Genomic DNA, 109136 nt, shown 5'->3' on the forward strand with positions numbered 1-109136 from the left:
TCTGGAAGGCAAGCAGCTCTACAAGCGCTATGTCTACAATCCCGACGGATGGGACCAGGACAAGGCCAAGAAATACTATCGCGACGACCTGACCGCCAATGTCTGGTGGCCAAGCGAACTGCCGGAAGACAAGCTCAAGGAATACTACGGCAAGAAGTGACGGCGCCGTGGCTGGCGGGGAGTGGACAAACATTCCCCGCAGGCCGTTCCATGTGTTGAATCCGGTTCGTTCGAGGGTTTCGTGACCAATCTTGTCGAGATGTCCCACATTTCGAAGGCATTCGGAGGAAGCAAGGCGCTCCACTCCGTTTCCCTGGACCTCAAGGCGGGCAGCGTCCACGCCCTGATGGGCGAGAACGGTGCCGGCAAATCGACGTTGATGAAGATTCTGGCGGGCGTGCATCAGCCCGATTCCGGCGAGATCTTCATGAGCGGCGAGAAGCTCGATCTGAAGTCGCCGCGCGCTGCGCTCGATGCCGGCATTTCGACCGTTTTCCAGGAGCATTCGCTGCTGCCCAATCTGTCGATCGCCGAGAACATGTTCCTCGGCCGGGAGCCGACGACCCGGTTCGGCTCGATCGACTATCCCGCGATGAAAAGCCAGACCGCCAGGGCGCTTGGCGAACTCGGCCTCACGCTCGACCCGTCGCAACTCGTTTCCAGCCTGACGATCGCCGAGCGGCAATTCGTCGAGATCGCGCATTGCATCCAGGCCGACGCCAGCGTGCTCATCCTCGATGAGCCGACGGCGGCGCTCAACGCGGCCGATGTCGATGTGCTCAACCGCAACATCCGCCGGCTGCGCGACAAGGGAAAAGCCATCGTCTACATCTCGCATCGCATGGAGGAGATCTTCGAGTTGTGCGACACGGTGACGGTGCTGAAGGATGGCGCACTGGTCGGCACAAGGACGGTGTCCGAGATCACCACCGACGAACTCATCGCCATGATGGTCGGACGCGAACTCCAGGACCTTTTTCCCGATCGTACGGGCGATGTAGGCGATGAGATACTGCGCGTCGAAAACCTCAAGATCACCGAGACATCGCAGCCGCTGTCGCTGACTTTGCACAAGGGCGAGATCGTCGCCCTGGCCGGGCTGGAAGGGCAGGGCCAGCAGCGCTTCCTGCGATCGCTGATTGGCCGCTACCATCCCTTCGCCGGGACGATTTCCATCAACGGCAAGGCGCTGAAGATGCCGCTCCCGGCGTCGGCGGGCGTTCGGTATTTGCAGCAGCTGAAGGTCGGCTTCGTTCCCGAGGACCGCAAGGAAGAGGGGCTCTTCCTCGCTTTGCCGATCGCCCACAACATCGCCATCGGATTGCATTCGAGGCGCCCTGAACTTGCGCCGGCGCGGCCATATCGAAACGTCATCGCCCGCATGATGGAGGTCATGAACATAAAGGCGGCGGGCCTGTCGGCTGCGGTCGGTTCGCTGTCGGGCGGCAACCAGCAAAAGGTTCTGCTCGGCCGCTACCTTGCCGCCGATCTCGATCTTCTGCTGGTCGAAGAGCCGACGCGCGGCGTCGACATCGGCGCCAAGTCCGAGATCTACCATCTTCTGCGGGACTTCACCGCGAAGGGCGGCGCGGTGCTGGTGCTGTCGCGCGAGACGATCGAGCTAATCGGGCTCTGCGACCGCATCTACGTCGTCCATCACGACACGATCGTGGCCGAAATGCCGGCAGCGCAAGCGAGCGAACACAAGATTCTCGACGCGGCCCTCATGGGCGGCTCCACGCGCCAGCATTAGGGGCCTGCCATGGTTCGTTCGGTTTTCAATATCCTGAATGGCCGGAACACGCGGCAGGGCCTGTGGGGCCTGCCGCTGCTGGTCGCCTTGCTCATTTCGCTGTGGCTGACCGTCGAGACGACGCAGTTCGCCACTGCCGAAAACCTCTTCAACCTGGTTGCCCAGGCGATGCCGCTGATCATCGCGGCGATCGGACAGCTCGTCGTCGTGCTCATCGGCGGGCTCGACCTGTCGGTCGGCTCGGTCATCAGCTTCACCACCGCGGTGCTGGCGCTCGACCAGCCAGCGATTGTGTTGATCCCGGCGGTCTTCGCGCTGGCGGCAGTCATCGGGCTGATCAACGGTCTGGCGATCACCCGTTTCAACGTCCATCCGATCATCGCGACGCTGTCGACGCAGTACATCGTGCTCGGCATCACGCGCATCCTGCGGCCCGTCTCCGGCGGCACGGTGCCGGAGATCGTCATCGATGCCGTCTCGGGCAGTTTCCTCGGCATTCCCTATCCGGTTTTCTGGGGCATCGTCGTGATCCTGGCAGCGTGGAAACTGCTCTACGGATCCCGGTATGGGCTGCATCTGTTTGCGATCGGCGGCGGCATCGCGTCCGGCGCCGAGAGTGCTGCCCGCAATTTCGGCGTCTCCGACCGCCGCAACATCATCCTCGCCTATGTGATCTGTTCCTGTTTCGCAGCCGTTGCCGGTGTCTTCCTGGCCGGGCGCATCGTGTCGGGCGATCCGAATGTCGGGCTGCTTTTCGAACTCGATACCGTCACCGCCGTGGCGCTTGGAGGCACCCAGCTTTCCGGTGGCATAGGCAGCCTACACGGCACCGTGATCGGCGCGCTGGTCATGGCGCTGCTGGCCAATGGCATGAACCTCGCCAACGTCTCGCCGTTCGTCCAGACCGCGATCAAGGGCGGCATCCTGCTGGCGGTGGTCGGGCTGCAATCCCGCAAGAAGATGGGGCTCTGAAAGATGGCTGCCGTTCTCGCAAATCCGATCGCCCGGCGCCTGCTGCGCATACCGCCGTCCTATTTTGTCTTCCTCGTGCTGCTGGCCACGCTGTGGATCGCACGACCGAACATGCTCAACCTCAACATCATGGGTATCTTCGTCAGGCAGATCGTCCCGCTCGGCATCCTGGTTCTGGGGCAGCTCGTCGTCATGCGGGTGAAGTCGATCGACCTTTCCGGCGGCGGCATCATCCTGCTCATCAACTATTTCATTTCGTCAGGCACTTTCCCCGGCGCGTCGATGCCTTTCTTCGTCGTGCTGGCGCTCGGTACCGGCCTCGTCATCGGCCTGTTCAACGGCTTCATGATAGGGAGCCGGCGGGTGTCGGCGGTCATCGTCACGCTGGCGGTCAGCATCATCCTGGTCGGGCTGGTGCAGTTCCTGTCGAGCGGCAATCCGCCCGGCGATGTGCCGAAGCTGTTCAACGACCTCTACAACACGAAATTCCTGTCGGTTCCGACGCCGGTGCTGTTCTGGGTCCTGCTGACCGCTTTGGTGTGGCTGCTGCTGTCGCGGATCGTCTTTGGCCGCTACGTCGCCTCGGTCGGGGAGAATGCCGAAGCCGCGCATTTTTCCGGCGTGCCGGTCCAGCGCACGGTGATCCTTGCGCACACGCTCGCCGGCCTGATCGCGGCGATCGCGGCCCTGGTGCAGACCGGTTCGATCGCCGTCGGCAGCGTCCGTGTCGGCCTCGACCTGCCGATCCTGGCGGTCGCAGCGACGATCCTCGGCGGCGTCGTCTTCGGTCGCGGCGACGGTGGCGTCTGGGGACCTTTCTTCGGGGCGTTGTGCTTTGCGCTGCTGTTCGTGGTGATGACCGTGCTCGGCATCGACGAGCCCGGCAAGCTTATCGCGCAGGGCGTCATCATTCTCGGCGCGGCGATCTTCTACGGAGTGCGCGTGCGAAACCCCTGACCTGAGACGGCGAAAGCAAGCCGACCGGTGTTCGCCGGGACCGACAAATCCACGCGTTCAGACAATTGCAAACAGATGGAGAAACATGGATGTCACCGCCAAAAAACATCATGTGCTACGGCGACTCGCTGACCTGGGGCTGGGTTCCGGTCAAGGAGGGGTCGCCGACCTACCGCTACCCCTATGACCAGCGCTGGACCGGTGTGATGGCGGCGGCGCTGGGAGGGGGCTACCACATCATCGAGGAAGGCCTGAGCGCGCGCACGACCTGTCTCGACGACCCCAACGATCCGCGCCTGAACGGCGCCAATTACCTGCCCTCGGCCATCGCCAGCCATCTGCCGCTGGACCTGGTCATCGTCATGCTCGGCACCAACGACACCAAGTCCTATTTCCGCCGGACGCCTTATGAGATCGCCAATGGAATGGCGAAACTGGTCGGGCAGATCCTGACCAGTGCCGGCGGCATCGGCACCCCTTATCCGGCCCCCAAGGCGCTGGTCATTGCGCCGCCGCCGCTGACCCCGATGCCCGATCCATGGTTCGAGGGCATGTTCGGCGGCGGGCACGAAAAATCCAGGGACCTGGCCAGGCAGTACAAGGCGATGGCGGATTTCATGAAGATCGATTTCCTCAATGCCGGCGATTACCTCACCACGGACGGTGTCGACGGAATTCATTTCACCGCCGCAAACAACGCCGATCTGGGACGCGCCGTCGCCGACAAGGTCAAGTCGATCCTCGAGCCGGGCCAGGTCAGCACCGCCGCTTGAAGCCGCCACGCCCGTCGGCTTGCGGCACACAGGCCCACGGCGCAGGTGTGTCGCAGGTTCCTCCGGCGATGCACATCGATGCGGGGTCGAACGATGCGTTTGGCCCCGCGTTGATATGGCGCCCGGCGCCGGCAGATGTGCGTCGATCTAGGGGCTTGGCCTCGGAACATCATCGGCCGATGCTTTGGTTTGACGATCGAAGACGACCGCCAGGCCGTTCTTGACGGCAAGTGAGGCGACCATGTCGTCGAGCTCGCGATCGGGAATGGCGGGTTTGAGGACCTGCCGGATGGCCCGATAGGCCTGCTCGGTCGACACATAGTCATAGCGCTTTTTACGCGCTTCCACATATTGCTCGATGAGAATGCCCAATCGGCGGGCGGCTATGTCATCTGGCTGCTGCAAGGGAGCCTCCTCAAGCGTCGATCGTTTGCAGACCCCTCGGATGTAAAAACCCACGCTGCGAAAGTTAAGGCCTGCGGCTGGTCCGAAGCCAAATAAATACGCTGTGGTCATCGACGATCCGCACGGCAGCCAAGCCAAGCGTCGGTCAAAGCCTTGGGCGAAATAGGGCGGCAGCGATCGGCTCCCAAGCGCGGAGCGATCCGCCCAGACGTGCATTCACAACAGCGCCGACAGAGCGGCCATGAAGTGGTCGTTTTCCGAAGTCGAGCCGATGCTGACACGCACATAGGTGTCAAAGCCCTGCTGCTTCCAAGGTTTGACGATGACCCCTTGCCGCAGCAGGCCTTCGACGAAGACGGAGGCATCTTGCCGGCAGTTGAAGAACAGGAAATTGCCTCTGGAGGCGGCGACGTCGAGGCCCTTGCTTGCCAGGAAAGTCTCGACGCGTTTTCTCTCCGCCCTGGCCAGAGCTACGACCCTGGCGAGGTGTTCGTCATCGGCCAGCGCCGCGAATGCTGCGGCCTGGGCCATGCCGTTGGCGTTGAAAGGCGTGCGGACGCGGTCGAGCAGCGTGCGCAGCTCCGGGTCGCCGACGATGCCGAAGCCGATCCGCAATCCGGCCAGGCCGAACGCCTTGGAAAAGGTCCGAAGCACGATCCACGGCCGGTCGAGCTTTCCCAGATAGGGCAGGGATGACGCATAGTCGTCGCCCTTGGCATATTCGGCATAGGCTTCGTCGATGACGATCAGCGTCTCGTCGCTCGTCGCATCCAGAACCCTCGACAGATTGCCGCCGGAGAGCCAGCTGCCGACCGGGTTCATCGGGTTCGAGAACAGCAGCATGCGCGGCCGTTCGCGCACCGCCTCGACCAGCGCATCGACATTGATGGTCAGATCGTCGTTGACGACAACGCGATTGACGGTAGCGCCCATCAACGTGGTGTAGTCCTCATGCAGCGGAAACGACGGATAGAGCGTGACGACGGCGTCGCCCGGCCGCAACACGGCGCGGCTGATGACGGAGAGAAGATCTTCGGAACCGTTGCCGAGGATAATCTGGTCCTCGGCGACGGCATATTTGTCGCCGATCGCCTGGCGCAGCTTGCGCCCGGCAGGGTCCGGATAGAGGCGGAACATCTCGGAGCCGGCATGCATCGTCGCGGCGAGGGTCGGGCTGGGCCCGAGCGGGTTTTCGTTCGAGCCCAGTTTGGCGATTCTGGCCGGTGCGTATCGTTTCCGCACCTCGTCAATGGTCAGTCCGGAATTGTAGGGCGACAGGCGGTTGACTTCGGTGCGGACCATATCCGAGGCTTTCGACACGGGCTGGCTCCTCTGCGGTGGATTTCGTCATCCGTACCGCAGCTGAAATGCTTTGTATATGCTTGTATATGTAACTTGACCTGATAGTCTCTACGCCGAAGCGGAAACCGACACCGACCAGGAGGATCACATGCGCAACGCTTCTCTCTTCGATCTCTCCGGCAGGAAGGCGCTTGTCACCGGCGCCAGCCGTGGCATCGGGCGCAGCATCGCCGAAGCGCTGAGTGCTGCCGGCGCCGACGTCGCGGTCACGGCGCGCAGCCTGGCCGCGCTGGAGCACACGACGGTCGCCATCCGCGCGGCCGGTGGGGTGGCGCATGCCGTCGCTCTCGACGTCACCGATGTCGGCCGCTGCCGCGCAGCCACCAACGAGGCTGCCAGCCTGCTTGGTGGTCTCGACATTCTCGTCAACAATGCCGGGATGGAGGAGGTGCGGCCCTCGCTCGATGTCGACGAGGCGCTGTGGGACAGCATCGTCGACACGAATCTGAAGGGAGCGTTCTTCTGCGCCCAGGCCGCCGCGCGGCAGATGCGCGACGCCGGCCGTCCCGGCACCATCATCAACCTGTGCTCGCTGACGTCGGAAGTCGGAATCCCAACCGCGGTGCCGTATGGCTCGTCGAAGTCCGGCCTGCTCGGCATGACGCGGGCGCTTGCGGCCGAGTGGGCGGAGCTTGGCATAAGGGTCAACGCCATCGCGCCGGGCTATTTCAGGACGGCGATGACGGACGTTTTTTACAACAACGAGGCATGGCAGCACTCCATGCTGGCCAAGATCCCGCAGCGGCGTTTCGGTGATCTCTCCGACCTGCATGGCATCGCCGTGTTCCTCGCTTCGGATGCGGCGGCCTACATAACCGGCCAGTCCATTCCGGTCGATGGCGGCTTTCTCGCCTCGATCTGATGAGGCAGGTTTGTCTCGGTAGTTTCGACGGGAAGGATGACGGAAAAATCGCTGGCGACCGTCACATAGACATGTATATACTTTTGCCCGAGTGAAGCCTCTCGACGGCTTTGATCCTTGTCCGGGGTCGACCTGTCGGCCCGCAGCATATGGCCGGCCTGCGCCAGCCGTGATTGCGTTCCAAGAGTTCCAGGAGAACGAGCAGCCATGTCCGACATCAGCTTCCACGATTTGTCATCCATCGATGCCGACCAGCGCGCCAGTCTGCTGAAGCGCGCCGAGGCCGATCTGACGGTCTTCGTCGAGAAGGTCCGGCCGATCATCCAGGCCGTCAAGGACGAAGGCGACGCCGCCTTGATCCGCTTCGCCAGGGAACTCGACAAGGCCAATGTCGCCGAGGGCGAGCTGCAGGTGTCGGAAGCCGAGTTCGACGCGGCGTTCGACAAGGTGGAAAAGGACGTCGTCGAGAGCATCCAGTTCGGCATCGACAACATCAGGCATTTCCATGAGGAGCAGAAGCCGGAAACGATGTGGCTCAAGGAAGTCCGGCCGGGCGCCTATGCCGGCGACCGGTACACGCCGATCGCTTCCGTTGCGCTCTACGTGCCGCGCGGCAAGGGTGCTTTCCCATCGGTGACGATGATGACGTCGGTGCCGGCGGTGATTGCCGGCGTGCCGCAAATCGCCATCGTGACGCCGCCGACATCGGATGGTTCGGTGGATGCGGCAACGTTGGTCGCCGCACGCCTCGCCGGCGTCGGAACCGTCTACAAATGCGGCGGCGCTCAGGCAGTTGCCGCCGTCGCCTACGGCACGGAGACGGTGAAGCCCGCGCTCAAGATCGTCGGCCCCGGCAGCCCCTGGGTGGTGGCGGCCAAGAGCGTGCTGTCGTCGGTCATCAACACAGGCCTTCCGGCCGGGCCGTCCGAAGCGATCATCTTTGCCGATGACAGCGTCGACGGCGGGCTTGCCGCGCTCGACCTGTTGATCGAAGCCGAGCACGGGCCGGATTCCTCGGCCTATCTGGTGACGCACAGCCGCAAGGTCGCCGAAGCCGCATTGGCTGCAATCCCGGAGCACTGGTCGCGGATGACCGAGCAGCGTGTCGAGTTTTCACGCGCGGTGCTGACCGGCAAGCGCGGTGGCATCGTGCTGACCGCGTCGCTGGAAGACAGCTACCGCTTCATCAACGACTATGCGCCCGAACATCTCGAGATCCTGTCGAAGGAGCCGTTCGCGCATCTCGGGCGCATCACGGAGGCGGCTGAAATCCTGATGGGGCCGCACACGCCGGTGACGCTGGCCAATTTCGTGCTTGGACCCAATGCGGTGCTGCCGACCAGCCGTTGGGCGCGGACCTACGGGCCGCTTTCGGTGACGGATTTCGTCAAGCGCTCGTCGGTCGGCTATGTCACCTCGGTGGCCTATCCGGAACTCGCTCTGCACGCCCGCAGGCTCGCCCGCTACGAGGGCTTCAGCTCGCATGAGAACGCGGTCTCGGAGATCCGCGACCGCTATCTTGCCGGCTAAGCGGAACCGATCGCGATGAAGGCGGCACGACTTTACGGGCCCGGCGATCTGCGCGTCGAAGACATCGCGACGCCGGGCGCGCCGGATGCAGGCTGGGTGAAGCTCAGGGTCGATGCCGCCGGCATCTGCGGTTCGGACCTGCATAATTTCCGCACGGGACAGTGGATAAGCCGGTCGCCTTCGACGGCCGGCCATGAACTCACCGGCACGGTGACCGCCATCGGCGCGGGCGTCGACGCCTTCGCTATCGGTGACAGGGTTGTCGCCGATTCCCGCTTCTGGTGCGGAGACTGCGCGCAATGCCAAGCCGGCAGGCGTCATCTCTGCGCGTCACTGGGCTTCGTCGGAGAGGTCTGCGACGGCGGTTTTGCCGAACAGGCGGTGCTGCCTGCACGGCTTTTGCATATCATCGGTGCCGGGCTCGACGAGCGGGTCGCGGCAATGGCCGAGCCGCTGGCGGTGGCGCTGCACGCGGTGCGGCGCCTGCCGAAAACGACAGGCTCCGTGCTGGTCGTCGGTTGCGGGCCGATCGGCGGTCTTGCCGCCCTGCTGTTGTCGCGGACCTTCGCCGGCACCGTGCTGATCGCCGACCGCAACCAGAGCCGCTGTGCCCGGGTGGCGCGGGTGACGGGTGCCCGGATCGTCGATCTGAGCCGGGACGCCGTTGCCGCCGCAAATGCCAATGCCCCGCTGCTCGCGGCCATCGAGGCGACCGGCAGCGTCGCGGCGCTCAATCAGCTGCTCGGCGTTCTCGATCCCGGCGGTACGATCGCCATGGTCGGCATCTTCCATGGCCGCCTCGACATTGATCCCAATACGCTGGTCGAACGCGAAATCGGGTTGCTGGGATGCCATGCCTTTGCCGACGAACTGCCCGAGGCGGTGCGGATGCTGGGTGAATTGAGCGAACCGCTGCTGGCGCTGATCGACCAGGAGATCGGCCTGGATGACATTCCGGCTGCCTATGAGCGGCTGTTGGCGGGGCGCAGCGACGGCTTGAAAACAATCATCCGCATGCGGCAACCTGTCGAGCAGTCGTGATTTCCGATGAATCGCCGGAAAGGACTTTTGAAATGATCACTTTGCCCGACACCGCCAGCCCTCTTTACGAGAAGGTGAAGGACTACATCCTGGCAAACATCGGAACGGGCCGGTGGGGCAAAGATCGCAAGCTGCCGTCCGAGAATGAGTTGGTCGCTTCACTCGGCGTCTCGCGGATGACGGTTCACCGGGCACTCAGAGAATTGACCTCGGCCGGGTTTCTGATCCGCCTGCAAGGTGTGGGGACCTTCATCGCGCCGCCTAGGCCACAGTCGACGCTGATCGAGATCAACAACATCGCAGCCGAGATCGTCGAGCGCGGCAACAGACATCGTTCCGAAGTCCTCGTCCTCGAAACCATCATGCCGACAAAAGAGCTGGCGCTGTCGTTCGAATTTCCAAAGCGCGTCTCGATCTATCATTCCGTCGTCGTCAATTTCGAGAACGATCTGCCGGTGCAACTCGAAGAGCGCTTCGTCAATCCGAGCCTTATCCCCGACTATGACAAGCAGGATTTTTCGAAGACGGCGACCTATGACTACCTCATGCAGAAAACCCCGGTGACCGAGGTCGAGCATATCATTTCCGCCGTCCCGGCGGATGCCGAGACGGCGCGGCATCTGGGCATCGATGTCGGCGCCTGCTGCCTTTTCCTGCACCGCCGGACATGGACGGGCGCGGTGGTGGCGACGATCAGCAAGCTGACTTATGCCGGCAGCCGCTACTCGCTCGGCAGCCGCTATTCCCCTTCAAAAAGCAGCTGACGGAAGCAGGTCGAATGCAAGAGCGACAGATGACGCCGGCGCCGAGCCGCACGGCGCGGATCCGGGCACTCGCGCAGCATGATGTTGCCGAAGCACAAAGCGCGCTGGCGGCATTGCTGGGCGACCTGTTCGCGATGCGCCCCCGCAATGTCCGCATCAACTTCGATAAATACAGCCTCAATTCGTTGAACGGCTTCTTCGAGGACGACGGCAAGGCCTACTTCTTCAAGTTCCATCAGGAGGAGCGGGAAGAGGCGATGACGGGCGAGTATTACCGCGCCGAGATTCTGTCGCGCGCCGGCCTGCCGGTTGATCAACCCGTGCATATGTCGGCCCAACCGGGCGAGCAGATCCTTGTCTATCGGCGGCGCACGGATCCGAGGTTTTCGGATGTGCTGTTCGCGCTGGATGCGCAGGACGATGCCGGCAAACGGAGAGAAGCCGTTCTTGCCGAGCGCGACCTGTCGGTCAGGCTGCTCAAGGTCTATCTCGAAACGCTGCATCCGGTAACCGTCGAGGACGTGGCGGCGGAACCGATCCACAGGCTGTTTCATGAGCGGCTGATCGATGCCGAGACGCGCTTGCCGCCAGGCGGTCGGCTGGCCGATTTCTATGTCGGCAAGCCGTTCGTCTTTCCCGGTGCCGAGCTGGATTGGGATAAGTTTTCCCGGCTGAAATTCGTCATCAATGGCGAGCAGTACACCGACAGCGTCGGTGAGCTTTTCGATGCCGCCGCAGTGCGCTTGCGGCCGGACCGGCTTGCCGATGCAGGCGGCGTGGTCGCGCATGGTGACGCCCACAACGCCAATGTCTGGTACACGGCGAAGGCGGGGAGGGCGGAGCTGTCCTTCTTCGATCCCGCCTTTGCCGGCTCGCATATCCCCACGCTGCTGGCGGAGATGAAGGCGACGTTCCACAACATCTTCGCCCACCCGTTCTGGCTCTATGATCCGGCGACCGCGACAGAGGCTTTTCGCGCCCATGCGCGGCTGGACGGAAACCTGCTCCATGTCGACACGGACTGGGACCTGAGCCCGGTCCGCCGCGACCTGCTGGAGGTCAAGGCCACAGCGCTGTGGCGGCCATTGCTGCTTGAGCTCAAACGGCGCGGCATGCTGCCGGCCGATTGGCGCGCGGTGCTCCGGGCCGGTCTCTTCCTGTCGCCGACGCTGGTCATGAACCTGCGCGCCGGCGCACGCAGCCACACGCCGGTTTCTTCCCTTATTGCCTTTTCGGTGGCGGTCATGGTCGGCAGCGAACCTGTTGCCGGAACCGATCGGGTGACCGATTTTCTAGACCGGATCGATCCCGGAGAGCGTAAAAATTGAGTCTTTCCAACTTGTATATGCATGTATGTATTTTAGCCTTGACATCCGCTCCCGCTGACGCTGAAATATCCGCGCACTTCACCATGAAGTGGCAGGTAAGACGCCGAGGCACAGTGCCGCAAGAGCAGAAACCCGCAGTCTCACCGGACCGGCTACCTCAGTCAGAAAAAGCGGTCCGATCATCAAGGGGAACAAGGATGATGCGTAACCCAACAGGACAATTTCGCGCGCTCGTGATGGCCGCCGCCATCGGGCTCGCCGCCGCCCCGGCGGCCTACGCGGCCGATGCGGCCATTCCCACCACGCCCGAGGCAGGAGCGTTCAAGATCGGCATCGAGCCCTGGCTCGGCTATGGCCAGTGGCATGTCGCCGAGGCCAAGGGCCTGTTCAAGACGAACGGGCTGAGGGACGTCCAGATCGTCAACTTCGCCGAGGACAAGGACATCAATGCAGCACTTGCAAGCGGCCAGCTCGACGCCGCCAACATCGCCACCCACACGGCGATGGGCATGGTTGCGGCCGGCCTGCCGGTGAAGATCGTGCTGCTGCTCGACGTCTCCATGACCGCCGACGCGATCATCGCCGGCAAGGACGTCACCTCCATCGCGGACCTCAAGGGCAAGCAGGTGGCCTTCGAGGAAGGCACGACGAGCGACATCCTGCTCAAATACGCGCTCACCAGGAACGGCATGTCGATCGACGATGTGAAGCCGGTTCCGATGCCTGCGTCCGACGCCGGCAGCGCCTTGATCGCCGGCCAGGTGCCGGTCGCGGTGACCTATGAACCGTACCTCACCGTCGCCATGGCGCAGAACAAGGACCTCAAGCTGCTGTTCACCGCCGGCGAGGATCCCGGCCTGATCAGCGACGTGCTGGTGGTGCGTGACGAGGTGATCAAATCGCGGCCCGGCCAAGTGCTGGCCATGATCAAGAGCTGGGACGCAGCGCTCAAGGACTACAATGCCGATACGCCCGGTGGGCGCGCCATCATCGCCAAGGCTGTCGGTTCGGACGTCAAGGACCTCAACACCGCCTTTGACGGCGTGCGTTACTACTCACTCGCCGAAAACAAGGCGGCGCTGACCGGTGATTTCACCACCAAGACCTTCGCCGATGTCGAAGCCGCCGCCAAGAACGCCAAGCTGCTGCAGGCCGATGTGACGCCGGAGCAGATGATCGACCCGTCATTCGTCAAGGCGGCGGAATGACCAAGGCCGGATCGCGGTGGTGACGCAGATGCCCGGGGAGCGTCCCGCTCAAACGGATCCGGCTCGTCCCACGAAACAGGCGAGGCGTCGCCGATCCTCCGGCATCGGCGTGCCCATCGCCAGGTCGCGCTTCCTGGTGATCGCGGTGGCCGTGTTCGTCGGGCTCGGCCTTGCCTGGTGGGCGGCGACCGGACTGGGGTTGGTAAAGCCGATCTTCCTGCCATCGCCGGGCAGCGTCGCTATGCAGATCGCCAAGCTCGCGGCCGACGGCACGTTGTGGCTGGACCTCAAAGCCTCGATGTACCGTATCTCCATCGGCTTCCTCATCGCCTCGGCCCTGTCGATACCGATCGGCGTGCTGATCGGCAGTTTCCGTTCCTGGGAAGCGGCCATCGAGCCGCTGGTGGATTTCATCCGCTACATGCCGGTCGTCGCTTTCGTGCCGCTCTCCATCCTGTGGGCCGGCACCGGCGATTCGCAGAAATTCCTGATCATCTTTATCGGCACGTTCTTCCAGCAGGTGCTGATGATCATGGACAATGTAAAACGGGTTCCAGCCGATTTCATCGGCCTTGGGCGCACGCTAGGCCTGCCGGATCGCAAGATCCTGACGCGCATCGTCGTGCCCAGCGCCTTGCCGGGCATCTGGGATACGCTGCGCATCAGCCTGGGCTGGGCATGGACCTGGCTGGTGCTGGCCGAACTCGTCGCCGCCACTTCGGGGCTCGGTTATCGCATCACCGTGTCCCAGCGCTATTTCCAGACCAACACCATCATCGGCTACATCCTGCTGCTCGGCCTGCTCGGCCTCATCACCGACCAGGTGATGAAGGCGCTGGAAAAGGTGCTGTTCAAGCAAGAGGGCCGCTCGCAATGAGGTCCAGCCGATGAGCCCCAAATTGCGGATCGCCGGTCTCCACAAGAGCTTCGGCACGGGCGAGCGGCGCACGGAAGTACTGCGCGATATCAACCTCGATCTTGCCGACAACGAGTTCGTCTCCCTGGTCGGCACGTCGGGCTGCGGCAAGAGCACGCTGCTGTCGATCGTGGCCGGACTGCAGGACTTCGACGCGGGCGATCTCAGCATCGATGGCGCGCCGATCCTGCAGCCTGGTCTCGACCGTGGCGTCGTCTTTCAGTCCTACACGCTGCTTCCCTGGCTGACGGCGCGGCAGAACATCGAGTTTGCCCTCAAGGCCGCTGGTTACGATCGCCCTACCTGCCGCAGGATCGCGCTGGAGCATCTCGAACTCGTCAAGCTGTCTGGTAGTGCGGACCGCTATCCGGCCGAACTCTCGGGCGGCATGAAACAACGCGTCGCCATTGCGCGCGCGCTTTCCTACCGGCCCAAGATGCTGTTGATGGACGAGCCCTTCGGCGCGCTCGATGCCTTGACCCGGCATCAGATGCAGGAACTGCTGACCCAGATCTGGGAGGAACACAGGTTGACCGTCCTGTTTGTCACCCATGATGTGGAGGAGGCCGTCTATCTGTCGGACCGCATCGTCGTCATGGGCATCGGCCCGGGACGTATCACGCAGACATTCAACGTGGATATCGAGCGCCCGCGCCGCGAAGAGGTGATGGAAAGCCCTGCATTCATGGATCTGCAACGCGGCGTGCACAAGGCCATCCGCGAGGGGTCAAGACGCCCGGAAATGGCCTAGGCGCCTGCGGTCGTTTGCAGGCCCAATCACGTCGCCTTGCCGACTGCCGCGTCCAGTTCCAGCTCGCCTTCGGAAATGTCGTCGAACGAGGCGTAGTTCATGTTGTAGAGGCGGGCGTAGAGGCCTTTTCTTGCCATCAGCTGTTCGTGGTTGCCGCTTTCGACGATCTCGCCGTTCTGCAGCACGATGATGCGGTCGGCGCCGCGGATAGTGGCCAGACGGTGGGCGATGACCAGCCCGGTGCGGCCTTCCAGCAGCGTGATCAGCGCCTTCTGGATCAGCATCTCGGTGTAGGAATCGATGCTGGCCGTGGCTTCGTCGAGCACCAGGATCTTTGCATCCGCCACCAGCGCGCGCGCAAAGCTGATCAGCTGGCGCTGGCCCAGCGAGAGATTGCCGCCGCGCTGCTCGAGTTCGGTATCGTAGCCATCTGGCAGGTTCTCGATGAAATCGTGCGCGCCGACGGCTTGTGCGGCGCGGACCACCTCTTCGCGGCTGGCTGATGTCTTGTGGTAGCGGATGTTTTCCAGCACCGAGCCGGAAAACAGGAACGGCTCCTGCAGCACCATCGCGACCTGATCGCCGAGCGAATCCTGGGTGAGGTCACGCACATCATGGCCGCCGACCAGAACCTCACCCGACCAGACATCGTAGAAGCGGTGCACCAGCGCCATCGAGCTCGACTTGCCCGATCCGGTCGGGCCGACCAGGGCCACGGTCTCGCCCGGGTTGACGCGGAAGGAGATGTTCTTCAGCACCGGCTGGTTCGGCCTATAGCCGAAGGTGACGTTCCTGAACTCGACCGAGCCGTCCATGTCGCGCGACAGCGCCACGGCACCGTGCCTGTCTCTGACGTCGACCGGCACGTCGAGCACTTCGGAGATGCGCTGGCCCGAAGCCATGGCTCGCTGCATGACGCTGTATTGCATGGTCAGCGAGCGGATCGGGTCGAAGAAGCGCTGGATGTAGAACAGGAACGCCACCATGACGCCGATGTCGAGGCTGTGCGAGAGCACCATCGACCCGCCGACGACGATGACAGTTGCCATGGCGATGCCGGTCAGCGTGTCGACGATCGGCACCATTACCTGCGCGTATTTCGCCGACCTCAAATGGGCATTGAGGTTGGCCAGCACCTTTTCGTCGTAGAGGTCGAAATTGACGTGCTGGCGCTCGAGGCTCTGCACCGTGCGCACGCCATGGATGCCTTCGGCCAGTGCGCCGTTGGCGATCGAGTTGGTTTCGTGCGCGGCCATGAAGGCGATCTTGGCGCGCGGCAGCCAGAAAAGGCGCACGATGAACAGCACCGGCATGGTCGACAGCGTCAGCAGGCCCAGTCGGAAATCGAGCCACAAAAGCACGCTGACAATGCCGAACAACAGCACGATGTCGCCTACCGACATCACCGATGTTTCGAGGAATTCCTGCATCGAATTGACGTCGCCCTGCAGGCGCGACATCAGCCGCCCGACCTCGGTCTTGTCCATGAAGCTCAGCGAGACCCGTTGCAGATGGCTGAACATGGCGCGGCGCAGGTCCGACAGCACGTTTTCGGCCACCTTGCCGACGACGCTTTCCTGCACATAGCTGGCGGCATAGTTGATCAGGATGATCACGGCGAAAGCGCTGATCGCGGCGATCATTACCGATTGGTCCAGCTTGCCAGCCGTCATGCCGTGGTCGATGGCGTAGCGGATGACCAGCGGGATCGCCAGTTGCGTCAGCGTGAACACCAGCACCGCGGCGAGTGAGATGAAAATCCGGTTCTGATACGGCCTCACGAAGCTCCAGATACGCCGCACGATGCGCGGGTCATAAGCTTTGCCGAAGACCTCTTCGTCGTCGCGGTGCGAGCCCACGACCGCCTTTGTCGGTGGCCCGCTGGTGTCTTCCTTCTCGTCGTCGGCCGGTGTCTGCATCACGCGGCTCCCGCCACGGGCCGCTCATCGTCCGGCCGCAACTGCAGGTCATGGAGCGCGCGGTAGCGTCCACCGAGCGCCAGCAACTCCTCATGCGTGCCGCGCTCGACGATCCGGCCGCCCTCGACGAACAGGATCTGGTCGGCATGCATCAGCGAACTCAGCCGGTGCGAGATGATGAGTGTCACGCGATCCCTGGCGAAGCGTTTCATCGCTGCCCGGATCCGCTGTTCGGTGCCGGCGTCGATGGCCGCGGTGGAATCATCGAAGACCAGCACGGACGGCCGCAGCATCAGGCTGCGGGCGATGGTCAGGCGCTGCCGCTGGCCACCGGAAAGCGACGCGCCGCGCTCGCCGACGACTGTGGTGTAACCGGCTGGGAGGCCCATGATGTAATTGTGCAATTGGGCGTACTCGGCTGCCTGCCCGATGCGGGTCTCGCGCGCCCAGGGATTGCCGTAGGCGATGTTGTTCTCGATCGAGGTGGTGAACAGGAACGCGTCCTGCTGCACGACGCCGACCGCCTTGCGCAACGATTGCAGCGTCGCGTCACGGATGTCCTGGCCATCGATGGTAATCGCACCTGACGTAACGTCGTAGAAGCGCGGGATCAGGTGCGCGATGGTCGACTTGCCGCTACCCGGCGGACCGACGATGCCGATGGTCTCGCCGGACCTCGCCTCGAAGGAGATGCCCGACAGAGTCGGCCGGTCGCCCGCGCCCTCGTAGCGGAAGCCGACATTGTGGAAGCGCAGCACGCCATCGGTGACGACGAGATCCTCGGCGCCGGGCGCGTCCTCGATGTCGAGCTCGGCGTCGAGCAGTTCGAATAGCCGGCTGCCGCAGGTCGAGGCGCGCGCGAAGGAGTTGACCATAAGGCCGAGCTGGCGCACCGGCATCTGCAGGATGGTCATGAAGGTGAGGAACTGGGCCAGCGTGCCGACGCTGATCTGGCCTGCAATCACTTTCTGGCCGCCGAACCAGAGCACCAGCCCCATGGCGACCAGGAAGGAAAAATTCATGGCGCTGGTGTTGGAGACGCGGATGTCGACGCGCCGATTGGCAAGCTCCAGCGCCGACAGCTTGGCGCGGTCGAATTTGTCGAGCTCATGTCGTTGTGCCGCAAAGGCCCGCACGACGCGGATGCCGCCGAGGTTCTCATCCATCACCCGGCTCAGCACAGACAGCCGCTCCTGCAACGTCAGCCAGGTGCTGCGCAGTTTGAGCTGGGTGACCGAGGACCGCCAGGCAACGAACGGCACGAAGCTCAGGCTGAGCAGCCCGAGCATGAGATCGGTGCTGATCAGGAGATAGGCGCCGACGCCGATCAGCACGCCGAGCAGCACCACACGCAAAATGCCGGTGGAGAAGAACATGCGCACGCCGTCGAGATCGAGCAGGCCGAGCGTGATCAAATCGCCGGTGTGGACCCTGTCGTGGTAGGCGAAGCTCAGGCGCTGGATCTTCTCGTAGAAGGCCAGCCGCAGTTCATAGCCGGTGCGATGACCGACGGCCTCGCCATAGTAGTTCTGCGCCATGGTGAAGAGGCCGCGCAGGATCGAGACGACGAGCAGCGTCAGCGCCGTGTTCCACAGCGCCTGTTCCGCCGCAGCGCCGGCACCCGCGGCCATCACACCTTGCGCCTGGTCGATGGCGCGTCCCAGCAGGCGTGGAATGAAAAGCTGCAGCGTCGCGGCAATGAAGGTCGAGACGATGGTGATGGCGACCTGCCAGGGATGGCGCAGTGTCATGCGCACGATGCGAAGCAAGGTGCTGAGGCCCTTGCCCCAGGACGCTTCCGCGACGTGAGCAAACGATTTGCCGCGCTCCGGCGCGCTGCTGGTTGCTTGCGTGTTCAAGGAAAATATCCAAACCAATCCGGACGTTAGCCCGGACTAATAAAGCAGACTCAATGTGAGCGGTTGACTTGGCGCTATGTTACGCGGGTCTGGCTTGGCCCTTCAAGAGCCAATGCCGGCATCGCACTGTGCCTGAAGGAAAGCGAACATGCGGCTGTGACCCGGCTGGCACCAGCGGCGGAATCCTGCCGATCTTGCCGAAGGGCGTTGGCCGGACGAGGCCAGCACCCAGTGTACGCAAGCGCCGGCCGGACGGCATGCGACCTTCCATCCGGCCGGAATCCGGTTTGCTAGGCAGGTATCAGGACGGCGATCCGATGCACGCCGACCTCCTTGCTTGTATTTGTCGCCTCGTCGGTCTTGCCTTTGGCGCAGGTGTACATGTCACCCGTCTTGAGCTTGAATTCCTTGTCGGCCTTCTTGATCGTGAACGCACCTGAAGCAATGGTGCAGACCATATCGTTGTCCATCACCATCTGAGGCGCGTGTGCGCCGGGCTGAAATACCACGTCGACAATTGCGATGCTCTTGTAGGCGGGAATGTCGGAGTTGCCGGTGCTGACCTCAACCACCCTGACACCGGGCGCAATCTCCTTGCCTTCCTTCGGGCCGTATTTCTTCGCTGATGCCGCCAGGGTGAACAGAGGCATTATCGCGACAGCCATCACACCGAGAGCAATTGCAGACCTGCGATTCATGGTTTTCATTGCATCCTCCCACGTCTTCGTCACGAACGAATGTGCATGACAGTTATATATTAGCACAAATGAATGTACTTGTATGCGAGGAAGCGGCCCAACCACGGCGGCAGGAACTCCGCAGGAGCCGTCGGAGAGGTTCCAGACATCGACGATCTGCTTGCCGCTAAAACCCTGCCACTGCTGCGGACCTTCGGGCGCTCAGACACCCTTGCCGTGCCGCCAGCAGGCGATCAGATGCCCTGCCGCGGTCTCTCGGGCCGGCGGCTCCGTCTTTCGGCAGTCGGACAGGACCAGCGGGCAGCGGTCGGCGAAGGAGCACCCCGTATTCGGGACGCCGGCTGCCTCGATCTCGATTGGAGCGGATAGTCTCGGCGCAGCTTCGTCGGAGGACGCAGCCAAAAGCAGGGCCGTATAGGGGTGGTTGGGGCCGCGAAAAATCTGGTCGGATGTGCCGGTTTCGACCAGGCGTCCGCGATAGAGCACGCCGATCCTGTCGGCCATGTAGCGCACCACCCTGAGGTCGTGGCTGATGAACAGATAGGTCGTGTCCTTGTCGCGCTGCAGGTCGTTGAGCAGGTTGAGAACGGTCGCCTGGACGGAGACGTCGAGCGCGGAGGTCGGTTCATCGAGCACGACGACCTTCGGCACGCCGGCGAAGGCGCGCGCGATTGCCGCCCGCTGCCGCTGGCCACCGGACAGCGAACGCGATTTCTGCTCGGCCGTGGCGCCGGCGAGGCGAACCGATTGCAGCAGGTCGCCGACGCGGGCTCTCACCTCGCTGCGGCGCAGGCCGGCGAGCCTGCGCAGCGGGCGGCCGAGGATCGTGCCGATCCGCTGGCGCGGATTGAGCGTGCGATCCGGCGACTGGAAGACCATCTGCACGTCGCGGCGTTCGGCAAGGTTTCTCTTCTCGACGCGCGGCGCGACCGTCCTGCCGAACAGTTCGACCGATCCGGCGCTTGGCGTCTGCAGACCGGTGACGATCCGTGCCAAGGTCGACTTGCCAGAACCGGACTCGCCGATCAGCCCGAAGGTCTCGCCCTGGCCGATGTCGAGATCGACGTGGTGCAGCACTGGCTGGCTGCCGAAGGCATGACTGATGCCTTTGCAGGCGATCGCGATGCGGCGTTCTTTTGGCAGGCCGGCGTCTTCGCCTTGGACTATTGGGTGCGCTGGCACGCCGTCCGTCTCCGCCAGTCTTCCGTCCCGCTTGGTGTAGTTGAGCGCCGGGATCGAGGCGATGAGCGCCTTGGTGTAGGCGTGAGAGGGGTTGTCGAAGACATCGCTCGCAACGCCGCTTTCGACCACGGTTCCCGCCTGCATCACCGCCACCCGGTCGCAGGAGCGGCGGATCATATTGATGTCGTGGCTGATCAGCAGGATGCTGGTTTTGTGATCCTTGCGTAAGTCGGAGAGGATGGCGATGATCTCGGACTGGACGCTGGCGTCGAGCGCCGTCGTCGGCTCATCCAGCACCAGCAGCGATGGGTCGAGCGCAATGGCAATGGCGATGTTGGCGCGCTGCTGCATGCCGCCGGAGAGTTCGTGCGGATAGAGATCCAGCACCCGCTCCGGATGGCTGACCCGGACGCGGCCGAGCAGTTCGGCGGCGCGCCCGCGCGCCTCTTCGAGGCAAACCGGGCGATGCCGCATGACCGTCTCGGTGATCTGGCGGCCGATCGTCATGCTTGGATTGAGGGCAGCACCGGGATGCTGGTAGACGGCGGCGATATGATTTCCCCTGAGCCGGCGCAGCTGCTCGGCGGAAAGGTCGCGGATTTCGCGGCCCTGGAATTCCAGCGCCGACGCAGCGATGCGGGCGTTTTTCGGCAGATAGCGCAATATGGCGAGCGCCACCGAGCTTTTGCCCGATCCCGACTCGCCAACCAGGCCGAGCGCTTCGCCTTCGCCGATGTGCAGTGACACGCCGCTGACGGCGGGATGCGATCCCTTGCGCCCGTCATAGGCCACGGACAGCTGGTCTACGTTCAGAACCGAGGAGGACATGGGGACTTGAAACCACTTTCTTCCAGCGCCGCCATCGAGGGCAATCGCTTCCGCTTTCGCAATGCATTATCTCTATAAAATTACTCGAATTAAGCCGGAGCGCAATCTACCTTTCTCGCATCAGCAGAGATTGTCGCCGTCTGCCGAGGCAGCGCGACGGTCTCCGGAGCAGATCTGGAAGGAGGCCCGGCATGGCTCGAGACCACATGATCCTCAGCGCATTCTTCTTCAACCCGCAGGGCGATCATCGGATGTCGTGGCGCCACCCGAGGGCGCCGGGGCGGGAGGTGCTGGATTTCGAATTCTACCGCGATCTCGTGCAGGCGGCCGAACGCGCCAGGATCGACACCATCTTCGTCGCCGACCACGTGTCGATCTGGGATTCAGTCAAGAGCGGCGTCGCCCATTACGCCAATGCCCGCCTCGAACCGCTGACGCTGCTATCGGCGCTGGCTAGCGTGACCAAGCATATCGGCCTGATCACCACGGCGTCGAGTTCCTACAGCGAGCCGTACAATGTGGCGCGCATGTTCGCCTCGCTCGACCATATCAGCAAGGGCAGGGCGTCGTGGAACGTCGTCACCTCGGCCATGGATGAGGAGGCGCGCAATTTCGGCCGCGACGGCAATATCGAGCATGCTTTCCGCTATGAGCGCGCGGCCGAATTCCTCGATATCGTCAAGGCGCTGTGGGACAGCTGGGAAGACGAGGCGCTGCTGATCGACAAGGCGTCAGGCCATTTCGCCGACCCCGACAAGGTCCATCCCATCGATCACAAGGGCAAGCACTTCAAGGTGCGTGGGCCGCTCAACGTCTCGCGGCCGCCGCAAGGCCATCCGCTAATCGTCCAGGCCGGCTCGTCCGAAGATGGCAAGAACTTCGCCACCGCCCAGGCCGATGCGCACTTCGCCATCTACAGCACCAAGCAGGATGGCATCAAATACCGTCAGGACATCAACGAGCGGCTGGCCCGCCACGGCAGGCGGCCGGAGAGCTTCAAGATCCTGCCCGGCATCCTGCCGATCGTCGCCGCCTCCGAAGCGGAAGGCCGGGAAAAGCAGGAATACCTGCAGACCTTGCTGCCGGATCAGGTCGGCATCGACCTTCTGTCGAGCTGGAGCGGGTTGGACCTGTCGCTGTTCCCGCCGGACGGGCCGCTGCCGCCACTGCCGGACGAAAGCACGTTCAATGGCGGGCGCACATCGCTCAACCGGGTCAAGCAGTGGGCGAAGCAGAATCTCAGCCTGCGCGAGATCGCGCGCAAGCTCGCCAACAGCGGTTCGGTGCCGACGGTTGCCGGCACGCCGGTACAGATCGCGGACCAGTTGCAGGACTGGTTCGTTTCGGGTGCCGCTGACGGCTTCAACCTGATGTTCCCGCTGCTGCCAGAAGACTGGGTGAATTTTGCCGAACAGGTGGTGCCGGAGCTGCAGCGGCGCGGCGTCTTCCCGACCGAATACGGGCCGGGAACGCTGCGCGAGCGTTTCGGCCTGGCGCGGCCCGCCAACCGCTTCGCCGACCAGCGCGACAATGCGCGTGCCGTGTCCTGACCGGAAGAACGATCATGACCGTCGCACCAAGATTGCAGCCGCGCGAAGCGACCGCGCCGCAGCTCGTCAATGTCCTGCACAGCCCCAAGCGTGTGCGCGTCAAATTCGGCGGCCGCACCATCGCCGACAGCCGCAACGTGCTGGTGCTGCGCTCCAACCATTTCCTGCCGATCTATTTCTTCCCGCCGTCAGCGGTCGACCCATCGGTGCTGAAACCTTCGCTGCATCGCGAGCCGCATCCGGTCGGTGGCGAGACCGCCTATTGGGATATCGACAGCGGCGACAGGCGCAGCGCCAACGCGGCGTGGTCGTTCGTGTCGCCGCCGGATGAAAACCTGGCGCCGCTGGCCGGCCGCATCGCCTTCACCTGGAAAGCCGTCGACCAATGGTTCGAGGAGGAAGAGGAAGTCTTCGTTCATGCACGCGATCCCTATGCGCGCATCGATGTTCTGCAAAGCTCGAGCCATTTGCAGATCTGGTTCGACGGCGAGCCGATCGCCGACAGCCACCGCCCGGTGCTGCTGTTCGAGACGCATCTGCCGACGCGTTTTTATCTGCCCGCGGAAGACATCCGGCTGGAGCGGCTGACGGCGTCCGTCACCACGACGCGATGTCCCTACAAGGGCATCGCCTCTTACTGGTCCGGCCTGCTGAGCGACGGTTCGGTGCGCCCTGATATCGCCTGGAGCTACCGGGATCCCATTGAGGAAATGCCGAAGATCAAGGGCCTCATCGCCTTCTATCCGCAGGCCGTCGACCGCATCCATCTCGACGGCGAGCCCGTCGTATAGATTTTCAATCTTCATTTCAAAGCAGGGTTTCAAAATGACCAGACGCAGAGATATCGACGCAGTTCGCAATCTGTCGGGGGACATCTGGAATGTCGCCGTCGACGAACATCAGGGCGGCTTTCTCAAGCGCCGCGATCTCCTCAGATATGCCGCACTGCTCGGCCTGACCGGCTTTGCCGCCTCGCAGGGATTGGGAGGCGCGCGCGCCGCGGCTGCCGGCGGCGGCACGGTTCGCGTCGGGCTCGGCCAGCCGACCAAGGCGATCGATCCGGTTTCGGTCACCGATCCGGCCAGCATCGGGGTGATCAGCCAGGTCGGCGAGTATCTGATCCTCGACGATCCGAAGGATGGTCTGCAGCCGAAGCTGGCTCTGTCCTGGGAGGCCAACGAGACGGCCAGCCGCTGGACCTTCAAATTGCGGCAAGGGGTAAAATTCCACGATGGCCGCGCGGTCACCGCCAAAGACGTTGTGGCGAGCTTCGAGCGGCTGGTCGATCCGGCCAGCGGCTCGTCGGCGTTGTCCGCCTACAAGGGCATCCTGTCCAAGGGCGGCGCCAAGCTGGTCGACGACGAAACCGTCGCCTTCGATCTCGACGGTCCGAACAGCAACTTCCCGTTCTATGTCTCCTCCGACGTCTACAATGCCGTCATCCTGCCTGCCGACTATGCCGGTGATTTCGAGAAGACTTTCAACGGCACCGGCCCGTTCAAGCTCGAATCCTTCCGTCCCAAGCAAGGCGCCAGCTTCGTGCGCAATGAGAATTACTGGGGCGACAAGGCGCTGCCCGACCGGATCGAGATCAAGTTCTTCGACGACGAGCAGGCACAGGTGCTGGCTTTGCAGGCCGGCCAGCTCGACGTGATCCCAAGCACGACGCGGCTGGAGCTGGCGATCGAGGGCAATCCCAACTTCAAGCTGCTGAGCGTGCAGGCGAGCTCGCACGACCAGGTGCATCTCAGGACCGACCAGGCGCCGTTTACCGACAAGCGCATCCGCCGCGCGCTGGCGCTCACGATCGACCGAGAGGCTGTGGTCAAGGGCCTGCTCAAGGGCCGCGCCATCGTCGGCAACGACACGCCGTTCGCGCCGATCTTCCCCTCGGCCGATCCATCGGTGCCGCAGCGCAAGCAGGACATTGCCGAGGCCAAGCGGCTGCTTGGCGAGGCGGGCGTGCCCAACGGCTTCGAGGTGACGCTGACCACCGAACGCGCCTATGACATTCCCGACTATGCGGTCATCATCCAGAACTTCGCCAAGAAGGCCGGCATCGACGTCAAGCTCAATGTCCTGCCGCAGGACGCCTATTACGGCTCGGCGACGTTCGGCAGTTCGCCATGGCTGGATTCGGTGCTCGGCATCACCGACTATGGCCACCGCGGCACGCCCGACATCTTCCTCAACGCCACGCTAAAGAGTTCGGGAGCTTGGAACGCGGCACATTTCAACAACCCGGCCTATGACGCGCTGCTGCTTGACTACTCGAAGGCGCGCGACCTGCAGGCACAGCGCCTTGTTGCCCGCAAGATCCAGACCTTGCTGCTCGACGAGACGCCGGCGATCATCAGCTACTTCTCGCAATACAGCCGCATCGTCAGCTCCAAGGTCGAGGGCGTACGCTTCACCGCGATTTCGCATCTCCTGCTCGACCGCGTTTCCTTCGTCCAGGCATGATCGCGACATGCTGACCGGTCGCATTCTGTCAGCGCGTGTGGGCACACTTGTCCTCACCCTGTGGCTGGTCAGCATTCTGGTGTTCTTCGCCGGGCAGGTCCTGCCCGGCGATGTGGGCCGTGTCATGCTCGGGCCTTTTGCCGACGCGCAAGCGGTGGCGGAACTGAACAAGCGGCTAGGCGCCGACCAGCCGGTTCTCGTCCAGTATTGGCTCTGGTTCAGCAAAGCGGTCACCGGTGACTTCGGCACCTCGCTGTCGATGCGCGGGCCGGTGGCGCCCTTCGTGCTGGAAAGCCTCAAGCGCTCCGCGGCGCTTGCCGGGATTATTTTGCTCTTCCTCGTTCCGCTCGGCGTTGGTGCCGGCGTCATCGCCGGTCTCAATGCGGGCCGCCTCATCGACCGGCTGATCGTGATGGCGGGCGTCTCCTTCGGCATTGTGCCTGATTTCGTTTCCGGCCTGATGCTGCTCATCGTTTTCGGCCTGTGGCTGAACTGGTTCCCGATCTCCGGAGTTGCGCCCGATGGCGCGGGCTTCTGGACGCATGGCTATTATCTGATCCTGCCGGCGCTGCCGCTGGTGCTGAACCTTTCCGGCTATATCGCCCGGATGACGCGAGCAGGCGTGATCGAGGCGATCGCCGCCGATTACACGCGCACCGCCGTCCTGAAAGGGCTCGAGCGGCGCGAGATCATCTTTCGGCACGTGCTGCGCAATGCGCTGACGCCGACCGTCGCGGTGCTGGCGACGCAGACCGGATACATGCTGGGTGGGCTGGTGGTGATCGAGGCGTTGTTCGGCATCCAGGGACTTGGCAATCTGGTCCTGAACGCGGCCAAGGCCCGTGATTTCCCGATGCTGGAGGCAGGCGTATTGGTGATGGCGGCCATCTTCGTGCTGTCGGCGGCGGCCGGCGACCTCTTGCTGGCGCTGCTCGATCCGCGGCAACGCCGCCGGACCTCGCCATGACGGATCTGGCCGAGTTTCCCGCACTGCAGCGCGCCGTGGCGGGCTTTTCGGCAGTGCGCCGGATTCGCAGTGCTTTCGCCGGATTGCCGCCGTCGGTCGTGGTCGGATTGCTGCTGCTTTTGTTCTGGGTCGCTTGCGCCATAGCAGGCAACCTCTTCGTTCCCTACGATCCCTATGCCGAGGATTTCCTGGCGACGCTGACGCCGCCCGATGCGCTGCACTGGTTCGGGACCGATCAGCTCGGCCGCGATGTGCTGTCCCGCATCATCGTCGGTTCGCGCGACATCCTGCTGGTTGCGCCGCTGGCGACGCTGGCCGGGGTTGCCGCCGGCAGCATCATCGGCCTGGTGCTCGGCTATTTCGAGGGCCTCACTGATGCCATCGGCGCGCGGCTGCTCGATACGCTGATGGCGTTTCCGTTCATCGTTCTCGTCACCATGACGCTGGTGGCGATCGGCCCGTCGAACCTGACCGTCATCCTGGTGATCGGCATCGCCTACGCGCCGCTGGTGGCGCGCACCGTTCGCGCCGCCGTGCGTGAGCAGAAGCAGCGCGACTATGTCAGCGCCGCGCGGCTTGGCGGTGAAGGCCCGCTCGCCATCATGTTCCTGGAGATCCTGCCCAACATCAGGGAAACGATCCTCATCGAACTCGTCACAAGGCTGGGCTACGCGTTCTTCTCGATCGCGACGCTGAGCTTTCTCGGCCTCGGCATTCAGCCGCCATCGGCCGACTGGGGACTGGCCGTCGCCGACGGCTATGGCTTCCTGACCGGCGGAAAATGGTGGGTCGTCGTCTTCAATTCCGGGGCAATCGTCTCGCTGGTGATGGCGACCAACCTGATCGCACAAGGCATTGGCGCCTTCGAGAATAGCGATGCATGAGCCTTGATCCGGGCGCCAAAAAATCTCTTTTGCATTGAAGCCTGACGCGCATCCTTATATCGCATGATTATGAAGAAAATCGGGTTCCTGTCGTTCGGGCACTGGACGCCCTCGTCGCAATCGCAAGTGCGCTCGGCTTCGGACGCGCTTTTGCAATCCATAGAGCTGGCTGTCGCCGCCGAGCAGCTGGGCGCGGACGGCGCGTATTTTCGCGTGCATCACTTCGCCCGCCAGCTCGCGTCGCCGTTCCCGCTGCTGGCGGCGGTCGGCGCCAGGACCAGCCGCATCGAGATCGGCACCGCGGTCATCGACATGCGCTACGAGAACCCGCTCTACATGGCCGAGGATGCCGGTGCCGCCGACATCATCGCCGGCGGGCGCCTGCAACTCGGCATCAGCCGTGGCTCGCCCGAGCAGGTGATCGATGGCTGGCGCCATTTTGGCTACGCGCCGCCGGAAGGGCAGAGCGACGCCGACATGGCAAGGCACCACGCCGAGGTCTTCCTCGAGACGCTGCGCGGCGAGGGGTTCGCCCAGCCCAATCCACGGCCAATGTTCCCCAACCCGCCCGGCCTCTTGCGCCTCGAGCCGCATTCGGAGGGTTTGCGCGAGCGGATCTGGTGGGGTGCGGCTACCAACGCCACGTCGGAATGGGCAGCCAAGCTCGGCATGAACCTGCAGAGCTCGACGCTCAAATTCGACGAGAGTGGCAAGCCGTTCCACATCCAGCAGGCCGAGCAGATCCGCATCTATCGCGAGGCCTGGAAGGCAGCCGGCCACAAGCGCGAGCCGCGCGTCTCGGTCAGCCGCAGCATCTTCGCGCTGGTCGACGATCGCGACCGCGCCTATTTCGGCCGCGGCAACGAGAGCCGCGACCAGATCGGCTTCATCGAGGAGAACACCAAAGCGATTTTCGGGCGCAGCTACGCGGCCGAGCCGGATGTGCTGATCAAGGAATTGGCGCAGGACGAGGCGATCGCCGAAGCCGATACGCTGCTGCTCACCGTTCCGAACCAGCTCGGCGTCGACTACAATGCGCATGTCATCGAGGCGATCCTGACCCATGTCGCTCCAGCGCTGGGCTGGCGCTGACGCCGGATCGATCAGGGCCGAGTTTTCCAGGGAGGTACACAATGCCAAAGAAGGCCTTGATCGCCTGGGGCGGCTGGGAGGGCCATACGCCGGAGCAGAGCGCGAAGCTCGTTCGCACCTTGCTTGAGCGAAACGGCTTCGACGTCACGCTGGGTGAGGGCACGGCGATGTTCGCTGGTCCGGAGCTTGCTTCCTTCGATCTCATCGTGCCCGTCATCACGATGTCGACGATCGAAAAGGCCGAGTTGCAGAACCTGACGCTTGCGGTTCGCGGGGGGAGCGGACTCGGCGGTTTCCACGGCACGATGGGCGACAGTTTCCGCAATGAGCCCGACTATCAGTTCATGACCGGCGGCCAATGGGTGGCGCATCCCGGCAACATCATCGACTATCACGTCGCCATCACGCGGCCGGAGGACCCGATCACAAAAGGCATCAGCGATTTCGCCTACCGGTCGGAGCAATATTACATGCATGTCGACCCAAGCAATGAGGTGCTGGCGACCACCACCTTCACCGACGCGCATTTTCCGGGGATAGGCGGCGTTGTCATGCCGGTCGTCTGGAAACGGCGCTATGGGGCGGGGAAGGTTTTCTACAGTTCCCTTGGTCACACGGCGGATGAGTTCGCGGTGCCGGAAATGGCGCTGATGGTGGAGCGGGGTTTGCTTTGGGCGGCGCGGGGGTAGAAGCAGGCGAAGTTCGTGAAAATCTGATGGAATTCACAGGAAATCTACGGAGATATCCAATGAACGATTTCAGTTGGTCCGCTTCCGAAAAGAAGCTCGCCCGCCACGCCTTCGATAAGGCTCTTGAGGCGGCCCTCGCAAAGACGATGGCCGAATTCAAGAGCAAGGCCAGTGCGGTGACGGTTCCCTCCCAGATGTGGGAGCTGGAAGACTATTTGCGTGAACAGCGGCGGGATATCGATCGGACGTTCGACTATCGCTATTCGCAGCTCCTTTATGTCTTCACTCATCTCATCCGAGCAGGCTGCCTCGATGAAAAGCTGCTTGCCGGTCTGTCGCAAGACAAGCGGGATGTCATTCGGCGGGACCTTGCCTTTGCGGCGGAACGCCCGGCCAGCGGATGACGACGGCAGGGAGTGCGGCCGCGTCCCAATCCCTGCCATGCTGGAAAAGCGGCCGTTGTCGTACTACCATCCCGTCACATGGCGAGGGGGATGAGATGGACCATCAGCGTACTGTTTTTCTGATCGGAGCAGGTTCCGTTGGTGACGACGAGCAAGCCGTGTTCACGCTGCACGTGAACCGCGCTGCATGCAATCTGAAATGCAGTTATCGGGACAAGGTGATCGAGGCAGAAGAGGAAGACTTTTTCGAGGCTCTGTTCCAAATCCGTCAGGCACTCGAAGTCGATGGCCTGCTACCCTTCTGTTACGGAGCAAGCGCCAATGTTTATCCGGAAAATACCGTGATGGAGAAAAGTCGCGGATTGATAGCCTGCAAGGTGAAGACGGGGCAATTTCCGCAAGAGAGCGATCTGGTCGACATATTTGATGATGGCGTCGACGTGGTTCCGGTTTTCGTCCATATGCAGCAGGAATTTTGGGAAGAATGGCTGACTTCGCTGCCTTCCTAGCTGCTGGCGTTCATCCAATCCCGCCCGTAACCAGATAGGCGCCGGCGCTGCGCCCATCCTCCAGCCGCACAATAGCCGTCACGATCGAGCCATACGAGCCACGCCAGACGCTGTGGAACCGCTGGTGCTCTGCGGCCGGAACCAATGCCTGTCCACAGCAGCGCGCTCCGCTTCGCTGGATGGCGACAGGCTCGCCGTTGACATGCACCTTGACGCTGGCGTGTTCCGCCTCGGCGTCGATCGGCAGGTCGAGGGTGATGGTGATCTCGTCCTGATCGCCGGTCGTGCGCGTCTCGGCGGCAAGCGCAATGACGAGCGGAGGTGCCTTGCCGTTACCGGTTTGCGTGGGCCGGCGGGAAAATACATCTTCAGTCAGTTCCGGCGTGCGTGGGGGCAGGGTGCGGCGCCGGGTCGACTGTTCGTAGTCGCCGGCCATGCGCAGCAGCCTTTCGTCGTCATAGGCCTTACCGGCGAAGGTCAGGCCGACCGGCATGCCGATATCGGCCATGGTTCCCATCGGCACGGTGACGGTCGGGATGCCGAAATGGCGCCAGACCAGATTGCCGTTGGCGACCCAGGTGCCATTGCGCCAGGCAAGGGCGGCGGATGCCTCGTCGATGTCTGCATCGGCCGGTCCGACATCGGCGGCGGCGGGCAGCACCACGGCGTCGATGTCTTGGCCGTCCAGCCAGACCTCGAAATCGATCCGCCTTGTTGCTTCGAGGCCCTTCAGTCCGTCTTCCAGCGTTGGAATGTCTGCGAACGGCGTGACGCCGGACCGGGCCCGTTCCACATATTCTCTCAGATCGAAGCCGCCCTCATAGCGGTCGGGCAGCGTGCCGGGCGGCTGCGGGAAGATCTTTGGGCCGTCGACGGAGACGAGATCGGGCACGGCCGGGTCGGCATTGGCGCGCAAAAAGTCGTCCCAGCCCCAGATGCTGAGATCCCAGAGTTCGCGCTCGGCGAAGTCCTGCGGCACCAGCCCGCGCTCGACCATGGTGCGCGCACCGGGGCGGTCGCGTTCGTAGTTGGAGACGACGGGAAAATCGACCTCGACCACCTCGGCGCCAAGCCGCGCGAGATCGGCCGCTGCCTGCTCCCACAGGGCAAGCACCGAGGCGCGGGTTTCGATCGGCGCATCGGCCTCGCTGTCGCGGCCGATATACATTCTGGGCACGCCCAGGCGCTTGCCTTTCAACGACCCCGCCAGTGCGAGATCGGTATAACGGGGCGGCCGCACATCGGAGCTTTTCGGCAGCTTGACCCAGGGCTGCGCGCGCCAGAAATCGCCTCGTGTCTCGGGATCGTCGGCGACGATCACGTCGAGCAGTTCGAGCATGTCGGGCACGCTGCGCGCATGCGGCACGACGACATCCATGGTCGGCACCAGTGGCCAGTTGCCGCGCACCGAAATGACGCCGCGCGACGGCGTGTAGGCGACCAGCGCATTGTTGGTGGCCGGCGCGCGGCCGGACGACCAGGTTTCCTCGCCAAGCCCGAAGGCGCAGAAGCTGGCCGCTGTCGCCGTGCCGGAGCCATTGGACGAACCCGATGCGAAGGCGGCGGTGAGATAATCGCCATTGTACGGACTTTCGGCGCGGCCATAGACGCCGCGCTGCATGCCGCCATTGGCCATTGGCGGCATGTTGGTCAGCCCGATCAGCACCGCACCGCCGGCGCGCAGCCGGGCTATGGTGAAGGCATCCTCATTGGCAATGAGATGCTCGAAGGCCGGCGAGCCGGCGGCCACCGTCAGGCCTGCAACCTTGTAGCTGTCCTTGGCGGTGTAGGGGATGCCGTCGAGCGGTCCGAGCACGGCGCCGTTGCGGCGCCGCTGGTCGGAGGCCGCCGCCTGCTCAAACATGTCAGGGTTGAGCACCGGGACGGCATTGAGGCTGATGCCGTGCCGGTCGAAATGCGCGATGCGCCTGAGATACGCCCCGACCAGTTCGACGCTGGTGACGGTGCCGTGATCGAGCGCGCGGCGCAGTTGGTCGATCGTCGCTTCGACGAGGTGAAGGCTGGCGTCGGTCATCACGGATCCCACATTTCCACGCACCATGGATGAGCGAGGCCGCAGGCTTCGGCAAGAGCCTATCGCGGTCTTCTCGGAACTTTTGTCCGGCTGGCGGTTTTGGATGTATGGTGCGATTCCGGAATGGCCAGAAGGGTGTGCCGATGACCACGAAATGCGTTGCGATCCTAGCTCTCGCGGTTGCTACGGGCGCGAGTCTTTGCGCCCCGGCCTTGGCTGGCGACCGGCATTACGACCGCCGGGTCCACTCCGAACGCTACGTTCCCGCCGAAGGCGATCTCATCGATATCCTGTTCGGCGGCCCGCACTACTACGATCAGCAGTTGGTGACGACGGCGGCTGGCGCGTGCTCCTACCATCGCGTTGGACCCGACGCGAATGCATTGAACAAGATCAACGATCATCACTGCGGGAAATAAGGCAGTAGGGCAGTAGGGCAGTAGGGCAGTAGGGCAGTAGGGCAGTAGGGCAGTAGGGAGCGCCTCAACGCTGGCCGCTCTCCTTCATACGCTCGATGATTTCGGCCATCAGCGCCAGGTCGCGGCGGGAATCGGCGAGGTCGGTCAGCGGCTTTGTTCCTTCGGCGATGTGGCGGTGGAAAATCTCGAGTTCATTCGAGAAAGCATCGCCGTAGAGAGGGCCGAAGGCTTTCGTCACCGGGCCGAGCGGGCCGGCATCGGTGACCTCCAGCCGCGTCGGCAGGCTGCGGATGTAGGGCGTGTCATAGATGATGCGCACGCGCCTGGTGTTGGAGCGCACCTCGATCATTGCGTCGAACAGGCCGAGATCGTCGACCACCGCGTCGTAGAGAGAAGCGAAATGGCCGTAGTCGAAGGTGACCGATGTGTTGGCGCCGCCATTGGTGCGGTGCGCGGCCAGCACGCGCGCCGGCTCGCCGATCAGCCCGCGCATCGCTGAAATGTGGTGCGAGGAAAGCGCCGTCAGCCCGCGATAGGCGCGCACCAGGTCGGCCGGCGCGTCGGCACCGACGACTTCGCGGATCAGCGCGTCGCGCTCCTTGGCGCCACGCGCCAGCAGGGCCGGGTCTATGTCGTTGGGATAGAGGACGTTCTGGCTCTTCTTGAGGAAATGCCGGCCCTCCGAGATCAGGTCGAAGATGCGGACATGGGTGATGTCGGCGAAGGCCGGCAGCTCGTCCCTGGCGGCCAGATATGCCGGCGCGTAGCGGCGCATATAGCCGACGAACAGGGTCTTGTCGTAGTCCGGCATCAGCGCCAGCAGATCGTCGATCTCGCGCACCGTCAGACAGGCGGGCTTTTCCAGCAGGATGTGCTTGTTGGCGGCAATCGCCGCGTGCACGAAGCGGCTGTGGGTGTCGTCGGATGACAGCACGAACACCGCGTCGATGTCGGGTGACGCTATTAGCGCCTCGGCCGTCTCGAAGGTTCTTGCCGTCGGGTGTTGCGAGGTGCACAGCGCCACCAGGCTGGGCGACACGTCGTACACGCCCATGCCGGAATTTGCGCATGTTTATAAAAAATTGACACGTGTCAAGATTTAAAATGGGCGTAGCGATTTTTGACTGCGCGCCCTGCGGGCATGACTGTCCTGCCGGCATGCGCTACAACCAAGGCGCGAAAAAAACTGCCAGCCTAGGGAACCACTAGGGGGATGTCCGCGTTGGTCGCTACTTTTGTGCAGAGGGAGGTTTGGGGTGGGGCGTTTCGAAATCGTGGAAGAGCCAACGGGTACGTTTTCGATTTTCGACACCGTCACGGAATTGCCGGCAACGGCCAAAGGGGGCGTGTGCATTGGGCTTTATCGGCACGAAGTGCCTCTGGCACTGCTTGCAGCGGTTGAAACGGTCCAGCCCGGCCATTTTTCGCTCCTGCCCTCATTGTCGGTGTTGAACGACTGGCGGGCTCATCGAGACGATCTGCTGGCATGAGCAAAGCTGCCCGATGTCGCATCAAAAATCATACGGTATGGGAAATCACGCCCTGTTGTCGAAAGCGGCGGTGAGGCATGGAAAGCAAGGGGAGGTTGCAGTGCGTTGGGAGGTGAAGCAATGTCTGATCAGGACGACCTGATCCGAGCTGCCATCGGACGGCTGCTCGCCGAGAAGACAGGCGCCGCCGTCATATCGATGAGAGAGAGCGTCACCGAGCTTCTGGCGCTGACCGGTGCCGCACTGGACGAAAGACTCCAAGACCTGCTGTTGGAAATGGCCGAAGTCCGCGGCATGATGGTCGCTCTCGACTTCTGAACATATCCGGCTGGGATGCCGCAGCATGGACCGGCAGCGCTTTCATCGCCGGCAGCCTCTAATCTTACTGCGTCCAATATCGGGCATCGCATTTTAGGTCGAAAGCGGACAGGCAGCTTTCCGCCCGATCGCCAGTATTGCCGGCATGTCGCGGATCGTCGCCGCGACAGCGCGCCTCGCCAAACCTTGGCTCTTTTTCCGACCCTCAAACGTCTTAGCTACAGTGAAGCTAAGGAGCAGGGTCGATGAGCCTCAGGAATAAAGAAATCGTGGTCACCGGTGGCAGCCGTGGGCTTGGCCTCGGATTGGTCGAGGCGCTGGTCGAACAGGGCGCCAGCGTGACCGTCGTTGCCCGTGGCGTCGAGGCGCTGGATGCGGTCGGTGCGCGGCTTGGGGTCGCCACTATCCGCGCCGACGTTGCGGAGGAGGGCGCGGCCTATCGCATTCTTAGCGAGGTTCGTCCTGACGTCGTGGTCCTGAATGCTGGTGCCACGCCCCGGATGGGCCGGTTGGACCAACTGAGCTGGGAAGATTTTTCAATCGCCTGGGAAACCGACGTCAAGGCCGGGCTATACTGGCTGCAGGCGGCGCTCAACCTGCCGCTCAAGCCGGGCAGCCGTGTTCTGGTGGGATCGAGCGGTGCCGCCGTCACCGGGTCGCAGATGTCGGGGGGCTATGGCGGCGCCAAGCGCATGCTGTGGTTCATGGCGAAGTACGCCAACGGCGTTTCGCAGGAGAAGAAGCTCGGCATCCGCTTTCAGGCGATCGTGCCGCGGCAGATGATCCTCGGCACCGGAACAGGCGATGCGGCGGCCGGCGCCTATTCCGGATCCATGGGCATCACGCCCGAACAATTCGTCACCCGCTTCGGTGCGCCGATGCCGCCCCGAACCTTCGGCGACAGGGTGGTTTCCGTGCTGGAAGACCCGCAATATGCCGAGGGCATCGTCTTCGGCCTCAATGGCGACGCGGGCGTAACCGTGATGGAGGGGGCTGCGGCTTGAGCGAACGAGATCCTGCCGTGGACCGCGACCGACGGGAAGGGCTGCTTGCCCTTGCCGCCGCCATGCGGCCAGAGCTGCACCGCTATTGCGCGCGCCTGATGGGCTCGGTCATCGACGGCGAGGATGTCGTGCAGGACACGTTTGCGCGGGCCTTCGTTGCGCTGAATGAGCTGGGCGAGGTGCCGCAGCTCAGGCCCTGGCTGTTCCGCGTCGCCCACAACCGTGCGCTTGACCTGCTGCGCAGCCGCGCGATCCGCGCGGCGGAGCCTATCGAGGCGGCGCTTGAAATTGCCGACGACACCAAAGCCGACCCGGTGGAGACGCTGATGCGCAGGCAAGCTATACAGACCGCAGTGTCGCGCTTCGCGGAGCTTCCGCTGCTCCAGCGCAGCGTCGTCATCCTCAGAGATGTGCTCGACGAGCCGCTGGCCGAGATCGCTGCTTTGCTCGGCATCACGGTCGATGCGGTGAAAGGGCACTTGGCGCGCGGCCGCGCCCGGCTTAGGGAAGTCAGTGCGCAGGCCAGCTCGGCTCCCGATGCGCGTATCGCGTCGGCCGCCGTGGTCCGTTATGCGACCCTGTTCAACCAGCGCGATTGGGACGGCTTGCGCGCCCTGCTTGCCGACGACGTCAGGCTTCATCAGTCCCTGCATGCGCCGCGCTCGGGTGCGGCGGATGTCGGCGTGTTCTTCACGATCTACGCCAAAAGCGACCGCGTGTGGCTGACGCCGGCCTGGCTCGACGGCCGCGAGGTGATCGCTGTGTTCGAAAGCCATGCCGACCAGAAACCGCGTCATTTCATGTGGCTGGAGTGGCGAGAAGGTCAGATCAGCTTCATCCGCGACTATCGCTATGTCAGCTATGTTACCGACGATGCCGAGCTGGTGCTGGCCAAGGACGCCAGGTCCTTCGGTCGCGGCACCGGGCACTGAAGAGCGGGCGCGCATCTGACCATCATACGGGCGGTGCTGTTCCTGCCAAGGGGCCGATGCGGGGCTGGGCGTCATACCGCATGAGAATGACTTTGACGTGCCCACGCGTGGTACGCCCTTAACTCTGCTCGATCAGCGCGCGCGCCGCAGCTTTCCCTGCCGCAAGGATACGATCCGACAATTCCGTTCCCTCCACGGCACGGGCCAGCTGAAGCGTGCCAATGAGGGTCGCAAAGATAGCGAACGCAACGCCCTCCGGATCAGGAGTTTGCGGCGGCAGCTCTACCGACACCTGGTGCACCTGGGTCAGCAAACGCTCGGTATAAAGCTGACGCGTTTCGGGTGGCTCACGGGCGATTTCCGCCAGCAAGGCGGCAGAGGCGCAGCCCTTCCCGGGGTTATCCCGATGCGCCGCCGACAGATATGTGTCTATGGCCATTGCCAAGCCGCCGGAGGCCAATGCTTGCCGTATCTCGTCGGACTGATCCTCGAGAGCTGCAGCGACCGTTTCACGGACAAGCGCCGCCTTTGATTGAAAGTGGGGATAGAAAGCCCCGTTCGTCAGCCCGGCGTCGCCCATGATGGTTGCCAGTCCGGACGCCGCTATGCCGTTTTTCCGAAAGCGTTCCGCGGCGACCTCCAGGATCCGGCCGCGCGAGGCGTCCTTCCTGCCCTTTTCGTAGCGCATGGCTGCTATTCCTTTCTGCTATTGCATTATGGTCATAATCTGATATTACGACTGTAATTTAACGGATGAAAAAAAGCTAGCCCCCCATGAGTTTGGAGCACGAAATGAAAACGAATGCCGGAAAAACCGCCGTTGTGACCGGGGCCTCTTCGGGCATCGGCCGCGCCAGTGCCGAAGCCCTTGCGCGGGCCGGGTTCACCGTCTTCGGAACCAGCCGGCGCAAGGCCGGCAACGATCCGGACGGGGTGACCATGCTGATCTGCGACGTGACCGACAGTGAGGCCGTTGTCGCACTCGTTTCGACGGTGCTCTCGCAGACCGGCCGGATCGACCTCTTGGTCAATAATGCCGGGGTCGGCCAGCTTGGAGGCGCCGAGGAATTCTCGATTGCCCAGGTGCAGGCTCTGTTCGACGTCAATCTGTTCGGCGTCATCCGCATGACCAATGCGGTGCTGCCGTCGATGCGGCAGCGTGGCGAGGGGCACATCATCAATATCGGCTCTGTGCTGGGACTGGTGCCGGCGCCGTATTCAGCGCATTATTCGGCGGTCAAGCACGCGCTCGAGGGCTATTCGGAATCGCTCGACCACGAGGTTCGCGCCTTCAATATCCGCGTTTCGGTCATCGAGCCGGCATTCGTTCGTACTGTCTTCGACCAGAACGGGATCCAGCCGGATTCGCCGTTGCAGGAATACGATCAAGCCCGAGCTACGCTGGAAGCGCTGCTTCGCGACGTGATGCCTGTCGCCGACCGGCCGGAAGTGGTGGCGCAAGTGGTCGTCAAGGCAGCGACCGATGCCCGTCCGCAACGGCGCTACACCGCCGGCAAGGCTGCGCGCCAGGTCAGCCTGCTGCGTCGCTTTGCTCCCGCTGGGATATTCGACAAGAGCCTGCGGAAACAATTCCGCCTGCCCGTTTGAACGCAGCGAGCAGAGGATTTCACGCACATGCGACACACCAAAATCACTCTCAGAAAGTCACTGCCATGAAGGCATTCGTCGTCGACAAATACAGCAAGAACGGCACTCTGCGGCTAGCCGAAATGCCGGAGCCGAAACTCGGGGACAGCGATGTCCTGGTCGAGGTCCACGCAGCGGCGGTGAACCTGCTCGATTCCAAGGTCAAAACCGGAGAGTTCAAGCTGATCCTGCCCTATCGCCGGCCCTTCATCCTGGGTCACGACGTGGCCGGGAGGGTTGTGCGCGTGGGATCGAAAGTCCGCAAATTCAAACTCGGCGACGACGTCTATGCGCGGCCGCGCGATGGCCGGATCGGGACGTTCGCCGAGTTCATAGCCATGGATGAAGCCGACGTGGCCCTGAAACCCGGGAACCTCAGCATGGAGGAGGCGGCCTCGATCCCGCTGGTCGGCCTGACCGCCTGGCAGGCGCTCGTCGAAAGGGCCAAGCTGAAGAAGGGACAGAAGGTCTTCATTCAAGCCGGTTCCGGCGGCGTGGGGACATTCGCCATCCAACTGGCAAAGCATCTCGGCGCGACCATTGCGACCACCGCCAGCGCGGCGAGTGCCGGTCTGGTCAAGGGGCTCGGCGCCGATATCGTCGTCGACTACAGGAAAGACGATTTCGAGAAAGTCCTTTCGGGCTACGACGTCGTCTTGAACAGCCAAGACGCCAAGACACTTGAAAAATCACTGAATGTGCTGAAACCGGGTGGCAAGCTCATCTCCATCTCCGGCCCACCGGATCCGGAATTTGCCAGGGAAAAGGGACTGAACGTGGTGCTGAGGCTGGTGCTTCGCCTGCTGAGCCGCGGTATTCGAGCGAAAGCCAAGCGCCGTGGCGTGACGTTCTCGTTCCTTTTCATGTGGGCGCAGGGCGAGCAGCTGAGCAAGATCGCATCGCTCATCGAATCCGGCGCGATCCGCCCGGTCGTCGACCGGATATTTCCCTTCGAGGCGACCAATGAGGCGCTGGCCTATGTCGAAACAGGACGCGCCAAGGGCAAGGTCGTCATCAAGGTCAGATAGCAACTCAGCCGCGATCGAGGTCAGCCGCGCCGGGCTGCGTCGATCGCCGCGACGTCGATCTTCGTCATCTCCATCATCGCATCAAAGGCGCGTTTGGCTTCCTCGCCGCCGGCCGCCATGGCCTCGGTCAGCGTGCGCGGCGTGATTTGCCAGGACACGCCCCATTTGTCCTTGCACCAGCCGCACACGCTCTCCTGGCCGCCATTGCCGACGATGGCATTCCAGTAGCGGTCGGTTTCCTGCTGATCGTCGGTGGCGATCTGGAACGAGAAGGCCTCGTTCTGCTTGAATGTGGAGCCGCCGTTCAATCCGATGCAGGGAATGCCGGCGACGGTAAATTCGACCGTCAACACGTCGCCTTTCTTGCCGGACGGAAAATCGCTCGGCGCACGGTGAACGGCGCCCACGCTGGTGTCGGGAAAGGTCTCTGCGTAGAAGCGCGCCGCAGCCTCGGCGTCCTTGTCGAACCAAAGGCAAATCGTGTTCTTCGGTATCTTTGGCATTGCATGTTCCTTTCGGCGTTGGAGTTGGCGGAGGTCAGCCCAGGAGATTGCGTGCCGTGCGCATGAAGATCCTCGACCCGATCGGGATCAGGTCGTCGGGAAAGTCATAGTCGGGATTGTGCAAGGCGGGGTGCCGCTCGCCCGCACCGAGGAAGAACATCGCCGACTTGGCACTATGGCCGAACAGGCCGAAATCTTCCGAGGCGCGCATCGGCAGGGCCTCTTCGCCGTGCGATACGCCCTCTTCATCGAGCGCGCGCCGCAGATGCTCCACCGCGTCCGGCGCGTTGACGCTGGCGACGAAGATCTCGTGATAGTCCCAGCGGGCGGTAAGGCGATGCTCGCCGGCGATCCTGGCGACCAGTGCTTCGGCAGCAGCGCAAAGATTCGCCATGCGCTCGTCACGCCGGGTGCGCAGCGTTGCCCAGACCTGCGCATGAGCAGGCGCGATGCCGAACACGGCTTCGCCCATCGCGGCATGGGTGACGGTCAGCATGGAGAAGTCGTCGTCGGCGAAGGTTCCGCGCCCGAGCGCCGGCAGCGCCGGCATCAGCTCACTGATCGCCAGCATCGGCGAGGTGCCGGTCTCCGGCATGGATGAATGGGCGGTCTTGCCCTCCAGCACGATGCGCATGCCGCGTGACGCACAGTTGACCACGCCGGGCTTGAGCCGCACCTCGCCGAACGGCACGCCAGGCAGGTTGTGCAGCGAGAAAGCGAAATCCGGCGCGATCTCGCCGAAGCGGGGATCGGCAACGACGCCGGCAGCGCCATTGCCGGTTTCCTCCGCCGGCTGGAACATCAGCACGACGCGGCCACTTGCAGGCCGCTCGCGCCCCAACTGCCGGCCGAGGGATGCCAGGATGGCGGTGTGTCCGTCATGGCCGCACATATGCGACTTGCCCGGCACGCGCGACGCATGCGGCACGCCTGAAAGTTCTTCGATAGGCAAGGCATCGAGTTCCGAACGGAACAGCACCGTCGGCCCTGCTTTGCCGCTGTCATATGTGACCGCGACGCCGTGCCCGCCGAGCTGTGTCAGCACCTTGTCCGGCCCCGTATCGGCGAGGAAGGCGACGACCTCCTTTGCCGTCTTCTCCTCTTCATTCGAGATTTCCGGATACTGGTGCAGCTGGCGCCGCCACGCCGTCAACTCGACGATGTCTCGGTTGGTCAGAGTCATGCTTTTTCAACCTCCGCTGCATTCTTCATCGACACGTCCAGGCACAGGGGTGCCGCAATGATGAATTGCTAGCGACAAAGGGCAGTTCCCGCCACAGTCCAAGTTTCAGGCTTCGGCAGGCCAGAAACGGCCGTTCTCCCGGCCATCCGCAGCCTACTGATTGATCTCGGGCTCGACGAGCTTTGCCAGATTTCTGAGCGATTCCTGCCAGCCGAGATAGCAGGCCTCGACCGGAATGACGTCCGGAATGCCGGCCTGGGTGATGTCGATTTCAGTGCCGACCGACACTTTTTTCAAGACCACGGTCACCCGTATCTCGCCGGGCAGGTTGGGATCGTCGAACCTGTCGGTGTAGAGCAGGCGCTCGCCCGGAACGAGTTCAAGGTATTCGCCGCCGAAGGCGTGGCTGTCGCCGGTGGTGAAATTGCGGAACGACATCTTGAACGTGCCTCCGACCTTTGCCTCGAAATTATGGACCGTGCAGGTGAAGCCGTTTGGCGGAAGCCACTTGGCCAGCGCGTCCGCTTCAACGAAGGCGCGATAGACCTTTTCAGGGCTGGTCGTCAGAACGCGGTGCAAACGTACGGTGCCGGGCATTGCTGGATCCTTTCATGAATGCCTGTTCGATACCCCAAGGACGGACGAAGCCTAGCCAGTCCGACATTGGTTTGCGAATTTTTTGACGGGAGGCGGCCTGCCTACGCCGCGGACATGCGTTCGACCCCGAGCTCGGGCGAGGCGGCGGATGAACTGCACCGGCTTCGGAGCTGGCGCTCACCTGCTAAATCGAGTTCCTGAGCCATCTTGTTGTTCGGGCGTGTTTTTGTCGATTGCCGCGAACGGCCGCGCGTCCCCGTCAATGCTTCGAACGCCGCCAAATAGGGCAGCGCGTCTTTGCCGTTCATGTGCCGATCATTAGAATTTGCATCTGATCAGAGTTGATTTCCTATCAAGCCGTTAATGCGGCCATGCTGTTAATCAGCATTTGCTAATGAGTCTTTCGAACCTGAGGCAAGCAATGACCAAGAATCTCGGCAATGCACGTCATACGCCGGCGAAGGACCCGCAGGTCTCCCTTCTGGGCAAAGCCGCGCCGGCGCTGTTTCCGCTGGTCGTGGCGGCACTGGGCTACATGGTTGGCAAGCAGTTCTTCGGCATCTAGGCGCGAAGTTCCGTTCCCTCAAACGTTTCGGCGGACCGACCATCTCAGCGCGCGGGCCGCCGTTTGCGTTGCAGCGGCGTGTTGCCGGGCATCAACGTCAAACATGCACGTCGCCAAAGGACAGTTCGCCGTCGTTATCGGCCGTGAAAAAGACGATGGCAAGCAACCCGACATAGAATGCGGCCACGACAACCACGATCGCCACACCGGGAACGGGGCCAAGGGCGGCGCTGTCTACGGCTTCGCGAAGCGAACCGGCAAAGCCGGTCCTGACGCCCACGGTTTGAAGGCTGGGCGTGGATATCTTGAGCACCCAGGCCAGCAAGAGGATCAGGAACAGGTAGATGTAATTTCGCCGCAGCCGACGGGCCAGCGCGACGCGCTGCGACAGCAGGAACTTCGGCGCGCGTAGGCCTTCCCCGACGATGAGCAGCCAGTCCGAGGCAAAGTCGGGCTGTGGGGAAAAGATCTGCGCGAAATAGTGGCGCTCGAACTGGCGTACGCGCGCCCGATAGAAATCGAAGAACCGATAGCGGCGCGCCTCGATCCATAGCAGCAGCAAGATCAGCAGCATGGCGAAAAGCAGCACGCCGTGATGCGCACTGGCCGTCGACAGCGATACCGAAAGCAGCGCCGCCACCACCGTGATTGCCCAGTTGGTTGTCCTGTCCAGCCGGTCGCGCCATCCCGCCATGCGAGCGATCTCGGCGCGGTGAAAATGCGACAGCGTGTTGACACGCTCCGCCGATGAAAGCACGGGGGCAGCGGGCTGTGCCGACGCGTCGTTCATGGCATCCTCCGGCAAGGAACAGAACGGCCTGCCAGCGGCATTGTTCCCTGTCCTCGAGACCGCCGATCCAGCCGACCAGCCGCGCGTTGAGGCCGAGGCGGCTCCGGTCCAGCAGACATCAAGCTGGCGGTTGACCACTGTTTCGCGAAGTGCCGATCGAAGGGCACGACTGATGTGGACAGCACCGGTGACGCAGGCACCTGCATGCACCAATCACATTACATTACGAGGTCTTGACCCACCCGCGACGGAGTCCAAAATCCTCCGCACCAGTGCCGACGAGGCGCCGGCTTCACGGGCGCCGCGCGGGTCAGGGGCGGTGGCCCTCGGGCAGGCTCAGGTGCGCGAGCCCCCGCCACTGATCCAGGCGTTTCCAACTGGACCGGAGCGCCAATGGCGCAGACGCGCATCGTCCGAGCATGGCAACCAGAGCATGCAAACGAACGATAGACAGGATCAAGAAAGGAGCAAATGCAATGACCATTCGTGATCTGATGCCATGGGGTCGCGATCCAAACCAGGTTCAGACCCTCTCAGGCGACCGCGATCAGGACCCATTCATGAGCCTGCATCGCGAGATGAACCGCCTTGTTGACGACATGTTCCGCGGTTTCGGTTCACGTCTTCCATCCTTGGGCAGGCTCTCTTCAGCGGGCGGTGGCTGGCCTAGCGTGGAAATCTCGGAAACGGACAAGGAAATCCGCGTGACCGCCGAGATACCTGGCATGGAGGAAAAGGACATCGAGGTGTTGCTCGATGACGGCGTCCTGACGTTGCGCGGCGAAAAACACGCCGAAACCGACGACAAGGAACGTCAGTTCTCCGAGCGGTTCTACGGCCGCTTCGAACGTCGCATTCCGATCGGCTTCGAAGTCGAAGAAGACAAGGTCGCTGCCGATTTCCGCAACGGCGTGCTGTTCGTCACCTTGCCGAAATCCGAGAAGGCACAGAACAAGATGAGGCGCATCCCCATCGGCGGCAAGAGCACCAAGCACTAGAATGATTGGATGCCGGGCGGGAGGGTCACCCGCCCGGCATCGGCCGTTGAATTTTGCGCCGGTCACATGGACCCTTGAGAATCCCTCTGCCTTCGGCAACATGACGGCGACGGTAGAGGGTATGAAATGAACCAGCCGATTTCTGCCATATCGCCGCGCAAGTCCGTGCCGCGCAACACGCCGATGGCGCTGACCGAGGCGTTGGTCGCGCGCACTATGCGTGCTGTCGAGGATGCCGGGCCGACGCCGGGCATGGTTCACATGACCGATGCCGACTATGCGCGTATCCGCGACGAGGTGCTGGCCGGCGCTCCGGCCGGGCCGCTGAAACTATTTGCCTATGGCTCGCTGCTGTGGAAGCCCGCCGGCGAGGTGAGGGGCGGAGAACGCGCGGTGGCCAGCGGCTGGCATCGTTCGTTCTGCTTCACGGTGCAGCGTTTTCGCGGCACGGTCGAGCAGCCCGGCTTGATGATGGCGCTCGATCGCGGCGGCCAGTGCCAGGGCGTGGTGTTCGAGATCGCGGAACCGGTGGCGGCCAACCTCGAAGCGCTGCTGCGCCGCGAAATGACCATCCTGCCCGCCGTCAACGTGCCGCGCTTGCTGCAGGTCAGGACCGAAGGCGGCCCATGTCGCGCGCTTGGCTTCGTCGTCGATCCCGCCAATCCGCGTTATGCCGGCAAGCTCGACAAGCAGGCGATCGCGGCGACGCTGGTGACAGCCGTCGGTCATTGGGGCTCGGGCGCGCAATATCTATTCGAGACGATCCGCCACCTCGAAGCCTGCGGCATCCGCGACCGCAATCTGTGGCGGCTGCAGGAACTGGTGGCGGAAGAGATCGGGCTGACCGTCGCTCAGAAGTGATCCGCCCAGAAGTGATCCGCTCAGACGCGGCACGCTTCAGTCGTGTTTGGCTCCGGATGCTTGCAGGCCACAGCACCTTGCGAAGCAAATCTCTGATTTCGGAAGTCTCCGCAGTGAGGGTTTAATGAATTGAAAACAGTTCTCGCCCAACGATGACCTGAACACCGGCGCAGGACACGGTGCGCGTGGGCCAATCATGAAATCCTCGACCGGAGAGCATTACCCAGCGCTGGATCATGTTCGTGGCCTGGCGGCCTTTCTTGTCTTTACCTGGCATTTCCTTCATGCTTCTCCTGAAGGCCCCGTGCCTTATGACTTCGTGCCGGCTCTTCCTATCTTCAGCGTTCTGGATGAAGGGCATACTGGCGTTTCCCTGTTCATGGCGCTTTCCGGCTACCTGTTCGCCAAGCTGCTCGATGGAAAGCAGATCAACTATCTGCCCTTCTTTGCCAACAGGGCCCTCAGGCTGCTTCCGCTTCTCCTGGCCATGCTATGCATCGAGGCCTGCCGCAGGTACGTGGCCGGCCAGTCCCTCGACGGGTATTTCACGGGCGTCGGATTGGGGTTTCTTTTTCCCACCCTCCCGAATGGCGGCTGGTCGATAACGATCGAAGCGCACTTCTACCTGTTGCTGCCGTTCTTGTTGATGGTATCCAGGCGGTTTGTGTTCGCGCCCTTGCTGTTCATCGCGGCAGCCATTGTGCTGAGGTCCGTCCTGTATGTGCAGATCGGCGAAGTGCAGTCGGCGGCGTCCGCAACCATCATAGGCCATGCGGATCAGTTCCTGGCCGGCATTCTTGCCTTTCACCTGCGTGCCCACGCGAAGAACCAACACTGGCTGGCGCTGGCCGTTCTCATGGCTTTTTCGGGGTTCTTCTGGTGGTTCGATGCAGCCGGCGGATTTTACCAACTGGGCCGCTATCCGTCGCCTCATTGGATATGGATCATCCTGCCGACCCTGGAGGCGACAGCCTATTCATTCGGCATCGCCTACTACGACACGAGCTTTTCGAGAAAGCGAACAAGCCCGCCATTCAGGGTACTGGAGAAGGCTGGGGCCTACAGCTATTCGATCTATCTTCTGCACCTGTTCTTCGTCATGCAATTGGCAGCGTTCATAGACACGAATGTCATGAGCATCAGCAATTTCTACGTCGCATGCCTCTGGTCCGCATTGTGCTTCGTGGCGACGATCCCGATCGGCTATCTCAGCTATACCTGCGTCGAGGCGCCATTCCTGCGCCTGCGTCTGCGCTATATGGACCAAAAGCCCGAAACCGCGGCATCGACCGCGGCTGAGCTTGGATCGGTCATCGCCGATACACCGACCTCGTTCAGCCGTCCCTCAGCCATACCAGCATCTCGCCGGGCTCGCGATTGTCCCAGGCGAAATAGGGAATGTAGGTCAGGCGCGTCTCGGCGGTGGCCGGCGGCTCGGGCCTGTAGAGCCCGTCCTGCCAGCCGTCGGAGACATCGGCAAGTGCCGCGGTCGACAGCGTCACCACGCCGCCGAGAAGTTCCGGCCGGTGCTGCGCTTCGATGGTGGCCGTCCGCGGCAGCGTCAGGCGATGCGGCTGGCTGTCATTGTCTGATGCCTCGACGCAATAGATCAGCGGGCCGCGTGACAGCGCGACGCGGCCAGCATCCTGGCGCACCTGCGGGTTGGCATAAAGCCGCTCGATCGGCATTTCGAGATCGAGCCGGACATTGTCGCCCTTTTTCCATGTCCGCTTGATCGCGGCGTAGCCGTCGCTGGTGATATCCGCCAGCCTGATGGCTTCGCCGTTTATCTTCAACCCGGCACTGGCGCTCCAGGCGGGAATGCGCAGGTGCAAAGTGAACTCGACCGGCGCCCGCGGTTCGAGCATGATGTCGACGGCGCCGTCCCAGGGATAGCTGCTGACCTGCGTCAGGCTCACCGGGACGCCCGATATATCGAAGCGCGCGGTCGAGTCGCCATAGAGGTGGACGGCCAGCGCATCGTCGGCCAGACTGTAGAAATAGCTGCCGATCGAGGCGACCATGCGTCCGATATTGGGCGGGCAGCACGGGCAGCGGTGCCACTTCCACCTGTTGTGCTTGCCCCGGCTTTCCAATGGATTCTCGTAGAAAAACAGCGAGCCGTCGAGCGACAGGCCCGAGATCGAACCGTTGTAGAGGGCGCGTTCCATCATGTCGGCGTAGCGCGCGTTCGGCCCCATGCCGAGCATGCGGCTGGCCCAGAACACCAAGCCGACCGCCGCACAGGTCTCGGCATAGGCGCTTTCGTTGGGCAGGTCGTAGTCGCTGGTGAAGCCCTCATTGTGCGCCGACGGCCCCAGTCCGCCAGTGATGTAGAGACTCTTGGTGGTGAGATCGTCCCACAGAAGGTCGAGTGCTGCTCGCAGCGTATCATCGCCATATTCGGTCGCGATATCGGCCATGCCGGAATAGAGGTACATCGCCCTGACAGCATGGCCGACGACCTTGTTCTGTTCTCGCACCGGGATATGCGACTGGCTGTATTCATAGGTCTTGAAATGATAGGCCTTCGGGTCGGCGCCGCGGGCGCGGGCCTCCTCGTCGAAATAATGCGGCTGCTGACCGCGCTGGTCGATGAAGTATCTGGCCAACTCCATATATTTCCGCTCGCCGGTCACCCGTGCCAGCTTGACCAGCGCCAGCTCGATCTCCTCGTGGCCGCAATAGCCCTTCTTCTTGCCGGGCTCCGGGCCGAGTACCGACGCGATGTGGTCGGCATAGCGGCACATGATATCGAGCAGCTTGCGTTTTCCCGTCGCCTGGTAGTAGGCGACCGCGCCCTCGATCAGATGGCCGGCGCAATAGAGCTCGTGGCAGTCGCGCAGATTGGTCCAGCGCTTGCCGGGCTGGATGCGTTGGTACCAGCTGGAGAGATAGCCGTCCTCCTGCTGCAGCCTGCCATACATGTCGATGACGGCGTCGATCTTCTTCTCCAGTTCGGGATTCTTGCGCCGGTACAGCGAATAGGCCGCGGTCTCGATCGTCTTGCCGAGATCGGAATCCCAGAACATCTGCGTGGTCACCGTCGATCCGGTGAATTCCGCGCCCTGGCGGTCGGCTTCGTCGGGAGAGGGCGAATGGAAGGGGATGACTATGCCGGGCGAGGGACGGTCCGGATCGATCTGCTCCAGCATGCGGGCCTCCACGCAGCGCTCGTAGAGGATATCGGCGGTGCGGGCGGCGACAGCGTCGGCGCGATCGCCCCAGAAGCCGTGCACGTCGACCTGCGGCACCGGCAGCGGGCGGAAGGCGAGCTTCGGTTTCCCGGTTTTTGCGGATGGCGATGCGGTCATGAATTTACTCCATTCTATTTGACGGCCCCGGCCATCAGGCCGCGGATGTAGAAGCGCTGCAGCGCCAGGAACAGGATGAGGCACGGCACCATCATCACGGTGACGCCCGCCTGCACCGCGCCCCAGTCGATGGCGCCGAAGCGGCCCGACTGCAGTGCGGTCATCATCACTGGCAGCGTGAATTTGGATTGGTCGGTCATCAGCACGAGGGCGGCGAGGAATTCGTTCCAGGCGCCGAGGAAGGCAAACAGGGCGATGGTGACGACGCCCGGCCAGACCAGCGGCAGCATCACCTTCCAAAGCATGGTGAGATTGCCGGCGCCGTCCATGCGGGCGGCTTCCTCGATCTCGCGCGGCACTGCGTCGAAGGCGTTGCGCATCATGAAGATCGAAAACGGCAGTTGCAGCGTCACATAAACGCCGACCAGGCCGGTCAGCGTGTTGTGCAGGCCAAGCTTGGTCAGCACCAGGAAGATCGGCGTCAGGATCGACTGGAACGGGATCATGATCGTCGACAGGATGAGGATGAAGAACAGGTTCTTGAACGGAAACCGGAACCGCGAAAAGCCATAGCCGGCCAGCACGCTGACGGCGACCGACAGCACCACGGTCATCACCGAGACGTAGATGCTGTTTTGCGCCGAGACCCAGAGCCCGTCGCCGAAGCTGTTGAGCGTGGCGTAATTCTCCAGCGAGAAGCCTGATGTCGGCCAGGGCGGCAGGGGCGGCAGGCGCGCTTCGGTCGCTGGCTTGAACGCCGACAGCACCGCCCACACGATCGGCGCGGCAAACAGCACCGAGGCGACGATGCCGGTCGAATGCTCGCCGATGCGGCTCAAGAGCCGGCGGTTGCGGGAAGCGGCCTGCGCCATCAGTCGAGCCCCTCCGGCTTGCGCAGCAGCCACAGCTGGACGAGGCTGAGCGCCACCAGGATCACCAGCAGCACCATCGACAAAGCCGCGCCGTAGCCGAGCTTGAACGACACGAAGGACTGGTTGAAGATCCAGTAGACCGCCGTCAGCGTCTGGTTGCGTGGGCCGCCGCGCAGGATGATGTAGAACTGGTCGAAGGCGAGGATCGAGCCGGCGACCGACAGGATCAGGGCCAGCGCCAGCGTGCGGCGCATCAGCGGCAAAGTGATCGCCCTGAACCTGGCGAACGGACCGGCGCCGTCGATGACGGCCGCCTCCTGCAGATCCTGCGGGATCGATTGCAGGCCGGCCATCAGAATGATCATAGTGAAGCCGGCGACCTTCCAGACGACCATGGCGATGATCGACCAGAAGGCCGGCTGGAAGGTGGCCAAAAGGTTGAACTTCCTGTCGATCAGGCCAAGGTCGTAGGCGGCCGGGCTGAACAGGCCGGAATCGACGTTCAACAGCCATGACCAGAGCAGGCTGGCCGAGGCAAAGCCGACAACCGCCGGCATGAAGAACATCGTCCGGTAAAGATTGGTCAGCGGCCGCGGCCGCTCGACGAACAGCGCCAGCGGAAACGCCACCACGAAGATCGCGATGGTGACGATCACGGTGTAGTAGGCGGTGAAGCGCAGCGCGTTCCAGAACCGGGTGTCGCGCAGGATGGCGACATAGTTGCCGAGGCCGATAAAGCTGTGCTCGCCCATCAGGGGCCAGTTGTGCAGCGACATCCACGCCGTCATGCCGAGCGGGATCAGGAAAAAGACGACGACCAGCGCGACAGCCGGCGCGACATAGAGCAGGCCGATCCATTGGTGGCGGCTGGCGACCTTGCGGGCGCGGGGCGGGGCAGGGGTTGCTGCGGTGATGACGGTCATGGCTGCGCGCTCGGTGCTATTGGGACATTGGCAAAGAACCCTCTCACCCGGATTGCCAACCCAATTGAAGAGAGCAATTCGGGGCAATCCGACCTCTCCCCGAGGGGAGAGGAGGTTGCCGGGGATGGTGCCAGCCTCTTCTCCCCAGCGGGGAGAAGGTGGCCGCGAAGCGGCCGGATGAGGGGGTCTTTTCTCAACGCGATAGCCCTGCCGTTGGCGATGCGGTATCCGGCCACCCGCCCAGGGAGACAGGCGGGCGGCCGGCAGGCGTCCGCTACTTCTGCGGCGCCTGGTCGATGATCGACTGCATCGTTTCCTGCGCATTGGCTATCGCGCCATCGACATCGTCGCCGAAGAAGACCTCGTTGATCATCTGCGTCCACGGGCCGTTGGCGGAGTTGATCAGGTCGTTGAACACCACCGAATAGGGCGTCTTGCCCTTGGCCATGGCTTCGGCGGCGATCTGGTAGCGCGGATCGAGATCCTTCAACGCGTCCTTGGCGATGTCGCCGCGCACCGGCAGGCTTCCGTATTTGGCAAGGATGGTCTGGCCCTCGAGCGAATAGGCGAAGTCGAGGAACTCCTTCACCACGGGCAGTTTCGTGGTGCCCTTGGTGACGACGAAATTGTCGCCGCCCGCAAAGGACGACCAGCCGCTGTCCTTGCCCGGCAGGAAGGTGACGCCGTAATCGATGTCGGGATACTGGGTGTTGAGCGCGCCGATGGCAAAGGCGCCGGACGGCGAGATGCCGATATTGCCGGCGGCGAAGGCGGCAAAGAAATTGGCGCCGGTGTCGGTCTGTGCGCCTGCCGGTACCAGATCCTTCTTGACCATCGAGCGGTAGAGATCGATGGCGCCGCGCAGCTGCGGGCTGTCCAGCGTCGCCTTCGAGCCGTCTTCGCTCAGGATGTCGCCACCAGACGCCCAGATCAGGGGCGTGAAGGTGAAGATGTTGCAGCCGCCGCAATTGCCGGAGAAGTAGAAGCCCTTGATGTTGCCGCCGAGCGCGTTGACCTTCTCGGCATCGGCCGCGATCTCGGCCCAGTTGGCCGGGCCTTTTTCGGGATCGAGGCCGGCCTGCTTGAACAGCTTCTTGTTCCAGATCAGCACCGAGGCGTCGGCGGAGAAGGGCAGGCCGTAAATGTGGTCCTTGTAGGTGCCGGTCTTCACATGCGCCGGCGACAGGCTGGCAAAATAGGGCAGGGACTTTGCCCAGTCGGTGATGTCCTCCAATTGGCCGGCTGCGGCGAAGGAGGGCGTGTAGATCAGGTCGAGCGACAGCGCGTCGGGCGCTGTGCCGCCGGCGGCCGCGGCACCGTATTTGGGGATGATCTCGGCATTGGGGATGATATCGAGCTTGACCTGGTTGGTGTGCGCCTTGTTGTAGGCATCGACGATCCTCGGCATGAAATTCGAACCGTCGGCGCGCACCCATATGTTGGCCGTCTCGGCGGCGGCAGTGCCGAGACCGCCGCCCAGAACGGCAGCGGCCAGGGCCAGTTTGGCAATCAGGTTCCTCATGTTCTCCTCCTCCAAGGTTGGCCGCGGTCCGCGGCTTGGCGCCGATTGCGCGGCGCTTCGTTTTCAGCCACCCGGCGGATGGCCGCATGACTGCCGCACCACCAGCCGGCACGGCAGTTTTCGAATGCCGGGCGCGGCGGGCTTGCCGCCGACCAGCGAAAGCAGGGTCAACCCGGCCTCGCGCCCGAGCGCGACCAGGTTCATGTCGACAGAGGTCAGCGGCGGGCGCGTCGCCTCGGCCACGATCTCCCAATTGTCGAAACCGATGACGCCGACATCCCTGGGTACGTCGAGGCCGCGTTCGCGCAGAGCATCGATGACGCCGCGCGCGATCTGGTCGTTGCCGCAGAAGACCGCGTCGGGCCTTTCGCTTTTGCCGTCGAACAGTTGCGCAACCGCCTGGTGACCCCAGGCTTCCGACCAGGAGCCGAGCAGCGGCTCGCTGACCGTCAGGCCGTTTTCGGCGAGCACGTCGCGGTAAGCCTGAACGCGCGCGTGCACCACGGCAAAGCTCGCCGGCCCGGTGACGTGGGCGATGCGCTTGCGGCCAAGCCGGCAAAAATGCTCGACGGCCAGCCGGGCGCCGCCAACATCGTCCGAGACGAAGGCGACGGCGTCGGGGTCGGGCTGCGTGAAGGCATAGATCACCGGGACGCGCAGATTGGAGAGGTCGACGGGCAGATGACGATCGATGCGCTTGCCAGTGGCGATGATGCCGTCAACGCGCTTGTCGAGCATGGCGTCGACATGCATCTGGCCCAGCCGCGGATCCTCCTCGACATTGCACAGGAACACCGAGACGCCATTGTCGACCAGCGCGTCCGAAATGCCCGACATCAGCGGCAGCGAGAAGCGGCCATAGGTATCGTTGGTGAGCAGGCCGACGGTGAAGCTGCGGCGTCGGAGCAGGCTTTGCGCCAGGCTGTTGGGCCGGAAGCCAAGCCGCCGGGCGGTCTCGCGAATGCGTTCGCGCGTCTCGGCTGTCATCCGGCCCTGGCTGTTGAGCGCCTTGGATGCGGTAGCGACGCTGACTCCGGCCTGCGCGGCCACGTCACGCAAGGTGACTGGCTTGGAAAAGACCGGAACAGGCAGATCGTCCGATGGCATCGCGCCGAGAGTCCTTAGTTGGAAAAAGGTTTTCTCTTACCAATCTGAAAGAGGCCCGGCAGGTGGCCAAGCCCGACTGAAATTGTTTGAGAAAACCTTTTCTCAGCTGAGGCTAGACCAGATTGGATCGCCGTTCAAGGGAAAAGCTGGTTGGGCCTCGGCTCTCTTCCTTCGAATGCAAACGCGGGTTAAAGCAGCGCCGGCAGCACTTAGCTCAGGGGAAGAGCGCCAGTCGCAGTGCTGGAGGCCCTCGGTCGAGACGGGGCGGGCTGCCGCTTGAGGCGTGAAGGATCGCAGCGTGCGCGGGATGCGAGGTCCGGCAAAGGGTTGGCGCTGCCGGGCAGCAAACCTGGCCGCAATATGTGCTGGCGGACGGTCTGAAGATCGTGCCGAAAATTCTGAACAGTCCCTCGGGATTAACCTTTCCGTAAATATTTGGCCGCTACTTCAACAGCCATGGCCTCGTGGCGGAGCGGCTACGCTGGAGACGGCAAATCTCTGAAGCCTCGGTTCGATTCCGAGGCGAGGCCTCCAAAATTTCGCGTCGAACAGCAGTCCCAATCTGCCCCAAGGGCAGTCAGTCCCCACGAATAGATTTGTGCGTTACGAAGGCGGTGCGGACCGGACGTTAAAGCAGTCCTGTCTTGCATTTGGCATGCCGGCACGCGCGAAAAGAGTGGTATGGAAGGGAGCCGAGCGTTCTTGCTTCGCTTTTTCCTGACATTCGAGGCCTTTCGTGCGTGAACCGTCGCTGCTGCCCGTCTTTGGAAAACTTGGCCTCAAGGTTCCTGCCGCCCTGGCGGCGGCACCGGCCTCGTCGGCAGGTGTGTCGCACCTGCGGAAGCTTCTGGCCGTGCATGGCGGCATGGTGCTGAAACTGTCGGTCGTCGCCTGGACGGTGCTGATCCTGGGCGCCGTGTTTTTCACGATGCAAGGCTGACCGGCATGGCCAACCGCTACACGCTGCGTATGGAGCTTCCCCAGAGCTGGAGCATCATCGATGTCTTCACCGGCCAGCCTGCGGTGGTCCGGCAAAAGGTGATGGTCGGGATGGGGCCGCGCGAGGCCGAGGACATGGTCGTGCAGATGAATGTCCGCGATGTCAAACGCCGCGAACGGGCCGAGCGCAAGGCCTGATCCGTAGCGGCCCGCCGGCGGAAGCCTGCCGCACCGCAAATCAAGGGATTCCCGTGAGAGCCAGCCTGAAGCAGAAGATACTGGAGGTTTGCGACCGCAAGATCTCCGAGAAGGGGGCCGGCGTCGGCGTGTCGTTCTATGCGTTTTTCGCCAACAGAAACGACAACCCCGAACTCCTGATGGAAGCCGCCGAATGGTGGATCAGAACCCACCGCCTCGACCATTTCGAAAAGGCTGCGAAGATACGCGCGATGGTCGAGGAGATGGATCTTTAATCGTCGTTTTGAGCGACATGCAATGGACTGATCAGCCGAAATCGGACGCCGTCAGAACATACATGCTCTTGTGGGTGCGGTCGTAGGCCTTCGACGCGACCTCGCGGATGGCACTGCTCTCGGTGTCGAATGTCTGGAGATAACCGGCTTCATCGGCCGCGGTTCCCGGCCGCATCTTGGCCATGGCGTCGGCGGCGACGGAGAACGAGATCTGGAACATGCCGTCATGGCCGACGAAACGGATGCGCTGGCCCGCCTCGTCATAGCTGCGGCTGCGGTTGGGGAAGGTGAGGCTCATGTCTTAGCCTCCGTAACTTTCTTGGTCACCCGCTTCTTCTTCGGCGTCGGATTGAGGGCCTCGGCGACACGATCGGCCTCTTCCTTGGCCAGCCGAAGCTCCCTCAGCCTTGCCGTCTTGATCTCCCTGGCTCTTGCCTCGGACATATATTCGGCGGTCGCCTTGTTTTTCTCCGCTGTCTTCTTCTGCTTGTCGACAAAGCGGGCTTCAGCTTTTTCCATGATCGTCTGATTGCCTTCGGCCATCGAAGAAATCTCCCTTGTGCCTGAAATCGTGAAAGTGAACTTGTCCGATAAATAGGCACTCGATCGGCAAAATTCAATCTTTTGAATTATTTGACATTCTGCGGATATCACGAAACGGCCAGCTGAAATAATACTTTTGAATATTTAATTTGGTACGCGAATAATTTTTGGCACTCCTATCTATCGAGTGCCAACGCGTCTATAGAGGAGGGGCGTGGCCGCCTGTGCCGGCCCCCAGAAAGAAAGTTCCCATGAAATTTCGGCCACTCCACGACCGCGTCGTCATTCGTCGCGCCGAAGGCGATATCAAATCCAAGGGCGGGATCATCATCCCCGACACTGCCAAGGAAAAGCCGCAGGAGGGCGAAGTCATCGCTGTCGGCCCTGGCGCACGCGACGAAAACGGCGCGCTTGTTCCGCTCGACGTCAAGGCCGGCGACTTCATCCTGTTCGGCAAATGGTCGGGCACCGAGGTCAAGATCGACGGCGAGGACCTTCTGATCATGAAGGAAGCCGACATTATGGGCGTCATCGACAAGGACGAGACTGGCATCATCGACAAGGGCGAGACCGCTGCAACCGACAAGACCGTGGCCGCCAAGAAAGCTGCCTGACCTTATTTTCTCCGAACGTACTGGATAAAAATCATGTCTGCCAAGGAAATCAAATTCTCCACCGACGCGCGCGACCGCATGCTGCGCGGCGTCGAGATCCTTACCAATGCTGTGAAGGTCACGCTCGGCCCCAAGGGCCGCAACGTCATCATCGACAAGGCCTACGGCGCGCCGCGCATCACCAAGGACGGCGTCACCGTCGCCAAGGAAATCGAGCTTGCCGACAAGTTCGAGAACATGGGCGCCCAGATGGTGCGCGAAGTGGCCTCGAAGACCAACGACCTCGCCGGTGACGGCACCACCACCGCCACGGTGCTGGCCGCCTCGATCCTGCGCGAAGGCGCCAAGCTGGTCGCCGCCGGCATGAATCCCATGGATTTGAAGCGCGGCATCGACCAGGCGGTTTCCGCCGTGGTCAAGGAAATCCAGGCGCGCGCCAAGAAGGTCAAGTCGTCGGCCGAGATCGCACAGGTCGGCACCATCGCCGCCAATGGCGATGCCAGCGTCGGCGAGATGATCGCCAAGGCGATGGACAAGGTCGGCAATGACGGCGTCATCACCGTCGAGGAAGCCAAGACCGCAGAGACCGAACTCGACGTCGTCGAAGGCATGCAGTTCGACCGCGGCTATCTCTCGCCCTATTTCGTCACCAATGCCGACAAGATGCGCGTCGAGCTGGAAGAGCCCTACATCCTCATCCACGAGAAGAAGCTCGGCAATCTGCAGGCGATGCTGCCGATCCTCGAAGCGGTGGTGCAGAGCGGCAGGCCGCTGCTGATCATCTCCGAGGACGTCGAGGGCGAGGCTCTGGCGACGCTGGTCGTCAACAAGCTGCGCGGCGGCCTCAAGGTCGCGGCCGTCAAGGCGCCTGGCTTCGGCGATCGCCGCAAAGCGATGCTGGAAGACATCGCCGTGCTCACGTCGGGCCAGATGATCTCCGAGGACCTCGGCATCAAGCTCGAAAACGTCACCATCGAGATGCTCGGCCGCGCCAAGCGCGTGCTGATCGAGAAGGACACCACCACGATCATCGACGGTGCCGGCACCAAGGCGACCATCCAGGCGCGCGTCGCTCAGATCAAGGGCCAGATCGAGGAGACGACGTCAGACTACGACAAGGAAAAGCTGCAGGAGCGGCTGGCCAAGCTCGCCGGCGGCGTTGCCGTCATCCGCGTCGGCGGCGTCACCGAGTCGGAAGTCAAGGAAAAGAAGGACCGCATCGACGATGCGCTGAACGCCACCCGCGCGGCGGTCGAGGAAGGCATCGTGCCCGGCGGCGGCGTCGCTCTGCTGCGTGCCCGCTCGGCGCTTGGCGGCCTGACCGGCGCCAATGCCGATGTCACGGCCGGCATCACGATCGTGCTGCGGGCGCTCGAAGCGCCGATCCGCCAGATCGCCGAGAATTCCGGCGTCGAAGGCTCAATCGTCGTCGGCAAGCTCACCGACAGCAAGGACCACAATCAGGGTTTTGACGCCCAGAACGAGGTCTATGTCGACATGATCAAGGCAGGCATCGTCGATCCGGCGAAAGTGGTGCGCACCGCACTCCAGGATGCCGGTTCGATCGCAGCCCTTCTGATCACCGCCGAAGCGATGATTACCGACATTCCGGCCAAGGATGCAGCACCTGCGGGTGGCGGCGGTGGCGGCATGGGCGGCTACTAAAACCCAGGACTTGTCCGATCTGTTGGAGATGTGAATGGCGGCCCCGATCGGGGCCGCCACGATTCTCAAGATGATCATCGCAAAGTTTACGCAGTCGCCCGGCTCAGTGCCGGGAGGCAATCATGATCTTGCGGCTTTCGGATGGGACGCAATCCACGCTAGACTGTCCCGGCGGCCGTCTGGTTGCGGAGCTCGCCGGACTTTGGCAAGCGATCGGACGAACCGCCATTCCCGACACGGAGACACGTTCATGTTTGCGGCCAAGGCCATCGACACCTCAGACAAGCCCACGTTCTACCGCGACCTCGCCACCCAATTGAAGGCGCTGCTCGAGGGTGAGCGCGATTCGATCGCCAACGCCGCCAACACCGCAGCACTCATCTTCCAGATGGTGCCGGACCTCAACTGGGCCGGTTTCTATTTCCTGCAGTCGGACGAGGAAATGGTGCTCGGGCCGTTCCAGGGCAAGCCGGCCTGTGTGCGCATCGCCGTCGGCAAGGGCGTGTGCGGAACGGCGGTCGAACTCGGCACCTCGATGCTGATCAAGGACGTGCATGATTTTCCCGGCCACATCGCCTGCGATGCCGATTCGCGCTCGGAACTGGTGGTGCTGCTCGAGGACGATGAAGGCGTCTTCGGCGTGCTCGATCTCGACAGCCCGCTGCCCGGCCGCTTCGACAAGGCCGACCAGGCCGGCATCGAGACGCTGGCGGCGATCTATGCCGCGGCGAGTTCGTTCGAGGACTGAGCTGCGTCCTACGGCTCGGTCTTCAGCGCGCGATTGAAAGCTGCAATCGTCATGTCGATCAGTTGCGCGTGAATATCACCGCGCGATCGTGCTCCACCGTCATCGCAAACCGGGTCGCCGATCTGTTCGGCCGCAATGATGCCGGCAGCGCCGGGCTTACATTCGCCGAACATGCTGTAGTGGCTCGCATCCGCGATCGTCGCATAGCTCGCCTTTGAAATTGCTTTTGCGATCTCGGATGCGTCGGCGGTCACGGGAATCTTTCCTGGTCGGCCAAGATTGACGATAGCGACCGGAATTTTGATACCGGCAAAGCTTTTGACATCGAAGACATCGGATGGGGCAGGATCGATCGCCATGGCGAAATGAATGCGCTCATCCCGGTTGTCCCGACCGGCGGCCTGCAAATCCATGGCGTGAAGATCGACGCCGCTTTGCCTGACCCAGTCGCAGAGCGAGGCATTGAGCAGGTCCGTATCGCAATAGGCCGCCAGCAATTTCGGATCGATGCGGGCACCGGCTATCGCCAGCGCCGTGTTGCCGCCCATGGAAAGACCGAGGACGCCTACTTTGCCTTGTTCGAGGTGCCCTGCGAAGAAAGCGTCCTTCGCCGTCGCGGTCAGGGCAGCCGTGAGATCGGCGGGCCGCAACCAGAGTTTCATCGTCTCGGCGGCGGATCTGTTTTTCCCCGTATTTCCCGGGTGTGTGGGAGCGGCGACGACGAATCCCTGCCTGGCCAGAGGCGTTGCAATCCAGCTCAGGGCGTGTGGGGTTCCCGCCAGGCCAGCGCCATGCGAAAGCAGGATAAGCGGAAATTTTCCGCCAGCGATAGGCGCATCGCGCATGGCGGCCGTTCCGGCGAAAAGCGCGGTGTCGCCTGATATAACCATCTCGCCGCCCGGTTGCGCGGGATACCAGACCGTCACATCGAGATCGATGCCGCGCTCCTTGGATGGGGCAGGGAACTGACGAACGCCGACATTGTCGCCGGCGTCTGCGGGATGTTGCATGAGCGCCGTGGAAACAGCGACGGCGCAGAGCATAGTCCAGAATTTCATTGAAATCTCCGTTGTCGAACGCGCCCTATAGGTGGCAAGGCCGGAGGCTACAGCGTCCGGGCAAGCTGGCGGTCATGTTCGATTGCAGTGTTAGCGACCCGATGTCACCGGATCGGAGCGAAGTCCGCGACCTTGATCGCGATCAAGGACGTGCTTTATCGCGATTGAGTACCGTTCAGTGCGGAACGGCGCTGCCGATTTCAGCCGCCCGCCGGTTCGCAAGCGAGGGCGCCGCGTCAGGCGCGTTCCGGTCCCGCCAGGCGAGCGGGGTCATATCGGTGACGCGGCGGAATTCGCGGTTGAAGTTCGACTTGGTCTGGAAGCCGACCGCAAACATGATCTCCGTCACGGACTGATCGGTCTCGCTCAGCAGCCGGCAGGCCTCGGTGATGCGGTGTCCGTTGACATATTGCGAGACGTTCCTGGCCGTGGCCCGGTTGATCGCCATTGAGATCTGCCGTGCTGGAATTCCGGCGCGCCGGGCAAGCCGGTTGAGGTTGAGATTGGCGTCGCGATATAGTTTTTTCTCCTGCATCAACTCGTTGACCCTGGCGATCGCATCGGCGTTCTCGCCGGCGTCGGGTGGGGACGGACTCTCGACGGGCTCGGCGGCATTGAGCGGGACATGGCTTTGGCTGGCCGCAGCCGCCGCCACGCCGACAATGACGAGCATGAAAAGATTGCCGATGCCGATCACGGTTGCCGCGCGAGCGCCATGTCCCGACGCCAGATCGAAGGACACCAGCATGTCGACGGCTCCCGACAGGCACAGCGTAGCTGCCGCGAAAAGGATGGCCCTGTAGACCGGGACCGCGCCGTCGAAGGGCGCAAGGCGAAGCCCGTCGGCGCCGGAGCGAAGCAGCCAGAGAATGGCGGCGGCGTAGATGAAATCGATTGATGTCAGCGCCACGTCGATCGCCTCGCGCCAAAAGATTATCAGCATGATGATGATGACCGCGGGTGTCGCGTGGAGCCCCAGCAGGGCCGGCCACCGGCGGTCGCTGGTGCGAACCAGGCTCGATACGCCGGCGTAGAGCAGAGACGGCATGATCGCGGCGGATACGGGGGCGATATAGCCGACTTCGCTGATGCCATAGCCCCAGCGCAGTCCGGTGAGCACCGATTGCAACGCTGCAACGAGGATCAGGGCGAGAAACGGCAGGTTCGGTGCTGCCTCATCCTGGCGGCTGGCGACGACCCAAAGCAGGATGAACAGCGACAGGGCGACGACGAAGGGTAAGGGAACAAACGGCATGGATCGGGTGCGGGCTCGCGTGTTGATGCGCGGCAGACCGTAGCCGATGTGATTTGATTCCCAAACTCGCTTGTGCCGTCTGCGTGCCGGCGATCAAGCTCAGGCGAACTTCACCAGCATCAGGCTGAAGCAGCCGATGAACAGGAAGGCCGAGAAGGCGAGCGCCAGCGGGCGCAGGCCGCGCGAGCGCAACTGAGAGATGTCGGCCTGCAGGCCCATGGCGGCCAGTCCCATGGTCAGCATGATGGTGGTGGCGAGCGCCATTGCCGATTTCACCTCGGTGGGCACCGTGACCAAGCTGTTCAACGCCACGACAGCGACGAAGGCGGCGACGAACCACGGCATGGGCGGCCGCGCCGCCACCTCACTGCTGCTCCTGCCGCGCGCCATCAGGCCGAGCGCGACGACCGTCGGCGCCAGCATGGCAACGCGGGTCAGCTTGGCGACGGTGGCGATCTCGCCGGACTGGGTGCCGTTCTGAAAGCCGGCGCCGATGACTTGCGCCACCTCGTGGATCGAGGCGCCGGCCCACAGGCCGAAAGCGTGCTGGTCGAGGCCGAGCATGGGCGCCATGAGCGGGAAGCCGAGCATGGCGACGGTGCCGAACAAGGTGATCGAGGCGACGGCGTAGGTGACGTCCTCGTCGCGCGCATCGGTGACGATGTTGGTGGCGACGATGGCCGAAGCGCCGCAGATCGAGGTGCCGGCGGCGATCAACTGCGCCAGCTTGGCGTCGACGCCGATCAGCCGGCCAAGCGTGATGGTGAAAACGAAGGTTGCGCCAAGCGTCGCCGCGACAATGCCGACGCCGCCGGCGCCGATCGAGACCACCTGGCCGAGCGTCAGCTGGAAGCCGAGCAGCACAATGGCGAAGCGCAACAGGCGCTTTTGCGAGAATGCGATACCGGCTTTGGCGTGCACGGGCGTGCCGAGCACGTTGGAGTAGATCATGCCGGCGACGACGGCGAGGATCATTGGACTGAACAGCGCGAAGCCGGAAACATTGCGCGCCGAGAAGGCGACGGCAGTGATCATCGTGACCAGCACGATGCCGGGGACGATGCCATTCCAGCTAAGGGATTTTCGCCCTTGCGCGACATCGGCAGGAAACGCGTTTTTTGGAATATCGTTCGCGAAGTGGGAAACGGAAGACAATGCAATGCTCCAGGCGAGTATGCCGGGAGAATGCCATTCCTAAACCAATCTTTCCAACGAATTATTTTCGTTAGAATGATCGATTTTTACGAACGATCCACGGACGCTGCCGCGCAGACGTCGCTTTCTGGGCGACCTGACTAAAGCTGCGCCTCGATCGCGGCCTTGTCGATCACCGACCAGACGTTCCTGATCCGGTCGTCGAGGAATTCATAGAAGACGTTCTCGCTGAAGGACACCTTCCTGCCGTTTATAGGGAGCCCGAAGAAGGTTCCCTTCGGCGTGCAGTTGAACTGAAGCCGGCTGGCTAGGAACGGCGGTTCGGCGATCAGCAACTGGATATCGAAATAGAGGTCTGGGATTTCCCGAAAATCGCGCTCCAGCATGTCCTGGTAACCCGACAATCCGACGCGGTCGCCATTGTAGTGCACCTCGTCATGAACGAAGCGATGCAGCTTCTGCCAGTCCTGATTGTTGAGGCAGGCGATGTAGCCTCGATAGAGGTCGGTCACGGTCACGGCGATGGCTCCGGTGCTGATGCCCGCCATATTGCGACAGGCTGAAGGCCAGGACGTACAATAAAAGCAACACATAGCGGGCCGTAGTCCTGTTGCCAGTGCCCAAGTTCAGGGAACAATTCCGAATTCGTGTCCGCTCATCACCTGGTCCAATGCACGCTGATCAACGTGCTCGCTGTCAACCGAGGCCTCAAGTTGGGTCAACGGTGCTTGCAGCGTCCAGGTGACACCGTGGCTATCATGCTCGAGAACACCGGTGCCGCTCACCGCGGCTGGAGCGACGCGCCGCAGCACCACGCTGCCGAAACCACCATGGCCGATCGTCTGTACTTCAGGACCATCTCTCTCTTTCCAGATCAGCTGGAACTGTTTCTGGCCGACCAGTCCGGTTACCTTCCATTGCACCGTTATCGTTCCCTCTGCGGCCGAAAGGACGCCGTATTTAGCGGAATTGGTCGCGAGTTCATGAAACGCTATGCCGAGGTACTGGACGGCATTGGGGCTCAGCGTCAGGGAAGGGCCCGACATTGAGATCCGCTCCTCGTTGCCGAACGGTTTGGCCTGCGCAAGCAGCAGTTCGAAGATCGTGGCGCCCTTCCAGTCGCCGGAAACCAGAAGGTCATGCGAGAGCGACAACGCCATGATGCGCTCGCGCACCTGACGTTCGAACTGGGCCGGCGTCGATGACCGCTTGCTGGTCTCCCGGATCATCGAGATGATGACGGAATACTGGTTCTTCACCCGGTGGTTGACCTCGCGCATCAGCATGCGGATGCGATATTCGTTCTCCTTGGCTACTGATATGTCGCGGGCGATCTTCGAGGCGCCGACGATCTGCCCGACGGCGTTGCGCACCGGCGAGATTGTCAGGGATACGGGCACAAGGCTGCCGTCCTTGCGGCGGCGGATGGTTTCGTAGGTCTCGACCTGCTCGCCTTTGCGGATGCGCTCCAATATGCGCGGCTCTTCGTCCAAATGGTCGTCCGGTATCAGCATAGTTACCGACCTTCCGATTGCTTCGTCGGCGGTGTAACCGAACAGACGTTGGGCGGCTGAGTTCCAGCTCCTGATGACTCCGTTCAAATCCTTGCTGACGATGGCATCGAAGGAAGACTCCACGATGGCTGACAGATGATGCCTGGCCTCGTCGGCATGATGGCGGTCAGTGAGATCGAACAGCATATTGACGGCGCCGACCAGTCTGCCCTGCTCGTCATGAAGCGGCGTGGGATAGGGAAGGAACGGCACACGCGTGCCGTCCGGGCGTTGGGAGATAGCCGACTGGTTTCTGACCGGCCGGTTCTCTTTTAGCGCGACAGCCATCGGGCATTGGTCATGCGGCAACATTTCACCGTCGGTCGTGAACAGCTTGTGCGTCACACACCATTGGTCTTTTCCGAGCTCGGGTTCGCGCCCAGCGAAATCTGCCGCGGCCCGATTGAAATAGGTGATCTTGCCTTCGGTGTCGGTGGTGTAGATTGCTACGGGAAGATTATCGAGGATTTGGTGGGGCAGATCAAAGGTCGAGCTCGAGGTTTTCGTCACTTGCGCCACGTATAGGAGTTCCAGTTAACCGCAGTGAACGCGGTGCCGCGGAAATGGTTCCGCGACCATTTCCGGGGATAGTCACCGCAGGCGGCGGCGAGTCAAAGCCGGGTGGAAGCTGCTCACCGATTTACACCTTGCCCCGGTAGCGCAGCGCGTCGACCAGCAGCGAGAAGGCCGGCGTGGCTTGCCGGCGGCTGGGGTAATAGAGGTGGTAGCCGGGGAAGGGCCCGCACCAGTCGGCGAGCACACGCACCAGCCGGCCGTTGGCCAGATGGCCCGTCACCTGCTCCTCAGGCAGATAGGCAAGGCCGAGGCCGGCGAGCACCGCGTTCATGCGCAGCGCGGCCGTGTTGAACACAAGCTGGCCTTCGACCCGAACCTTCAGCTCGCGTCCGGCCTTCTCGAACTCCCAGGCATAGAGCCCGCCATAGGTGGGCAGCCGCAGATTGATGCAATTGTGGGTGGTCAGGTCCTGCGGCGTGCGCGGCTTTGGTCGGGTAGCGAAATAGGCTGGCGAGCCGACCACCGCCATGCGCATATCGGGGCCGATGCGCACCGCGATCATGTCGCGCGCCACCTGTTCGCCCAGCCGCACGCCGGCGTCGAAGCGCTCGGCGACGATGTCGGTCAGTCCATAGTCGACGATGATCTCGACCTTGATGTCGGGATAGTCGGGCAGCAGCGGGGCGATCGCCGGCCACAGGACCGCATCGGCGGCGTGCTCACCGGCGCTGATGCGGATGGTGCCGGCGGGTTTTTCCCGCAATGCGTTCAAGGCAATGAGCTCGGTCTCGATCTCGTCCAGCCGCGGCCCGACGGTGCGAAGCAGCCGCTCCCCGGCTTCGGTGGGCGACACGCTGCGCGTGGTGCGGGTCAGGAGCCGTACACCCAGCCGCTCCTCCAGCGCCCGCACCGTGTGGCTGAGCGCCGATTGGGAAACCCCGAGCTTGGCCGCCGCCCTGGTGAAGCTTTCCTCGCGCGCCACAGCGAGGAAGGCGGTTAGCTCGTTCAGGTTGTCACGTGGCATTCATGAGCCCCCTTCATAAGATCATGCTGGATATAGCACCTAATCGGCACCAATCGCAGACCCTAGATAGGCGTTATCACACCGGGCACCTCCGGCCGTCTCTAAAGCCGGGCGGTCGTGTCATGGCTGTTGCCAGGAAGGGACAAAACCATGGACATCACGCGAAACGGCTCTCAGGCCTCGGCCAAGGGATCGGCCGACTATTTCACCGGTGCGGTGCGCATCGACGCGCCGTTCAAGGGCAGCGAGCCCGCCCGGGTCGGCGGCGCCACCGTGACTTTCGAGCCCGGCGCGCGCACCGCCTGGCACACGCATCCGCTCGGCCAGACGCTGATCGTCCTGTCGGGCGCCGGCCTGGCGCAGCGCGAGGGCGGCCCGATCGAATCGATCCAGCCCGGCGACATCGTCTGGTTCGCGCCCGGAGAGAAGCATTGGCATGGCGCCGCGCCGACCACGGCGATGAGCCACATCGCTATCGCCGAAGCGCTCGACGGCAAGGTCGTCGACTGGTTGGAGCATGTCAGCGACGAACAATACGGGATTTGACCAGGTATCGGCGCGTGGCGCCGAGTTCAACGCCCGAACTCTACGAAGGAGACCAACATGACCGATGTTCCAAGGCTGAAAAGCCCATTCTCCGATATCGCTCCCGCGCTTGGCAGATACAGCCCTGGATCGTTCCGATCCCCGGCACCACCAAGCTCAATCGCCTCGAAGAGAACATCGGATCGGTCACTGTCGCGCTGACGGCGAACTGCCGACATCGAGAACGCGGTCTCGGCGATCGCCGTACAGGGAGCGCGCTATTCTCCGCAACAGGAAGCAAGGATCGATCGCTAGAGCCAGGCGCAGGCTGCGGGCACTCGACGACCGGGTAGCCATTCCGGCCGACGGCGCAGGAGTTGAGGGGATCGTGCGCGGATCGGGCGGCAGCGTTTCAGTTTGAAATTTGGCCTTCTGCGAACTCGCGTCTTGCGGCCGTGAAAACCTCGCGGGCAGCATCCGCATTCATGACGGCGATTGCCAGCCCAATGACAATATCGGGCCAAGCCGAATTCCACACAAATGCCGTGACCAGGCCGGCGGCAATGATTGCCACATTGGCCAGGACGTCGTTGCGCGCCGACAGGAAGGCGGCGCGGGTGAGGCTGCCGCTGTGATGGCGATAGCGAGCGAGCATGAGCGCGCACGACAGGTTGACGAGCATCGCGCCAGCCGCCGTGAGCGTTAGCGGAACGGGAGCTGGCGGAATTGGAATGTTGAATTTCTCCCAGGCTGTCCAAAGGGTCGCCAATGCGGGGATCAGAAGTATCCCGGCCAGCGCCATTCCGAGCCGCGCTCGATTGCGGACGGTCCAGCCCAACGCGACCATGATCAGGAGATTGACGGATGCGTCCTCCAGAAAATCGATGCTGTCCGCGAACAGCGATACCGATCCGATCCAAACGGCTACGGCAAATTCGATCCCGAAATAGGCCAGGTTCAGGATGGCCACCATCCGCACCGCTTTGTTCAGCGTCCCGGTCATAGTTTGCCCATCGATCAGCTGCCGTTGGCACAAAGCATATAGCGATTCTATGCCCTGCGGGCGCGAGGACCAGAACCTTGTCGCCGATGCGAGACACTGTCGATCGAGCGGTCGCCTTGACATCGCCGTGCTTCCTGTTCCAACTTGGCGCCATGTTCGTTTTCGCGCCTGCCAACACCAAGCGACGTCGCCCTGCACAGTGCGGAGCGGCAAGCTGACTGCGCGACGACAAAGACCGGCAGGATAGACCCGGTTCTTTCGTTTCCAGCCCCGCCCGCGAAACCGCCGGCGGGATTTTTCATGTCTGGAGCAGTTTGATGACAAACAATTCTTCCATCCGGCTTCGGCCGGCCGCGCCCGCTGACGCCGCCGCGATCCGGGATATCGTGCGCGCCGCCTATGCCAAATGGGTAGCGGTGATCGGCCGCGAGCCTCTGCCGATGCGCGCCGACTACGAGAAGGCTGTTGCCGAGCATCCGTTCGATCTCGCCGTCGAGGATGATCGGATCGTGGGAATGATTGAAACCATGCTGGCCGAGGATCACCTGTGGATCGAGAATGTCTGTGTCGCACCGGATGCGCAGGGCAGGGGGATTGGCCGGCTGTTGCTGGAGTGGGCCGAGCGCAAGGCGATCGAGTCGGGCCGCGACGAGCTTCGCCTGCTGACCAATGGCGCGTTCGAGGCGAACGTATCGCTCTACAAGAGGCAGGGCTATATCGTGGATCGGGACGAGCCGTTCATGGGCGGCATGACGGTCTATATGAGCAAGAGGCTAGTGGGATCACCGGCGATCTGAGGAAGGATTTCGATAATGGCTGCCAAGGTCAGGCTTAAGCAACTCCCGGGGTCTTACGCGGTTTCCCGGCTGGCGGCGGGCGAAACCATTCCCGGTTGGGCGGACGGACCAGGCTTCGTCAGCATCACAAGGACCGACGACGAGCTTTCGATCGTTTGCCTGCAGGACCGCGTGCCGCATGCCGTCAAGCAGGATATCGACTGGGTGGCCTTCAAGCTCCTGGGCCCGTTCGCCTTCGACGAAACCGGTATCGTGCTGTCGGTCATCAGGCCGTTGTCGGAAAACGGGTTGGGCATCTTCGTGGTGTCCACTTTCGATGGCGACCATCTCCTGGTGAAAGCCACGGATCAGGCCGCGGCGAGGCGGTTTCTGGTCGAGGCCGGGCATACCTTGCTGTAGTCCATCCTCACCAAGCCGGTTGCTGCCCAACCGCTCTGGCTCAATCACTGCCGCATTGGCTCAACCACTTCGGGGGTTGTGTTTGACAGCGGCGTTTGTGCATCGTTATTTCCAGCCAGATATGACGGCCCGGCGCGACCATGCGGCCAAGGAGAAAACCATGTCACACAATCTGCAGTTCTACATCGATGGCGCGTGGGTCGATCCTGTTGTGCCCAACCCATTGGACGTCATCGATCCCTCGAATGAGGACGCTTTTGCGCAGATTTCGCTCGGCTCCAGGGCCGATGTCGACAAGGCGGTGGCTGCCGCCAAGCGCGCCTTCAACGGCTTTGGTTTCACCGAAGTTAGCGAGCGGCTCGACCTGTTGAATCGCATCATCGCGGTCTACAAGAAGCGCAGTAGCGATCTTGCGGTTGCCGTGTCGCGCGAGATGGGCGCGCCGCGCCAGATGGCGTTGGACAGCCAGGTCGGCATTGGGCTGGCGCATCTGACCAAAATGGCCGAGACGCTGAAGGCTTTCGAATTCCGCCACGTGAAGGGCAATCATCTCGTGGTCAAGGAGCCGATCGGTGTCGTCGGGCTGATCACGCCGTGGAACTGGCCGCTCAACCAGATCACCTGCAAGGTGGGTCCGGCGCTCGCCGCCGGCTGCACCATGGTGCTCAAGCCATCCGAGATCGCGCCGCTCGACGCCATCATCTTCGCCGAGATCCTCGACGAGGCCGGCGTGCCGAAGGGCGTCTTCAACCTCGTCAATGGCGACGGACCGGGCGTCGGCCAGGCGTTGTCCAGCCATCCTGACATCGACATGATGTCGTTCACCGGTTCGACCCGCGCCGGCATCCTGGTGGCCAAGGCCGCCGCCGACACGGTCAAGCGCGTGCATCAGGAGCTTGGTGGCAAGTCGGCCAACATTCTGTTCCCCGACGTCGACCTCGCAAGCGCGGTCAGCAAGGGCGTGGCCGGTTGCTTCAGCAACAGCGGCCAGTCCTGCAACGCGCCAACGCGCATGTTCGTGCCGCGCGAGCGCCATGACGAGGCGGCCCGCTATGCCAAGGTTGCGGCGGAAAAATTCACCGTCGGTCCGGCCGACGCTGCCGGCACCAAGCTCGGCCCGGTCGTCAGCCAGGTTCAGTTCGACAAGATCCAGGACCTGATCCAGGCCGGCATCGACGAGGGTGCGACGTTGGTCGCCGGCGGCCCCGGCCGTCCGGCCGAACTCAACCGCGGCTACTATGTCAGGCCGACAGTGTTCGCCGACGTTACCCACGACATGCGCATCGCGCGCGAGGAGATCTTTGGGCCGGTACTGGCGATCATGCCCTATGACAGCGTCGACGAGGTGGTCGAGACCGCCAACGACACCGTCTATGGCCTCGCCTCCTACATCCAGGCCAAGGACATGAAGAAGGCGCGCGAAGTCGCGGCGCGCATGCGCACCGGCAATGTCTACATCAACTATCCCCAGTGGGACGCCGGCCTGCCGTTCGGCGGCTACAAGCAGTCGGGCAATGGCCGCGAATATGCCGAATACGGACTTGAGGATTTCCTCGAGATCAAGGGCATCGCGGGATATGAGGCGGCTGAGTAGGCACCGTACAGTGTGATGCAATAAAGGGCGCGGCCTGCGGTGTGGCCGCGCCTTTTCATTTTGCAGCCAAGCCTTGCCATCTCCGCATTCTTGCCAATTGGCAAATGCATGCTATATATCTGCCAATCAGCAAGGTGAACGCAATGCAGCTTCAATCCATCGTCACCACGCCGGCCACGTTCGGAGCCGCTATCTCGGATGAAGAAGCGGGCGCGCTGGCGCGCACCACGGTCAATCTGTTCAAGGCCTGGAACCTCACCGACCTGGAGGCCTGCATCCTGCTCGGCGGCATGTCGGCGCGGACCTGGGCGCGTTGGAAGACTGGGGCGAAGGAAGGTGGCGTCGGCAGGATCGACCGTGACCTGCGCACCCGCATGGCGCATCTGATGGGCATCCACAAGGGCCTGCGCTACCTCTTCACGGAGCCGGCGCGCGGCTATGCCTGGATCCGCAAGCCCAATGCCACCTTTGGCGGCCAGTCGGCGCTCGACCTGATGCTGCGCGGCGAAATCTCCGATCTCTCGGCGATGCGCGAATGGCTCGATGCGGAGCGTGGTGCATGGTGAGTGGGCTTGCGGTCCGTCGCCGCGTCGACTGGCACCAGACCTTCCGCATCATCCGTTCCATCCACCCACCGATCGACCTGTTCGAAGACATTGCCGACCCGCGCGACTGGGAGGCGCTGGCCGCCGTCGAGGCGAAGACCAACCCGCGCGTACGGTTCGAGATCGGCGACCTCGGCAAGGTGGCTGCCGCAAGGCGGGTTTCCGGCCCCGGCGCCAGTTTCGTGATGGCGCCCTTCGTGCATTGCTCGACGCTCAGACCAGGCCGCTTCTCGGATGGGAGCTACGGGATTTATTATGCGGGCGACAGCGAGGAGGTGGCGCTGGCCGAGACCATCCACCACCATCAGAAATTCATGGGCGCCACCAACGAGGGGCCAGGCTGGACGGCGGATTTCCGCGTGCTGATCGGCAGCGTCGACCGCGATCTCGATGATGTCAACGCCGTACCCGGCGTGCTCGACCCGGACGACTATTCCGCCTCGCAGGCGGAAGGGCGGGCGCTGCGGGCAGCAGGCAGCGACGGGCTGGTGTGGAACAGCGTGCGTATGCCGGGCGGCGGCTGCATCGGCATCTTCTGGCCCGACGTCATTGCCGTTCCAGTGCAGGGCCGCCACTACAGCTACCACTGGGACGGTGCCCGGGTGGACTTCGTGCGCCAGCACGATACGGGAAAGGTGCTTGCCGTCACATCATAGCGGCGGACACCCTTTACAGATCGCGGGGGAGTCGATATTCACGAATCCATAAATCCAAGGATTTGGATATATGAATAGGAAGGGCACTTTGAACGCGCTGGCCGCACTTGGCCAGGAGACGCGGCTGGATGTCTTCCGGCTGCTCGTGCGTGCCGGCCCGGAAGGCATTCCAGCCGGCGAGATCGCAACGAGGCTGGACACGGTCCAGAACACCATGTCGGCGCATCTGAAGGTGCTCGCCCATGCCGGGCTGATCCGTCCCGAACGCGACGGAAGGACCGTGCGCTATGTCGCCGACATGACCGGCTTGCGCGACCTGCTGGCCTATCTGATGGAAGATTGCTGCAATGGCGCGCCGGAGCTCTGCCGCCCGGTCATCAATGCCGTGACCTGTGACTGCTGAGGGGCTTGTGACTGTCCGCCGCGCGCCGTTCGAACAAGGAAGCCATCATGACCGATCATGCTCTGAACACAGCTGAGGCGGTGCGGCCCGGCATCGGCTTCGTCGAGAAATATCTGACGGTGTGGGTGGCACTGTGCATCGTCGCGGGCATCGCGCTTGGCCATCTGCTGCCGGGCGTGTTCGGCGCCATCGCGTTGGCCGAGATCGCCAGGGTCAACATTCCTGTCGCCGTGCTGATCTGGCTGATGATCGTGCCGATGCTCTTGCGCGTCGATTTCGCCTCGCTGGCCAAGGTCGGCACCTATTGGCGCGGCATCGGCGTGACGCTGTTCATCAACTGGGCGGTGAAGCCGTTCTCGATGGCGCTGCTGGGCTGGCTCTTCATCGGCTGGTTGTTCCGGCCGTGGCTGCCCGCCGTGCAGATCGATTCCTACATTGCCGGGCTGATCATCCTTGCCGCGGCGCCCTGCACGGCGATGGTTTTCGTCTGGTCGAACCTGACGCGCGGCGAGCCGAATTTCACGCTGTCGCAGGTAGCGCTCAACGACGCTATCATGATCGTTGCTTTCGCGCCAATCGTCGGCCTGCTGCTCGGCCTGTCGGCGATCACCGTGCCATGGGGCACGCTGATGCTGTCGGTCGCACTCTACATCGTCGCGCCGGTGATCGTCGCGCAGTTGGTTCGTGGCCGGCTGCTGGCAGCGAGGGGACAGGCCGGGCTTGAGGCCCTGCTTGCCACGCTGCAGCCTCTGTCGCTGGTTGCCTTGCTGGCGACGCTGGTGCTGCTGTTCGGCTTCCAGGGCGAGCAGATCATCGCGCAACCATTGGTGATCGTGCTGCTGGCGGTGCCGATCCTGATCCAGGTCTATTTCAATTCCGGTCTTGCCTATCTGCTCAACCGCCTCAGCGGCGAACGGCACTGCGTGGCTGGACCATCGGCGCTGATCGGCGCGTCGAACTTCTTCGAGCTGGCGGTGGCCGCCGCGATCGCGCTGTTCGGGCTGAATTCTGGCGCGGCCCTTGCCACCGTGGTCGGGGTGCTCATCGAGGTTCCGGTCATGCTGTCGGTGGTGTGGATCGTGAACCGCAGCAAGGGCTGGTACGAGATGGGCGGCGCCGTCCGGAATACCATGTCGGCTGAGAGGACCTCGAAATGACCATCACCATCTACCACAATCCCAGTTGCGGCACGTCGCGCAACACGTTGGCCATGATCCGCCAGTCGGGCGAGGAGCCGGAGGTGATCGAATATCTGAAGACGCCGCCATCGCGCGAAAGGTTGGTCGAACTGATCGCGGCGATGGGCATTACACCGCGCGCCCTGCTGCGCGAGAAGGGCACACTCTATGCCGAACTCGGCCTTGCCGACCCGAAATGGTCCGACCAGCAGATCCTCGATTTCATGCTGGCACATCCGATCCTGATCAACCGGCCGATCGTCGTCAGTCCGCTCGGCGTCGTGCTGGCGCGGCCGTCGGAAAAGGTGCTGGACATTCTGCCCAATCCGGACATCGGCACGTTCACCAAGGAGGATGGCGAGGTGGTCATTTACGCCTCGGGCAAGCGCGCCGGCTGATGCTATTTCCATAATTTTCGAAATTGGGTTGACGGCGCGAAAAGTGCCGCGTAGCTTATTTCCATGAAACTCGAAAAAGCAGCCGCGCAGCTTGAAGCGCTCGGCAATCCGACGCGGCTTCAGCTCTATCGCATCCTGGTACGCGCCGGTGATGACGGGCTTGCCGTCGGCAGCGTCCAGGGCAGGCTCGACATTCCGTCCTCCACGCTGTCGCATCACCTCAAACGGCTGGTCGATACCGGGCTTGTCACGCAGGAACGGCAAGCGACGACGCTGATCTGCCGCGCCAACTATCCCGGCATGAATGCGCTGATCGGCTATCTCGCTGACGAGTGCTGCGCCGACGCCTGTGCGCCCGCCGTCGGCAAAGCACTGGCCTGATTTTTCTGCGCGTATAATTCGAAGATACCGGAAGGATCGAACCTATGGACATGATGACAGATCTTCCCGTCGCGGTAATTGGCGCCGGCCCGGTCGGCCTTGCCGCCGCGGCGCATCTGGTCGAGCGCGGCATCTGTCCACTCATCCTGGAGCGCGGCGAAAGCGTTGGGGCCGCACTGCTCGAATGGGGCCATGTGCGGGTGTTCTCGCCTTGGGAATACAACATCGACGCGGCGGCGCGGGCGCTGCTCGACCGCTCCGGCTGGACGGCGCCGGACAGCCAGGGCCTGCCGACCGGCGGCGAGATCGTGCGCGACTATCTGGCGCCGCTTGGCCGGCTTCCGGCGATCGCCGCCAATCTGAAGCTCGGCGCCGAGGTCACCGCGATCACCCGTCAGGGGCACGACAAGGTCGCCAATGACGGCCGCAAGGACGCGCCCTTCGTCATCCGCTACCGCGATGGCGGCGGTGAGCACCGCTTTCTCGCACGCGCCGTCATCGACGCATCCGGAACATGGTGGCGGCCAAACCCGATCGGCATCGACGGGCTGCCGGTTGCCGGCGAAGGCAAGGCGTCGGCACGCATCGCCTATGGCATTCCCGACGTGGTCGGCAAGGCGAGAGAAGACTATGCGGGCAAGCGCATCCTGGTCATCGGCGGCGGGCACTCGGCCATCAACGTCGCGCTGGCGCTGATGGAGTTGCAGGATGGCGCGCCTGGCACCGAGATCTTCTGGGCGCTGCGGCACGCCAGCATCGAGAGATTGCTCGGCGGCGGGCTGAACGACCAATTGCCGGAACGTGGTGCGCTTGGGCTGGCCGCCAGGCAGGCGATGGCGGACGGCAGGCTGAACATGCTGACGGGCTTCGCCGTCGACCGCATCGAGACGCAAGGCGAGAAGCTTGCCGTCGACGCCCACCTCGCCGGCAAGCCGTTCAGCATGGCCGTGGACCGCATCGTCGTCACCACCGGCTTCAGGCCAGACCTGTCGTTCCTCGGCGAAATCCGCATCGCGCTTGATCCCGTCGTCGAAGCGCCGCCGGCACTGGCGCCGCTGATCGATCCGAACTTCCACTCATGCGGCACGGTTCCCGCGCATGGCATTGCGGAGCTCGCGCAGCCCGAACCCGGTTTCACCATCGTCGGCTCGAAATCCTACGGCCGTGCCCCGACCTTCCTGATGGCGACCGGCTACGAGCAGGTCCGCTCGGTGGTGGCCGATATTGCCGGAGACCATGCCGCGGCCCGCGAGGTGCGGCTGGTGCTGCCGGAGACCGGCGTGTGCAGTGCCGTCGGTGTCGCGACGGTATCGGAAAGCGCCGGCTGCTGTGGCGGGCCTGCTCCCGCCGCTGTCGATGCCTGCTGCGTCAGGGATGCGGCCGCCAAGGCAACGGGCGCGTCGGGTTGCGGCTGCGCAACCGATGCCGAGCCGAGAAGAGCCGTATCGGCCGGCATCGATGCCTGACCGGTCCGTCCTGCGCAAGGCAATCTGGGCGCTTGGGCTGACCCAGATCATCGGCTACGGCACGCTCTATTACAGCTTCTCGATCCTGGCGCCGGCAATGGCACGCGAGTTCGGGCTCACGGAAGGCTGGGTATTCGCAGCCCTGTCGGCCTCGCTGTTTGCCGGCAGCCTGTTCGCGCCGACTGCCGGGCGGTGGGCCGACCGCTTCGGCGCCGGCCGCATCATGACCGTCGGCTCGGTCGCGGCGGCTGTGGCGCTGGCGCTGTGCGCCGTCGCACCCGGCCGCGTGAGCTTCGTTCTGGGATTGCTGGCGATGGAACTGGCCTCCAGCTTCGTCCTCTACAGCGCTGCTTTCGTGGCGATCGTGCAGGTCGGGGTTCCCCGGCCGCAACGCAGCATCACCCATCTGACGCTGATCGCCGGGTTCGCCTCTACCCTGTTCTGGCCGCTGACCTCGGCGCTGCATGCGCATCTCACATGGCGCGAGGTCTACCTTTTGTTCGCCGCTCTCAATCTCGGCCTATGCCTGCCGATCCACGCCTGGCTGATGCGCCTGTCGCGTCGCCACGCAACGGTCACGCCGCATGAGCGCGGTTCCGCTCCCGATGAAGCGGGAATGCCGCTCGATGCGCGGCGCGGCCGGGCCGCATTCCTGCTGATGCTGGCGGGGTTCGCCACCGAGGGCTTTGTGCTGTCGGCGATCCTCATCCACATGGTGCCGCTGACGGCGGCCCTTGGGCTCGGCACCGCAGGCCTCTTCGTCTCGACCCTGTTCGGGCCGGCGCAGGTCGCCAGCCGGTTGATCAACATGCTGTTTGGCGGGCGGCTGCAGCAGACGCACCTTGCCGTCATTGCCGCGTCACTGCTCACGGCCGGGCTGTGTGCGCTGTTGCTGACCACGCCATGGCTGCCCGGCGCCTTCGTGTTCGTGTTCCTGTTCGGCCTCGGCTCCGGCCTCACCAGCATCGTCGGCGGCACCTTGCCGCTCGAACTCTTCGGCCGCGAAGGCTATGGCGCGCGGCTGGGATGGGCGAGCGCCGCCCGTCAGTTCACCTCGGCCTTCGCGCCGTTCGCGCTCGCCTTCATGATGACACGAACATCCGTCGCCAATTCCTTGTGGGTGCTGGTAGTCGTCGCCGCGAGCGGGGTCATCGCCTTCCTCGCCATCGCGCTGCTCAGGCGGCGCGGCGGCCCGGCGGCGTTTGCGATTGGCGGCAGCGCGGAAGAGGCGACCTGACCGCCCGCCTTTAGTGCCGCAGAATCTTGCTCAGGAAAGCGCGGCTGCGGTCGGTCTTGGGGTGTGAGAAGAACTCGTCGGGCGTGCCGCTTTCGACGATGGCGCCGGCGTCCATGAACACCACGCGCTGGGCGACCTTGCGGGCAAAGCCCATCTCGTGCGTCACCACCATCATGGTCATGCCTTCCTCGGCGACCGCGACCATGACGTCGAGCACTTCGGAAATCATCTCGGGATCGAGCGCCGAGGTCGGCTCGTCGAACAGCATGATTTTGGGCCGCATGCCGAGGCAACGCGCGATCGCCACGCGCTGCTGCTGGCCGCCGGAGAGCTGTGCTGGATAGGCATTGACCTTGTCGGCGAGGCCTACCTTGGCCAGCAATTCGCGGCCGGCCTTTTCGGCTTCGGCACGCGGGATCTTGCGGACATGGATGGGGGCGAGCGTGACGTTTTCGAGTGCCGTCTTATGCGGGTAGAGGTTGAACGACTGGAAGACGAAGCCGATCTCGGTGCGCAGCTGGGTCATGTTGGTGGCTGGGTCGCCCAGGCGCTGGCCGTCGACGACGAGATCGCCGTCCTTGATCGCCTCCAGGCCGTTGACGCAGCGGATCAGAGTGCTCTTGCCGGAGCCGCTCGGGCCGCAGACGACGACCACTTCGCGCGGTTCGACGCTGAGCGTGATGTCCTTGAGCACATTGAGCGAGCCGAACCACTTGTTGACGCCGCGAAAGTCGATCATGCCGGTTTTGGCAAGGCCCGTTTTGGTCATGTTTTCTGGACCTTTGGGGTTGGAAGTCACAACTGCACCTCGCCATGCGCCGCGCCCATGCGCTGCTCCAGCCGGCGGGCCAGCATGATCAGCGGATAGCAGACGATGAAATAGCCGGCGCCGACAAGGAAGAAGACCAGCAGGCCGTTGGGCACACGCTGCACCACCAGCCAGCCGACGCGGGTGAGGTCGGTGAGGCCGATGGCCGAGACGACGGAAGAATCCTTGATCAGCAGCACATACTGCCCGACCAGCGGCGGCAGCACGATGCGCATGGCCTGCGGTAGCACCACCTGGCGCATGCGCTGCCAGCGCGACAGGCCGGACGCCAGTGCCGCCTCGACCTGGCCGGTCGGTACCGAGCGGATGCCGGCGACGACGATCTCGCAGATGAAGCAGGCAGCCAGATTGGTCAGCGCGATGATGCCGGCGGTGAAGGCGTCGAGCTCGATGCCGAACTCCGGCAGGATGAAGAAGATCAGGAAGATCTGCACCAGGAACGGCGTGCCGCGGATCAGGTCGACCCAGGCGCCGATCAAGCCCGAGATCAGACGGTTGCCGCCGGTGCGCAGGATGCCGAGGGCGAAGCCGAGCAGCGTGCCGAGCACCAGGCTGATCAGCGACAGCAACACGGTCATGCCGAGGCCGCGCAGGGCCAGTGGATAGGAGCCGGCGAGGCTTTGCAGTTGTTGCCAGATCATGTCCGCGCCCCCGCTGTGCCGAGCCAGCGGCTGGAGAGCCCAGCCAGTCCTTTCAGGCCGTAATAGAGCAGCAGATAGAAGGCGGCGATGGTGAGGAAACCTTCCGCCGGCATGAAGCGGTCGGAGGCGAGCAATTGACCGGCGCGCGTCAGTTCCGAAACCGAGATCAGCGACAAAAGGGCGGAATCCTTGACCAGCACGATCGCCTGCCCGAGCAGCGGCGGGATCGTCACCTTGAAGGCTTGCGGCAGGACGACAAGGCGCATGCGCTGGACATAGGTCATGCCCGAAGCGACGCTGGCCTCGACCTGGCCGCGCGGGATCGACAGGATGCCGGCGCGAATGATTTCAGCGATATAGGCGCCGCTGTTCAGCGACAACGCGAGGATGCCGACGACGAGTTCCGGCAGAACGAAGCCGAGCCGGGGCAGGCCGAAATAAAGAAAATAGAGCTGCGCCAGCAAGGGCGTGGCACGCACCGCATCGATATAGGCCTTGGCCGGGGCGCGAAACAGCCAGCCGCGCTGCAGATTCATGGCGCACAGCACGATGCCGACGATGAGCGCGCCGACAAAGGACAGCGCCGACAGCCAAACGGTCGTGACCAGGCCCTGTCCGAACAACGGCAGGTATTCGACGATGGTGCGGAAACTGAAATTTTCGAGCATCGTTGGGTGAAATCCCCAGAGCGCAGGCAACGACAGATGAAACGAAATTCCGGGCGGCTTCGCGGCGTTTAAGATGCGCGCGAAACCGCCTGGATTTATCGCTGCTTAGTGATCCTTCTTCCAGGCGTCGGAATTGACCCAGTAGTCGAGGTTCTTCTGCAGTCGGCCGTCGATAGTGACCTGGTTGAGGAACAGGTTCATCCAGATCAACAGGTCCGGCTCGTCATAGCGGGTGGCGAAGGCAAGCGGCTCCTTCGACAGAAGGTCCGGCATGATGGTGAAGGTGCCGGCCGGATAGGCGGTCGACTGGCCCTTGACCGCCGAGACGTCGTTGACGCCGCAATCGGCCTGGCCGTTGTTGACGGCGTCGAGCAGCAGCGGACCGCCACCCTTGTAGCTCTTGATGTCGGCATCGGGGAAGGCGTTCTTGGCTTCCTTCTCGCCGGTGGCGCCGAGCAGCACGGCGATCTTGGTGCCCTTGGCCTTGCAGTCCTCGGTGGTCTTGAACTTGCTGTCGGCCTTGGTGAAGACGGTGCTGCCCGTGTACATGTAAGGCGTGGTGAACGCGACCTTCATGCCGCGCGCCAGCGTCGGTGTCATGTCGGCGACCAGCAGGTCGGCCTTGCCCGACAGCAGCGCCGGGATCAAACCATCCCAGTCGAAGTCGAGGAAGGTGATTTTCACACCCATTTCCTTGGCCATCAGTTCGGCCAGTTCGACCGAACTGCCGGTGCGTTCGCCATTGGCGCCGACCAGCGAGAAGGGCGGTCCCTGGGTCTGGACGGCGACGCGCAATTCGCCGCGCTTGGTGATGTCGTCGAGCGTACCCGCACTGGCCGCAGCGGTGAGCCCGGCGAGCGCAAGCCCGGCGATGAAAAGTCTTCCGGCGATGAAAAGTCTGGCAATCTTCATTTCGGTATTCCTCCCTGTTGTCGTTAATGTGTGCCCGCGGTTCTCCTTGGGCTCCTTTTTGAGCGGCAGCGCCGTTGCCGGCGGCAGCCACCGTTCGAAAATCTTTCGCCTCAGTCCCGTGCCACCGTCTCGGAAACCGTGATGCCACGCCTGGCCAATTCATCGAAGAACCTGATGTCGGGCACATCCAGCAGCGGGTTCAAAAAGCCGGGTCTGGTGATCTCGCCCCTCGCCAGCATCTGCGCCACGATGCTGGCGGGATAGCCGACGCCGAGGCTCATGCCGAACAGGCCGGAAACGAGATCGCGTTCGATGATCAGGTCCGACGTCACCGTCTTGGCGCGGCCGCCTTCGAGGCCGGAAAAGACATTGCGCATCACGCAAAGATCCTTTTCGCCGGGGCCGTATTGCAATTGCGGGCCGAGCAGCCGGCCAAGGAATTCGCGCGGGCTGTTGGAGGTGCCGGGCACCTTGTCCTCAGAGAGGAAACCGAGTTCCTTCAACGGCGCCCAGAAGGCCGACCATCCCGGCCAGCGCAGTGTGTAGCGGCCGGAGCGGCGCAGCCCTTTTGCGGCGTCCAGCATCTCGACATAGTGCAGCGCGTCGCCATTGGGGAAGGCTTCGAGCCTGCCGAGACCGGCAACCTCGATTTCATGGATGAACGGATTGTCGTGCTGCTGGCCGGCAGGCACCGCGACACGGTTCCCGTCCTCAATCATCACGCTGTCGCGGTTCTGGCTGACCAGGACCATGTCGAAATTCCAGCTCACCTTGTAGCACAGCGGCTTGGCCATCGCCTTCGGCTCGGGGATGCCGCCGCAATAGGAATCGATCGAAGAGATCGAGTCGAACTGTCTGGCGGCGCGCGCGTAGAGCACGAGGTCGATGCCGGGGTCGAGCCCGCATTCGGTCATGATCGAGACACCGGCCTGTTCGGCGGCCGGCGCCAGGTCGGCGATCGACTTGGCGTAGTTGGTGGTGACCAGCGGCGTGCGCGTGGCGATCGCGGCCTGCACCGCCTCGCGCATCAGCGGCTGCGGCAACAGGTCGATGACGGCGTCGACATCATCAAGCACAGTGGCCAGCGCCGGGCCGATCGCGCCCTCAGGCACGACGAAGCGCACGCGGGCAAGATCGGTCAGGCCGGCAAGCCGGGCCGGGCCGTCCGCTGCGGTATCGACGCAGACGATTTCCTCGACGCCGTCACTGGCGACGAGGTCGGTGATTGCCGCCCGGCCTTGCAGGCCGAGGCCGCCGAGTACCGCGATCTTCATGCCGGCTCCTTGCGGTCGTCCGACCAGCAGCCTTCCGGCAGGCTGACCCATTTGTTGCAGGACGCCATGACGACGAATGTCTCGCTGCGCACGACTTCGCCTGGCTCGCCGGCGCCGGGGATCAGCTCGCTGGTGACGCGGTAGAGATCGGCGACGTCACCGGCCACCGTCACGTCGACGATGATATCGAAGCGCCCGGTGACCACCGAAGCCGAGTTGACGAAGGGCAGTTCGGCAATGCGCTGCGCCAGTTCGCGGGCCCGGCCGCGCCCTTGGGCATTGATGCCGACAATGGCGGAGATCAGCTCGGGGCGCTCGGTCAGGTTCAGCAGCCCGACGATCTTGAGCAGGTTGCGGTCGAGCAGGTTGCGCAGCCGCGTGCGCACCGTCGGTACCGAAATCGCCAAGATCTCGGCGATCCGGTTGATGCCCGGCTGTGCGTCCTGCGACAGCTGTTTGACCAGCCGCCGATCGGTCAGATCGAGATGTTCCCGCAAAGTCCCCGTCTTTCACAAAAAGAAAAAAGTTTGGCGATTTTTTTGCCAATGTGCAAACAAGCTACGTCACGAATATTTGAAAAGCAAGGCAATGATTCAGCGCTGATGGGGATAGGTGCTCGCTGTCCGGCTCACGCCAGCGCTGTCGCGAGCAATTTTGCCTGCGGTGTCAACTCGTCGAAGCGGCGGGCGCAGAGGTTGAGCTGGCGCGTTGCCCAGTCATCGGTCAGCCGCAGTGTGCGCAGCGTCCGCGCCGAGCGGCGGGCGGCACTTTCCGGCACGATGGCGATGCCGGCACCTTGCGCGACCAGCCGGCAGACATTGTCGAGGCCGGGCACGCGGATGCGGACATGCAGATGGCCGCCAAGGCGGGCGGCCTGGCGGGCGATGTGCTCCTGCAGCGCATGGCCGGTGCTGAGGCCGACGAAGGATTCGCCGAGAATTTCGGTGAGGCTGACGGTGCGGCCTTCAAGGCCGGGCCGGTTTCGCGCGGCGATCACCACCAGCCGGTCTATGAAGAACGGTTTCTGCTCGAGGTGCGCAAGGCCGGCCCAGGTGGCGGCGATGCCGAGATCGGCCGCACCACTGGCCACGGCTTGCGCGATCTCATGGCTGGGGCGCTCGTCGAGTTCGATGTCGATGCCGGGGTGCGCGACAAGGAAGGCGGGCAGGATCTCGCGCAGCAACTCGGCTGTGGCGGCGGTGTTGGCCATCAGCCGTACACGGGCGCGCAAGCCCGTGGCATAGGCGGCGAGGTCGCCGGCCATCGCCTCGATCTGGTTCTGCACCGCGCGCGCATGATGCAGCAGCGCCTGTCCCGCCGCCGTCGGCACCACACCACGGCGGCGGCGCTCCAGCAGCGGCGCGCCAAGCCGCTCCTCCATGCCCTTGATGCGGGCGCTGGCCGACGCCAGGGCCAGTCCGGCAAGCTCGGCGCCATGGGTGATGCTGCCGCGTTCGGCCACCAGCAGGAACAGGCGGAGATCGACCAGATCGAAGCGCATTCTCTTGCTCCTGCGAATATTCAGCGCCGGGAAGGCGGTCGGCCAGCTAGCCTTCGTCGTGGCCGAAGGCTGGCAGCGCAACTTCCACATTGTGATCGGCCGGGATCTTCGTCAAACAGTTTCGAAGGAGATCTTGTGATGAACGAACGAACATCAGGCCGGCTAGGCATTCTTGAAAGCACGGCGATCGTGCTGGCCATTGCCGTGGCCGGCCTTGCCATGGCGCGAGCGGGATCAGGCCTGCGGGGATGCGCGGCGACGGTCGTATCCACCAGCCGCGATGCGGCGCCGGCAAAGGCCGCCAGCCCGGATGCCGAAGCAACCGATATGCTGCTGCATGACTGATCCGGCCCTGAAGATACGATCATGCTGAGCGCCGGCATCCTCGCCTGGATCGCCGCCGTGTTCCTCGCCGCCGGCTTCGTCAAGGGCGTCGTCGGCATGGGGCTGCCGACCGTGGCGATGGGGCTGCTGGCGGTAACGATGCCGCCAGCACAGGCCGCGGCACTGCTGCTGATCCCGTCGCTGGTTACCAACCTCTGGCAATTGCTGACCGGCCCGTCCTTCGGCCGGCTGTGCAAGCGGCTGTGGACGATGATGGCCGGCGTGATGCTCGGCACCGTTGCCGGCGCCGGCCTGCTGACCGGCACGCATACGGGCGCGGCCTCAGCGGGGCTGGGCGCCGCACTGGTGCTTTATGCGATCCTCGGCCTCGCCAAAGCCGGCTTCACCACGCCGGCGCGCCGCGAAGCCTTGATGTCACCGCTGGTCGGGGTGGCGACCGGGCTGGTCACCGGCGCCACCGGCGTCTTCGTCATCCCGGCGGTGCCCTATCTGCAGTCGCTGCGGCTGGAGAAAGAAGACCTGATCCAGGCGCTCGGCCTGTCCTTCACCGTGTCGACGGCGGCTCTTGCCATCGGGTTGTTCAGGACCGGCGCCCTGGCGTCGCCGAGTGCGCAACTGGTGGGGTCGGTCGCAGCCCTTGTGCCGGCGCTGGCCGGCATGTTCGCCGGCCAGGCGCTGCGCCAGAAGATGAGCGTCGAGACCTTCCGCAAAGTGTTCTTCGCGGGGTTGCTGGCGCTTGGGGTCTATCTCGTGGGGGAGTTGGTGTTCTAGGCGCCGGACTTCCCAAAGCACTGGCAGGAAGTCGTCAGCCAATGCTTTCGCTGAGATCAGCGAGCGTGACCATGAGTGTCAACGGCTCGACCGGCGAGGGCTCGAACCCGATGGTGATGTAGAAAGCTCGGGCATCGTCGGAAATCGCATGCACCACTATGCCTTTGATGCCCAGTATTTCAGCAGCCTGGAGAATTCGTAGACCGGCATCCCTTACCAGCGCCCGACCGATGCCCCGACCGTGATAGGCTTGGTCTACGGCCAACCTGCCTAGCACTGCGACGGGGATCGGATCGGGCATGTTGCGCCGGAAACGGCTGGAAGCTTCGGCCATTTTCACGGCGCCGCTGGCAACGGCATAGTAGCCAATCACACGGTTGCCTTTGCAAGTCACATAGGTCCGGGATGCACCGCCCGCTTGATTGGTGCGAGCACGTTTTTTCAACCAATCGTCGAGCGCTGTAATGCCCGACGAAAATTCCCCGAGTTCGTGATGATCCGCGAGTGGAACCGGGACCGACAGCGTCACGCAGCTTCCCACGGAGCCTTTGTCGTCATCGTGCGGCGCAATCGGTCGTTGGGCTGCGGCGGCGCGTCGAGGCGTGCCAGAAACGCAGCGTAGACATCCGGTTCGACGGTAAACACGAGACGGTTGAGCAACGCTTCCTCAGCGGCGCGTTGCGAGGCTTCAAGCATGAAGTCGGTGCGATTCTTACCGAGCAATTCGGCTGCGCGGTCGATCAGATTGCGAACTTCCGGCTTGACGCGGATGTTGAGCGGAACGCTCTTCGGCACCGGATGATGTGACGTTGGCATGGACGGCTCCTTCGTCGCGCATATCTAGCACAGCGTAACGACATTGTCATTACCCGGTTCGATGGAGCATGCGATCCGTAGTAGCCCTACCGCACGACCAGCACCGGGATCTCCGTGTAGGACAGCACTTCCGCCGTCTGGCTGCCGAGGAGCAGCTTGCCCAGCCCGCGGCGGCCGTGCGAAGCCATCACGATAAGGTCGCAGCCCAGGGCCTGCGACAGTTCCAGAATGGCTTCGGCGGGCCGCTTGTCCTCGACATGCACGACCTCCGCCGAGACGCCGGCGGCGTCGGCCGATGCCTTGCACCTGTCGAGAACTTCCTTGGCGTATTTGCGCGCCTCTTCCTGATAGGCGGCCAGTTCATCGCCGGCGGCGTAGCCGGCCATGGCGCCGCCCCAGGCGAAGATCGGGAATTGTTCGGAGACGGTGATGAAAGTAACAGAGGCGCCGAGACCCTTGGCCAATGTCAGGCCGTGGGTAACGCCCTTGTCGGCCAGTTCCGATCCGTCCGTGGCGATGAGCAAATGTTTGTACATGATGACATGACCTGTTGCGCAAGGGCCAATGCCCTTGAGGTGGCGGGAACCTTGTGGAGGCTGGCCTTGATATAGTTGCGGCCTCGGGCCGATCACAGGGCCGGCCCGCCGCGAATCAAGGCCAGGCGACCACGCAGTCTTGTACCAAGCGGATTCCCCTTTGCCGCATCGTCGCCTAAGGTGCCGGTGACATTGAAAGGCAGTCCATGAGCAACTCGTATCCCCAAATCCATCTGGTCCGGCATGGTGAGACGGCATGGAGCCTTTCGGGGCAGCATACCGGCCGCACCGACATGCCGTTGACCCCGGTTGGCGAGGCCGCCGCGCGGGGTCTCGCGGACAGGCTCGAGGGCCTGTCTTTTTCGGCGGTATGGTCGAGCCCGTCGCAGCGCGCCTACAACACCAGCGTACTGGCCGGCTTCGGCGCGCAGAGCGTCAAGAAGGACGATCTGCAGGAGTGGGACTATGGCGCCTATGAGGGGCTGACGACAAAACAGATCCTGGCCGAGCGCCGCGGCTGGAATGTGTTTCGCGATGGGTGTCCAAAGGGCGAGATGGCGGCCGATGTCGGCGCGCGGGCCGACAGGATTATCGCTGGGCTGCGCGAGGCCAATGCCAGCATATTGGTGTTTTCCAGCGCACATTTTCTGCGCGTGCTGGCGGCGCGCTGGATCGGGCTGCCGCCGGAGGGCGGCGCGCTGCTGGTGCTCGATACGGCCAGCATCAGCGTGCTCGGCTACGAGCATGATTTGAGCGAGCCGGTCATCCGGAAATGGAACCAGAAATAGAGCAGCTTCGGCAGCGGCGCCGCTTACGCCTATCTGTCGAATTTCCTGATCGCCTCAGTGGTTACCGGCGTGAAGAAATTCACCAGATTGCCGTCAGGGTCGCGAAACAGCAGCGAGCGGTTGCCCCAGGGCATGGTGGTCGGCTTCTGCACAGTGATATTCCTGAGGAGGTCGGAGAGCCTGGCGAATTCAGCATCGACGTCGCCGACGCGGAACTCGATGATGGCGGTGTGGTTGTCGGCGGGGCGGGCGATGTCGCCGCCGAACAGCATCAAGGTGCGTGTGCTGCCGATCGCCAGCGTGCAGGTCGGCGTCGCCAGTTCGGCGAAGTCTTCCGTGTACACCGTCACGGGCATGCCGGTGATCTCACCGTAGAAGTGAACGAGACGCTGGACGTCCGACGTGATGATGCGGACGGAGACGAAATTCATTGCATTGGCTCCCTGATCGTTGAAGCCGTGGCCGGCTCCCATCCGACCTATAGGCCAGGCCTCCTGACAGCTTTCCGTCAGGAAGGATCGCCGTGCGGCTGCACCAGCGGCACGCCCTGCTTACCCCCTCAGCAGCGCCAACTCTTCTGCTGTCAAATGCCGTGCCGTACCCTTGGCGAGGTCGCCGAGCGGCAGGCGGCCGATAGCGATGCGGATGAGGCGCAGGACCTCGACGCCGTGCGCGGCGAGCAGGCGACGGATGTGGCGGTTACGGCCTTCGTCGAGCACGATCTCCAGCCAGGCGGTGCGGCCGCCACTGCGCAAAAGTTCGATCGCGTTCGCGGTGAGCACCTCGCCGTCGACGATCACGCCGGCGCGCAACGTCTCCAGCATCGCCGCGTTCGGTACCGTGCCGATCTGCACGTGATAGGTTTTCGGCAGATGCGAAGCCGGGTCCATCAGCCGGTTGGCAAACCGGGTGTCATTGGTCATCAGCAGCAGGCCTTCGCTCGCCTTGTCGAGGCGGCCGACCGGGGAGACGAAGGGCAAGTCGAGCCCTTCGAGGCAGGCATAGACGGTGTCGCGCTGCTGCGGGTCGTCGCGGGTGGTGACCAGCCCGCGCGGCTTGTTGAGCATGAGGTAGACCTTGCGCTCGGCAACCACCGGCCTGTCGTCGACGACGATGCGGTCGCGGTCGAGGTCGACGCGCAGCGCCGCATCGCGCACCACCTTGCCGCCGACACGCACGCGGCCTTCGGCGATCAGCACCTCGGCCTGCGTGCGCGAGCACAGGCCGAGCTTCGACAGCGCCCGGTTGAGACTGACGCCGGGCGCCGCCTGCCTGCCGCTCTGCCGTGTCTGCCGTGGTGTCATGGTGCCGTCTGCGCTGGTGGAGCCGACAGATGCCACGGGCTGCAATGGCTTCGCAAGCGTGGTGCTGTCTTCCTATACAGGGCAAGGGGCAATGGCGGCATCCGTACCGCCTGGAACAGCGATATTGTCGCCGCCGCATCCGCTATAATCTGCACCCCATGAGTGAGTCCGCTGCGCCGATAACCAAGACCGTCGTCATCGGTGCCGAGCCGGCCAAGGTCTGGCGGATACTGACGACGCCAGAAATGATCCCGCAATGGATGTCCGACGAGGAGTTGACCGTCAGCCTGCAAGGGCAGGCCGGCGGCGCGATCGTCATGCGCGGACTGCTGCACGGAATACCGTTCGAAAACCACGGCACCATCCGCACTTTTGAGCCGGGAATGAGCTTCGCCTACAGCTATTGGAGCACGCTGTCGGCCTCGCGTCTGGCGGACGTGCCCGAAAATCACACCGTGGTCAGCTTCGACCTGGCGCCGGCGGATGGGGGAACACTGTTGACACTGACGCTCAGCGACTTCGCCGAACCGGCGATCCGGCCGCATGCCGATCTCTACTGGGGGCCGACCTTGCAGATCCTGAAGGCGGTCTGCGAGCGCGCTTGAGGGCGGGCGGGAGTCATCGCAGCGGATAGGTCGTCCCGCCCTTACTCTTTGGGGTGTCGGGTGAGGGCCAGCGTGCGAATACGGTCGGCGACGGCGCTGTCGACCGGGTTGTAGACGGTCAGGCTCAAATCCGGCCGGCCGTCGACCGCGAAGCCCGAATATTCCAGTTCGATATCGCCAAGTTCCGGGTGCTTCAGGCGCTTTGTCCCGTCGCCATGGCTGAGCACGCCGTTTTCCCGCCACAGGGCGGCAAACTCGGGGCTGGCGCTGCAGAGTTCGTCGACGAGTTCACGCACCTCGGAGATAGCGCCGGCGCGTGCCGCATCGGCCCGGAACGCGCCCACCACGAAACGGGCGAGGTTTTGCCAGTCGTGCTGCCTGGCGCGGATATGGGGACTGAGGAACATGAAGCGCAGAATGTTGCGCTCGCCCTCGGGCAGGGTGCTGTAGTCGGTCAGCACGACCCTCGCGGCACGGTTCCAGGCAACGACGTCCCAGGTGGCGGTCCTGACTATGGCGGGGCTGGCATCGAGCGTGTCGATGAGGCGCTGCAGCCGGGGGCTGACGCCTTCGACGCCCCTGTAGCGGACCTCGGGCGGGCGCCCCAGCCCGAGCATGAAAAGATGTTCGCGCTCCGCCTCGGTCAGCAGCAGCCCCTTGGCGATGCGGTTGAGGACATCGGCCGAGGGTGCGCCGCCGCGGCCCTGTTCCAGCCATGTGTACCAGGTCGGGCTGATGTTGGCGCGCTGCGCGACCTCTTCGCGGCGCAGCCCCGGCGTGCGTCTGCGTCCGGAAAACCCGAATGATGCGGGATCAAGCCGGGTGCGCCGGTCTTTGAGGAACGCTGCTAGTGAGCCGGAATTGGAAGGCATCCTGTTAGCCATTATACCACGATAAGATCACTACTTTAATAGAATAATAGACCGGCAATATTACGCAGGCAACTGTACAGGAGATTTTGCATGCGTATCTTTCTGACCGGCGCGACCGGTTTCATCGGTTCGGCGATCGTTCCCGAACTCATCAAGGCAGGCCACCAGGTGGTCGGCGTGACCCGCTCCGACGCCGGCGCCGAGGCGCTGGCCGCCGCCGGTGCTGAAGTGCATCGCGGAACGCTCGAGGAGCCCGAAGGGCTGTGCGATGGCGCGGCCAAGGCGGACGGCGTGATCCACACGGCATTCGACCACGACTTTTCGCGGTTTGCCGAGAATTGCGAAAAGGACAAACGCGTCATCGCGGCACTGGGCGCCGCGCTCGCCGGCTCCGACCGGCCGCTGGTGATCACCTCCGGCGTCGGCATGGGCAGCCCCGGGCATGGCCAGTTGGCGATCGAGGACGTCTTCAACGCCAGCCATCCCAATCCGCGCATCGCCTCGGAGCTGGCCGGCAATGCCTTGCTGGACGCCGGCATCAATGTGTCGGTGGTGCGGCTGCCGCAGGTCCACAATCCGGTCAAGCAAGGCCTTATCACGCCGCTCATCGAGATCGCGCGTGAAAGGGGCGTCTCGGCCTATGTCGGCGAAGGCCGCAATCGCTACTCCGCGGGCCACCTCCTCGATGCGGCGCGGCTTTACCGGCTCGCCGTGGAAAAGCGGCAGCCGGGCGCGCGCTATCACGCGGTCGGCGAGGAAGGTGTCGAAGTGCGCGCTATCGCCGAGGCGCTCGGCCGGGGTTTGAAATTGCCGGTGGTTTCCATTGCGCCGGAAAAGGCGGCGGAGCATTTCGGCTGGATGGCGATGTTCGCGCCGATGGATCTGCCGGCCTCCAGCGCTCTGACCCAGGCACGGCTCGGCTGGCACCCCACCGGCCCGACGCTGATCGCCGATCTCGACGCCATGCGGTATTGATGCGCTTAGCAACGCTCGAGGTGAGCCGAAGTCTCTGACTTCGTCATCCCTGGACGAAGCAGGCGCGCAGCTCCGTCGCGGAGACCCTGGGCCACGCCGCGACCTTTCGGGATTATGCTCCAGGGCTGACCGCGTAACGCAGATGGACGAGCCCATGCGCCAGCGCCTCGCAGCTCTTCAGGGACAGCTGCGTCTTGCCCGCCAGGCCGCTCTCGCCGAACTCGACGAAACCCTGATTGGCGGCCCGCCCGTCGATCGCGGGTGCAACGAGAAGGCTCAATTCATCGACGAGCCCGGCGGCGAGGAAGGAGCCGTTGATGCTGGCGCCGCCCTCGAGCAGCAGCCGGCTTATGCCGAGTTCGCGTCCGAGGACCTCAAGCATCGCGGCGAGATCGACATCGGCGGTTTCCGCGACGATATAGGACACGCCGTCGGCGGCAAGCTCTGCCAAATGGCTGTCGGCAACGTCGCGCCCAAGCAGCACCACGACATGGTCGCCACCGATGTCGGGTTTGGAAAAGTGAAGCTTACCCGAGGCATCGAGCGCCACGGCATAACTGCCCGCACCTATTTGCGCGAAATGATAGGGCCGGTCGACCTTGCCGGCATTGGCCGGCGGATGCGCGCCGGACTTGCTCATCTCGGCCATGGTGACGCGCCCGACGATCCAGGCATCAGCCGCGAGATCATTATGGATATGCTCATAGAGGCTCGACCACTCGGCCCGGGTGCCATCGGGGCTCGAGGTATAGCGGCTGGGGTGGAGGCTGCCGTCAAGCGATGCCAGCATATGGCAGATGATTTGCGGCTTCATGTTGTTCTCCAGTCGAGTGCTTTGGGTTCAGTCCAAAGTAGTGCCACGCGGGGAGAATGGAAGCCGCACGCCTCATGACGTACCCAGCCGTTGAGACGGCATGTGCCGGCAGGTATCATGACCGGATGTCCGCGAACATAATCCTGTTTCATTCGGTTCTGGGGCTGCGCGAGCACGAGCGGCATCTCGCTGGAAAGCTGGGCGCCGCCGGTCACGCCGTTTCGCTGCCGGACCTCTATGCGGGCGTGGCGACGGACGATCTCGAGCAAGGCTTCGCGATCAAGGCGCGGATCGGCTGGGAGGTCATTTGCCAAAGGGCGCGCGATGCCCTGGCCTCGACGCCCGGCGATACGGTGCTGGCGGGGATTTCGATGGGTGCAGGCGTGGTCGCGTCAGTCGGGGCCTTGCGGCCGCTGACGGCCAAGGTGCTGCTGTTGCATGGGCTGGCAACCGTGCCTGCGAACATCCGGCCCGGCCTGCCGGTTCAATTGCATGTCGCCGACACCGATCCGTTCTTCCCCGAGCCGGATGTCCGCGCCTGGCAGCACGCCGCCGAGGCCGCGCAAACCGATGTGCGGATCTTCCGCTATCCAAACTCGGGACATTATTTCTCGGATCCAGCTCTGCCCGACTACAACGACACAGCCGCGGCGCTGCTTTGGCAGCGTGTTCTGGCGTTCCTGGATTGAGAAGCAGAGGGGCGGCCTTGCATTGGAGGTCTTCCGACAAAGCGGCCCCCACGCCGGAAATCCAAAATCCGACAATTCCGATAATTTGCCTGGCACCGCTGTTATATCGATGTTGCACAAATGGTTGGCCCTGGGTTAGCATCCCTGCGCAGGCGTCGGTGGGAGGCTCTTTTTACAGCGGCGGCCAGCTGGAGCGGCATGCGTTTTCGGGCGCAGGGAGGATGCTCCACACTTTGAACCGACGCATGATCCTTCCTGAAACCGATCCCGGTTTTCGGGTCGTGCGTTCTTGTGGAGGAGGATCCCATGAACAGACGTGAATTCCTGCTGTCGTCCGCGGCTTTCGGCGCCATGATGGTTGCCGCGCCTTCTGTGTTTGCGCAGGACAAGCTCACTATCCTTGGCTCGGTGCCCAGTCTCGGCTTTCCGTTCTTCGTGCACATGCTGAACGAGATCAAGGCGGAAGCCGCCACGCAAGGCGTCAATCTGACCGAAAGCGACGGCCAGAACTCGGCCACCAAGCAGACCGCCGACATCGAGGCCGCCCTGGTGCAGAAGGTCAACGCCATCGTCATCTCGCCGCTCGACGTCAACGCCCTGGCGCCGGCCATCGAAGAAGCGGTCAAGGCCGGCGTTCCCGTGGTGACGATCGACCGCCGCGTAGACGGCGTCGAGGGCATCCTCGCCCATGTTGGCGCCGACAATGTGAAGGGCGGCGAGGCGGAAGCCAACGCCGTGGTGGCGGCGTTTCCCAACGGTGCCAAGCTGTTCCATCTGCAGGGCCAGCCCGGCGCCGGCCCGGCGATCGACCGCAACAAGGGCGTGCACAATGTGCTCGATCCTCTGAAGGACAAGTATCAGATCGTCTTCGAGCAGACCGCCAACTTCGCCCGCGCCGAGGCGCTGTCGGTGACCGAGGCTGGCCTTGCCGCCAACGGCAAACCCGACGCCATCGTCTGCGCCAATGACGACATGGCGCTGGGCGCCATGGAGGCTTGTGCCGCGCGCAACTTCACCGACGTCAAGATCTACGGCTTCGATGCACTGCCCGAAGCGCTGGTCGCCGTGCGCGACGGCAAGCTTGCGGGCACGGTCGAGCAATTCCCCGGCGAGCAGTCGCGCACGGCGGTGCGCATCGCGGTGGCCTTTGCCAAGGACAAGACCGAGCCGAAGGAGAAGCTGGTGCTGCTGACGCCAATCGTCATCGGCAAGGACAATCTCGACAAGGCGGAGCGGATTGGCGAGACGAAGTAGGGTTTGGCGGGGATCGGCCGATTGGCAAAGCCGGCGGGACAGCGCCCCCCTCTGTCCTGCCGGACATCTCCCCCTCAAGGGGGGAGATCGACTGTTCCTCCTGCTTTCGCCAGTTCCCAAATGTTGAAAGAAAAGGTGTCGCCGGTGACACAGCCAATCTCCCTTGAGGGGGAGATGTCCGGCAGGACAGAGGGGGGCGTTCAAGCGCTGACAGGCGACATCAACTGCATGGAAGGAGCCACCCTTGCCGCCAGCCGCTGAAGCCGCCTCGCCCGAACCCATCCTGCTTGCCGTCGAAGGCATCACCAAGCATTTCTCGGGCGTCACCGCGCTCAGCGATGTCTCGCTCGATATCCGCCCCGGCGAGATCCTCGGCCTGCTGGGCGAAAACGGCGCCGGCAAATCGACGCTCTTGAAAATCCTGTCGGGTGTGATGCCGCCATCGGGCGGCCGCATCACTTTCGACGGTGCCGATTATCATCCCTCCAGCCCGCAGGATGCCAAGCGGCTTGGCATCGTCACCATCTATCAGGAACTGAGCCTGATCCCGACGCTGACCGTGGCGGAGAACATTTTCATCGGCCGCGCGCCGATCGGCCCGCTCGGGCTGGTGAGTTGGCGCAAGATGGAGGAAGATTCCCGCACGATCATCGCCCGCGTCGGTCTCTCCATAGACCCGATGACGCCGGTCTCGGCATTGTCGGTGGCCGAGCAGCAACTGGTCGAGATTGCTCGGGCGCTGTCGCTGGAAAGCCGGCTGATCATCATGGACGAGCCGACTTCGGCGCTGACCGAGACCGAGGTGCAGCGGCTGCTGTCGATCATGGACCGGCTGCGCAAGGACGAGGTCGCCATCATGTTCGTCACCCACCGGCTGGAGGAAGCGTCCGCCATATGCGATCGCATGACGGTGCTGCGCGACGGTAGGCTTGCCGGCCACCTTAACCGTGAAGGCGGGCCGATCGCGCTGCCCAAAATCATCGAGAAGATGGTCGGCCGCGCGGCGTCCGAGCTCTACGCCCGGCCGGCGCAACGCGCGGTGGCCGGCGATGTCGTGCTGTCGGTGCGCGGCCTGCGCACCGTGCGCGACCCCGAGGCGCCGCACGCCATCGTGCTCGACGGCGTCGACATAGACCTCAAGGCCGGTGAAATCCTCGGCGTTGCCGGGCTTGTCGGCTCAGGCCGCACCGAACTGGCGCGCGCTATCTTCGGCGCCGACCGCATCGCGGCCGGCACCATCACGCTCGACGGCAAGCCGATCGCCCCGGCATCGCCCGCGGACGCCATTGCGCTCGGCATCGGCCTGGTGCCGGAGGACCGCAAGCACCAGGCGATCTTTGCCGCGCTGGGCATCCTGCCGAATTTCTCCATCGCTTCGCTGGGCAGCTTCAGCAACGGTTTCGGCTTCATGGCCGAGCGGCGCGAGCGCGATGCGCTGTCCGGGTTTCGAAAGATGCTGTCGATCCGCATGGCTTCGGCCGAGCAGGCGATCGAGGGCCTGTCGGGCGGCAACCAGCAAAAGGTGATCCTGGCGCGCTGGCTCGCGCGCGATCCGAAAGTGCTGATCGTCGACGAGCCGACGCGCGGCGTCGATGTCGGCGCCAAGACCGAGGTGCACCAGATCCTGGTGCAGCTTGCGGCGCGCGGCATTGCGGTGATGATGATCTCGTCCGAGCTGCCCGAGGTGCTGGCGGTGTCGGACCGCATCGTCACCATGCGCCGCGGACGCATCACCGGCCAGATGCCGGGCGTCGAAGCAAACGAGGAAAGACTGATGGAACTGATGGCACTCGACCGCAAGGAGACACTATGAGCGTGGCGGGGGAGCAGGATCAGCGCGGCGGCATCAACTTCGCGCGGCTTTTGATGAGCTTCGGGCCGCTGCTGTTCCTGGTGGCGCTGATCATCGTCTTCACGGTGCTGAAGCCGAGCTTCATGGACCCGATCAACCTGTTCAACATCACAAGGCAGATCTCGATCACCGGGCTGATCGCGCTCGGCATGACCTTCGTCATCCTTACCGCCGGCATCGACCTGTCGGTCGGCTCGCTGCTCGCCTTCTGCGGCATGGTCGCCGCCGTGGTCGCCAAGGGCGGCACGGCCAACACGCTGTCGCTGTCGACGAGCGGCACGCAAGGGTTCGGCTGGTTCGCCGCGCTGCTGGCCGCCATCATCGTCGGAGCCGCTGCCGGCGGCGTGCAGGGACTTGTCATCACCCGGCTGAAAGTGCCGCCCTTCGTCGTCACGCTGGGCGGGCTGACGGTGTTTCGCGGGCTGACGCTGACCATCTCCAATGGCGGCCCGATCTCGGGCTTCGACGCCTCGATGCGCTGGTTCGGCACCGGGCTGATCGGCCCGGTGCCGGTGCCGGCGCTGATCTTCGCGGCGGCCGCCATCCTGTGCCACATCGTGCTGCGCTACACGCGCTATGGCCGCGCCGTCTATGCCGTCGGCGGTAATGCGGAAGCAGCGCGGCTGTCGGGCCTGCGCGTCGACCGCATCCTGGTCTCGGTCTACGTCATTGTCGGCTTCTTCGCCGGGCTCGCGGCCTTCGTGCTGTCGGCCAGGCTGAACTCCTCGGAAGCGGTGGCGGGCATCGGCTACGAACTGACCGTCATTTCGGCCGTCGTCATCGGCGGCACCTCGCTGTTCGGCGGCATCGGCTCGGTCGGCGGCACGGTGGTGGGGGCGGCGCTCATCGGCGTGCTGCAGAACGGGCTGCAGTTCAACAACGTCTCGTCCTACACGCAAAGCATCGTCATCGGGCTCATCCTGATCCTGGCGGTGGCGTTCGACCGCTGGCTGAAGTCGCGGGTGCGACGGTGAGGGGCGAAGGGAGATGTTAACGCCCAGGCGCCCCCCCTCTGTCCTGCCGGACATCTCCCCTCAAGGGGGGAGATCGGATGTCATGACTGCTTTCGCTAATTTTCAACGTTGAAGAGAAAGCGGCGAGGACGAAGCTGCTGATCTCCCCACTTGAGGGGGAGATGTCCGGCAGGACAGAGGGGGGCGCCTCGCTCTGCCCCCTGGCAGGAGACCCCACCCCATTCCTTGCAAAACAATCATGCTTTGCTAGAAAGATTTTGGCGGGTGGCATCGTGAGAACCTCATGTTTGCCGATATCATCAGACCGATCACCCTAGGTTTTTCGCTGCTGCTGCGGTTCTGGCCACAGCTCATCGCCCTGGTGCTGGCCGGCGTGCTGGTCGGCGATCTCCTCATGCTGCTAGCGGCGAAGGTGGCGCTGGCCAATCACTTCGCCGGGTTGGCGATGCTGACCCTGGTGGCGCTGGCGCAGCTGGTGGTGACGGTGGCAATGTTCCACGTGCTGCGCCCCGGCCTGCCGCATGTGGTGGCCGCGCAGCGCGGCGCCGACAAGGCCGCAACCACCGAGACGCAAACGAAGCCGGGTGCCGAGGCTGACCGGCGCGGCTCGCGGCTGGTGCGGATGATCACCATCGCGCTTCTGCCGTTCTTCGCCTATTATGCCGCCTGGGGATTTCTGGGCGACATCGTGCGGCAGTATTCGCGCGAAACACTCGACCAGGCCGATTTCGGCCAGAGCGCTGATGTGCTCGACGTGCTCGACTCGCGCTGGCTGCTGGTCTCCGTGGCGGTGTCCTGGCTGATCCGCCGGCTGGCCAAATTCATGCAGGCTAAGATAGGTGCCGCGTCGTTCTGGCAGATCGTGGTGGTGATCTGCGAGACCAACTGGATCTTCGTCGGTCTCTACGTGATCAGCCGATGGAAGGATTCGGCCCTGCAATGGCTGATGAGCCGCAATTTCTGGTCGGCCCTGCAGGCATCGGTGGACGGGCTGGCAAACCCGGTGCCGATGGCCTCGGCCGCACCCATGGTGCCGGTCGAGATCTCCTCGATCGCGCCGTCGACGGCTGCGATCAACCTGTTCTTCTTCATGCTCCTGCCGCTGATCTGGCTGGTGATGGCGGCGCTGATCTACGGCTATGATGTGCGCGACGATGCTGCCCTGATGCGCGTGCATGGCCGGCTGGAGCGTGCCGGCCAGCGCTATGCCGGCCTGCCGAAATTCCTTCGCGATTTCGTCGAGCATTTCATCGCCGGCTACCGCTCGCGCTATCTGCCGATCGCCAACGGCGTGCGGCTGACGGTCAGCGCCAGCCTGGTGCTGTTGTGCACGCTGGTGGTCGGCTACCGGTTGCTCGACTGGGGCGCGGCCTGGCTGTGGCTCGGCGCGACGCGGCTGATCGGCCCACACGAGCTCGATATCTGGCAGATTTTTTCGCATGCCGTGACGCTGCTCTTCGGCAGCCCGTTCCAGGATTCTTCCACCGGCATCCTGATCGAGCCGCTGCGCATATGCTTTCTCGCCGCCGTGCTGGAGACGGCGTTTTCGATGGCGAAGCGGGCGGGGAAGTGAGCTTTCTTTACGGGGAGAAGGATGCTGTCACTTCGGCGGCCGCTGAAAACGCAGGAACCAGGGGCGCTCGCTGCCCAGGCCAATGGCTGGGCGGATGGTCTCGATGGCATCCTCGGGCACGATGAAGGTCTCGCCGACGCTGATGATTTCGCCCTTTTTGGCGCCGGAGAAGATCGCCGAGGTGCAGTTCATCACGCCGTCCGGCAGGCTGACGCCGGGGATGAAGTCGGGCAGCCAGCGGCGGCCGGCGGCGTCGGTCAGCATCACCTTGCAGCCCAGCCACTGCTTTTGCAGATCGGGATCGCCGACCGTGACGGCGAAGGTGGCGATGACGGCCAAGGCATGCTCGGGCAAGCGGTCGGCCTTGCCGCCGCGCAAATCGGCCAGCCGCCATTCGCTGCCGCCGAACGGCGCGCCGTGGCCAAACTCGACATCCCTGGCGATGAGGTCCTCGCCATGCAGCCATTCACGGATGCTCTCATAGCTGGTTTCGGCCAGCGTCAGCGGCAGCAGGATAGCGAGCGCGGCAAGACCGCGCCGTCGCCATTTTTTCTCGCCACCGCCGGCTGGGTCGATGTCGGTTGAAACCGCGCTCATGTCTTGCCCTGCCGTGTCTGGCCCTGCCGTGTCTGGCCCTGCGGCGGTGCAGGAGCGTCGAGATCGTATAGCGGCAAGACATCCGCCGGTTGACCATCGGCACCGGTCGGAACGGCATCGAGGCTGATGCGGGCCTGGGCGTCGAGCGGGCCGAACTGACGTGCGGCGATAAGCAGGCTGGCGCCTCGGATCTGGTCGGCCGGCAACTCGAAGACGAACAGGCCGCTTCTCTCCAGCCCTGGATCGACGGCATGTGGCGGCATATCCTGGCGATAGCTGAGCCGCTCCGTCTGGCGGTAGCGCAGGCCGGTCGGGCCTTGCCAGGTGCCGTCGGCGACCGTGGTGGAGGTGCTGGTGGCGGTGAGATTGGTCGCTGCCACCGCCCACAGGCCGCTGGTGGTCAGCAGCCTTTCCTGGCCGAACTGGTTGGTCTTCAGCGTGCGCGCAAAGACCATTCTGTCGAGGCGGACATCGAAGCTGCGCGCCCGCACCGTGTCGTGCATGGCGCCATCAATGGGGATCGGCGCGGTGAGTTCGGCATAATGCGGCTTCGACACCTGCATGCCGTAGCTGAGCACCACGGTGGCGGCGACGATCAGGAGATTGCCGATGGCGCGGATCCTCATGAGCCGCTCTCGGGCAGGTCGGCGACCGGCATGGTGACGGTGCCGAGCCGATAGGAATTGAACCAGCCCGGCGTGCCGTAAAGATTGTCGTGCGGCTTGAAGATCTCGGCGGTGACGCCGAAGCTGAGATTTGCCGGCACGGCGGCGTTACCGGCAAGCGGCCAGACATAGGCCATGCGTTCGGTCATGCCGGGATGCAGTTCCGGCGTCAGCGTCGAATCGCGGGCCAGCGCGATCATCGGCGTGGAATCGGGCAGGTCGATCCCGTCCGGCTTGAAGACGTTGAAATAAGCCTTGTCGGATTGCGCCGTGCGATTGGTCAGATCGGCCTCCAGCACCAGCGCCTTCTGGCCTGGTTTCAGCGCCACGCCATAGACCTTGGCGCGGCTGACATAGGCGCGCGCGGGCTGGACCCGCCAGCGCCCGGCATCGATGGCGGCATCGGGCGGCAATTGCGGCGGGGCGTGGGCGGGCAGGGCGCCGAACGCGCCCATCAGGCCGGCGACGAGCAGGGCGGCGATGGTTCCCGCGCCGGCCGTTATCCAGGTTTGAAATTTTGAGCGGGCAGTCTTGAACATTCCAAACTATGCACGTCGAACGGTCAGCCACCCCTGCGCAGTCTAGAAAGAAAAAATGGCTGATGGAACCCGCAAACGGCTGGTCCAGTCCTCACGCCGCTTCCCTTGCCCAGAGCCTGTGGCCATGGCGGCGGAAATAGCGCGCCACCAGGCGCTGCTGCTTGGCCCTGATCAGGTCGGGCAGGCGCCGCTCCTGGCGCCAGCGCGGTATGTTGCGCCAGCAGGCTATGAAGCGGGCGGCGTCCTCGATTGCCTCCTGCGCCGAGAGCGCCGGACCGATAGCGGCCAGGAACAGCGCCTCCGACGGTTTCAACTCGTCGATCACCGCCTTGCGCCTGACGTGATCGTGACGGGCGTGGGCGATGCCGCTGCGACGGATCGCTTCGAAGGCTTCAAGCAAGGCCAGGCTGTCGCCGGCGTAGCCGCAGGAACGGCAAAATCGGCGGCAAAAGCGTCCATTATCGCTCCCGGGTCTGATGCAGTGGGCAGGTTCGTGCCCGACTCACATTTTCATATATTTATGAAAGCATAACTCAAATTACGCTAGAAGAAAAACTTCTGGGAAAGTTTGAAAACTGCGACTCGACTCCCGGCGTAAAACACAGGAATATGCGAACAAATCAGGAACAAAGACGAGGCAGGGGCGATGGCATTGCCGGGCAAGGAACCAACGATCGCGCATGTCGCCTCGATCTCGGTCGAGTGCGCCGATTGTGGCCGCAACAGGTGGTGGCGACCCGATCAGCTGAAGCGGTTCGGGGTGACGGGGAATACGCCGCTGTCCGCTCTGTCGGGCCGCATCGTCTGTTCGGCCTGCCGCGCCGACGGACTGCCGGGGACGGCGATTTCGATCCAGGCCGCGTTTGTCGACGAGCGCCAGCGCGTGCGCAGCGAAGCGCGGATGCTGAGCGACAGGGATGTGCCGCTGGAGGGATCGCGGCGGGCTTGAGTGGGAGGGTGCCAGCGCTGGTTCTTCCTTCTCCCGCAGGGGGAGAAGGAAGAGCGTCCCTTGCTCAATACCCCAGCAATTCCTTCAGCGGAATCACGCGCCAGACATGTTTGATGGCGTAGCGGTTGAAGGTCAGCGTCTTCGGCGGGTTGTACTGCTCGACGACCAGCTCGCCCGCCGTGCGCTTGACCAGCTTCTTGATGAAGGCCTTGCCGTTGCGCTCGTTTTCCTCCGGGAAGGTCTCGATCACCACATGGTCGCCCGGTACGGCGTCGCGGCCGCCGCAATAGATCAGGTCGCCGGGCTCGTAACGCGGCACCATGGAATCCGAGAGCACGTGCAGGGCGAACACCTTCGGCAGGTTGCGCACGCCCGGCGGGCGCTGGACGTAACCCGCCGGCTCGCCGTTGAAGGTGAAATCGCCATCGTCGCCACCGACGGCCGCGCCCAGCACCTCGATGTCCATCGAGCTGGCGGGTAGCGGACCTGCATCGGTGACGATCTCCGCATCGGCAACCGGTCCGGCATCGTCGAGAAACACGACCTGCCCCTGGCCCAGCGCAACCGGGTCGACGCGCAGGAAGGCGGCGGTCTTCAGCAGGTTCTCGGTCTTGGGCAGATTGCGGCCGGTTTCCCAGTTGCCGACGGCGGCGACATCGGTGTCGTTGTGCTCGGCGATGTGGCGCATGACCAGGCCGCGCTGCTTGCGCGCCTTGCGGATCGCCGCTCCGACCTTGATCGACAGTTCCGTTTTTGCCATGGCGCCCATGTGAGGGATGAAAGCCGCTCTCGTCTATGAAAGAATGGCTTGCATTTATTTTCGAGTTATGCTTATATCCGGTGATGCAAAACCTGTCCAGCTTTGATGGCGCCGAGTCGCCGGCCTCACGCGAGGCGCGCCCGGCGGTCATAACCGCCCATTCCCTTTCGTCCCGGCCGTCCTCCTCCCCGGCCCGGATGAAGCCCGAGGCCCAGTGCTTGACCGCACGAGCCTCGGGTCCGGTCCGCCGCCTGTCTCCGGCGACCGGAACGGCCGGAGCCGCCGCTCCCAGCGGCTTCGGCCCCCAATTCGGCCGGCATGGCGCCGGCGCTGTTTTTGCGGCAGGCCGATCCTGCATCCGCACCGAGGACGGCACCGTCATCCTGTTCGACAGGCTGACGGGCAGGGCAGTTTCCGCCCTGGACAGAAACACGGCCGAAGCGCGGCTTCTGCACCTTGCCGGCGGGAAATCGGCCCAAGCCGGCTGAGGCTGGCCGGCTGAGAGCCGGCTCTTGAAAAACAACCTGACTGCGGCCTGGCGACCGGGTCGAACCTTGACGCTGCCCGACGGCGCGCGGCCGAACTTTGGATGGAGCTGGATATGGCAAGCTATAGCGACGCGGAATTGCACGAGATCGCCCGCTGGCTGAAGGATGGGCTCTCAGCCTCCAGGATTGCAGTCGCGTTCAGCGCGTTGCGCGGCAGTCCGGTGTCGCGCGACGCCATCATCGGCATCGTGCACCGCAACGACATGCTCGGCGCGATCGGCTTTGCCAATGGCAAGGGGCCGCCGCCGCGATCCAGGCAGGCCGTGGGCAAGCGCGCTGGAAGCAAGCGGGCGAGTGGCGCGTCGGCGAAAGCGACGCCTGTCGTCGGCAAGATGGAGGGCGTGCTTGCCGCCAAGGACATCCATGCGCGTGAAGTGGCCCGGCCCAGGCGCGCGCATTCGTTCGTGCGCGAGGTGGGCGTGCTGATCGCCGACGGCGTGGCCTATCGCCTGGAGGCGCCGGCGCCGCCGCGCGCGGCCATTGGCCGGCAGCCGCATGGCGTGGCGATGCGCTTCATCGATTGCCTGTTTTCACGCTGCCGTGCGCCGCTGGATCTGACGGTGGAGGGGGATCCGGACATTTCTATTGCCGAAGAGGGGGCGCCAGGCAGCCGCCCAGGCGCCGACATGCTGTGCTGCGGCATGCGCACCGGGGCGCTGAAAAGCTATTGTACCTACCACCAGGCGCGCTTCCAGCGCCGCGTATTTGTTGCGACGGGGTGAGGTTTGATCTCTTCTCCCCCGTTCACGGGGAGAAGGTGCCGGCAGGCGGATGGGGGGCAGCGCTGACGAGGCAGGATGGAAGCTGACATGAAATTCAAGCATCCGATTCAGATGCCACTTACCGAAGCGCTGGCGCCGCCCCTCATTGCCCTGCCGGGCGTTCGCTGTTCGAAAAGCCAAGCAATTGGCTTTTCGTCCGCCGCGCGGATCACACCTCACCCCCGTAAACGGGGAGAAAGAAGCAAAGCCCTATTTCGGCATCTGCCGGCCTTGCTTGGGCGTGCGGCTCTGTATGCTCCTTGCGTCCATCGCCATCGGCGGGTTGCCCTCGCCGACCAATATGCCAGTCACCCGGGCAAAGCCGGTAAACACCTTCATGGCGTCGGCTTCGGAAATCTGGGCGGCAATCGCCGCGCTGCAGGCGTTCAACGCGCTGCGGTAGACATGGCCGCGCCGCTCCAGCGGCCAGCGCTGGAGAAAATCGGCGGCTTCGCTGACGCTGTCGATCTCTTCGATCTCATCTTCCACCCGCACTTTGAGCGGCACTCCGGTTTTCATCGTACCCACGGCGTTCACCTTCGCTTTGCGCGCGGCTCCAGCTACCGCACCCATAAACGCGCCCCGCTGGGGGCCGGTTGCATCAATTTTTCGGGCGGCGCCCGCTCCTCACGGGCTAGCCACCGCATCCAGCCAGTCATGGGCGCGGCTTTTGGGCCTGTCGACCAGTATGTTCTGCTGCTTGGCCGCCCTGGTGAAGGCGTCGAACGCGATGCGCTGGCAGCAGATGCCGTCCACGGCGAGCGTAACCAGCCGGGAAGCCTCGAGATAGCCAGGCGCTGTCTTGTCGGGCCATTGGTGGCGCAGTGCCTCGGCGGCTCCGGCCACCGAACTGACCAGCATGGTTTTGTTGTCGCAAAAGCGCACGGTAACCGGCATGAAGGCTGTCATCGGCGAACCTCCCCTTGGCATGGACGCGACATAACGTCGAAAACTCGCGCCGGTTCCATCAGCCTGGATGCCGGACGGCAGGGATGCTGGCGCGGCGGCGAAGAGGCGACGACCTACGGTTCATTGAAGGCCAACCGAGCAGCGCTCCGCTCCGCTCTGCCACCGCGTGGGGAGATGCCCGGCAGGGCCGAGGGCGCGCGAAGGATCGCCACTTGCCGGCCTCCACCACCCATCCCAACCAGGAGCCTCCCATCAGCAAAAAGACCAGACCCGCAAAACCGCAGGCGCCGAAATTGCCGAAGGGCGAGGCCGAGCAGGTGCGCATACGCCGCGAGATCGGCCATGATTTCGCGCTCAGGGATGACGCCTTCGGCCGCAAGCGGCTGGCAGCGGGCACGCTGGAGGCTGCGCGTGTCTACGAAGTGTCGAATGACGGCTACGCCGCGACCGGCGGCATCGTGCGGCTGCGCGCCATCGATGCACTCGTCGGCATCACTTCGCTGTCGCGCCAGCAGCGCGAGGCAGGCCTGCGCTACCGCGAGGATTTCCGCTGCAGTCAGCAGGCTGATGTCAAGCCGATGCGCTGGACCGAGCGCATCGACGGCGGCCGCGAGGGCGGCGGCATCGCCGACAGCGTTCTCGACGCCGGCAGGGCCTATGCCGCCGCCACAGGAGCGCTAGGCCATTGGGAGGTGGCCGCCGTGGTACGACAAGTCTGCTGCGCGGACGGTTCCCTCAAGCGCCTGTCCGAGCAGACCGGCGAGGGCCGGAACGTGGTGACGAAGCTGCTGAAGGTGGGGCTGGATCTGCTGGCGGTGCATTATGGGATGATGATGAGGAGGCGGGTGGGGTGAGCGGCGCAAATATCCGGCCGGCGGCGCCGGCCGGATCATTTTTCACAGGATCAGATCATCGGCAGACGCGGATTTCCTCGACGATCCTGTGGTGATGGCGCCAGTGCTTGACCAGTGCGATGTGGCAACGGTGGTGACGGTGGTAATAGCGCGGCCTGTAGCCGTTGTCATAGGCGTCGTACTGGTAATAAGGGCGATAGTAGCGATCGCCATAGTCGTAACCATTGTAATAATCGTCGCCGTAATAGTCGTCTGCATAGCCGCCAATGCCGATACTGATACGGCTGCGGGCGTCGGCGGGGGCGATCATCGCCGCCGCCGAAGCAATGGCGATAACCGAAACAAGCAGGAGCTTTTTCATAGCTGCCTCCTTTTCAAGGTTAGGCTAATATAACTGCCGAGTTGCAGCCTCGTTCCACAGATTCGTAAGATGTGACGAACAATGCAGACCGGGGCGCAGATGCCCAGGCGCCTAAAACAGCGCCCTCTCCAGCGGCCCCGCCAGCGTCTCGGCAAAGCCCGTCGCCAGATGGTGCCTGTCACGAAACGCCAGCTGGCCTGATATGACGACGTGGCAGGTGGTCGGGCCGCAGAATTGGTTGGTGAGGTCGATGTAGCGGGTGTCGGGCACGCTGGTCACCACGGCGCGCTCGGTGGCGGCGGTGCTGTCGTTGGCGGCTTCGGCCCTTGGCGTGTCGCAGTGCGGCGAGGGTGCCTCGCGCCACCACAGGGTGCGCGCCACGCAGGAGCCGGCGAAGCTGGCGTTGATCGGCGTGTCGCGGATGACTGCCGTCTCGACACCGGCCCGGCTGAAGGCCTGCAAGGTCGAGCGCAGGCCGGCCTGCCAGCGCGCTACTTCGGCGGTGCGTTCGGCGGCGGGCAGATCGCGGGTCAGATTGCCGATGGAAAATTCGGAGATCACCACCAGGCGCGGCTTGCGGCGGATGATCTCCGATATGGCCTGCTCGCGCCAGGCGTCGCATTCGGTGTAGTCGCGCTTCAGCACCGTGTTGAAGGTGGAGAGCCGCGAGGCGCGGCACGATGATTTGAGGTAGGTGACCACCTTGGTGTGGTTGCGCCTGGCTGCTTCGATCAGCGGCGTCGACCAGTGGTCGGCGTGCGAATCGCCAAACAGCACGATGGTGCGGGTGGCATCGGCCGGGCCGAATGTGCAGGGTTTCGGCGTCACCGTTTGGAAGTCGGCCAGGCAGTTCTTGTCGACGGCCCGCGCGATGGAAGGTCTTTCGGCCGCCTGCTCGATGCCGCGCTGCTCGGGACCGATGTTGCGCGTGGCCAGATGCGCATTGGCGTAGGCGACCGCCACGCCGGCACCGGTCAGCGCCAGCGCGGGTGCGAGCGCGCGAGCGCCCACCGTCAGCCAGGCGCCGCGTCGTGCCGGGTTCTCGATGAGGTGATAGGTGAGCACCGACAGCGCCAGCGCCAGCACGCCGCAGCCCAGCCGCTGCGGCACCGTAAGATCGGGCGTCAGCATCCCGGCGTAGACGATGACCGGCCAGTGCCAGAGATAGAGCGAATAGGAGAGCGTGCCGATCCATTGCAAGAGCGGCAGCGACAAAGCGGTGGCCGGGCCAAGGACGTGCCGGTCGGTCCGCCCGTTGGTCTGTTCCCCGCAGCCGCCGCTCAGCAGCACCAGCACGGTGCCGGCAACCGGCAGCAGTGCGTACCAGCCGGGGAAGGGCAGGTCCTCGCTCAACAGGCGATAGGCCGTCGCAATCAGCGCCAGGCCGAGCCAGCCAAGGGCTGGCCGCAGCCAGATGCGGTGCTGCAGCAAAGCCATGGGGACCAGCGTCGCCAGGCCGCCGGCAGCGAACTCCCAGGCGCGCAGCGGCGAGAAATAGAAGGCCCAGGCCGGCGCCGCGCTGGTCAGCCACAGGCAGGCGGCGAAGGAGGCGAGGCCGACCACGCCGATCATGGCTGCGGCCGTTCGCCGGCCCGGCCGCAGCCAGGCGGCCAGCAGAAGCAGCGCCGGCCAGGCGAGATAGAACTGCTCCTCCACCGACAGCGACCAGAAGTGGATGAAGGGATTGCTGGTGGCGTCGGCGGCGAAATAGTCGAACGACCAGCGCAGCAGCCACAGATTGATGGCATAGGCGGAGGCAAACATGGCGCCGCGCGAATAGAGCGCCTGCTCCTGTGGCGCCAGGATGAAGTAGCCGGCGGCCAGCGTGACCAGGATGACGAACAAAGCTGCCGGCAGGAGCCGCCGCGCGCGCCTGGCATAGAAGCGCCAGAGGTCGAGCCGGCCGGTCTCGCCGATCTCCTGCATGAGGTGGGTCGATATCAGCCAGCCCGAGATGACGAAGAAGATGTCGACGCCGGCAAAGCCGCCGGGGAGCGCGGTGAGGCCGAAATGGTAGGCGACGACGCCGCCGACGGCGAGCGCGCGCAATCCTTGTATGTCCGGCCGGAACGATGCTGCCACGACGGCTCCCTCGTGCAAGCCCAGCCCCTGTGCAATGTCGGCGGTGCAGGCCGATATCGCAATGCAACAAATTTATCGCAGTGCAACATGGCAGAAATGGGGAGATGGGCCGGGTGCCGGCCGGGCCCGATCCTTGCGTGGCTGGCTTGTCTGCACACCTGCGGCAGACGCAAAACAGCCCCGCGCGGGGCTGTTTCTCATTCGGGTTGCTGGACTGCTACTTGCTGCCGCCGTTCGCTTTCACGCTGCTGCAGAATTCGGGATGGCTGTTGGCCGCAGTGGCGTCCTTCGCCTCGTCCTCGCAGGCCTTCATCATCGCGGTCTGGTCGTCCGGCGTAAGGGCCTTCCAGGCTTTCACGAAGTCGTCGTTGCTGACCATCGTCTTCATGCTGCTATCGGTGTAGAAGGGCTGCATCTTGGCTGGATCGTCGAGAGCCGACGTTTTGGCAAACGCCGCGCCGCCGACCATCGAAAGTGCCATGGCGCCCAAGCAGATCATCTTGATGTTCATGGGTACTCTCCTGTTGCTTTGGGATCGTCGAAGCAACGATCCATTGGAAAACGACAGGTTTGGGTGAAAGTTCCGGCATTTTTTGCGCAGAAAAGCCGAAACGAGGAAAAATATAGCCGAAAAACTTGAAACTTTCCCGGATTTTTCCCGTAGGAGGCGAGTTTATCGGGTCTCTCGTGCGAGACTGACCACCAGTCGATCGACGCTGGGGTCGTCGAGGCTGACGATATGGGCCATCTGCAGCGCCCGCTTCATGCTGACCCTGGTGACGTCCTGCCGCATGATGACCGGCACAAAGGCCGGCCCCGATCCTGTGAGGACGATCGCCCTGCCGACCAGAACCGGTTCGGAGATGGGAGCCCACTGTACGGTCATGATCGAGGGCTCGCTTGTCTGGCGGCGGTTGATGCCTGTGAAATAGATCCAGTTCAGGCGCGAGATCGCTACGCCGTAGTGGTTGCCGGGCATTCTGGCGCCACCCTGGCCATCGCCCGGGGCCCACCGCGTCACCCGCCTGAAGGTGACCAGCTCGGCCTCACGTCGCAGGAAGGTGACCGAGCGCATCAGAAGGTCGGGGCGGCCGGGAACCGAAAAATAGGTGAAATAAGTGCCGCCGGCGATGGCGGGCGACGGCGGCCGCACCATGTTTTCGTACAGTGCCTCGCGCAGCGATGCGTTGCCGTCGCCGTTGGCTGCGGGAACAGCCGGCTCGCGATACAGCTCGTTTTCGTCGATCTTGAAATAATCGCAGATCAGCCTGGCGGTGGTTTTGTTGGGCACCGCCTTGCCTTGCAGATAGCGCTCGAACTGGGTGCGATTGATGCCAAGCTCACGGCACACCGCGCTGACGGAAGCGTGGCGCTGGACCAGCCGCCTGAGATTGGCGGCGAGATTCTCGCGAATTGGCACGACATCTCCCCGACAGACGTACGGACCAGCATTCAAGCGATAGCTTATATACACTTGCATGCCGTGGCGCTGGCGCGAAGATGGACCTTTGGCCAATAGGCAACGATCCCGTAGAGCGTAGGCTGTACGATTCTGACAGTCCGGCTATGCAAGCCGCGTAAATGGGCGTATTTCGGTGGCAAGAGCGACCTCGGATCGGCCTCTCGACATCCTGTAATGGAGGGCGGTTTGGATCATACCGGCCTGGTCGAGCTTCTGGACTACACGCAGGCGCAATTGACGAAGATCCGCCAGGCGGTCGCGTCAAGCGATCACGCCGGTGCCATGTTCACCATTGATTGCCTTGTCGGAGCGGCGGCCGAGCAGACGAAGTGCAAGCTTGCAAGCCTGGAGCATGCCGGCTTGCCGATCAGCAAGGATGGGCCGATCGGCAGGGATGGGCCGATCGGCAGGGATGGGCCCATAGAAGGCGGTGCGGCACCGCCCGGCAAAGCGACATCGGGCAAGCCGGATGCCGGCAGCAGCCGCTCCTGATCAGGCCGCGCCGATCTCGCCGATCAGCCTTGCATATTCGGCCTCGGCTTCGCCGTAACTGCCATTGGCGAGTTCCAGCAGCCCGGCGCGGTCGCGAATGACGATCTCGCCCCGTCTCGAGCGAATCAACGTGCGGCCTTCGAGCAATTGAAGCGCGACGGTGACGCCTGGCCGCCTGACACCAAGCATGATGGCCAGGAATTCGTGGGTGATGGCGAGATGTTCGCCGGGCACCCGGTCGTCGCACATGAGCAGCCATCGCGCCAGCCGCTCCTCGAGCTTCAGCCGCGCGTTGACGAGCGCGGTGCAGCCGGCCTGGGTTTGTAGTGCGTTGACGAAGCGCAGCAGGAACATGCGCAAGGTCGTACTTGCCTCCAAAGCTGCCTTGAAAGCGCCGGCTTCGATGCGGATCGCTTCGCCTTCGAGTTGGACAAAACAGGCATGCGGCGCACGGTCGTCGCCCATCACCAGGGAGTATCCCGTCATGCCTTCGAAGCCGATGAAGCCCACTTCGGCCTCTTGGCCGCTTGCCGTGCTGGCGACCACCGAACCAATGCCCTGTTCGATGAAGTAGACGGCCTCGATCGGAACATTCGGGGTCACCAGCATCATGCGCAATGGCAAATCGCAGCGCTGCATGTGCGGCTCGAGCAACGCCAGATCATCCGCAGGCATGCGCCGCAGCAGTTGGTTTCGGTACGGATGGTTCCCGTCGGGATAGGGTTTTTTGTCGGGATCAGAGTTTTTGTTGGGATCAGACATGGCGTGGCCCAATGCAGGGCAAGAGCCATCCAATCTCCCAGCCGTCCGTGCCCGTAAAAACGTGAGGACGATGGCCTATGTATAGGGGCTCTGAACGCAGAAAGATATTAATGCGATATGAAATTCGAAGCACGGCGCCCCCCAACGCCTGTTCGCATATGAAAAGATCGGCCTGAATGTTAGTGTCGGAAACGTACCAAACGCCATTTGGTACAAAACCGACATATTTCATGAGAGCGCCGGATCACGCCGATAAAATCCGCTGGCCAATGAAAAGCGCCATGTCGCGCTGGGCCTGGGGACCATTCGAAGAAGGGGGAGGACCGGGGGGAGAATTGTACGATACTTACTGTGATGAGGCCGATGTTGACTCTTGCTCAGCCCGATTTCATTTTTTGACCCACAGCGTCTAAAGCGCATCGCGTTTGATCGGATTTATGCGATGCGCTTTAGGGTCTTTGTTTATGCATGTCGTTCTCCCAAAGCCGAGGTCACTTTTGGACGACATGCATCAAAAGTGGCCGCTGCTCCGAAAGGGGCTTCTTATGTCGAGCCTTCGTAAGCGCAATCCCGGTCTCCATCCTTCCGATCTGCAACTGTGCCAGCGCGTCTTCGATCGGGTCTGCCTGGAGCGCAAATTTGATCGCATGTCGGGGGAGTCGGACGTGCAGCTTCTGGCAGCCACGGTGTTTTCGCTGTTCCAGAATGGCTGCCGCAATGAAGGCGAGTTGCTTGAGAGTTTCAGGCGGACCCGCCAATGACCAAGGCCAGGATCACGTCCGCGGCACCGGCCGAAAACGAACCTTACGACGCTGCGGTCTTCGCCCGGAAATACGGCATGTCGCGGAAGGCCGCGGAGGTCGTGCTGTCCGCGAATGGACCGTCCAGAACAGCCTGTGACGCTGCCGCCCGCTCTTTTATGGAAGCGGTTGCCCGCAGAGCGAAGAGCAGCCATAAACACTGATGCTGCGCCTTGAGCGACTGCCGTCTCGCCGCCGACCCGCGGGCGCGTCCAATGCTACCTTCATCGAACACCGCGAGGCGTCAGCCTGCCGGGCCTGTCGGGCCGATCGGACCGGTCACTCCTGAAGTGGCTTGCTGCGCCGTCACGGCGGAGAGTTTCTGCCGTTTGAGCAGCATCGGCTTTTCATAGATCTTCTTCATGGTCACGGCCTCCCTCCGCAAAGTTCGATTGCGGCAGCGTCATCGCCGGCCGCGCTCCTGTCAAGCGGACCTGGTCGAGGGCCGGCCAACCCGAACGAAAATCCACGCCTCAATTCCTGTCGGCCGGCTTGGAACGCATGCGCGAAACCGTCTCGCGCTCGGCGCGTTTGGAGCGCAGCGGCGGCAGGTCGCGGTCGATCAGGTCCATGTCCTCCAGCACCATATCGCCCATGCGCTTGAAGGCGATGTCGAGCGCGCCGGCGCGGTGAGCCGAGCGCAGGAAGCCGGGCAGGGCGCGCACCGGATGGTCCCGCGCCAGCGGTTCTTCGGGGAAAACGTCGCTGGCGGCGACGATGTGGCCGCTCTTCACCGCCGCCATCAGCGCCGGGAAGTCCACCACGCCGGCGCGGCTGAGCAGGATGAAGGCAGCGCCCTTGCGCATGCCGGCAAAGGCGTCGGCACCGAGAAAACCCTGGTTCTCGCTGGTCACGGAGGCAACGACGAAGATGAAGTCGCTGGTCGACAGCACCTCGTCGAGGGAGGCCGGCTCGACGCCATTGTCGATGAGGATCGATGGCGGCAGCCATGGATCGAAGACTTTGGTGCGGGTGCGGAAGCCCGACAGCAGCCGGTTGAGCGCCCGGCCGAGATCGCCGAAACCGATGATGCCGACATCGGCGCCGGACAAGAGCCGCGCCGTCTGGTTGCCGTCGCCGCCCCACAGTTCCTGTCCCTGGCGGAAGGCGAGGTCGGCATCGACGATGCCGCGGGCGAGATTGAGTGCCATGGCAAGGCCAAGCTCCGCGACCGGCTCGGCGAACACCAGGCCGGTGGTGACGACATGGATGCCGCGCGCGAACAACGTCTCGTAGGGCATGTTGTTGATGAGGTTGGTCTCGACATTGAAGACGCAGCGCAGCGCCTTCATCCGATCGAGCGTTTCGGGCGATATGGGCGGCTGGCCGATGATATAGCGCGCCTCGGCCAGCACGTCGGCCGGCAGTTTCGCGACGCCGTCAGCGGTCGTCTCGACGATGCGATAGTGCGCCTTGAGCCGCGCCAGCTGCCGGGCTGTGAAGATCAGGTCGAGCGTGCGTGGTTCAGGCGCACTGATGACCAGCGGCAAGGCGCTGTTGGACATGACTATTCCCTCTGTTCCCCAATGGCCAAAATACCTTGGATGAAACGATTTACAACATCGCGCGGCCGAGGAGAGCGGGATTGGCGCTGGGATGAGGTGACCTGTCGGAGCCGATATGTGCCGGCAATGCAACAGTGAAGAATCGTTTGACCGCGATGGCGTGGATACGACGTAAGAACCAGTAATGGCACAATTGACACGGGGCAGGGAATTGGTTCTGCTGGCGCCGTATCAATTTGGAGGGCACTTTACAGTGAAGAAATACGAGAAACCAACCTTGCAGAAGCGCGACAGGCTTTCGGGTGTCACGGCCCAGACTGCCCCATCGACACCTCCGCCGGCCGTCAGTGATTGATTGGCGCCTGACGCATTCGCCTGACAAGGGCAATCAATAGCGGCAATCGATAGGGCGCGACTGGTCGCGCCCTATCGCATGTTGGCCATGGGCGCCTGCTTCTGTCCCAGATGCCGGACCTTACGGCCGATGATCATCAGCTGGCGCGCGGTGTTGTTGCGCAGGCGCCGCACGCGCCATTCCAGCCCGGTGTCGGCGGTAATCGACTTGGCATAGTAACTGACCCGCATGCCATCCTCATCGGCAGCCACCTTGACCGGGTCGTCATAGAAGGCGTTGATCTTGTCAGCCGCCATGCCTGGAGTTTCGAGCCAGCGTGGAATGTGAACCGAATGGAGCTGATCGACATCGGTCATCACGCGGCCGATGCCGACGCCCGGCGTTGGACACGTGGTACAGAAAGCATCGCCGATGAAGATGACCCCGTCGCGGCGATGGCCTTGCGTCGTGCTCAGACTGATCTGCCTGACCTCGACAGGACTCGCGACTTCGAAGTTGCCGCATCGCACGGCTATTTCGGGCATCAATTCGCAGAGCATCTTTTGCGGCTCCTGGCGGAACGCCCGCGTCCACGGCTCGGCCACATTGCGATAGAGGAACATGTTCGCCCGCATCTTGTCGCCGAGGGGAAAGATGCTGATGTAGGCGATACGGTCGGCGGCCCGCCTGCTGTAGCAGGTGACGGACTGATGACCGAAATCGCTGGGCGAGATGGCGAGGTCGAATCCCATCGACAGGGAATGCGCCTTCGATTGCTCGATACGCTCGACGCCGACGGCGCGC

At 63.5% G+C, this 109136-nt stretch carries 124 protein-coding genes, 1 tRNA gene and 1 pseudogene (2 of these 126 running past the window's edge); 68 read left to right on the top strand and 58 right to left on the bottom strand.

Annotation, left to right across the window (positions count from 1 at the left end; translation table 11 throughout):
- The 5 genes from RPF88_RS01420 to RPF88_RS01440 form a co-directional block, all read left to right on the top strand.
- Positions 1 to 160: the 3' end of a substrate-binding domain-containing protein gene (locus RPF88_RS01420; protein ID WP_395316698.1), read on the top strand. The gene continues 887 nt to the left of window position 1, outside the view; the window shows 160 of its 1047 coding nt (coding positions 888-1047); its start codon lies off the left edge, out of view; it ends in the stop codon at positions 158 to 160.
- 81 nt (positions 161 to 241) lie between these two features.
- Positions 242 to 1753, top strand: coding sequence for a sugar ABC transporter ATP-binding protein (locus RPF88_RS01425; protein WP_064992537.1), 1512 nt, complete (start codon positions 242 to 244; stop codon positions 1751 to 1753).
- A 9-nt stretch (positions 1754 to 1762) separates the two neighbouring features.
- Positions 1763 to 2725 carry an ABC transporter permease gene (locus RPF88_RS01430; RefSeq protein WP_337121570.1) on the top strand — a complete coding sequence of 321 codons (963 nt, stop codon included), beginning with the start codon at positions 1763 to 1765 and terminating at the stop codon, positions 2723 to 2725.
- Positions 2726 to 2728: 3 nt separating this feature from the next.
- Positions 2729 to 3682 (top strand): ABC transporter permease, encoded by a 954-nt coding sequence (locus RPF88_RS01435; protein WP_337121571.1) that lies wholly within the window; start codon positions 2729 to 2731, stop codon positions 3680 to 3682.
- A gap of 89 nt (positions 3683 to 3771) precedes the next feature.
- The gene (locus RPF88_RS01440; RefSeq protein ID WP_013530477.1) at positions 3772 to 4455 is read left to right on the top strand and encodes an SGNH/GDSL hydrolase family protein; all 684 of its coding nucleotides are present in this window, start codon (positions 3772 to 3774) and stop codon (positions 4453 to 4455) included.
- A 147-nt stretch (positions 4456 to 4602) separates the two neighbouring features.
- Here RPF88_RS01440 and RPF88_RS01445 read toward each other — a convergent pair whose 3' ends face one another.
- Both RPF88_RS01445 and RPF88_RS01450 read right to left on the bottom strand, forming a co-directional pair.
- On the bottom strand, positions 4603 to 4971 hold the full coding sequence (locus RPF88_RS01445) for a hypothetical protein (protein ID WP_224620654.1): 369 nt from the start codon (positions 4969 to 4971) through the stop codon (positions 4603 to 4605).
- Positions 4972 to 5076: 105 nt separating this feature from the next.
- A complete protein-coding gene (locus RPF88_RS01450; protein ID WP_318014181.1) occupies positions 5077 to 6180 on the bottom strand; it encodes a histidinol-phosphate transaminase in 1104 nt (367 codons plus the stop codon).
- 130 nt (positions 6181 to 6310) lie between these two features.
- On the opposite strand from RPF88_RS01450, the gene RPF88_RS01455 reads away from it, so the two are divergent.
- From RPF88_RS01455 to RPF88_RS01490, 8 genes are all read left to right on the top strand, one after another.
- Entirely contained in the window at positions 6311 to 7084 is a 774-nt protein-coding gene (locus tag RPF88_RS01455; RefSeq protein ID WP_337121572.1) for an SDR family NAD(P)-dependent oxidoreductase, read from the top strand.
- A gap of 207 nt (positions 7085 to 7291) precedes the next feature.
- Positions 7292 to 8614: a histidinol dehydrogenase gene (gene hisD / locus RPF88_RS01460; protein ID WP_024503949.1), complete on the top strand. Its 1323-nt coding sequence runs from the start codon at positions 7292 to 7294 to the stop codon at positions 8612 to 8614.
- Between the two features lie 15 nt (positions 8615 to 8629).
- Positions 8630 to 9655: a zinc-dependent alcohol dehydrogenase gene (locus RPF88_RS01465; protein WP_337121573.1), complete on the top strand. Its 1026-nt coding sequence runs from the start codon at positions 8630 to 8632 to the stop codon at positions 9653 to 9655.
- A gap of 32 nt (positions 9656 to 9687) precedes the next feature.
- Entirely contained in the window at positions 9688 to 10419 is a 732-nt protein-coding gene (hutC, locus tag RPF88_RS01470; RefSeq protein WP_027160906.1) for a histidine utilization repressor, read from the top strand.
- 29 nt (positions 10420 to 10448) lie between these two features.
- Positions 10449 to 11747, top strand: a complete 1299-nt coding sequence (locus RPF88_RS01475) for a hypothetical protein (RefSeq protein WP_337123838.1) — start codon at positions 10449 to 10451, stop codon at positions 11745 to 11747.
- Positions 11748 to 11947: 200 nt separating this feature from the next.
- Positions 11948 to 12955 carry an ABC transporter substrate-binding protein gene (locus tag RPF88_RS01480; RefSeq protein WP_337123839.1) on the top strand — a complete coding sequence of 336 codons (1008 nt, stop codon included), beginning with the start codon at positions 11948 to 11950 and terminating at the stop codon, positions 12953 to 12955.
- A gap of 28 nt (positions 12956 to 12983) precedes the next feature.
- A complete protein-coding gene (locus RPF88_RS01485) occupies positions 12984 to 13832 on the top strand; it encodes an ABC transporter permease (protein ID WP_013530487.1) in 849 nt (282 codons plus the stop codon).
- A 10-nt stretch (positions 13833 to 13842) separates the two neighbouring features.
- Positions 13843 to 14622, top strand: a complete 780-nt coding sequence (locus tag RPF88_RS01490; RefSeq protein WP_013530488.1) for an ABC transporter ATP-binding protein — start codon at positions 13843 to 13845, stop codon at positions 14620 to 14622.
- A gap of 26 nt (positions 14623 to 14648) precedes the next feature.
- Here RPF88_RS01490 and RPF88_RS01495 read toward each other — a convergent pair whose 3' ends face one another.
- The 4 genes from RPF88_RS01495 to RPF88_RS01510 all read right to left on the bottom strand — a co-directional run bounded on the left by RPF88_RS01495 (position 14649) and on the right by RPF88_RS01510 (position 21108).
- On the bottom strand, positions 14649 to 16541 hold the full coding sequence (locus RPF88_RS01495; protein ID WP_337121574.1) for an ABC transporter ATP-binding protein: 1893 nt from the start codon (positions 16539 to 16541) through the stop codon (positions 14649 to 14651).
- A complete protein-coding gene (locus RPF88_RS01500; protein ID WP_337121575.1) occupies positions 16541 to 18400 on the bottom strand; it encodes an ABC transporter ATP-binding protein in 1860 nt (619 codons plus the stop codon). The genes RPF88_RS01495 and RPF88_RS01500 overlap by 1 nt, the downstream gene beginning before the upstream one ends.
- Positions 18401 to 18690: 290 nt before the next feature.
- Positions 18691 to 19107 (bottom strand): hypothetical protein, encoded by a 417-nt coding sequence (locus RPF88_RS01505; protein ID WP_337121576.1) that lies wholly within the window; start codon positions 19105 to 19107, stop codon positions 18691 to 18693.
- A 192-nt stretch (positions 19108 to 19299) separates the two neighbouring features.
- Entirely contained in the window at positions 19300 to 21108 is a 1809-nt protein-coding gene (locus RPF88_RS01510) for an ABC transporter ATP-binding protein (RefSeq protein WP_337121577.1), read from the bottom strand.
- A 191-nt stretch (positions 21109 to 21299) separates the two neighbouring features.
- Here RPF88_RS01510 and RPF88_RS01515 point away from each other — a divergent pair, with 191 nt between their 5' ends.
- From RPF88_RS01515 to RPF88_RS01555, 9 genes are all read left to right on the top strand, one after another.
- Positions 21300 to 22658 (top strand): LLM class flavin-dependent oxidoreductase, encoded by a 1359-nt coding sequence (locus tag RPF88_RS01515; protein ID WP_224674975.1) that lies wholly within the window; start codon positions 21300 to 21302, stop codon positions 22656 to 22658.
- A 14-nt stretch (positions 22659 to 22672) separates the two neighbouring features.
- On the top strand, positions 22673 to 23449 hold the full coding sequence (locus RPF88_RS01520; RefSeq protein WP_224674976.1) for a DUF427 domain-containing protein: 777 nt from the start codon (positions 22673 to 22675) through the stop codon (positions 23447 to 23449).
- Between the two features lie 34 nt (positions 23450 to 23483).
- Positions 23484 to 25121 carry an ABC transporter substrate-binding protein gene (locus RPF88_RS01525; protein WP_024503938.1) on the top strand — a complete coding sequence of 546 codons (1638 nt, stop codon included), beginning with the start codon at positions 23484 to 23486 and terminating at the stop codon, positions 25119 to 25121.
- Between the two features lie 7 nt (positions 25122 to 25128).
- Positions 25129 to 26088, top strand: a complete 960-nt coding sequence (locus RPF88_RS01530) for an ABC transporter permease (RefSeq protein ID WP_013530496.1) — start codon at positions 25129 to 25131, stop codon at positions 26086 to 26088.
- Positions 26085 to 26972 carry an ABC transporter permease gene (locus RPF88_RS01535; RefSeq protein WP_013530497.1) on the top strand — a complete coding sequence of 296 codons (888 nt, stop codon included), beginning with the start codon at positions 26085 to 26087 and terminating at the stop codon, positions 26970 to 26972. The genes RPF88_RS01530 and RPF88_RS01535 overlap by 4 nt, the downstream gene beginning before the upstream one ends.
- Positions 26973 to 27041: 69 nt before the next feature.
- Complete coding sequence (locus RPF88_RS01540) at positions 27042 to 28064, top strand: LLM class flavin-dependent oxidoreductase (RefSeq protein ID WP_063168683.1); 1023 nt, start codon at positions 27042 to 27044, stop codon at positions 28062 to 28064.
- 41 nt (positions 28065 to 28105) lie between these two features.
- Positions 28106 to 28753 carry a ThuA domain-containing protein gene (locus tag RPF88_RS01545; protein ID WP_337121578.1) on the top strand — a complete coding sequence of 216 codons (648 nt, stop codon included), beginning with the start codon at positions 28106 to 28108 and terminating at the stop codon, positions 28751 to 28753.
- 26 nt (positions 28754 to 28779) lie between these two features.
- Positions 28780 to 29157 (top strand): hypothetical protein, encoded by a 378-nt coding sequence (locus RPF88_RS01550; protein WP_337121579.1) that lies wholly within the window; start codon positions 28780 to 28782, stop codon positions 29155 to 29157.
- Positions 29158 to 29252: 95 nt separating this feature from the next.
- Positions 29253 to 29666, top strand: coding sequence for a hypothetical protein (locus tag RPF88_RS01555; protein WP_337121580.1), 414 nt, complete (start codon positions 29253 to 29255; stop codon positions 29664 to 29666).
- A gap of 10 nt (positions 29667 to 29676) precedes the next feature.
- Here the strand turns inward: RPF88_RS01555 and RPF88_RS01560 are convergent, their stop codons facing one another.
- The gene (locus tag RPF88_RS01560) at positions 29677 to 31701 is read right to left on the bottom strand and encodes an amidase (RefSeq protein ID WP_337121581.1); all 2025 of its coding nucleotides are present in this window, start codon (positions 31699 to 31701) and stop codon (positions 29677 to 29679) included.
- A gap of 143 nt (positions 31702 to 31844) precedes the next feature.
- Here RPF88_RS01560 and RPF88_RS01565 point away from each other — a divergent pair, with 143 nt between their 5' ends.
- On the top strand, positions 31845 to 32120 hold the full coding sequence (locus RPF88_RS01565; RefSeq protein ID WP_024503933.1) for a hypothetical protein: 276 nt from the start codon (positions 31845 to 31847) through the stop codon (positions 32118 to 32120).
- Between the two features lie 64 nt (positions 32121 to 32184).
- Here RPF88_RS01565 and RPF88_RS01570 read toward each other — a convergent pair whose 3' ends face one another.
- On the bottom strand, positions 32185 to 33174 hold the full coding sequence (locus RPF88_RS01570; protein ID WP_337121582.1) for a Gfo/Idh/MocA family protein: 990 nt from the start codon (positions 33172 to 33174) through the stop codon (positions 32185 to 32187).
- A 202-nt stretch (positions 33175 to 33376) separates the two neighbouring features.
- Here RPF88_RS01570 and RPF88_RS01575 point away from each other — a divergent pair, with 202 nt between their 5' ends.
- The 4 genes from RPF88_RS01575 to RPF88_RS01590 all read left to right on the top strand — a co-directional run bounded on the left by RPF88_RS01575 (position 33377) and on the right by RPF88_RS01590 (position 35864).
- Positions 33377 to 33610 carry a hypothetical protein gene (locus RPF88_RS01575; RefSeq protein WP_013530508.1) on the top strand — a complete coding sequence of 78 codons (234 nt, stop codon included), beginning with the start codon at positions 33377 to 33379 and terminating at the stop codon, positions 33608 to 33610.
- Positions 33611 to 33730: 120 nt separating this feature from the next.
- Positions 33731 to 33928, top strand: coding sequence for a hypothetical protein (locus tag RPF88_RS01580; protein ID WP_013530509.1), 198 nt, complete (start codon positions 33731 to 33733; stop codon positions 33926 to 33928).
- 245 nt (positions 33929 to 34173) lie between these two features.
- On the top strand, positions 34174 to 34932 hold the full coding sequence (locus tag RPF88_RS01585; RefSeq protein ID WP_337121583.1) for an SDR family oxidoreductase: 759 nt from the start codon (positions 34174 to 34176) through the stop codon (positions 34930 to 34932).
- Entirely contained in the window at positions 34929 to 35864 is a 936-nt protein-coding gene (locus tag RPF88_RS01590) for a sigma-70 family RNA polymerase sigma factor (protein WP_064992517.1), read from the top strand. Before RPF88_RS01585 ends, RPF88_RS01590 begins: the two co-directional genes overlap by 4 nt.
- A 118-nt stretch (positions 35865 to 35982) precedes the next feature.
- Here the strand turns inward: RPF88_RS01590 and RPF88_RS01595 are convergent, their stop codons facing one another.
- A complete protein-coding gene (locus RPF88_RS01595) occupies positions 35983 to 36552 on the bottom strand; it encodes a TetR/AcrR family transcriptional regulator (RefSeq protein ID WP_013530512.1) in 570 nt (189 codons plus the stop codon).
- Positions 36553 to 36656: 104 nt separating this feature from the next.
- Here RPF88_RS01595 and RPF88_RS01600 point away from each other — a divergent pair, with 104 nt between their 5' ends.
- Together RPF88_RS01600 and RPF88_RS01605 are read left to right on the top strand one after the other, a co-directional pair.
- Positions 36657 to 37472, top strand: a complete 816-nt coding sequence (locus RPF88_RS01600) for an oxidoreductase (RefSeq protein WP_337121584.1) — start codon at positions 36657 to 36659, stop codon at positions 37470 to 37472.
- A 65-nt stretch (positions 37473 to 37537) separates the two neighbouring features.
- Entirely contained in the window at positions 37538 to 38539 is a 1002-nt protein-coding gene (locus RPF88_RS01605) for an NADP-dependent oxidoreductase (protein WP_024503923.1), read from the top strand.
- 20 nt (positions 38540 to 38559) lie between these two features.
- On the opposite strand, the gene RPF88_RS01610 is transcribed toward RPF88_RS01605, so the two are convergent.
- From RPF88_RS01610 to RPF88_RS01625, 4 genes are all read right to left on the bottom strand, one after another.
- Complete coding sequence (locus RPF88_RS01610; protein ID WP_027160885.1) at positions 38560 to 39033, bottom strand: VOC family protein; 474 nt, start codon at positions 39031 to 39033, stop codon at positions 38560 to 38562.
- A 43-nt stretch (positions 39034 to 39076) separates the two neighbouring features.
- Positions 39077 to 40225, bottom strand: a complete 1149-nt coding sequence (locus RPF88_RS01615) for an amidohydrolase (RefSeq protein WP_013530516.1) — start codon at positions 40223 to 40225, stop codon at positions 39077 to 39079.
- A 153-nt stretch (positions 40226 to 40378) separates the two neighbouring features.
- Positions 40379 to 40822: an SRPBCC family protein gene (locus RPF88_RS01620; protein WP_013530517.1), complete on the bottom strand. Its 444-nt coding sequence runs from the start codon at positions 40820 to 40822 to the stop codon at positions 40379 to 40381.
- 101 nt (positions 40823 to 40923) lie between these two features.
- On the bottom strand, positions 40924 to 41130 hold the full coding sequence (locus RPF88_RS01625; RefSeq protein WP_337121585.1) for a hypothetical protein: 207 nt from the start codon (positions 41128 to 41130) through the stop codon (positions 40924 to 40926).
- Between the two features lie 113 nt (positions 41131 to 41243).
- Between RPF88_RS01625 and RPF88_RS01630 the strand changes: the two genes are divergently transcribed.
- A complete protein-coding gene (locus RPF88_RS01630) occupies positions 41244 to 41387 on the top strand; it encodes a hypothetical protein (protein ID WP_013530518.1) in 144 nt (47 codons plus the stop codon).
- Positions 41388 to 41484: 97 nt separating this feature from the next.
- Here RPF88_RS01630 and RPF88_RS01635 read toward each other — a convergent pair whose 3' ends face one another.
- Entirely contained in the window at positions 41485 to 42177 is a 693-nt protein-coding gene (locus RPF88_RS01635) for a DUF2270 domain-containing protein (protein ID WP_224620639.1), read from the bottom strand.
- 476 nt (positions 42178 to 42653) lie between these two features.
- Between RPF88_RS01635 and RPF88_RS01640 the strand changes: the two genes are divergently transcribed.
- Positions 42654 to 43175: an Hsp20/alpha crystallin family protein gene (locus RPF88_RS01640; RefSeq protein ID WP_013530520.1), complete on the top strand. Its 522-nt coding sequence runs from the start codon at positions 42654 to 42656 to the stop codon at positions 43173 to 43175.
- A gap of 126 nt (positions 43176 to 43301) precedes the next feature.
- On the top strand, positions 43302 to 44036 hold the full coding sequence (locus tag RPF88_RS01645) for a gamma-glutamylcyclotransferase (RefSeq protein WP_337121586.1): 735 nt from the start codon (positions 43302 to 43304) through the stop codon (positions 44034 to 44036).
- A 121-nt stretch (positions 44037 to 44157) separates the two neighbouring features.
- On the opposite strand, the gene RPF88_RS01650 is transcribed toward RPF88_RS01645, so the two are convergent.
- Positions 44158 to 44322: a hypothetical protein gene (locus RPF88_RS01650; protein WP_337123929.1), complete on the bottom strand. Its 165-nt coding sequence runs from the start codon at positions 44320 to 44322 to the stop codon at positions 44158 to 44160.
- Between RPF88_RS01650 and RPF88_RS01655 the strand changes: the two are divergent.
- Positions 44284 to 45174, top strand: a pseudogene (locus RPF88_RS01655) (acyltransferase family protein); the annotation flags it as partial. The gene RPF88_RS01650 and the pseudogene RPF88_RS01655 sit on opposite strands and share 39 nt — an antisense overlap.
- Positions 45175 to 45370: 196 nt before the next feature.
- Here RPF88_RS01655 and RPF88_RS01660 read toward each other — a convergent pair.
- From RPF88_RS01660 to RPF88_RS01680, 5 genes are all read right to left on the bottom strand, one after another.
- A complete protein-coding gene (locus RPF88_RS01660) occupies positions 45371 to 47350 on the bottom strand; it encodes a glycoside hydrolase family 127 protein (RefSeq protein ID WP_337121587.1) in 1980 nt (659 codons plus the stop codon).
- Between the two features lie 14 nt (positions 47351 to 47364).
- On the bottom strand, positions 47365 to 48222 hold the full coding sequence (locus tag RPF88_RS01665; protein ID WP_024503912.1) for a carbohydrate ABC transporter permease: 858 nt from the start codon (positions 48220 to 48222) through the stop codon (positions 47365 to 47367).
- Positions 48222 to 49145: a carbohydrate ABC transporter permease gene (locus tag RPF88_RS01670; protein WP_024503911.1), complete on the bottom strand. Its 924-nt coding sequence runs from the start codon at positions 49143 to 49145 to the stop codon at positions 48222 to 48224. The genes RPF88_RS01665 and RPF88_RS01670 overlap by 1 nt, the downstream gene beginning before the upstream one ends.
- Before the next feature lie 274 nt (positions 49146 to 49419).
- On the bottom strand, positions 49420 to 50667 hold the full coding sequence (locus tag RPF88_RS01675; protein ID WP_013530526.1) for an ABC transporter substrate-binding protein: 1248 nt from the start codon (positions 50665 to 50667) through the stop codon (positions 49420 to 49422).
- 63 nt (positions 50668 to 50730) lie between these two features.
- Entirely contained in the window at positions 50731 to 51774 is a 1044-nt protein-coding gene (locus RPF88_RS01680) for a LacI family DNA-binding transcriptional regulator (RefSeq protein WP_013530527.1), read from the bottom strand.
- A 458-nt stretch (positions 51775 to 52232) separates the two neighbouring features.
- Here RPF88_RS01680 and RPF88_RS01685 point away from each other — a divergent pair.
- The 4 genes from RPF88_RS01685 to RPF88_RS01700 all read left to right on the top strand — a co-directional run bounded on the left by RPF88_RS01685 (position 52233) and on the right by RPF88_RS01700 (position 53186).
- A tRNA-Cys gene (locus RPF88_RS01685) sits at positions 52233 to 52308 on the top strand.
- 202 nt (positions 52309 to 52510) lie between these two features.
- Positions 52511 to 52714: a hypothetical protein gene (locus tag RPF88_RS01690; protein ID WP_127367758.1), complete on the top strand. Its 204-nt coding sequence runs from the start codon at positions 52511 to 52513 to the stop codon at positions 52712 to 52714.
- Positions 52715 to 52719: 5 nt separating this feature from the next.
- Positions 52720 to 52911, top strand: a complete 192-nt coding sequence (locus tag RPF88_RS01695; RefSeq protein WP_027160878.1) for a hypothetical protein — start codon at positions 52720 to 52722, stop codon at positions 52909 to 52911.
- A 53-nt stretch (positions 52912 to 52964) separates the two neighbouring features.
- The gene (locus RPF88_RS01700) at positions 52965 to 53186 is read left to right on the top strand and encodes a DUF6500 family protein (RefSeq protein ID WP_127367757.1); all 222 of its coding nucleotides are present in this window, start codon (positions 52965 to 52967) and stop codon (positions 53184 to 53186) included.
- Between the two features lie 31 nt (positions 53187 to 53217).
- On the opposite strand, the gene RPF88_RS01705 is transcribed toward RPF88_RS01700, so the two are convergent.
- Together RPF88_RS01705 and RPF88_RS01710 are read right to left on the bottom strand one after the other, a co-directional pair.
- Entirely contained in the window at positions 53218 to 53484 is a 267-nt protein-coding gene (locus RPF88_RS01705) for a DUF1488 domain-containing protein (RefSeq protein WP_013530531.1), read from the bottom strand.
- Complete coding sequence (locus RPF88_RS01710; RefSeq protein WP_013530532.1) at positions 53481 to 53729, bottom strand: hypothetical protein; 249 nt, start codon at positions 53727 to 53729, stop codon at positions 53481 to 53483. Before RPF88_RS01710 ends, RPF88_RS01705 begins: the two co-directional genes overlap by 4 nt.
- 251 nt (positions 53730 to 53980) lie before the next feature.
- On the opposite strand from RPF88_RS01710, the gene RPF88_RS01715 reads away from it, so the two are divergent.
- The 3 genes from RPF88_RS01715 (at position 53981) to RPF88_RS01725 (ending at position 56756) form a co-directional block, all read left to right on the top strand.
- A complete protein-coding gene (locus RPF88_RS01715) occupies positions 53981 to 54343 on the top strand; it encodes a co-chaperone GroES (RefSeq protein WP_013530533.1) in 363 nt (120 codons plus the stop codon).
- A gap of 33 nt (positions 54344 to 54376) precedes the next feature.
- The gene (gene groL, locus RPF88_RS01720; RefSeq protein WP_086081317.1) at positions 54377 to 56008 is read left to right on the top strand and encodes a chaperonin GroEL; all 1632 of its coding nucleotides are present in this window, start codon (positions 54377 to 54379) and stop codon (positions 56006 to 56008) included.
- Between the two features lie 250 nt (positions 56009 to 56258).
- Positions 56259 to 56756 (top strand): GAF domain-containing protein, encoded by a 498-nt coding sequence (locus RPF88_RS01725; RefSeq protein ID WP_013530535.1) that lies wholly within the window; start codon positions 56259 to 56261, stop codon positions 56754 to 56756.
- A gap of 8 nt (positions 56757 to 56764) precedes the next feature.
- Here the strand turns inward: RPF88_RS01725 and RPF88_RS01730 are convergent, their stop codons facing one another.
- The 6 genes from RPF88_RS01730 to RPF88_RS01755 form a co-directional block, all read right to left on the bottom strand.
- Positions 56765 to 57814, bottom strand: a complete 1050-nt coding sequence (locus RPF88_RS01730) for an alpha/beta hydrolase family protein (RefSeq protein WP_063168666.1) — start codon at positions 57812 to 57814, stop codon at positions 56765 to 56767.
- 175 nt (positions 57815 to 57989) lie between these two features.
- A complete protein-coding gene (locus RPF88_RS01735) occupies positions 57990 to 59069 on the bottom strand; it encodes a helix-turn-helix domain-containing protein (RefSeq protein ID WP_127366026.1) in 1080 nt (359 codons plus the stop codon).
- 99 nt (positions 59070 to 59168) lie between these two features.
- The gene (locus RPF88_RS01740; protein WP_064994020.1) at positions 59169 to 60224 is read right to left on the bottom strand and encodes a YeiH family protein; all 1056 of its coding nucleotides are present in this window, start codon (positions 60222 to 60224) and stop codon (positions 59169 to 59171) included.
- 140 nt (positions 60225 to 60364) lie between these two features.
- Positions 60365 to 60742, bottom strand: a complete 378-nt coding sequence (locus tag RPF88_RS01745; protein ID WP_024501791.1) for an ester cyclase — start codon at positions 60740 to 60742, stop codon at positions 60365 to 60367.
- Between the two features lie 108 nt (positions 60743 to 60850).
- Entirely contained in the window at positions 60851 to 62296 is a 1446-nt protein-coding gene (locus RPF88_RS01750; protein ID WP_337121588.1) for a sensor histidine kinase, read from the bottom strand.
- Positions 62297 to 62417: 121 nt separating this feature from the next.
- A complete protein-coding gene (locus tag RPF88_RS01755; protein ID WP_337121589.1) occupies positions 62418 to 63317 on the bottom strand; it encodes a LysR family transcriptional regulator in 900 nt (299 codons plus the stop codon).
- Between the two features lie 150 nt (positions 63318 to 63467).
- Here RPF88_RS01755 and RPF88_RS01760 point away from each other — a divergent pair, with 150 nt between their 5' ends.
- A complete protein-coding gene (locus RPF88_RS01760; RefSeq protein ID WP_027160872.1) occupies positions 63468 to 63863 on the top strand; it encodes a (R)-mandelonitrile lyase in 396 nt (131 codons plus the stop codon).
- Positions 63864 to 64254: 391 nt separating this feature from the next.
- On the opposite strand, the gene RPF88_RS01765 is transcribed toward RPF88_RS01760, so the two are convergent.
- Entirely contained in the window at positions 64255 to 64845 is a 591-nt protein-coding gene (locus RPF88_RS01765) for a cation transporter (protein WP_064994082.1), read from the bottom strand.
- Positions 64846 to 65162: 317 nt separating this feature from the next.
- Here RPF88_RS01765 and RPF88_RS01770 point away from each other — a divergent pair, with 317 nt between their 5' ends.
- The 11 genes from RPF88_RS01770 to arsK all read left to right on the top strand — a co-directional run bounded on the left by RPF88_RS01770 (position 65163) and on the right by arsK (position 73959).
- Entirely contained in the window at positions 65163 to 65642 is a 480-nt protein-coding gene (locus RPF88_RS01770; protein ID WP_337121590.1) for a GNAT family N-acetyltransferase, read from the top strand.
- Between the two features lie 15 nt (positions 65643 to 65657).
- Positions 65658 to 66041, top strand: a complete 384-nt coding sequence (locus RPF88_RS01775) for an ACT domain-containing protein (protein WP_063172670.1) — start codon at positions 65658 to 65660, stop codon at positions 66039 to 66041.
- Positions 66042 to 66201: 160 nt separating this feature from the next.
- Positions 66202 to 67635 (top strand): aldehyde dehydrogenase family protein, encoded by a 1434-nt coding sequence (locus RPF88_RS01780; protein ID WP_127368567.1) that lies wholly within the window; start codon positions 66202 to 66204, stop codon positions 67633 to 67635.
- 143 nt (positions 67636 to 67778) lie between these two features.
- A complete protein-coding gene (locus RPF88_RS01785; RefSeq protein WP_063172669.1) occupies positions 67779 to 68201 on the top strand; it encodes an MbcA/ParS/Xre antitoxin family protein in 423 nt (140 codons plus the stop codon).
- Positions 68195 to 68896 carry an RES family NAD+ phosphorylase gene (locus RPF88_RS01790; protein ID WP_337121591.1) on the top strand — a complete coding sequence of 234 codons (702 nt, stop codon included), beginning with the start codon at positions 68195 to 68197 and terminating at the stop codon, positions 68894 to 68896. Before RPF88_RS01785 ends, RPF88_RS01790 begins: the two co-directional genes overlap by 7 nt.
- Positions 68897 to 68966: 70 nt before the next feature.
- Positions 68967 to 69299 carry an ArsR/SmtB family transcription factor gene (locus RPF88_RS01795; RefSeq protein WP_013530549.1) on the top strand — a complete coding sequence of 111 codons (333 nt, stop codon included), beginning with the start codon at positions 68967 to 68969 and terminating at the stop codon, positions 69297 to 69299.
- A 47-nt stretch (positions 69300 to 69346) separates the two neighbouring features.
- Positions 69347 to 70456, top strand: a complete 1110-nt coding sequence (arsB, locus tag RPF88_RS01800; RefSeq protein WP_063168659.1) for an ACR3 family arsenite efflux transporter — start codon at positions 69347 to 69349, stop codon at positions 70454 to 70456.
- Positions 70453 to 70875: an arsenate reductase (glutaredoxin) gene (gene arsC, locus RPF88_RS01805; protein WP_337121592.1), complete on the top strand. Its 423-nt coding sequence runs from the start codon at positions 70453 to 70455 to the stop codon at positions 70873 to 70875. The genes arsB and arsC overlap by 4 nt, the downstream gene beginning before the upstream one ends.
- Positions 70876 to 70938: 63 nt before the next feature.
- Positions 70939 to 71256: an ArsR/SmtB family transcription factor gene (locus RPF88_RS01810; RefSeq protein ID WP_337121593.1), complete on the top strand. Its 318-nt coding sequence runs from the start codon at positions 70939 to 70941 to the stop codon at positions 71254 to 71256.
- A 44-nt stretch (positions 71257 to 71300) separates the two neighbouring features.
- Positions 71301 to 72722: an NAD(P)-binding domain-containing protein gene (locus RPF88_RS01815; protein WP_337121594.1), complete on the top strand. Its 1422-nt coding sequence runs from the start codon at positions 71301 to 71303 to the stop codon at positions 72720 to 72722.
- Entirely contained in the window at positions 72715 to 73959 is a 1245-nt protein-coding gene (gene arsK, locus RPF88_RS01820; RefSeq protein ID WP_337121595.1) for an arsenite efflux MFS transporter ArsK, read from the top strand. Before RPF88_RS01815 ends, arsK begins: the two co-directional genes overlap by 8 nt.
- Before the next feature lie 10 nt (positions 73960 to 73969).
- Here arsK and RPF88_RS01825 read toward each other — a convergent pair whose 3' ends face one another.
- The 7 genes from RPF88_RS01825 to RPF88_RS01855 all read right to left on the bottom strand — a co-directional run bounded on the left by RPF88_RS01825 (position 73970) and on the right by RPF88_RS01855 (position 79784).
- Positions 73970 to 74728 carry an amino acid ABC transporter ATP-binding protein gene (locus tag RPF88_RS01825; RefSeq protein WP_081714189.1) on the bottom strand — a complete coding sequence of 253 codons (759 nt, stop codon included), beginning with the start codon at positions 74726 to 74728 and terminating at the stop codon, positions 73970 to 73972.
- Positions 74729 to 74754: 26 nt separating this feature from the next.
- A complete protein-coding gene (locus RPF88_RS01830) occupies positions 74755 to 75429 on the bottom strand; it encodes an amino acid ABC transporter permease (protein ID WP_013530556.1) in 675 nt (224 codons plus the stop codon).
- A complete protein-coding gene (locus tag RPF88_RS01835; protein ID WP_013530557.1) occupies positions 75426 to 76097 on the bottom strand; it encodes an amino acid ABC transporter permease in 672 nt (223 codons plus the stop codon). Before RPF88_RS01835 ends, RPF88_RS01830 begins: the two co-directional genes overlap by 4 nt.
- Positions 76098 to 76202: 105 nt before the next feature.
- On the bottom strand, positions 76203 to 77009 hold the full coding sequence (locus tag RPF88_RS01840; protein ID WP_013530558.1) for an ABC transporter substrate-binding protein: 807 nt from the start codon (positions 77007 to 77009) through the stop codon (positions 76203 to 76205).
- A 110-nt stretch (positions 77010 to 77119) separates the two neighbouring features.
- Complete coding sequence (locus tag RPF88_RS01845; RefSeq protein ID WP_337121596.1) at positions 77120 to 78283, bottom strand: saccharopine dehydrogenase family protein; 1164 nt, start codon at positions 78281 to 78283, stop codon at positions 77120 to 77122.
- Entirely contained in the window at positions 78280 to 78780 is a 501-nt protein-coding gene (locus tag RPF88_RS01850; RefSeq protein ID WP_023813263.1) for an Lrp/AsnC family transcriptional regulator, read from the bottom strand. Before RPF88_RS01850 ends, RPF88_RS01845 begins: the two co-directional genes overlap by 4 nt.
- Before the next feature lie 131 nt (positions 78781 to 78911).
- Positions 78912 to 79784, bottom strand: a complete 873-nt coding sequence (locus RPF88_RS01855) for a LysR substrate-binding domain-containing protein (protein WP_337121597.1) — start codon at positions 79782 to 79784, stop codon at positions 78912 to 78914.
- Between the two features lie 138 nt (positions 79785 to 79922).
- Here RPF88_RS01855 and RPF88_RS01860 point away from each other — a divergent pair, with 138 nt between their 5' ends.
- Both RPF88_RS01860 and RPF88_RS01865 read left to right on the top strand, forming a co-directional pair.
- Positions 79923 to 80129 carry a hypothetical protein gene (locus tag RPF88_RS01860; RefSeq protein ID WP_224675006.1) on the top strand — a complete coding sequence of 69 codons (207 nt, stop codon included), beginning with the start codon at positions 79923 to 79925 and terminating at the stop codon, positions 80127 to 80129.
- 21 nt (positions 80130 to 80150) lie between these two features.
- Positions 80151 to 80900: a sulfite exporter TauE/SafE family protein gene (locus tag RPF88_RS01865; protein ID WP_337121598.1), complete on the top strand. Its 750-nt coding sequence runs from the start codon at positions 80151 to 80153 to the stop codon at positions 80898 to 80900.
- A 34-nt stretch (positions 80901 to 80934) separates the two neighbouring features.
- Here the strand turns inward: RPF88_RS01865 and RPF88_RS01870 are convergent, their stop codons facing one another.
- From RPF88_RS01870 to RPF88_RS01880, 3 genes are all read right to left on the bottom strand, one after another.
- Complete coding sequence (locus RPF88_RS01870; protein ID WP_337121599.1) at positions 80935 to 81429, bottom strand: GNAT family N-acetyltransferase; 495 nt, start codon at positions 81427 to 81429, stop codon at positions 80935 to 80937.
- Positions 81426 to 81716: a type II toxin-antitoxin system TacA family antitoxin gene (locus RPF88_RS01875; protein WP_013530564.1), complete on the bottom strand. Its 291-nt coding sequence runs from the start codon at positions 81714 to 81716 to the stop codon at positions 81426 to 81428. The genes RPF88_RS01870 and RPF88_RS01875 overlap by 4 nt, the downstream gene beginning before the upstream one ends.
- An 86-nt stretch (positions 81717 to 81802) precedes the next feature.
- Positions 81803 to 82252, bottom strand: a complete 450-nt coding sequence (locus RPF88_RS01880; RefSeq protein ID WP_127366237.1) for a universal stress protein — start codon at positions 82250 to 82252, stop codon at positions 81803 to 81805.
- Between the two features lie 206 nt (positions 82253 to 82458).
- Here RPF88_RS01880 and RPF88_RS01885 point away from each other — a divergent pair, with 206 nt between their 5' ends.
- On the top strand, positions 82459 to 83040 hold the full coding sequence (locus tag RPF88_RS01885) for a histidine phosphatase family protein (RefSeq protein WP_224675008.1): 582 nt from the start codon (positions 82459 to 82461) through the stop codon (positions 83038 to 83040).
- Positions 83041 to 83069: 29 nt separating this feature from the next.
- Here the strand turns inward: RPF88_RS01885 and RPF88_RS01890 are convergent, their stop codons facing one another.
- Positions 83070 to 83471 (bottom strand): VOC family protein, encoded by a 402-nt coding sequence (locus tag RPF88_RS01890; RefSeq protein ID WP_337121600.1) that lies wholly within the window; start codon positions 83469 to 83471, stop codon positions 83070 to 83072.
- 120 nt (positions 83472 to 83591) lie between these two features.
- Entirely contained in the window at positions 83592 to 84344 is a 753-nt protein-coding gene (locus RPF88_RS01895; protein ID WP_337121601.1) for a pseudouridine synthase, read from the bottom strand.
- Positions 84345 to 84502: 158 nt separating this feature from the next.
- On the opposite strand from RPF88_RS01895, the gene RPF88_RS01900 reads away from it, so the two are divergent.
- Positions 84503 to 84949 carry an SRPBCC family protein gene (locus RPF88_RS01900; RefSeq protein WP_337121602.1) on the top strand — a complete coding sequence of 149 codons (447 nt, stop codon included), beginning with the start codon at positions 84503 to 84505 and terminating at the stop codon, positions 84947 to 84949.
- Positions 84950 to 84990: 41 nt separating this feature from the next.
- Here RPF88_RS01900 and RPF88_RS01905 read toward each other — a convergent pair whose 3' ends face one another.
- Positions 84991 to 85833 carry a helix-turn-helix transcriptional regulator gene (locus RPF88_RS01905; RefSeq protein WP_337121603.1) on the bottom strand — a complete coding sequence of 281 codons (843 nt, stop codon included), beginning with the start codon at positions 85831 to 85833 and terminating at the stop codon, positions 84991 to 84993.
- Between the two features lie 78 nt (positions 85834 to 85911).
- On the opposite strand from RPF88_RS01905, the gene RPF88_RS01910 reads away from it, so the two are divergent.
- Positions 85912 to 86796, top strand: coding sequence for an SDR family oxidoreductase (locus tag RPF88_RS01910; RefSeq protein WP_027160854.1), 885 nt, complete (start codon positions 85912 to 85914; stop codon positions 86794 to 86796).
- Between the two features lie 112 nt (positions 86797 to 86908).
- On the opposite strand, the gene RPF88_RS01915 is transcribed toward RPF88_RS01910, so the two are convergent.
- On the bottom strand, positions 86909 to 87610 hold the full coding sequence (locus tag RPF88_RS01915) for a RibD family protein (protein WP_337121604.1): 702 nt from the start codon (positions 87608 to 87610) through the stop codon (positions 86909 to 86911).
- 125 nt (positions 87611 to 87735) lie between these two features.
- On the opposite strand from RPF88_RS01915, the gene RPF88_RS01920 reads away from it, so the two are divergent.
- The 5 genes from RPF88_RS01920 (at position 87736) to RPF88_RS01940 (ending at position 93952) form a co-directional block, all read left to right on the top strand.
- Positions 87736 to 88299: a dienelactone hydrolase family protein gene (locus RPF88_RS01920; RefSeq protein WP_337121605.1), complete on the top strand. Its 564-nt coding sequence runs from the start codon at positions 87736 to 87738 to the stop codon at positions 88297 to 88299.
- A gap of 306 nt (positions 88300 to 88605) precedes the next feature.
- Complete coding sequence (locus tag RPF88_RS01925) at positions 88606 to 89553, top strand: substrate-binding domain-containing protein (protein ID WP_013530574.1); 948 nt, start codon at positions 88606 to 88608, stop codon at positions 89551 to 89553.
- A 244-nt stretch (positions 89554 to 89797) separates the two neighbouring features.
- Positions 89798 to 91366 carry a sugar ABC transporter ATP-binding protein gene (locus tag RPF88_RS01930; protein ID WP_337121606.1) on the top strand — a complete coding sequence of 523 codons (1569 nt, stop codon included), beginning with the start codon at positions 89798 to 89800 and terminating at the stop codon, positions 91364 to 91366.
- Positions 91363 to 92379, top strand: a complete 1017-nt coding sequence (locus RPF88_RS01935; RefSeq protein WP_013530576.1) for an ABC transporter permease — start codon at positions 91363 to 91365, stop codon at positions 92377 to 92379. Before RPF88_RS01930 ends, RPF88_RS01935 begins: the two co-directional genes overlap by 4 nt.
- Positions 92380 to 92662: 283 nt before the next feature.
- On the top strand, positions 92663 to 93952 hold the full coding sequence (locus tag RPF88_RS01940) for a hypothetical protein (protein WP_337121607.1): 1290 nt from the start codon (positions 92663 to 92665) through the stop codon (positions 93950 to 93952).
- A gap of 27 nt (positions 93953 to 93979) precedes the next feature.
- On the opposite strand, the gene RPF88_RS01945 is transcribed toward RPF88_RS01940, so the two are convergent.
- The 4 genes from RPF88_RS01945 to RPF88_RS01960 all read right to left on the bottom strand — a co-directional run bounded on the left by RPF88_RS01945 (position 93980) and on the right by RPF88_RS01960 (position 96153).
- Positions 93980 to 94549 (bottom strand): hypothetical protein, encoded by a 570-nt coding sequence (locus RPF88_RS01945; protein WP_337121608.1) that lies wholly within the window; start codon positions 94547 to 94549, stop codon positions 93980 to 93982.
- Positions 94546 to 95175 (bottom strand): hypothetical protein, encoded by a 630-nt coding sequence (locus RPF88_RS01950; RefSeq protein WP_063168643.1) that lies wholly within the window; start codon positions 95173 to 95175, stop codon positions 94546 to 94548. The genes RPF88_RS01945 and RPF88_RS01950 overlap by 4 nt, the downstream gene beginning before the upstream one ends.
- Positions 95172 to 95753, bottom strand: coding sequence for a hypothetical protein (locus RPF88_RS01955; protein WP_337121609.1), 582 nt, complete (start codon positions 95751 to 95753; stop codon positions 95172 to 95174). The genes RPF88_RS01950 and RPF88_RS01955 overlap by 4 nt, the downstream gene beginning before the upstream one ends.
- Positions 95754 to 95844: 91 nt before the next feature.
- The gene (locus RPF88_RS01960) at positions 95845 to 96153 is read right to left on the bottom strand and encodes a hypothetical protein (RefSeq protein WP_337121610.1); all 309 of its coding nucleotides are present in this window, start codon (positions 96151 to 96153) and stop codon (positions 95845 to 95847) included.
- Between the two features lie 246 nt (positions 96154 to 96399).
- Between RPF88_RS01960 and RPF88_RS01965 the strand changes: the two genes are divergently transcribed.
- A complete protein-coding gene (locus RPF88_RS01965; RefSeq protein ID WP_024501757.1) occupies positions 96400 to 96702 on the top strand; it encodes a hypothetical protein in 303 nt (100 codons plus the stop codon).
- Between the two features lie 64 nt (positions 96703 to 96766).
- Here RPF88_RS01965 and RPF88_RS01970 read toward each other — a convergent pair whose 3' ends face one another.
- Positions 96767 to 97471, bottom strand: a complete 705-nt coding sequence (locus RPF88_RS01970) for an XRE family transcriptional regulator (protein WP_013530583.1) — start codon at positions 97469 to 97471, stop codon at positions 96767 to 96769.
- Positions 97472 to 97680: 209 nt separating this feature from the next.
- On the opposite strand from RPF88_RS01970, the gene RPF88_RS01975 reads away from it, so the two are divergent.
- Both RPF88_RS01975 and RPF88_RS01980 read left to right on the top strand, forming a co-directional pair.
- Positions 97681 to 97950, top strand: coding sequence for a hypothetical protein (locus RPF88_RS01975; RefSeq protein WP_224621898.1), 270 nt, complete (start codon positions 97681 to 97683; stop codon positions 97948 to 97950).
- A gap of 113 nt (positions 97951 to 98063) precedes the next feature.
- Entirely contained in the window at positions 98064 to 98732 is a 669-nt protein-coding gene (locus RPF88_RS01980) for a GcrA cell cycle regulator (protein ID WP_337121611.1), read from the top strand.
- Positions 98733 to 98981: 249 nt separating this feature from the next.
- Here RPF88_RS01980 and RPF88_RS01985 read toward each other — a convergent pair whose 3' ends face one another.
- Both RPF88_RS01985 and RPF88_RS01990 read right to left on the bottom strand, forming a co-directional pair.
- Positions 98982 to 99344: a DUF982 domain-containing protein gene (locus tag RPF88_RS01985; RefSeq protein WP_442921259.1), complete on the bottom strand. Its 363-nt coding sequence runs from the start codon at positions 99342 to 99344 to the stop codon at positions 98982 to 98984.
- A gap of 54 nt (positions 99345 to 99398) precedes the next feature.
- Positions 99399 to 99680 carry a DUF982 domain-containing protein gene (locus RPF88_RS01990; protein ID WP_013530587.1) on the bottom strand — a complete coding sequence of 94 codons (282 nt, stop codon included), beginning with the start codon at positions 99678 to 99680 and terminating at the stop codon, positions 99399 to 99401.
- A gap of 251 nt (positions 99681 to 99931) precedes the next feature.
- On the opposite strand from RPF88_RS01990, the gene RPF88_RS01995 reads away from it, so the two are divergent.
- Positions 99932 to 100534 (top strand): DUF6456 domain-containing protein, encoded by a 603-nt coding sequence (locus tag RPF88_RS01995; RefSeq protein WP_337123841.1) that lies wholly within the window; start codon positions 99932 to 99934, stop codon positions 100532 to 100534.
- 55 nt (positions 100535 to 100589) lie between these two features.
- Here the strand turns inward: RPF88_RS01995 and RPF88_RS02000 are convergent, their stop codons facing one another.
- From RPF88_RS02000 to RPF88_RS02015, 4 genes are all read right to left on the bottom strand, one after another.
- Complete coding sequence (locus RPF88_RS02000; protein ID WP_027160843.1) at positions 100590 to 100895, bottom strand: hypothetical protein; 306 nt, start codon at positions 100893 to 100895, stop codon at positions 100590 to 100592.
- A gap of 111 nt (positions 100896 to 101006) precedes the next feature.
- Positions 101007 to 102977, bottom strand: coding sequence for an acyltransferase family protein (locus tag RPF88_RS02005; RefSeq protein WP_013530593.1), 1971 nt, complete (start codon positions 102975 to 102977; stop codon positions 101007 to 101009).
- Positions 102978 to 103194: 217 nt separating this feature from the next.
- Positions 103195 to 103488, bottom strand: coding sequence for a hypothetical protein (locus tag RPF88_RS02010; protein ID WP_013530594.1), 294 nt, complete (start codon positions 103486 to 103488; stop codon positions 103195 to 103197).
- A 162-nt stretch (positions 103489 to 103650) separates the two neighbouring features.
- On the bottom strand, positions 103651 to 104397 hold the full coding sequence (locus RPF88_RS02015; protein ID WP_013530595.1) for a helix-turn-helix domain-containing protein: 747 nt from the start codon (positions 104395 to 104397) through the stop codon (positions 103651 to 103653).
- Positions 104398 to 104625: 228 nt separating this feature from the next.
- On the opposite strand from RPF88_RS02015, the gene RPF88_RS02020 reads away from it, so the two are divergent.
- Entirely contained in the window at positions 104626 to 104931 is a 306-nt protein-coding gene (locus RPF88_RS02020; protein WP_013530596.1) for a hypothetical protein, read from the top strand.
- Here the strand turns inward: RPF88_RS02020 and RPF88_RS02025 are convergent, their stop codons facing one another.
- Positions 104932 to 105693 carry a Crp/Fnr family transcriptional regulator gene (locus RPF88_RS02025; protein ID WP_013530597.1) on the bottom strand — a complete coding sequence of 254 codons (762 nt, stop codon included), beginning with the start codon at positions 105691 to 105693 and terminating at the stop codon, positions 104932 to 104934.
- A 497-nt stretch (positions 105694 to 106190) separates the two neighbouring features.
- Here RPF88_RS02025 and RPF88_RS02030 point away from each other — a divergent pair, with 497 nt between their 5' ends.
- Complete coding sequence (locus RPF88_RS02030) at positions 106191 to 106454, top strand: hypothetical protein (RefSeq protein WP_013530598.1); 264 nt, start codon at positions 106191 to 106193, stop codon at positions 106452 to 106454.
- Positions 106455 to 106737: 283 nt separating this feature from the next.
- On the opposite strand, the gene RPF88_RS02035 is transcribed toward RPF88_RS02030, so the two are convergent.
- The 3 genes from RPF88_RS02035 to RPF88_RS02045 form a co-directional block, all read right to left on the bottom strand.
- On the bottom strand, positions 106738 to 106857 hold the full coding sequence (locus tag RPF88_RS02035; protein WP_013530600.1) for a hypothetical protein: 120 nt from the start codon (positions 106855 to 106857) through the stop codon (positions 106738 to 106740).
- A gap of 109 nt (positions 106858 to 106966) precedes the next feature.
- Positions 106967 to 107998 carry a hydroxyacid dehydrogenase gene (locus tag RPF88_RS02040; protein ID WP_337121612.1) on the bottom strand — a complete coding sequence of 344 codons (1032 nt, stop codon included), beginning with the start codon at positions 107996 to 107998 and terminating at the stop codon, positions 106967 to 106969.
- Between the two features lie 426 nt (positions 107999 to 108424).
- Positions 108425 to 109136: the 3' portion of an FAD-dependent oxidoreductase gene (locus RPF88_RS02045; RefSeq protein ID WP_337121613.1), read on the bottom strand. It continues 479 nt past the right edge of the window; the window shows 712 of its 1191 coding nt (coding positions 480-1191); its start codon lies off the right edge, out of view; its stop codon occupies positions 108425 to 108427.

The organism is Mesorhizobium sp. ISC11, from assembly GCF_037162595.1.
Taxonomy (GTDB): Bacteria; Pseudomonadota; Alphaproteobacteria; order Rhizobiales; family Rhizobiaceae; genus Mesorhizobium; species Mesorhizobium ciceri.

Bases quoted from the DNA above. Each gene is read 5' to 3' on its own strand.
- RPF88_RS01765 (WP_064994082.1), bottom strand. From the start codon at position 64,845: ATGACCGGGACGCTGAACAAAGCGGTGCGGATGGTGGCCATCCTGAAC.
- RPF88_RS01595 (WP_013530512.1), bottom strand. From the start codon at position 36,552: ATGCGCTACGAAAAGGGCAGGAAGGACGCCTCGCGCGGCCGGATCCTG.
- RPF88_RS01785 (WP_063172669.1), top strand. From the start codon at position 67,779: ATGCAGCTTCAATCCATCGTCACCACGCCGGCCACGTTCGGAGCCGCT.
- RPF88_RS01570 (WP_337121582.1), bottom strand. From the start codon at position 33,174: ATGGGCGTGTACGACGTGTCGCCCAGCCTGGTGGCGCTGTGCACCTCG.
- RPF88_RS01865 (WP_337121598.1), top strand. From the start codon at position 80,151: ATGCTGAGCGCCGGCATCCTCGCCTGGATCGCCGCCGTGTTCCTCGCC.
- RPF88_RS01945 (WP_337121608.1), bottom strand. From the start codon at position 94,549: ATGAGCGCGGTTTCAACCGACATCGACCCAGCCGGCGGTGGCGAGAAA.
- RPF88_RS01630 (WP_013530518.1), top strand. From the start codon at position 41,244: ATGACCAAGAATCTCGGCAATGCACGTCATACGCCGGCGAAGGACCCG.
- RPF88_RS01885 (WP_224675008.1), top strand. From the start codon at position 82,459: ATGAGCAACTCGTATCCCCAAATCCATCTGGTCCGGCATGGTGAGACG.
- RPF88_RS01435 (WP_337121571.1), top strand. From the start codon at position 2,729: ATGGCTGCCGTTCTCGCAAATCCGATCGCCCGGCGCCTGCTGCGCATA.
- arsB (WP_063168659.1), top strand. From the start codon at position 69,347: ATGACCGATCATGCTCTGAACACAGCTGAGGCGGTGCGGCCCGGCATC.
- RPF88_RS01535 (WP_013530497.1), top strand. From the start codon at position 26,085: ATGACGGATCTGGCCGAGTTTCCCGCACTGCAGCGCGCCGTGGCGGGC.
- RPF88_RS01855 (WP_337121597.1), bottom strand. From the start codon at position 79,784: ATGCGCTTCGATCTGGTCGATCTCCGCCTGTTCCTGCTGGTGGCCGAA.
- RPF88_RS01480 (WP_337123839.1), top strand. From the start codon at position 11,948: ATGCGTAACCCAACAGGACAATTTCGCGCGCTCGTGATGGCCGCCGCC.
- RPF88_RS01515 (WP_224674975.1), top strand. From the start codon at position 21,300: ATGGCTCGAGACCACATGATCCTCAGCGCATTCTTCTTCAACCCGCAG.
- RPF88_RS01520 (WP_224674976.1), top strand. From the start codon at position 22,673: ATGACCGTCGCACCAAGATTGCAGCCGCGCGAAGCGACCGCGCCGCAG.
- RPF88_RS01625 (WP_337121585.1), bottom strand. From the start codon at position 41,130: ATGAACGGCAAAGACGCGCTGCCCTATTTGGCGGCGTTCGAAGCATTG.
- RPF88_RS01660 (WP_337121587.1), bottom strand. From the start codon at position 47,350: ATGACCGCATCGCCATCCGCAAAAACCGGGAAACCGAAGCTCGCCTTC.
- RPF88_RS01495 (WP_337121574.1), bottom strand. From the start codon at position 16,541: ATGCAGACACCGGCCGACGACGAGAAGGAAGACACCAGCGGGCCACCG.
- RPF88_RS01830 (WP_013530556.1), bottom strand. From the start codon at position 75,429: ATGATCTGGCAACAACTGCAAAGCCTCGCCGGCTCCTATCCACTGGCC.
- RPF88_RS01650 (WP_337123929.1), bottom strand. From the start codon at position 44,322: ATGAAGGAAATGCCAGGTAAAGACAAGAAAGGCCGCCAGGCCACGAAC.
- arsC (WP_337121592.1), top strand. From the start codon at position 70,453: ATGACCATCACCATCTACCACAATCCCAGTTGCGGCACGTCGCGCAAC.
- RPF88_RS01910 (WP_027160854.1), top strand. From the start codon at position 85,912: ATGCGTATCTTTCTGACCGGCGCGACCGGTTTCATCGGTTCGGCGATC.
- RPF88_RS01925 (WP_013530574.1), top strand. From the start codon at position 88,606: ATGAACAGACGTGAATTCCTGCTGTCGTCCGCGGCTTTCGGCGCCATG.
- arsK (WP_337121595.1), top strand. From the start codon at position 72,715: ATGCCTGACCGGTCCGTCCTGCGCAAGGCAATCTGGGCGCTTGGGCTG.
- RPF88_RS01485 (WP_013530487.1), top strand. From the start codon at position 12,984: ATGCCCGGGGAGCGTCCCGCTCAAACGGATCCGGCTCGTCCCACGAAA.
- RPF88_RS01955 (WP_337121609.1), bottom strand. From the start codon at position 95,753: ATGTTCAAGACTGCCCGCTCAAAATTTCAAACCTGGATAACGGCCGGC.
- RPF88_RS01635 (WP_224620639.1), bottom strand. From the start codon at position 42,177: ATGAACGACGCGTCGGCACAGCCCGCTGCCCCCGTGCTTTCATCGGCG.
- RPF88_RS01825 (WP_081714189.1), bottom strand. From the start codon at position 74,728: ATGACCAAAACGGGCCTTGCCAAAACCGGCATGATCGACTTTCGCGGC.
- RPF88_RS01860 (WP_224675006.1), top strand. From the start codon at position 79,923: ATGAACGAACGAACATCAGGCCGGCTAGGCATTCTTGAAAGCACGGCG.
- RPF88_RS01915 (WP_337121604.1), bottom strand. From the start codon at position 87,610: ATGAAGCCGCAAATCATCTGCCATATGCTGGCATCGCTTGACGGCAGC.
- RPF88_RS01755 (WP_337121589.1), bottom strand. From the start codon at position 63,317: ATGCCACGTGACAACCTGAACGAGCTAACCGCCTTCCTCGCTGTGGCG.
- RPF88_RS01545 (WP_337121578.1), top strand. From the start codon at position 28,106: ATGCCAAAGAAGGCCTTGATCGCCTGGGGCGGCTGGGAGGGCCATACG.
- RPF88_RS02010 (WP_013530594.1), bottom strand. From the start codon at position 103,488: ATGAACATCAAGATGATCTGCTTGGGCGCCATGGCACTTTCGATGGTC.
- RPF88_RS01510 (WP_337121577.1), bottom strand. From the start codon at position 21,108: ATGTCCTCCTCGGTTCTGAACGTAGACCAGCTGTCCGTGGCCTATGAC.
- RPF88_RS01760 (WP_027160872.1), top strand. From the start codon at position 63,468: ATGGACATCACGCGAAACGGCTCTCAGGCCTCGGCCAAGGGATCGGCC.
- RPF88_RS01665 (WP_024503912.1), bottom strand. From the start codon at position 48,222: ATGGCGCAGGCCGCTTCCCGCAACCGCCGGCTCTTGAGCCGCATCGGC.
- RPF88_RS01645 (WP_337121586.1), top strand. From the start codon at position 43,302: ATGAACCAGCCGATTTCTGCCATATCGCCGCGCAAGTCCGTGCCGCGC.
- RPF88_RS01835 (WP_013530557.1), bottom strand. From the start codon at position 76,097: ATGCTCGAAAATTTCAGTTTCCGCACCATCGTCGAATACCTGCCGTTG.
- RPF88_RS01715 (WP_013530533.1), top strand. From the start codon at position 53,981: ATGAAATTTCGGCCACTCCACGACCGCGTCGTCATTCGTCGCGCCGAA.
- RPF88_RS01920 (WP_337121605.1), top strand. From the start codon at position 87,736: ATGTCCGCGAACATAATCCTGTTTCATTCGGTTCTGGGGCTGCGCGAG.
- RPF88_RS01970 (WP_013530583.1), bottom strand. From the start codon at position 97,471: ATGGGCGCCATGGCAAAAACGGAACTGTCGATCAAGGTCGGAGCGGCG.
- RPF88_RS01455 (WP_337121572.1), top strand. From the start codon at position 6,311: ATGCGCAACGCTTCTCTCTTCGATCTCTCCGGCAGGAAGGCGCTTGTC.
- RPF88_RS02000 (WP_027160843.1), bottom strand. From the start codon at position 100,895: ATGAAAAAGCTCCTGCTTGTTTCGGTTATCGCCATTGCTTCGGCGGCG.
- RPF88_RS01935 (WP_013530576.1), top strand. From the start codon at position 91,363: ATGAGCGTGGCGGGGGAGCAGGATCAGCGCGGCGGCATCAACTTCGCG.
- RPF88_RS01965 (WP_024501757.1), top strand. From the start codon at position 96,400: ATGGCATTGCCGGGCAAGGAACCAACGATCGCGCATGTCGCCTCGATC.
- RPF88_RS01465 (WP_337121573.1), top strand. From the start codon at position 8,630: ATGAAGGCGGCACGACTTTACGGGCCCGGCGATCTGCGCGTCGAAGAC.
- RPF88_RS01890 (WP_337121600.1), bottom strand. From the start codon at position 83,471: ATGAATTTCGTCTCCGTCCGCATCATCACGTCGGACGTCCAGCGTCTC.
- RPF88_RS01810 (WP_337121593.1), top strand. From the start codon at position 70,939: ATGAAACTCGAAAAAGCAGCCGCGCAGCTTGAAGCGCTCGGCAATCCG.
- RPF88_RS01730 (WP_063168666.1), bottom strand. From the start codon at position 57,814: ATGAAATTCTGGACTATGCTCTGCGCCGTCGCTGTTTCCACGGCGCTC.
- RPF88_RS01505 (WP_337121576.1), bottom strand. From the start codon at position 19,107: ATGAAAACCATGAATCGCAGGTCTGCAATTGCTCTCGGTGTGATGGCT.
- RPF88_RS01695 (WP_027160878.1), top strand. From the start codon at position 52,720: ATGGCCAACCGCTACACGCTGCGTATGGAGCTTCCCCAGAGCTGGAGC.
- RPF88_RS01555 (WP_337121580.1), top strand. From the start codon at position 29,253: ATGGACCATCAGCGTACTGTTTTTCTGATCGGAGCAGGTTCCGTTGGT.
- RPF88_RS01905 (WP_337121603.1), bottom strand. From the start codon at position 85,833: ATGGCTAACAGGATGCCTTCCAATTCCGGCTCACTAGCAGCGTTCCTC.
- RPF88_RS01770 (WP_337121590.1), top strand. From the start codon at position 65,163: ATGACAAACAATTCTTCCATCCGGCTTCGGCCGGCCGCGCCCGCTGAC.
- RPF88_RS01540 (WP_063168683.1), top strand. From the start codon at position 27,042: ATGAAGAAAATCGGGTTCCTGTCGTTCGGGCACTGGACGCCCTCGTCG.
- RPF88_RS01605 (WP_024503923.1), top strand. From the start codon at position 37,538: ATGAAGGCATTCGTCGTCGACAAATACAGCAAGAACGGCACTCTGCGG.
- RPF88_RS02025 (WP_013530597.1), bottom strand. From the start codon at position 105,693: ATGTCTGATCCCAACAAAAACTCTGATCCCGACAAAAAACCCTATCCC.
- RPF88_RS01895 (WP_337121601.1), bottom strand. From the start codon at position 84,344: ATGACACCACGGCAGACACGGCAGAGCGGCAGGCAGGCGGCGCCCGGC.
- RPF88_RS01840 (WP_013530558.1), bottom strand. From the start codon at position 77,009: ATGAAGATTGCCAGACTTTTCATCGCCGGAAGACTTTTCATCGCCGGG.
- RPF88_RS01875 (WP_013530564.1), bottom strand. From the start codon at position 81,716: ATGCCAACGTCACATCATCCGGTGCCGAAGAGCGTTCCGCTCAACATC.
- RPF88_RS01680 (WP_013530527.1), bottom strand. From the start codon at position 51,774: ATGCCATCGGACGATCTGCCTGTTCCGGTCTTTTCCAAGCCAGTCACC.
- RPF88_RS01560 (WP_337121581.1), bottom strand. From the start codon at position 31,701: ATGACCGACGCCAGCCTTCACCTCGTCGAAGCGACGATCGACCAACTG.
- RPF88_RS01880 (WP_127366237.1), bottom strand. From the start codon at position 82,252: ATGTACAAACATTTGCTCATCGCCACGGACGGATCGGAACTGGCCGAC.
- RPF88_RS01430 (WP_337121570.1), top strand. From the start codon at position 1,763: ATGGTTCGTTCGGTTTTCAATATCCTGAATGGCCGGAACACGCGGCAG.
- RPF88_RS01710 (WP_013530532.1), bottom strand. From the start codon at position 53,729: ATGGCCGAAGGCAATCAGACGATCATGGAAAAAGCTGAAGCCCGCTTT.
- RPF88_RS01735 (WP_127366026.1), bottom strand. From the start codon at position 59,069: ATGCCGTTTGTTCCCTTACCCTTCGTCGTCGCCCTGTCGCTGTTCATC.
- RPF88_RS01670 (WP_024503911.1), bottom strand. From the start codon at position 49,145: ATGACCGTCATCACCGCAGCAACCCCTGCCCCGCCCCGCGCCCGCAAG.
- RPF88_RS01775 (WP_063172670.1), top strand. From the start codon at position 65,658: ATGGCTGCCAAGGTCAGGCTTAAGCAACTCCCGGGGTCTTACGCGGTT.
- RPF88_RS01440 (WP_013530477.1), top strand. From the start codon at position 3,772: ATGTCACCGCCAAAAAACATCATGTGCTACGGCGACTCGCTGACCTGG.
- RPF88_RS01725 (WP_013530535.1), top strand. From the start codon at position 56,259: ATGTTTGCGGCCAAGGCCATCGACACCTCAGACAAGCCCACGTTCTAC.
- RPF88_RS01985 (WP_442921259.1), bottom strand. From the start codon at position 99,344: ATGGGTGCGGTAGCTGGAGCCGCGCGCAAAGCGAAGGTGAACGCCGTG.
- RPF88_RS01550 (WP_337121579.1), top strand. From the start codon at position 28,780: ATGGAATTCACAGGAAATCTACGGAGATATCCAATGAACGATTTCAGT.
- RPF88_RS01565 (WP_024503933.1), top strand. From the start codon at position 31,845: ATGACCACGAAATGCGTTGCGATCCTAGCTCTCGCGGTTGCTACGGGC.
- groL (WP_086081317.1), top strand. From the start codon at position 54,377: ATGTCTGCCAAGGAAATCAAATTCTCCACCGACGCGCGCGACCGCATG.
- RPF88_RS01790 (WP_337121591.1), top strand. From the start codon at position 68,195: ATGGTGAGTGGGCTTGCGGTCCGTCGCCGCGTCGACTGGCACCAGACC.
- RPF88_RS01845 (WP_337121596.1), bottom strand. From the start codon at position 78,283: ATGAAGATCGCGGTACTCGGCGGCCTCGGCCTGCAAGGCCGGGCGGCA.
- RPF88_RS02040 (WP_337121612.1), bottom strand. From the start codon at position 107,998: ATGTCCAACAGCGCCTTGCCGCTGGTCATCAGTGCGCCTGAACCACGC.
- RPF88_RS01530 (WP_013530496.1), top strand. From the start codon at position 25,129: ATGCTGACCGGTCGCATTCTGTCAGCGCGTGTGGGCACACTTGTCCTC.
- RPF88_RS01580 (WP_013530509.1), top strand. From the start codon at position 33,731: ATGTCTGATCAGGACGACCTGATCCGAGCTGCCATCGGACGGCTGCTC.
- RPF88_RS01900 (WP_337121602.1), top strand. From the start codon at position 84,503: ATGAGTGAGTCCGCTGCGCCGATAACCAAGACCGTCGTCATCGGTGCC.
- RPF88_RS01940 (WP_337121607.1), top strand. From the start codon at position 92,663: ATGTTTGCCGATATCATCAGACCGATCACCCTAGGTTTTTCGCTGCTG.
- RPF88_RS01525 (WP_024503938.1), top strand. From the start codon at position 23,484: ATGACCAGACGCAGAGATATCGACGCAGTTCGCAATCTGTCGGGGGAC.
- RPF88_RS01490 (WP_013530488.1), top strand. From the start codon at position 13,843: ATGAGCCCCAAATTGCGGATCGCCGGTCTCCACAAGAGCTTCGGCACG.
- RPF88_RS01675 (WP_013530526.1), bottom strand. From the start codon at position 50,667: ATGAGGAACCTGATTGCCAAACTGGCCCTGGCCGCTGCCGTTCTGGGC.
- RPF88_RS01990 (WP_013530587.1), bottom strand. From the start codon at position 99,680: ATGACAGCCTTCATGCCGGTTACCGTGCGCTTTTGCGACAACAAAACC.
- RPF88_RS01640 (WP_013530520.1), top strand. From the start codon at position 42,654: ATGACCATTCGTGATCTGATGCCATGGGGTCGCGATCCAAACCAGGTT.
- RPF88_RS01795 (WP_013530549.1), top strand. From the start codon at position 68,967: ATGAATAGGAAGGGCACTTTGAACGCGCTGGCCGCACTTGGCCAGGAG.
- RPF88_RS01615 (WP_013530516.1), bottom strand. From the start codon at position 40,225: ATGACTCTGACCAACCGAGACATCGTCGAGTTGACGGCGTGGCGGCGC.
- RPF88_RS01585 (WP_337121583.1), top strand. From the start codon at position 34,174: ATGAGCCTCAGGAATAAAGAAATCGTGGTCACCGGTGGCAGCCGTGGG.
- RPF88_RS01600 (WP_337121584.1), top strand. From the start codon at position 36,657: ATGAAAACGAATGCCGGAAAAACCGCCGTTGTGACCGGGGCCTCTTCG.
- hutC (WP_027160906.1), top strand. From the start codon at position 9,688: ATGATCACTTTGCCCGACACCGCCAGCCCTCTTTACGAGAAGGTGAAG.
- RPF88_RS01445 (WP_224620654.1), bottom strand. From the start codon at position 4,971: ATGACCACAGCGTATTTATTTGGCTTCGGACCAGCCGCAGGCCTTAAC.
- RPF88_RS01780 (WP_127368567.1), top strand. From the start codon at position 66,202: ATGTCACACAATCTGCAGTTCTACATCGATGGCGCGTGGGTCGATCCT.
- RPF88_RS01620 (WP_013530517.1), bottom strand. From the start codon at position 40,822: ATGCCCGGCACCGTACGTTTGCACCGCGTTCTGACGACCAGCCCTGAA.
- RPF88_RS01705 (WP_013530531.1), bottom strand. From the start codon at position 53,484: ATGAGCCTCACCTTCCCCAACCGCAGCCGCAGCTATGACGAGGCGGGC.
- RPF88_RS01475 (WP_337123838.1), top strand. From the start codon at position 10,449: ATGACGCCGGCGCCGAGCCGCACGGCGCGGATCCGGGCACTCGCGCAG.
- RPF88_RS01815 (WP_337121594.1), top strand. From the start codon at position 71,301: ATGGACATGATGACAGATCTTCCCGTCGCGGTAATTGGCGCCGGCCCG.
- RPF88_RS01980 (WP_337121611.1), top strand. From the start codon at position 98,064: ATGGCAAGCTATAGCGACGCGGAATTGCACGAGATCGCCCGCTGGCTG.
- hisD (WP_024503949.1), top strand. From the start codon at position 7,292: ATGTCCGACATCAGCTTCCACGATTTGTCATCCATCGATGCCGACCAG.
- RPF88_RS02035 (WP_013530600.1), bottom strand. From the start codon at position 106,857: ATGAAGAAGATCTATGAAAAGCCGATGCTGCTCAAACGGCAGAAACTC.
- RPF88_RS01950 (WP_063168643.1), bottom strand. From the start codon at position 95,175: ATGAGGATCCGCGCCATCGGCAATCTCCTGATCGTCGCCGCCACCGTG.